This window comes from Phyllobacterium sp. GQ127, from assembly GCF_059758635.1.
The window spans coordinates 621,340-736,682 of record NZ_JCAXDZ010000003.1 but is presented as its reverse complement, the minus strand read 5'-3'; the positions used below and the strand labels follow the sequence as shown (position 1 = coordinate 736,682).

105 protein-coding genes and 2 tRNA genes (1 of these 107 running past the window's edge) are annotated in these 115,343 nt (G+C 54.1%); 47 read left to right on the top strand and 60 right to left on the bottom strand.

What is annotated here, in order from left to right:
- The 7 genes from AC6CHM_RS15605 to AC6CHM_RS15575 all read right to left on the bottom strand — a co-directional run.
- Positions 1-560: the 5' portion of a carbohydrate ABC transporter permease gene (locus AC6CHM_RS15605; RefSeq protein WP_115054815.1), read on the bottom strand. 259 nt of this gene lie to the left of the window's left edge; 560 of the gene's 819 nt are visible here — the first part of the coding sequence; the start codon lies at positions 558-560; the stop codon falls past the left edge of the window.
- 79 nt (positions 561-639) lie between these two features.
- The gene (locus AC6CHM_RS15600) at positions 640-1,506 is read right to left on the bottom strand and encodes a carbohydrate ABC transporter permease (RefSeq protein ID WP_115054661.1); all 867 of its coding nucleotides are present in this window, start codon (positions 1,504-1,506) and stop codon (positions 640-642) included.
- Positions 1,507-1,508: 2 nt separating this feature from the next.
- On the bottom strand, positions 1,509-2,576 hold the full coding sequence (locus AC6CHM_RS15595) for an ABC transporter ATP-binding protein (protein WP_307281913.1): 1,068 nt from the start codon (positions 2,574-2,576) through the stop codon (positions 1,509-1,511).
- A 3-nt stretch (positions 2,577-2,579) separates the two neighbouring features.
- The gene (locus AC6CHM_RS15590) at positions 2,580-3,662 is read right to left on the bottom strand and encodes an ABC transporter ATP-binding protein (protein WP_115054659.1); all 1,083 of its coding nucleotides are present in this window, start codon (positions 3,660-3,662) and stop codon (positions 2,580-2,582) included.
- A 146-nt stretch (positions 3,663-3,808) separates the two neighbouring features.
- Positions 3,809-5,350 carry a glycerol-3-phosphate dehydrogenase gene (glpD, locus tag AC6CHM_RS15585; protein ID WP_307281909.1) on the bottom strand — a complete coding sequence of 514 codons (1,542 nt, stop codon included), beginning with the start codon at positions 5,348-5,350 and terminating at the stop codon, positions 3,809-3,811.
- A 113-nt stretch (positions 5,351-5,463) separates the two neighbouring features.
- Entirely contained in the window at positions 5,464-6,228 is a 765-nt protein-coding gene (locus AC6CHM_RS15580; protein ID WP_115054813.1) for a DeoR/GlpR family DNA-binding transcription regulator, read from the bottom strand.
- 366 nt (positions 6,229-6,594) lie between these two features.
- On the bottom strand, positions 6,595-7,620 hold the full coding sequence (locus AC6CHM_RS15575) for a LacI family DNA-binding transcriptional regulator (RefSeq protein WP_498173667.1): 1,026 nt from the start codon (positions 7,618-7,620) through the stop codon (positions 6,595-6,597).
- Positions 7,621-7,828: 208 nt separating this feature from the next.
- On the opposite strand from AC6CHM_RS15575, the gene denD reads away from it, so the two are divergent.
- From denD to AC6CHM_RS15525, 10 genes are all read left to right on the top strand, one after another.
- Entirely contained in the window at positions 7,829-8,818 is a 990-nt protein-coding gene (gene denD, locus AC6CHM_RS15570) for a D-erythronate dehydrogenase (RefSeq protein ID WP_354342932.1), read from the top strand.
- On the top strand, positions 8,815-9,588 hold the full coding sequence (locus AC6CHM_RS15565; RefSeq protein WP_115054656.1) for an SDR family oxidoreductase: 774 nt from the start codon (positions 8,815-8,817) through the stop codon (positions 9,586-9,588). The genes denD and AC6CHM_RS15565 overlap by 4 nt, the downstream gene beginning before the upstream one ends.
- A gap of 60 nt (positions 9,589-9,648) precedes the next feature.
- Positions 9,649-10,713, top strand: coding sequence for an ABC transporter ATP-binding protein (locus AC6CHM_RS15560; protein WP_498173666.1), 1,065 nt, complete (start codon positions 9,649-9,651; stop codon positions 10,711-10,713).
- Between the two features lie 122 nt (positions 10,714-10,835).
- Positions 10,836-12,152, top strand: a complete 1,317-nt coding sequence (locus AC6CHM_RS15555; RefSeq protein ID WP_115054654.1) for an ABC transporter substrate-binding protein — start codon at positions 10,836-10,838, stop codon at positions 12,150-12,152.
- Between the two features lie 171 nt (positions 12,153-12,323).
- Positions 12,324-13,211, top strand: a complete 888-nt coding sequence (locus tag AC6CHM_RS15550; protein ID WP_370878848.1) for a carbohydrate ABC transporter permease — start codon at positions 12,324-12,326, stop codon at positions 13,209-13,211.
- 17 nt (positions 13,212-13,228) lie between these two features.
- Positions 13,229-14,128, top strand: coding sequence for a carbohydrate ABC transporter permease (locus tag AC6CHM_RS15545; protein WP_115054652.1), 900 nt, complete (start codon positions 13,229-13,231; stop codon positions 14,126-14,128).
- Between the two features lie 20 nt (positions 14,129-14,148).
- On the top strand, positions 14,149-15,951 hold the full coding sequence (locus AC6CHM_RS15540; RefSeq protein ID WP_498173665.1) for an IlvD/Edd family dehydratase: 1,803 nt from the start codon (positions 14,149-14,151) through the stop codon (positions 15,949-15,951).
- 48 nt (positions 15,952-15,999) lie between these two features.
- Positions 16,000-16,752, top strand: coding sequence for an SDR family NAD(P)-dependent oxidoreductase (locus tag AC6CHM_RS15535; protein WP_498173664.1), 753 nt, complete (start codon positions 16,000-16,002; stop codon positions 16,750-16,752).
- A 33-nt stretch (positions 16,753-16,785) separates the two neighbouring features.
- Positions 16,786-17,625, top strand: coding sequence for a fumarylacetoacetate hydrolase family protein (locus AC6CHM_RS15530; protein WP_115054649.1), 840 nt, complete (start codon positions 16,786-16,788; stop codon positions 17,623-17,625).
- Positions 17,626-17,801: 176 nt separating this feature from the next.
- Positions 17,802-19,139 (top strand): MFS transporter, encoded by a 1,338-nt coding sequence (locus tag AC6CHM_RS15525; protein ID WP_440807867.1) that lies wholly within the window; start codon positions 17,802-17,804, stop codon positions 19,137-19,139.
- A 95-nt stretch (positions 19,140-19,234) separates the two neighbouring features.
- Here AC6CHM_RS15525 and AC6CHM_RS15520 read toward each other — a convergent pair whose 3' ends face one another.
- Together AC6CHM_RS15520 and AC6CHM_RS15515 are read right to left on the bottom strand one after the other, a co-directional pair.
- Entirely contained in the window at positions 19,235-23,854 is a 4,620-nt protein-coding gene (locus tag AC6CHM_RS15520) for a translocation/assembly module TamB domain-containing protein (protein ID WP_498173663.1), read from the bottom strand.
- Positions 23,851-25,779: an autotransporter assembly complex protein TamA gene (locus AC6CHM_RS15515; protein WP_498173662.1), complete on the bottom strand. Its 1,929-nt coding sequence runs from the start codon at positions 25,777-25,779 to the stop codon at positions 23,851-23,853. The genes AC6CHM_RS15520 and AC6CHM_RS15515 overlap by 4 nt, the downstream gene beginning before the upstream one ends.
- A 346-nt stretch (positions 25,780-26,125) precedes the next feature.
- Between AC6CHM_RS15515 and AC6CHM_RS15510 the strand changes: the two genes are divergently transcribed.
- Both AC6CHM_RS15510 and ilvD read left to right on the top strand, forming a co-directional pair.
- The gene (locus AC6CHM_RS15510) at positions 26,126-26,362 is read left to right on the top strand and encodes an Lrp/AsnC ligand binding domain-containing protein (RefSeq protein ID WP_008127661.1); all 237 of its coding nucleotides are present in this window, start codon (positions 26,126-26,128) and stop codon (positions 26,360-26,362) included.
- A 186-nt stretch (positions 26,363-26,548) separates the two neighbouring features.
- The gene (ilvD, locus tag AC6CHM_RS15505) at positions 26,549-28,402 is read left to right on the top strand and encodes a dihydroxy-acid dehydratase (protein ID WP_115054645.1); all 1,854 of its coding nucleotides are present in this window, start codon (positions 26,549-26,551) and stop codon (positions 28,400-28,402) included.
- An 84-nt stretch (positions 28,403-28,486) separates the two neighbouring features.
- Here ilvD and AC6CHM_RS15500 read toward each other — a convergent pair whose 3' ends face one another.
- Genes AC6CHM_RS15500 through aptA form a run of 7 tightly spaced genes read right to left on the bottom strand, consistent with a single transcriptional unit; the run spans position 28,487 to position 36,456 of the window.
- Positions 28,487-29,476 (bottom strand): ABC transporter substrate-binding protein, encoded by a 990-nt coding sequence (locus AC6CHM_RS15500; protein ID WP_115054644.1) that lies wholly within the window; start codon positions 29,474-29,476, stop codon positions 28,487-28,489.
- 34 nt (positions 29,477-29,510) lie between these two features.
- A complete protein-coding gene (locus AC6CHM_RS15495) occupies positions 29,511-30,617 on the bottom strand; it encodes an ABC transporter permease (protein WP_498173661.1) in 1,107 nt (368 codons plus the stop codon).
- On the bottom strand, positions 30,614-31,510 hold the full coding sequence (locus AC6CHM_RS15490; protein ID WP_115054643.1) for an ABC transporter permease: 897 nt from the start codon (positions 31,508-31,510) through the stop codon (positions 30,614-30,616). Before AC6CHM_RS15490 ends, AC6CHM_RS15495 begins: the two co-directional genes overlap by 4 nt.
- Positions 31,510-32,349: an ABC transporter ATP-binding protein gene (locus tag AC6CHM_RS15485; protein WP_115054811.1), complete on the bottom strand. Its 840-nt coding sequence runs from the start codon at positions 32,347-32,349 to the stop codon at positions 31,510-31,512. Before AC6CHM_RS15485 ends, AC6CHM_RS15490 begins: the two co-directional genes overlap by 1 nt.
- Positions 32,349-33,815 (bottom strand): dihydropyrimidinase, encoded by a 1,467-nt coding sequence (hydA, locus tag AC6CHM_RS15480; RefSeq protein ID WP_498173660.1) that lies wholly within the window; start codon positions 33,813-33,815, stop codon positions 32,349-32,351. The genes AC6CHM_RS15485 and hydA overlap by 1 nt, the downstream gene beginning before the upstream one ends.
- Positions 33,816-33,872: 57 nt before the next feature.
- A complete protein-coding gene (locus tag AC6CHM_RS15475; protein ID WP_354342951.1) occupies positions 33,873-35,120 on the bottom strand; it encodes a Zn-dependent hydrolase in 1,248 nt (415 codons plus the stop codon).
- Between the two features lie 10 nt (positions 35,121-35,130).
- On the bottom strand, positions 35,131-36,456 hold the full coding sequence (gene aptA, locus AC6CHM_RS15470; protein WP_498173659.1) for an omega-aminotransferase AptA: 1,326 nt from the start codon (positions 36,454-36,456) through the stop codon (positions 35,131-35,133).
- A gap of 223 nt (positions 36,457-36,679) precedes the next feature.
- Here aptA and rutR point away from each other — a divergent pair, with 223 nt between their 5' ends.
- Positions 36,680-37,333, top strand: coding sequence for an HTH-type transcriptional regulator RutR (gene rutR, locus AC6CHM_RS15465; RefSeq protein ID WP_115054640.1), 654 nt, complete (start codon positions 36,680-36,682; stop codon positions 37,331-37,333).
- A gap of 205 nt (positions 37,334-37,538) precedes the next feature.
- Here the strand turns inward: rutR and preA are convergent, their stop codons facing one another.
- The 4 genes from preA to AC6CHM_RS15445 all read right to left on the bottom strand — a co-directional run bounded on the left by preA (position 37,539) and on the right by AC6CHM_RS15445 (position 44,991).
- Positions 37,539-38,849, bottom strand: a complete 1,311-nt coding sequence (gene preA / locus AC6CHM_RS15460; RefSeq protein WP_115054639.1) for an NAD-dependent dihydropyrimidine dehydrogenase subunit PreA — start codon at positions 38,847-38,849, stop codon at positions 37,539-37,541.
- An 11-nt stretch (positions 38,850-38,860) separates the two neighbouring features.
- The gene (locus tag AC6CHM_RS15455; protein WP_498173658.1) at positions 38,861-40,318 is read right to left on the bottom strand and encodes an NAD(P)-dependent oxidoreductase; all 1,458 of its coding nucleotides are present in this window, start codon (positions 40,316-40,318) and stop codon (positions 38,861-38,863) included.
- A gap of 358 nt (positions 40,319-40,676) precedes the next feature.
- Positions 40,677-43,814 (bottom strand): efflux RND transporter permease subunit, encoded by a 3,138-nt coding sequence (locus AC6CHM_RS15450; protein WP_498173657.1) that lies wholly within the window; start codon positions 43,812-43,814, stop codon positions 40,677-40,679.
- A gap of 7 nt (positions 43,815-43,821) precedes the next feature.
- Complete coding sequence (locus tag AC6CHM_RS15445) at positions 43,822-44,991, bottom strand: efflux RND transporter periplasmic adaptor subunit (protein ID WP_307281850.1); 1,170 nt, start codon at positions 44,989-44,991, stop codon at positions 43,822-43,824.
- A 265-nt stretch (positions 44,992-45,256) separates the two neighbouring features.
- Between AC6CHM_RS15445 and pncB the strand changes: the two genes are divergently transcribed.
- Positions 45,257-46,564, top strand: a complete 1,308-nt coding sequence (gene pncB, locus AC6CHM_RS15440; RefSeq protein WP_498173656.1) for a nicotinate phosphoribosyltransferase — start codon at positions 45,257-45,259, stop codon at positions 46,562-46,564.
- Positions 46,565-46,744: 180 nt separating this feature from the next.
- Here the strand turns inward: pncB and AC6CHM_RS15435 are convergent, their stop codons facing one another.
- Both AC6CHM_RS15435 and AC6CHM_RS15430 read right to left on the bottom strand, forming a co-directional pair.
- The gene (locus AC6CHM_RS15435) at positions 46,745-46,990 is read right to left on the bottom strand and encodes a BQ00720 family protein (RefSeq protein ID WP_115054634.1); all 246 of its coding nucleotides are present in this window, start codon (positions 46,988-46,990) and stop codon (positions 46,745-46,747) included.
- Between the two features lie 55 nt (positions 46,991-47,045).
- Positions 47,046-47,468, bottom strand: a complete 423-nt coding sequence (locus AC6CHM_RS15430) for an Hsp20 family protein (protein WP_115054633.1) — start codon at positions 47,466-47,468, stop codon at positions 47,046-47,048.
- A gap of 133 nt (positions 47,469-47,601) precedes the next feature.
- On the opposite strand from AC6CHM_RS15430, the gene AC6CHM_RS15425 reads away from it, so the two are divergent.
- Positions 47,602-48,540: a nucleoside hydrolase gene (locus tag AC6CHM_RS15425; protein ID WP_307281843.1), complete on the top strand. Its 939-nt coding sequence runs from the start codon at positions 47,602-47,604 to the stop codon at positions 48,538-48,540.
- Between the two features lies 1 nt (position 48,541).
- On the opposite strand, the gene AC6CHM_RS15420 is transcribed toward AC6CHM_RS15425, so the two are convergent.
- The 7 genes from AC6CHM_RS15420 to cysG are packed head-to-tail and all read right to left on the bottom strand — an operon-like array spanning position 48,542 to position 54,717.
- A complete protein-coding gene (locus AC6CHM_RS15420) occupies positions 48,542-48,886 on the bottom strand; it encodes a 2Fe-2S iron-sulfur cluster-binding protein (RefSeq protein WP_307281840.1) in 345 nt (114 codons plus the stop codon).
- Positions 48,887-49,915 carry an NAD(P)/FAD-dependent oxidoreductase gene (locus tag AC6CHM_RS15415; RefSeq protein ID WP_498173655.1) on the bottom strand — a complete coding sequence of 343 codons (1,029 nt, stop codon included), beginning with the start codon at positions 49,913-49,915 and terminating at the stop codon, positions 48,887-48,889. It lies immediately after the preceding gene.
- A gap of 39 nt (positions 49,916-49,954) precedes the next feature.
- The gene (locus tag AC6CHM_RS15410; RefSeq protein WP_370878847.1) at positions 49,955-50,482 is read right to left on the bottom strand and encodes a DUF934 domain-containing protein; all 528 of its coding nucleotides are present in this window, start codon (positions 50,480-50,482) and stop codon (positions 49,955-49,957) included.
- 5 nt (positions 50,483-50,487) lie between these two features.
- On the bottom strand, positions 50,488-51,243 hold the full coding sequence (locus tag AC6CHM_RS15405) for a phosphoadenylyl-sulfate reductase (RefSeq protein ID WP_307281835.1): 756 nt from the start codon (positions 51,241-51,243) through the stop codon (positions 50,488-50,490).
- Positions 51,233-52,903: a nitrite/sulfite reductase gene (locus tag AC6CHM_RS15400; protein WP_115054627.1), complete on the bottom strand. Its 1,671-nt coding sequence runs from the start codon at positions 52,901-52,903 to the stop codon at positions 51,233-51,235. The genes AC6CHM_RS15405 and AC6CHM_RS15400 overlap by 11 nt, the downstream gene beginning before the upstream one ends.
- Positions 52,904-52,923: 20 nt before the next feature.
- Entirely contained in the window at positions 52,924-53,238 is a 315-nt protein-coding gene (locus tag AC6CHM_RS15395; RefSeq protein ID WP_498173654.1) for a DUF2849 domain-containing protein, read from the bottom strand.
- 18 nt (positions 53,239-53,256) lie between these two features.
- Complete coding sequence (gene cysG / locus AC6CHM_RS15390; RefSeq protein ID WP_498173653.1) at positions 53,257-54,717, bottom strand: siroheme synthase CysG; 1,461 nt, start codon at positions 54,715-54,717, stop codon at positions 53,257-53,259.
- 347 nt (positions 54,718-55,064) lie between these two features.
- On the opposite strand from cysG, the gene AC6CHM_RS15385 reads away from it, so the two are divergent.
- Positions 55,065-55,463: a VOC family protein gene (locus tag AC6CHM_RS15385; RefSeq protein ID WP_115054625.1), complete on the top strand. Its 399-nt coding sequence runs from the start codon at positions 55,065-55,067 to the stop codon at positions 55,461-55,463.
- 107 nt (positions 55,464-55,570) lie between these two features.
- Here AC6CHM_RS15385 and AC6CHM_RS15380 read toward each other — a convergent pair whose 3' ends face one another.
- Genes AC6CHM_RS15380 through rph form a run of 6 tightly spaced genes read right to left on the bottom strand, consistent with a single transcriptional unit; the run spans position 55,571 to position 59,805 of the window.
- Entirely contained in the window at positions 55,571-55,936 is a 366-nt protein-coding gene (locus tag AC6CHM_RS15380) for a YraN family protein (RefSeq protein ID WP_498173652.1), read from the bottom strand.
- An 8-nt stretch (positions 55,937-55,944) separates the two neighbouring features.
- Positions 55,945-56,808: a 16S rRNA (cytidine(1402)-2'-O)-methyltransferase gene (rsmI, locus tag AC6CHM_RS15375; protein WP_498173685.1), complete on the bottom strand. Its 864-nt coding sequence runs from the start codon at positions 56,806-56,808 to the stop codon at positions 55,945-55,947.
- Positions 56,809-56,862: 54 nt separating this feature from the next.
- Positions 56,863-58,029: a radical SAM family heme chaperone HemW gene (gene hemW, locus AC6CHM_RS15370; RefSeq protein ID WP_336440241.1), complete on the bottom strand. Its 1,167-nt coding sequence runs from the start codon at positions 58,027-58,029 to the stop codon at positions 56,863-56,865.
- Entirely contained in the window at positions 58,026-58,673 is a 648-nt protein-coding gene (gene rdgB, locus AC6CHM_RS15365; protein WP_354342968.1) for an RdgB/HAM1 family non-canonical purine NTP pyrophosphatase, read from the bottom strand. Before rdgB ends, hemW begins: the two co-directional genes overlap by 4 nt.
- Positions 58,670-59,077 carry a VOC family protein gene (locus tag AC6CHM_RS15360; protein WP_307281813.1) on the bottom strand — a complete coding sequence of 136 codons (408 nt, stop codon included), beginning with the start codon at positions 59,075-59,077 and terminating at the stop codon, positions 58,670-58,672. The genes rdgB and AC6CHM_RS15360 overlap by 4 nt, the downstream gene beginning before the upstream one ends.
- An 11-nt stretch (positions 59,078-59,088) precedes the next feature.
- The gene (gene rph, locus AC6CHM_RS15355; RefSeq protein ID WP_307281811.1) at positions 59,089-59,805 is read right to left on the bottom strand and encodes a ribonuclease PH; all 717 of its coding nucleotides are present in this window, start codon (positions 59,803-59,805) and stop codon (positions 59,089-59,091) included.
- A gap of 124 nt (positions 59,806-59,929) precedes the next feature.
- Here rph and hrcA point away from each other — a divergent pair, with 124 nt between their 5' ends.
- From hrcA to AC6CHM_RS15340, 3 genes are all read left to right on the top strand, one after another.
- The gene (gene hrcA / locus AC6CHM_RS15350) at positions 59,930-60,997 is read left to right on the top strand and encodes a heat-inducible transcriptional repressor HrcA (protein ID WP_115054620.1); all 1,068 of its coding nucleotides are present in this window, start codon (positions 59,930-59,932) and stop codon (positions 60,995-60,997) included.
- Positions 60,998-61,073: 76 nt separating this feature from the next.
- Positions 61,074-61,787: a nucleotide exchange factor GrpE gene (gene grpE, locus AC6CHM_RS15345; RefSeq protein WP_115054619.1), complete on the top strand. Its 714-nt coding sequence runs from the start codon at positions 61,074-61,076 to the stop codon at positions 61,785-61,787.
- A gap of 108 nt (positions 61,788-61,895) precedes the next feature.
- On the top strand, positions 61,896-62,549 hold the full coding sequence (locus AC6CHM_RS15340; RefSeq protein ID WP_115054618.1) for a trimeric intracellular cation channel family protein: 654 nt from the start codon (positions 61,896-61,898) through the stop codon (positions 62,547-62,549).
- 2 nt (positions 62,550-62,551) lie between these two features.
- Here AC6CHM_RS15340 and AC6CHM_RS15335 read toward each other — a convergent pair whose 3' ends face one another.
- Positions 62,552-63,544, bottom strand: a complete 993-nt coding sequence (locus AC6CHM_RS15335) for an adenosine kinase (RefSeq protein ID WP_115054617.1) — start codon at positions 63,542-63,544, stop codon at positions 62,552-62,554.
- A 173-nt stretch (positions 63,545-63,717) separates the two neighbouring features.
- Here AC6CHM_RS15335 and AC6CHM_RS15330 point away from each other — a divergent pair, with 173 nt between their 5' ends.
- Positions 63,718-64,434, top strand: coding sequence for a sulfate transporter family protein (locus AC6CHM_RS15330; protein WP_307281800.1), 717 nt, complete (start codon positions 63,718-63,720; stop codon positions 64,432-64,434).
- On the opposite strand, the gene nth is transcribed toward AC6CHM_RS15330, so the two are convergent.
- Entirely contained in the window at positions 64,431-65,189 is a 759-nt protein-coding gene (nth, locus tag AC6CHM_RS15325) for an endonuclease III (RefSeq protein ID WP_498173651.1), read from the bottom strand. The two genes, AC6CHM_RS15330 and nth, sit on opposite strands and share 4 nt — an antisense overlap.
- 22 nt (positions 65,190-65,211) lie before the next feature.
- Here nth and AC6CHM_RS15320 point away from each other — a divergent pair, with 22 nt between their 5' ends.
- The 4 genes from AC6CHM_RS15320 (at position 65,212) to cueR (ending at position 69,684) form a co-directional block, all read left to right on the top strand.
- Positions 65,212-65,718 carry a DUF2244 domain-containing protein gene (locus AC6CHM_RS15320; protein ID WP_115054614.1) on the top strand — a complete coding sequence of 169 codons (507 nt, stop codon included), beginning with the start codon at positions 65,212-65,214 and terminating at the stop codon, positions 65,716-65,718.
- Between the two features lie 76 nt (positions 65,719-65,794).
- Positions 65,795-66,694: a methylated-DNA--[protein]-cysteine S-methyltransferase gene (locus tag AC6CHM_RS15315; RefSeq protein WP_354342973.1), complete on the top strand. Its 900-nt coding sequence runs from the start codon at positions 65,795-65,797 to the stop codon at positions 66,692-66,694.
- 97 nt (positions 66,695-66,791) lie between these two features.
- Positions 66,792-69,287 (top strand): heavy metal translocating P-type ATPase, encoded by a 2,496-nt coding sequence (locus AC6CHM_RS15310; protein WP_498173650.1) that lies wholly within the window; start codon positions 66,792-66,794, stop codon positions 69,285-69,287.
- 7 nt (positions 69,288-69,294) lie between these two features.
- The gene (gene cueR, locus AC6CHM_RS15305) at positions 69,295-69,684 is read left to right on the top strand and encodes a Cu(I)-responsive transcriptional regulator (protein WP_115054611.1); all 390 of its coding nucleotides are present in this window, start codon (positions 69,295-69,297) and stop codon (positions 69,682-69,684) included.
- 2 nt (positions 69,685-69,686) lie between these two features.
- Here the strand turns inward: cueR and AC6CHM_RS15300 are convergent, their stop codons facing one another.
- Together AC6CHM_RS15300 and AC6CHM_RS15295 are read right to left on the bottom strand one after the other, a co-directional pair.
- Positions 69,687-69,977: a Dabb family protein gene (locus tag AC6CHM_RS15300; RefSeq protein WP_115054610.1), complete on the bottom strand. Its 291-nt coding sequence runs from the start codon at positions 69,975-69,977 to the stop codon at positions 69,687-69,689.
- A 161-nt stretch (positions 69,978-70,138) separates the two neighbouring features.
- The gene (locus AC6CHM_RS15295; RefSeq protein WP_307281781.1) at positions 70,139-70,921 is read right to left on the bottom strand and encodes an SDR family oxidoreductase; all 783 of its coding nucleotides are present in this window, start codon (positions 70,919-70,921) and stop codon (positions 70,139-70,141) included.
- A gap of 95 nt (positions 70,922-71,016) precedes the next feature.
- Between AC6CHM_RS15295 and AC6CHM_RS15290 the strand changes: the two genes are divergently transcribed.
- Positions 71,017-71,478 carry an OsmC family protein gene (locus tag AC6CHM_RS15290; RefSeq protein WP_307281778.1) on the top strand — a complete coding sequence of 154 codons (462 nt, stop codon included), beginning with the start codon at positions 71,017-71,019 and terminating at the stop codon, positions 71,476-71,478.
- Between the two features lie 22 nt (positions 71,479-71,500).
- Positions 71,501-71,698, top strand: a complete 198-nt coding sequence (locus AC6CHM_RS15285) for a glutathione S-transferase (RefSeq protein WP_115054607.1) — start codon at positions 71,501-71,503, stop codon at positions 71,696-71,698.
- Between the two features lie 10 nt (positions 71,699-71,708).
- Here the strand turns inward: AC6CHM_RS15285 and AC6CHM_RS15280 are convergent, their stop codons facing one another.
- Positions 71,709-72,659: an EamA family transporter gene (locus AC6CHM_RS15280; protein WP_115054606.1), complete on the bottom strand. Its 951-nt coding sequence runs from the start codon at positions 72,657-72,659 to the stop codon at positions 71,709-71,711.
- A 195-nt stretch (positions 72,660-72,854) separates the two neighbouring features.
- Between AC6CHM_RS15280 and AC6CHM_RS15275 the strand changes: the two genes are divergently transcribed.
- Positions 72,855-73,226 (top strand): hypothetical protein, encoded by a 372-nt coding sequence (locus AC6CHM_RS15275; RefSeq protein WP_498173649.1) that lies wholly within the window; start codon positions 72,855-72,857, stop codon positions 73,224-73,226.
- Here AC6CHM_RS15275 and AC6CHM_RS15270 read toward each other — a convergent pair.
- Positions 73,212-73,808: a TetR/AcrR family transcriptional regulator gene (locus AC6CHM_RS15270; RefSeq protein WP_498173648.1), complete on the bottom strand. Its 597-nt coding sequence runs from the start codon at positions 73,806-73,808 to the stop codon at positions 73,212-73,214. The genes AC6CHM_RS15275 and AC6CHM_RS15270 overlap by 15 nt on opposite strands.
- A gap of 143 nt (positions 73,809-73,951) precedes the next feature.
- Here AC6CHM_RS15270 and AC6CHM_RS15265 point away from each other — a divergent pair, with 143 nt between their 5' ends.
- Entirely contained in the window at positions 73,952-74,689 is a 738-nt protein-coding gene (locus tag AC6CHM_RS15265; RefSeq protein WP_498173647.1) for an NIPSNAP family protein, read from the top strand.
- 11 nt (positions 74,690-74,700) lie between these two features.
- Here the strand turns inward: AC6CHM_RS15265 and AC6CHM_RS15260 are convergent.
- Positions 74,701-74,776 (bottom strand) — tRNA-Ala (locus AC6CHM_RS15260).
- A 165-nt stretch (positions 74,777-74,941) separates the two neighbouring features.
- Positions 74,942-75,322 carry a TIGR02300 family protein gene (locus tag AC6CHM_RS15255; protein ID WP_115054805.1) on the bottom strand — a complete coding sequence of 127 codons (381 nt, stop codon included), beginning with the start codon at positions 75,320-75,322 and terminating at the stop codon, positions 74,942-74,944.
- 344 nt (positions 75,323-75,666) lie between these two features.
- Between AC6CHM_RS15255 and aroA the strand changes: the two genes are divergently transcribed.
- The 4 genes from aroA to rpsA all read left to right on the top strand — a co-directional run bounded on the left by aroA (position 75,667) and on the right by rpsA (position 80,166).
- On the top strand, positions 75,667-77,022 hold the full coding sequence (gene aroA, locus AC6CHM_RS15250) for a 3-phosphoshikimate 1-carboxyvinyltransferase (protein ID WP_498173646.1): 1,356 nt from the start codon (positions 75,667-75,669) through the stop codon (positions 77,020-77,022).
- 7 nt (positions 77,023-77,029) lie between these two features.
- Positions 77,030-77,347, top strand: coding sequence for a hypothetical protein (locus AC6CHM_RS15245; RefSeq protein ID WP_307281761.1), 318 nt, complete (start codon positions 77,030-77,032; stop codon positions 77,345-77,347).
- A 341-nt stretch (positions 77,348-77,688) separates the two neighbouring features.
- Complete coding sequence (gene cmk / locus AC6CHM_RS15240) at positions 77,689-78,327, top strand: (d)CMP kinase (RefSeq protein WP_307286316.1); 639 nt, start codon at positions 77,689-77,691, stop codon at positions 78,325-78,327.
- Positions 78,328-78,465: 138 nt separating this feature from the next.
- Positions 78,466-80,166: a 30S ribosomal protein S1 gene (rpsA, locus tag AC6CHM_RS15235; protein ID WP_115054601.1), complete on the top strand. Its 1,701-nt coding sequence runs from the start codon at positions 78,466-78,468 to the stop codon at positions 80,164-80,166.
- A 75-nt stretch (positions 80,167-80,241) separates the two neighbouring features.
- Here the strand turns inward: rpsA and AC6CHM_RS15230 are convergent, their stop codons facing one another.
- Positions 80,242-80,829, bottom strand: a complete 588-nt coding sequence (locus tag AC6CHM_RS15230; RefSeq protein WP_307281755.1) for a hypothetical protein — start codon at positions 80,827-80,829, stop codon at positions 80,242-80,244.
- A 403-nt stretch (positions 80,830-81,232) separates the two neighbouring features.
- On the opposite strand from AC6CHM_RS15230, the gene AC6CHM_RS15225 reads away from it, so the two are divergent.
- Both AC6CHM_RS15225 and AC6CHM_RS15220 read left to right on the top strand, forming a co-directional pair.
- Positions 81,233-82,261: a LacI family DNA-binding transcriptional regulator gene (locus AC6CHM_RS15225; RefSeq protein ID WP_307281752.1), complete on the top strand. Its 1,029-nt coding sequence runs from the start codon at positions 81,233-81,235 to the stop codon at positions 82,259-82,261.
- A 131-nt stretch (positions 82,262-82,392) separates the two neighbouring features.
- Positions 82,393-83,361: a complex I NDUFA9 subunit family protein gene (locus tag AC6CHM_RS15220; RefSeq protein WP_115054598.1), complete on the top strand. Its 969-nt coding sequence runs from the start codon at positions 82,393-82,395 to the stop codon at positions 83,359-83,361.
- 17 nt (positions 83,362-83,378) lie between these two features.
- Here AC6CHM_RS15220 and AC6CHM_RS15215 read toward each other — a convergent pair whose 3' ends face one another.
- From AC6CHM_RS15215 to AC6CHM_RS15170, 10 genes are all read right to left on the bottom strand, one after another.
- Positions 83,379-85,001 carry a GMC family oxidoreductase gene (locus AC6CHM_RS15215; protein ID WP_498173684.1) on the bottom strand — a complete coding sequence of 541 codons (1,623 nt, stop codon included), beginning with the start codon at positions 84,999-85,001 and terminating at the stop codon, positions 83,379-83,381.
- Between the two features lie 2 nt (positions 85,002-85,003).
- Positions 85,004-86,533, bottom strand: a complete 1,530-nt coding sequence (locus AC6CHM_RS15210) for an FGGY-family carbohydrate kinase (RefSeq protein ID WP_307281747.1) — start codon at positions 86,531-86,533, stop codon at positions 85,004-85,006.
- A gap of 32 nt (positions 86,534-86,565) precedes the next feature.
- The gene (locus AC6CHM_RS15205) at positions 86,566-87,408 is read right to left on the bottom strand and encodes a class I fructose-bisphosphate aldolase (protein ID WP_115054595.1); all 843 of its coding nucleotides are present in this window, start codon (positions 87,406-87,408) and stop codon (positions 86,566-86,568) included.
- On the bottom strand, positions 87,320-89,128 hold the full coding sequence (locus AC6CHM_RS15200; RefSeq protein ID WP_498173645.1) for a glycerol-3-phosphate dehydrogenase/oxidase: 1,809 nt from the start codon (positions 89,126-89,128) through the stop codon (positions 87,320-87,322). The genes AC6CHM_RS15205 and AC6CHM_RS15200 overlap by 89 nt, the downstream gene beginning before the upstream one ends.
- Positions 89,129-89,139: 11 nt before the next feature.
- Positions 89,140-90,135 carry an aldo/keto reductase gene (locus AC6CHM_RS15195; protein WP_498173644.1) on the bottom strand — a complete coding sequence of 332 codons (996 nt, stop codon included), beginning with the start codon at positions 90,133-90,135 and terminating at the stop codon, positions 89,140-89,142.
- A complete protein-coding gene (locus AC6CHM_RS15190; RefSeq protein WP_115054592.1) occupies positions 90,132-91,142 on the bottom strand; it encodes a sugar-binding transcriptional regulator in 1,011 nt (336 codons plus the stop codon). Before AC6CHM_RS15190 ends, AC6CHM_RS15195 begins: the two co-directional genes overlap by 4 nt.
- A 1-nt stretch (position 91,143) precedes the next feature.
- Positions 91,144-92,133 (bottom strand): ABC transporter permease, encoded by a 990-nt coding sequence (locus AC6CHM_RS15185; protein WP_498173643.1) that lies wholly within the window; start codon positions 92,131-92,133, stop codon positions 91,144-91,146.
- A 22-nt stretch (positions 92,134-92,155) separates the two neighbouring features.
- On the bottom strand, positions 92,156-93,694 hold the full coding sequence (locus AC6CHM_RS15180) for a sugar ABC transporter ATP-binding protein (RefSeq protein ID WP_440807948.1): 1,539 nt from the start codon (positions 93,692-93,694) through the stop codon (positions 92,156-92,158).
- Between the two features lie 72 nt (positions 93,695-93,766).
- Positions 93,767-94,795, bottom strand: coding sequence for a substrate-binding domain-containing protein (locus tag AC6CHM_RS15175; RefSeq protein ID WP_498173642.1), 1,029 nt, complete (start codon positions 94,793-94,795; stop codon positions 93,767-93,769).
- Positions 94,796-95,037: 242 nt separating this feature from the next.
- Positions 95,038-95,844 carry an undecaprenyl-diphosphate phosphatase gene (locus AC6CHM_RS15170; protein WP_307281727.1) on the bottom strand — a complete coding sequence of 269 codons (807 nt, stop codon included), beginning with the start codon at positions 95,842-95,844 and terminating at the stop codon, positions 95,038-95,040.
- A gap of 260 nt (positions 95,845-96,104) precedes the next feature.
- On the opposite strand from AC6CHM_RS15170, the gene AC6CHM_RS15165 reads away from it, so the two are divergent.
- Genes AC6CHM_RS15165 through AC6CHM_RS15155 form a run of 3 tightly spaced genes read left to right on the top strand, consistent with a single transcriptional unit; the run spans position 96,105 to position 98,851 of the window.
- Positions 96,105-96,797, top strand: coding sequence for a glutathione S-transferase family protein (locus tag AC6CHM_RS15165; protein WP_115054588.1), 693 nt, complete (start codon positions 96,105-96,107; stop codon positions 96,795-96,797).
- A 36-nt stretch (positions 96,798-96,833) separates the two neighbouring features.
- Positions 96,834-97,985, top strand: coding sequence for a tRNA epoxyqueuosine(34) reductase QueG (gene queG / locus AC6CHM_RS15160; RefSeq protein WP_498173641.1), 1,152 nt, complete (start codon positions 96,834-96,836; stop codon positions 97,983-97,985).
- Positions 97,982-98,851, top strand: coding sequence for an NAD-dependent epimerase/dehydratase family protein (locus tag AC6CHM_RS15155; protein ID WP_498173683.1), 870 nt, complete (start codon positions 97,982-97,984; stop codon positions 98,849-98,851). The genes queG and AC6CHM_RS15155 overlap by 4 nt, the downstream gene beginning before the upstream one ends.
- Before the next feature lie 9 nt (positions 98,852-98,860).
- Here AC6CHM_RS15155 and AC6CHM_RS15150 read toward each other — a convergent pair whose 3' ends face one another.
- Positions 98,861-99,904, bottom strand: a complete 1,044-nt coding sequence (locus tag AC6CHM_RS15150; RefSeq protein ID WP_498173640.1) for a zinc-dependent alcohol dehydrogenase family protein — start codon at positions 99,902-99,904, stop codon at positions 98,861-98,863.
- A 121-nt stretch (positions 99,905-100,025) separates the two neighbouring features.
- On the opposite strand from AC6CHM_RS15150, the gene mepA reads away from it, so the two are divergent.
- The 7 genes from mepA to AC6CHM_RS15115 all read left to right on the top strand — a co-directional run bounded on the left by mepA (position 100,026) and on the right by AC6CHM_RS15115 (position 106,358).
- A complete protein-coding gene (gene mepA, locus AC6CHM_RS15145; protein WP_498173639.1) occupies positions 100,026-101,018 on the top strand; it encodes a penicillin-insensitive murein endopeptidase in 993 nt (330 codons plus the stop codon).
- A gap of 89 nt (positions 101,019-101,107) precedes the next feature.
- A complete protein-coding gene (locus AC6CHM_RS15140; RefSeq protein WP_307281711.1) occupies positions 101,108-101,560 on the top strand; it encodes a methylglyoxal synthase in 453 nt (150 codons plus the stop codon).
- 15 nt (positions 101,561-101,575) lie between these two features.
- Positions 101,576-102,604, top strand: a complete 1,029-nt coding sequence (locus AC6CHM_RS15135; RefSeq protein WP_307281708.1) for a glucokinase — start codon at positions 101,576-101,578, stop codon at positions 102,602-102,604.
- 178 nt (positions 102,605-102,782) lie between these two features.
- Positions 102,783-104,615, top strand: coding sequence for an ABC transporter ATP-binding protein (locus tag AC6CHM_RS15130; protein ID WP_115054801.1), 1,833 nt, complete (start codon positions 102,783-102,785; stop codon positions 104,613-104,615).
- Complete coding sequence (gene dapB, locus AC6CHM_RS15125) at positions 104,612-105,448, top strand: 4-hydroxy-tetrahydrodipicolinate reductase (protein WP_115054582.1); 837 nt, start codon at positions 104,612-104,614, stop codon at positions 105,446-105,448. The genes AC6CHM_RS15130 and dapB overlap by 4 nt, the downstream gene beginning before the upstream one ends.
- A 26-nt stretch (positions 105,449-105,474) precedes the next feature.
- The gene (locus tag AC6CHM_RS15120; RefSeq protein ID WP_440807963.1) at positions 105,475-106,095 is read left to right on the top strand and encodes a 2,3-bisphosphoglycerate-dependent phosphoglycerate mutase; all 621 of its coding nucleotides are present in this window, start codon (positions 105,475-105,477) and stop codon (positions 106,093-106,095) included.
- A 178-nt stretch (positions 106,096-106,273) separates the two neighbouring features.
- Positions 106,274-106,358, top strand: a tRNA-Leu gene (locus tag AC6CHM_RS15115).
- 192 nt (positions 106,359-106,550) lie between these two features.
- Here the strand turns inward: AC6CHM_RS15115 and AC6CHM_RS15110 are convergent.
- The 5 genes from AC6CHM_RS15110 to AC6CHM_RS15090 all read right to left on the bottom strand — a co-directional run bounded on the left by AC6CHM_RS15110 (position 106,551) and on the right by AC6CHM_RS15090 (position 112,852).
- The gene (locus tag AC6CHM_RS15110) at positions 106,551-108,557 is read right to left on the bottom strand and encodes an aldo/keto reductase (RefSeq protein WP_498173638.1); all 2,007 of its coding nucleotides are present in this window, start codon (positions 108,555-108,557) and stop codon (positions 106,551-106,553) included.
- Between the two features lie 145 nt (positions 108,558-108,702).
- Positions 108,703-109,791, bottom strand: a complete 1,089-nt coding sequence (locus AC6CHM_RS15105) for an ABC transporter ATP-binding protein (protein ID WP_440808048.1) — start codon at positions 109,789-109,791, stop codon at positions 108,703-108,705.
- 14 nt (positions 109,792-109,805) lie between these two features.
- Complete coding sequence (locus AC6CHM_RS15100; protein WP_440808050.1) at positions 109,806-110,642, bottom strand: carbohydrate ABC transporter permease; 837 nt, start codon at positions 110,640-110,642, stop codon at positions 109,806-109,808.
- A complete protein-coding gene (locus AC6CHM_RS15095) occupies positions 110,639-111,499 on the bottom strand; it encodes a carbohydrate ABC transporter permease (RefSeq protein ID WP_498173637.1) in 861 nt (286 codons plus the stop codon). Before AC6CHM_RS15095 ends, AC6CHM_RS15100 begins: the two co-directional genes overlap by 4 nt.
- Before the next feature lie 72 nt (positions 111,500-111,571).
- Positions 111,572-112,852 (bottom strand): ABC transporter substrate-binding protein, encoded by a 1,281-nt coding sequence (locus AC6CHM_RS15090; protein WP_498173636.1) that lies wholly within the window; start codon positions 112,850-112,852, stop codon positions 111,572-111,574.
- 86 nt (positions 112,853-112,938) lie between these two features.
- On the opposite strand from AC6CHM_RS15090, the gene AC6CHM_RS15085 reads away from it, so the two are divergent.
- The 3 genes from AC6CHM_RS15085 to AC6CHM_RS15075 all read left to right on the top strand — a co-directional run bounded on the left by AC6CHM_RS15085 (position 112,939) and on the right by AC6CHM_RS15075 (position 114,994).
- Complete coding sequence (locus tag AC6CHM_RS15085) at positions 112,939-113,829, top strand: helix-turn-helix domain-containing protein (protein WP_440808053.1); 891 nt, start codon at positions 112,939-112,941, stop codon at positions 113,827-113,829.
- Between the two features lie 105 nt (positions 113,830-113,934).
- Positions 113,935-114,549 (top strand): dihydrofolate reductase family protein, encoded by a 615-nt coding sequence (locus AC6CHM_RS15080; RefSeq protein WP_498173635.1) that lies wholly within the window; start codon positions 113,935-113,937, stop codon positions 114,547-114,549.
- A gap of 115 nt (positions 114,550-114,664) precedes the next feature.
- Positions 114,665-114,994 (top strand): PepSY domain-containing protein, encoded by a 330-nt coding sequence (locus AC6CHM_RS15075; protein ID WP_115054573.1) that lies wholly within the window; start codon positions 114,665-114,667, stop codon positions 114,992-114,994.
- The last annotated feature ends 349 nt before the right edge of the window (positions 114,995-115,343 follow it).

Here is a 115,343-nt window from a genome sequence, read left to right as displayed (position 1 = left end):
ATGAATATCTTCACGAAGAAGCGCGGAAAGGAATAGCCATCAATATAGGCGGTCTCGTCGATTTCCTTTGGCACGCCCGACATGAAGCCTTCCAGAATCCACACAGCCAGCGGCACGTTGAACAGACAATGCGCCAGAGCAACGGCGATATGCGTATCGATCAAGCCAAAGGCCGAATAAAGCTGGAAGAATGGCAGCGCAAAAACAGCTGGCGGTGCCATGCGATTTGTCAAAAGCCAGAAGAACAAATGCTTGTCGCCGAGGAACCGGTAGCGCGAAAAGGCATAGGCCGCAGGCAAGGCGACCAGCACCGAAATCACTGTGTTCATGCCCACATAGATGATCGAGTTGATATAACCCTTATACCATGATGGGTCGGTGAAGATGACCGCGTAGTTCCGCAAGGTCGGACTTTGCGGCCAAAGGGAAAAGTTTCCCAAAATCTCCTGATTGGTTTTGAAGCTCATATTGATGAGCCAATAGATCGGCAGCATCAGGAAAAAGATGTAAAGCGTCGGGATCAACCACCAGAATTTCGATTCATCCCCGCGCTTGCGCATGCGGCGGGCAAGAGCCTTATCCATTCTGGCCTGTTCAGGGCTGACACTAACTGCGGTACGGGCGACAGATTCTGACATCTCAGCGCTCCGCATCATAATTGGTCATGACGGTGTAGAACACCCATGACATCAGGAGGATAATAAGGAAGTAGATGAGCGACATGGCTGCCGCCGGTCCAAGATCGAACTGGCCAACCGCCATCTTGACCAGATCAATGGACAGGAAAGTGGTCGAGTTGCCGGGACCACCACCTGTGACGACGAAGGGTTCGGTATAGATCATGAAACTGTCCATGAAGCGCAGCAGAACGGCGATCAAAAGTACACGGTTCATCTTTGGCAACTGAATGTAGCGAAACACTGCCCAGCGCGATGCACCATCAATCTTTGCCGCCTGATAAAAGGCATCGGGGATCGAAACCAGCCCGGCATAGCACAGCAGCACGACCAAGCTGGTCCAGTGCCAGACATCCATAATGATGACCGTGAACCAAGCATGCAGCGGATTCTGCACATAATTATAGTTGATCCCGAGGCGTTCCAGCGTATGGCCGAGCAAGCCGATATCAACACGCCCGAACACCTGCCAGATCGTACCAACCACATTCCACGGAATAAGCAACGGCAAAGCCATCAGCACGAGACAAACCGGAACACCCCAGCCCTTGCGCGGCATATTCAGCGCAATGACGATCCCCAGCGGAATCTCGATGAGAAGGATAATGAACGAGAAGAAGAGGTTGCGACCAAGAGCCGAATGGAAGCGCTCGGAAGTGAGCATTTCCGTGAACCATTCTGTTCCGGCCCAGAAGAACTGGTTATTGCCGAACGTATCCTGCACTGAATAATTGACCACGGTCATCAGCGGGATAACTGCCGAGAAAGCCACGAGCAGCAAAACCGGCAGGACCATAAACCAGGCTTTATTGTTCCAGGTTTTTTCCATGATTATAACCCTCCCACGCGCCAGCTATCGGCATAGATATTTATGCCCTTCGGGTCGAAGGTGATGTGCGGATCGGCAGGGATATCCTCGCCTTCGCCAACGATGACGGCAATGTCCTGATTTTCAAGTCGAGTACGCACGATCTTGTGTCGTCCAATATCTTCCACTTTGGCAATTTTTACCGGCATGCCGGAACGACCGATGCGGATATATTCCGGGCGGATACCAAGCTCGATTTTCTTCGCATCGGCGGGGGTAACAGGTGTAGGAAGTTGTATTGCGTGCGCACCAATTTGCGCCATTCCGCCTGCAAGCTTGACCGGCATGACATTCATGCCTGGCGAGCCGATGAAATAACCAACGAAGGTATGCTTTGGCCGCTCGAACAATTCTTCTGGCGTACCGATCTGCACGATCTCGCCATCATACATGACGACGACTTTCTGGGCGAAAGTCAGCGCTTCCGTCTGATCATGTGTGACATAAACCATTGTATAGCCAAAACGCTGATGCAGCTGCTTCAGCTGTGAGCGAAGAACCCATTTCATATGGGGGTCGATCACGGTCAGCGGCTCATCGAAAAGGATAGCGTTCACATCAGACCGGACAAGGCCGCGACCGAGCGATATCTTCTGCTTCTGATCCGCCGTCAGACCACGGGCTTTCTTGCCGGACCAGCTCGCAAGATCGATCATCTCCAGCGTCTCGCGCACCTTGACGTCGATCTCGGATTCCGCAACGCCGCGATTACGCAGGGGGAAGGCAAGATTATCGTAAACCGTCATGGTGTCGTAGATGACCGGGAACTGGAACACCTGTGCGATGTTGCGTTCCTGCGTCGAAAGGTTGGTGACATCCTGACCGTTGAACAGCAATTGTCCATGGGACGGATGGATCAGGCCTGAAATGATGTTGAGCAGCGTGGTCTTGCCGCAACCGGAAGGTCCCAGCAGCGCATAGGCACCGCCATCTTCCCAGCTGTGGTGGACCTCGCGCAGCGCATAGTCCTTATCCGACTTCGGATTAGGACCGTAGGCGTGGCGGATATGGTTGAGATCGATACGTGCCATTATCTATGCCGCCAATTTCTGCTGGCGGCGAATGGAATTGCCGCTGCCATCGAAGATCATCAGGTTGCGCGGGTCGATGAAAATGTCGATTTCTTCATCGGGCGTGTAAATGTGGATGCCGTGAGCGAGCATTGTCCAGCGCGCATCGGCGAAGGACAGATGGACGAAGCTTTCCGAACCGGTAATTTCAGTGGCTGTCACGCGGGCCTTCAATCCGATTTCATCGGCACTGCCGCGAACCGTATTGATGTGGTGCGGCTGGAAGCCGATCGTATAGGTGCCGTCAGCGATATCGGTCAGATGCGACGGGATCGGCAGGGTAACGCCGCCTTCCAGCTGGAATGCCTTGCCGAACTTTGCCAAGGCAATTGTGTTCAGCGGCGGGTCGGCGAAGGTCTGCGCCGTGATAAGATCATCCGGTTTGCGGAACACATCAATTGTGGAACCAAACTGCGTTACCCGCCCCTCGGAGAGGGTTGCCGTGCTGCCGCCGAGCAGCAAGGCTTCATGCGGCTCAGTGGTCGCATAAACAAAGATCGTGCCGGATTCGGCAAAGATGCGGGGCAATTCCTGACGCAGCTCTTCGCGCAGCTTATAGTCAAGGTTGGCCAAAGGCTCATCGAGCAGCACCAGCTTGGCGTTTTTGACGATGGCCCGCGCAAGCGCGGTGCGCTGCTGCTGGCCGCCGGACAGGCTAAGCGGCGTGCGGTCGAGATAGGGCGTAAGCTTGAGGATTTCAGCGGCCTTGCGCACTTCGCGATCAATAGTTGCCTTGTCAGCGCCGGCAACACGCATTGGCGAAGCAATGTTCTCATAGACCGTGAAGGCCGGATAATTGATAAACTGCTGATAGACCATGGCAACCGAGCGCTTTTGAACCGGAACGCCCGTCACATCCTGACCATCGAACCAGACAGAGCCGGAAGTTGGCACATCGAGACCTGCCATGATGCGCATGAGGCTGGTTTTGCCGGACAGAGTGGGTCCAAGCAACACATTCAGCGTCGCATGTTCCAAAGTCAGCGATATATCGCTGAGGTGGAGCTTGCCGCTCACCATTTTGGATACATTTCGCAATTCCAGCATTACTTCTCCTCCCGAAGCACTTCCACCCAAACAGAAACGGGAAGCGCTCTAACTCTTTGCCTTCGCAATTCCGAACGGAAAACCGGTTCCCACCTTCCTGGAATTGCTCTTGAGCCGATGCGCGTTACCGCGCCTCAGCAGTATAGTTATTCTGCAGCCATGGCGCGCCGCCTGTCGACTGCACCTTCCATGAATTGATCGAGAGCAGCCGCTTCATCAGCGCTCAAATGCAAGCCTCTTTTGGTCCTGCGCCACAGCACATCCTGCGCGGTAAGCGCCCATTCATGCTCAATTTGATAGCGTATTTCCGCCTCGTAAAGATCCGATCCAAAATGCTTACCCAAATCGCCAAGCGATTTTGCATTTCCAAGCAGCACACGTGCCTTGGTGCCATAAAGCCGGAAAAGCCGATGTGCATGGGCAGCTGTCAGAAACGGATAGTCAGACTTCAATATCTGCAATTCACTGTCGAATGCGTTTACTGCGAAATTCCCGCCGGGCAGCGTACCGGTTGCCGTCCATGGCTTACCACGCTTGCCAAGCTGGTCTTCAATTTTCTCAAGCATATGCTCGGACAGACGCCGATATGTGGTGATCTTGCCACCAAAAATGTTCAGGATCGGCGCCCGACCGTCCGACGCATCGGTTTTCAATACGTAATCGCGCGTTGCTTCCTGCGCCTTGGACGCACCATCATCATAAAGCGGACGCACACCCGAATAGGTCCAGACCACATCTTCGCGCTTCACCGGCTCGACAAAATATTCGCTGGCCGCTGCACAAAGATAATCAATTTCGGTATCGCTGATTTTCACGTCCGCCGGATTGCCGTGATAATCCTGATCGGTTGTACCAATCAGCGTGAAATCCTGCTCATAGGGAATGGCGAAGATAATACGCCCATCTGTATTCTGGAAAAAATAGGCCCGTGGATCGTCGAACTTTTTCTTTACGACGATATGGCTGCCCTGCACCAGCCGTACATTATGCGCATCATTGCTGCCCACTACGCCGGTCAGAACTTCATCAACCCAAGGTCCGGCAGCATTGACGACGAGCTTTGCCTGCACATCTTCCTTGGCGCCGGTCAAAGTATCCTGCAATGTCAGCGTCCAATGATCGGCACCGCGCATCGCACTTACAACTTTTGTCCGCGTGCGGATGACCGCACCTCGATCGGCGGCATCGCGGGCGTTGAGCGCCACGAAGCGCGCATCATTAACCCAGCAATCGGAATATTCGAAAGCCTTGGTATAAAGCGACTTCAGCGGCTTTGCGGCCGGATCGCGCGTCATATCCAGAGTACGGGTTACCGGAAGCTTCTTGCGTCCGCCAATGTGATCATAAAGGAAAAGACCAAGCCGCAGCAGCCATGCCGGACGCAGGCCTTTATGATGCGGAAGCACGAAACGCATGGGCCAGATAATATGCGGCGCGCAGGCCCAGAGAACTTCACGCTCCATCAACGATTCGCGCACAAGGCGGAATTCATAATGTTCGAGATAACGCAAACCACCGTGGATAAGCTTTGTCGAACCGGAGGAGGTGCCGCTGGCAAGGTCGTTCATCTCGGCAAGGAAAACCGAATAGCCGCGGCCCACAGCGTCACGCGCAATGCCGCAGCCATTAATGCCGCCGCCTATAACGAAGATATCGTAAACCTGACCCTTCAATTTCCCCACCCTCATTTCGCAACGCACCATCTCTTCGCATATGCGAAATGAAAAAGCTATAATTGCGAAAGCAATACGAAACTAAAATGAACTATAGCGCGCAATGGAAGAGCGCACAAGAGCCGGTTTCAGACAGATGTTTCGATCAATCTGACGTCTGCATCGCTGCATATCCGGCGTATTGCCTCACTTTCGCAGCGGTCGGTAATGAAGGTGTTGACCTGCGACAAGTGGCCGATGCGAACGGGTGCAGTGCGCTCAAACTTGGTCGAGTCCGAGACAAGGATCACGTGGCGCGCATTGGCCATGATCGCTTGCGCGACTTTGACCTCGCGAAAATCAAAATCAAGCAATGCGCCATCACTGTCGATTGCCGAGGTTCCTATAACAGCGAAATCCACCTTGAACTGGCGGATGAAATCGACCGCTGCCTCGCCGACTATACCGCCATCGGAGCCACGCACGACACCGCCGGCAATGACCACCTCAATATCGGGGTAAATTCGTAACCTGTTGGCAACATTTATATTATTGGTGATTATCATTAGACCTTTACGGTCCAGCAAGGCCTGCCCAACAGCCTCTGTCGTCGTGCCGATATTCACAAACAGCGATGCATTGTCGGGGATCAACTCAGCGGCAGCTTTACCTATGGCTTCCTTCTCGCCCGCTGCTATCAAGCGCCGCGCCTCATATTCCAGATTTTGCACGCCTGAAGGAAATAAAGCGCCGCCATGAATACGGTTGAGCAGGCGCTGATCACAGAGGTCGTTAAGGTCTTTGCGAATGGTTTGCGGCGTGACGTTGAAATGCATCGCCAGATCATCGACAAGCACGCGACCATGCTCCTTGGCCATCTCCAGAATTTCGGCATGTCTGGGAGCGAGGAACATGGAACCAGCTTTCATTTTCGTTTTTGTAGTGTCTATACGAAAACGAAAATTGCTTTATGTCAATCGTAAGTAAAGCGAAAGGCATTTCAAAGGTGGGTGGGAATCACTGCCTGCATGATTGGTGTGCGTGGTTCGACAAGCTCACCATGAGGGAAGTTGAGGATTGCAGGAGTCAGGATTTGCAACGCTGGCCGTTAATCATGCAGCCATTACCTTCCCTCATGGTGAGCTTGTCGAACCACGCACGAAGCTGCTGCAGCACCTAGAGCAATTCCAGGAAAAGTGTGTAGCGGTTTTCCGTCCGGAATTGCGTAAAAACAAAGACTTAAGAAGCGTCATTTTAAATCTATCAAAACGCAAAACGCTCTAGGCAGTAGCGCCCTCGATAATGTCAAAACCAGTATTGATGATGGTTTTTTCCGGGGGACGCTCGCGGCTTTCAAGCAGCTTTTCCGCCGCAGTTTTGCCAATCAGAAATCGCTTGGAGAGAATAGTTGAGAGCGGCAGAGGCATTGCCTGCCCGATATCCAGCCCATTGAAGCCGAATATGCCGAGCCTCTCTTTGATGACAATTCCCGCATGGATGCAGTAGAAAATACCGCCCATAGCCATATCGTCATTAGGGAAAATCACGACATCCAAATCGGGATGGGCTGCAAGCAGTTTTTCCAGAAGCTCCCGCCCGGCTATTGTCGAGCCGCCGCCGGGGACACGCATTTCGCCGACGAGCGAAAGACCAGCCTCCCTTAAGGCTTCACACAGCCCCTGATAGCGCGCCTTTGCACGGTCATCGGAAATCAACATATGACCGGCATAGCCAAATCTTCGGTATCCGCGCTCAATAAGGTGCCGCCCGGTTTCATAGCCAGCCTGCCGATGTGACATGCCGACAGCTATATCCACAGGATCGCCATCAATGTCCATAAGCTCCGCAACGCGGAACCGGCCCTGCTCGAGGTGTTTTCGCGCTGTGGGCGTGTGATGCAAGCCGGCCAGAATCACAGCGGCTGGTTGCCAGGCAAGAAATGACAGAAGAATACGCTCTTCAATCAGCGGATCATAATCGGTAACACCAATGACCGACTGAAACCCTGTTTCGGTGATAGCAGTGTGGATTCCGCGCAGGACATCGGGAAAGACAATGTTCGACAATGATGGCAAGAGCACAGTCATCAATGTCGAAGCGGCGGAAGCGAGGCTCCCCGCAGCGCGATTGGGAATATAGCCAAGCTGGGAAATGGCGGCCAAGACGCGTGTTCGCGTCGCATTCGCAATGGGACCTTGATTGCGAACGACGCGCGAAACCGTGATCTCGCTCATGCCAGCCAGCCGCGCCACATCCGCCAAAGTCGGTGCACCGGCGTTTCGATTGGCATTTCTCTTGCGGGTCATAGGCTCGAATCCAGAGCATTTTCCAAGAATAATGACAGCGCTACCATAAAACGCTTGATGAACGCTAGTCAGTGTGCATAACTTTATGACAGCGCTAACATACAAATGTTCAGTCGCTGGCTTGTTTTCACAATTCTGGACGAAAACCGGGTCCATTCTGCTGGAATTGTTTTAAGCCCGGGAGGGGCTTGAGGGAGGAATACCGCATATGCATGTTTTGGTGATCGGCGCAGCCGGAATGGTTGGCCGCAAGCTTCTGGACAAGATCGCTGCCGAACCGGGCGCGCTTGGATCCGACATAGACAAGCTGACACTGGTTGATGTTTTCGAACCCGTAGCACCGGCAACCTTTGCCGGTATTGCGCAGACAATTGCCGCTGATTTGTCCGATCCCGGTGTGGCAGACAGGCTCGTTGCCGCCCGTCCGGACATGATCTTCCATCTGGCAGCAATCGTTTCAGGCGAAGCGGAAGCCGATTTCGAGAAGGGCTACAAGATCAATCTCGATGGCACGCGCTGGCTTTTCGAAGCCATCCGCATTGAGGGCCAAAAAGCGCCTTACAAGCCGCGTGTTATATTTGCCTCCTCCATCGCGGTTTTCGGCGCGCCTTTCCCCGACAAGATCGGCGACGAGTTTTTTACGACACCACTCACGAGCTATGGCACGCAAAAAGCAATTTCGGAGCTTTTGCTTTCAGACTACAGCCGCAGAGGTTTTTTTGACGGGATCGGCATTCGCCTGCCCACAATCTGCATTCGCCCCGGCAAGCCGAATAAAGCGGCATCGGGATTTTTCTCCAATATTCTGCGCGAGCCGCTATCGGGACAGGAAGCAATTCTTCCCGTCGATGAGAATGTGCGGCACTGGTTTGCCAGCCCGCGTTCGGCGGTCGGCTTCTTTATCCACGCCGCAACGTTAGACCTTGAACAGGTCGGTCCAAGGCGCAATCTTTCCATGCCCGGCCTTTCGGCGCTTGTTGGCGAAGAAATTGCCGCTCTTCAGCGCGTTGCAGGTGACAAGGCAGTCAAACTCATCCGCCGTGAGCCCGATGCCACAATCCAGAAAATCGTGTCCGGCTGGGCAACGGATTTTGATACGTCGCGAGCCAGCAAGCTTGGTTTCAAGGCAGAGACCGCCTTTGACGACATTATCAAAGCGCATATTGACGACGAACTCGGCGGAAAGATTCCAGCATGAGCGTGATCGATTCGGGCAAGGGAAAAATTGCGCTGGTGACAGGTGGCGGCACAGGCGTCGGCAAAGCCATCACAACTGCGCTTCTTGGGGTCGGCTATACGGTGGTCATTTCCGGCAGGCGCCAAGACGTGCTTGATGATGCGGCCAATGCTTTGGCCAAAGATACTGGCGGCACGGTCAAGCCGATCACCGCGGATGTCAGCGATCCCCACTCTGTCGCAGCGCTTTTCGAGGCGATCAAGAGCGAGTATGGGCGGCTGGACCTTCTGGTCAATAATGCGGGTATCAATGTCCCGAACATTGCCATGGAAGAGTTGACTTTCGAGCACTGGACCTCAATCGTCGGCGCCAATCTGACAGGTGTATTTCTTTGCACCCAGCAGGCGATGAAGCTGATGAAAGCACAATCGCCCCGAGGCGGCCGCATTATCAATAATGGCTCGATTTCAGCCCAGACTCCGCGCCCCAATACAGCGCCCTATACGGCGACGAAACATGCCGTGACCGGCATGACCAAATCGACGGCACTGGATGGCAGACCGTTCGATATTGCTTGTGGGCAGATCGATATTGGCAATGCCACGACTGAGATGACATCGAAAATGGCGGGCGGCGTGATGCAGGCAAATGGCGAGATCGCCAGTGAGCCAACCATACCGGCGCATCACATTGGCGATGCTGTTGTCTATATGGCAAGCCTGCCACTGGACGCGAACGTACTGACAATGACGATCATGGCAACTAAAATGCCGCTGGTCGGACGCGGGTAAAGCAGAGGGGCAGCGCTTTGGGAGAAGTGATGTCCAAACATAATTTCTGGAGGAGAGCGCATGGCATCGGTTGAATTCGCCGACGTACGAAAATCATTCGGTACCCACCCGGTCATCAAGGGTGTGGATATCAAGATTGAAGATGGCGAATTCGTCATCCTTGTTGGACCATCGGGCTGCGGTAAGTCCACCTTGCTGCGAATGCTGGCCGGGCTGGAGAATATCTCGGCAGGAGAAATCAAGATCGGCGGCCAAGTTGTCAATGGTCTCGCTCCAAAGGAGCGCGACATTGCCATGGTCTTCCAGAACTATGCACTTTATCCGCACATGACTGTTGCCGATAACATGGCTTTTTCGCTGACGCTGAAACGCGCATCAAAGGCGGAAATTGAAAAACGCGTAAAGCCTGCGGCGGAAATTCTCGGCCTCACCCCGCTGCTGGACCGTTTTCCGCGCCAGCTTTCCGGAGGCCAGCGCCAACGCGTTGCCATGGGCCGCGCAATTGTGCGCGATCCGCAGGTTTTCCTGTTTGACGAGCCCTTGTCCAATCTGGATGCCAAGCTGCGCGTCGCCATGCGCGCTGAAATCAAGGAACTGCACCAACGGCTGAAAACCACCACGGTCTATGTCACGCATGACCAGATCGAAGCCATGACCATGGCCGACAAGATCGTCGTCATGCATGACGGTCTGGTCGAGCAGATCGGTGCGCCGCTCGAACTTTATGATCAGCCGGCAAATCTTTTTGTTGCCAGCTTCATCGGCTCGCCTGCCATGAACATGATCAAAGGCAAGCTCGATCCAAACAGCACGCTGAAATTCAAGACCGATAATGGTGTCGAATTGCCCGTTGCCAAAGCGCCGGAGAGCGCCAAGGGACGCGCATTGATTTATGGTTTACGGCCCGAACACATGACAATCGTCGATGGCGGCATACCCGCTGAAGTCGTCGTGATTGAACCAACAGGCTCTGAAACGCAAATGATCATGCGGGTTGGCGGCGATCTCGTCACCGGCGTTTTCCATCAACGCATAAATGCAAAGCCGGGCGAGATAGTCGGCCTCTCCATACATGCGGAAGCGACCTATCTGTTCGATGCAGAGACCGGCAAGCGCCTGGTCTAGAGCTCTAGCATAAGCGGTGCCTGCCGGTCGGTAGCAGGTCTTCGTCATAAAGCACCGACATAGCCCGTGGCCCAGAATGTGGGAGCATTTTGAAGGCCTTTTACAACCAAGGAGGAGCAAGAATGACCATTAACAGAAGACATCTTCTCGGCGCATCAGCCGGACTAGTCGCTGCCGCAGGGCTCAACCGTTTCGGGCTTACGCCTGCCTTTGCTCAAGCCGCAGCACCAACCTACAAACCGGAAGAAGGCGCCACATTGCGCCTGCTGCGCTGGGTTCCATTTGTTCCAGCCGAAGAAGCCGCATGGCTTGCCAACACCAAGAAATTCACTGAGGCGACTGGCGTGCAGGTACGGGTCGACAAGGAAAGCTGGGAGGACGTTCGTCCGAAAGCTGCCGTTGCCGCCAATGTCGGCTCCGGCCCGGATATGGTGATGAGCTGGTTCGATGATCCGCAGCAATATCCGGACAAGCTGGTCGATGTGACTGAGCTTGGCGAATATCTGGGTGGCGCGCATGGCGGCTGGTATGCCGGCCTTGAAGGCTATGCCAAACGCGACGGCAAGTTCATTGCGCTTCCGCTTTGCGCCATCGGCAATGCGGTTGTTTACCGCGACAGCCATATGAAAGCCGCGGGCTTCCAGGAGTTTCCGAAGGACACTGCAGGCTTCCTTGAATTGTGCAAGGCCTTGCAGGCAAAAGGCACACCGGCTGGCTTTCCGCACGGCAAGGCAGTGGGAGACGGCAATAATTACGCTCATTGGTTGCTTTGGAGCCATGGCGGCATGATCGTCGATGAAAGCGGTAAAGTTGTCCTCAACAGCCCTGAAACGCTCGCATCGGTCAAATATGCGCAGGAACTCTACAAGACCTTCATTCCAGGCACGGAAAGCTGGCAGGATGTCAATAATAACCGCGCCTTCCTTGCACGGCAGGTATCGCTGACGGCAAATGGTGTGTCGGTCTATTATGCTGCCAAGAAAGATCCATCCATGGCGGATATCCTTGAAGACATGCGCTCGACAAACCTGCCAATCGGTCCGGTCGGCAAGTCGATCGAGCTGCATCAGACTTCAACGATTTCGATCTTCAAGCACACAAAGTTCCCGGAAGCTGCAAAGGCCTACCTGCAATTCATGTATCAGGCCGAAAATATGAACGCCTGGATCGAGGGTGCCAGCGCCTATTGCTGCCAACCCTTGAAGGAATATGCAAGCAATCCGGTGTGGAAGTCCGTTCCGATCCACGAAGCCTATGCGCGGGCTTCCGAAACGCTTCGCCCGAACGGTTTTGCCGGACCGCTGGGAACAGCATCGGCGGGCGTGATGGCCGATTACGTGCTCGTCGATATGTATGCGACAGCCGTGACCGGTCAGATGACCGCAGAGGATGCCATTGCACAGGCGGAGAAGCGCGCAAATCGCTACTACGCCACTTAAGCAGCCATAAACGCCTTCCGCCGTCCAACGCGGCGGAAGGCTTTCTTGTTTCGCAATTCCTGACGGAAAACCGGCTATTGCTTTTCCTGGAATTGCTTTCGAAGCCGACGCAACCGGAGATATCCGATGACAATGACGCCGACTGCAAAACGAAACTCTGCCTTTGGCACAATGGCCCGCAGCAATACTGCGGTCGGCCTGTTCTTCATGCTGCCTGCGGCAGTGTTCCTCATCTGCTTTTTGACCTATCCACTCGGACTGGGCGTATGGCTCGGCTTTACCGACGCAAAGATCGGTCGCGACGGCGTCTTTATCGGCATCGAAAACTATCAGGCGCTTGCCAATGACTCGGTCTTCTGGATGGCCGTTTACAACACCGTTCTCTATACTTTCATCGCGTCCATATTGAAATTCGGTTTCGGCCTCTGGCTGGCGATGATCCTCAACGAACATCTGCCGTTCAAATCATTCTTCCGCGCCATTATTCTCCTGCCCTGGGTGGTTCCGACGGTATTGTCCGCCCTCGCCTTCTGGTGGATTTATGATGCGCAGTTTTCGATTATTTCCTGGTCGCTGATGCAGCTTGGCTGGATCGACGGTCCCATCAATTTCCTTGGTGATCCCAACAACGCGCGTGCCTCGGTGATTGCCGCCAATGTCTGGCGCGGCATTCCTTTTGTGGCGATCTCGCTGCTTGCCGGCCTGCAAACAATTCCGCAATCGCTGCATGAAGCAGCATCGCTGGACGGCGCGACAGGTTGGCAGCGTTTCCGCTTTATAACCTTGCCCATGCTCACGCCCATCATCGCTGTGGTGATGACGTTCTCGGTGCTTTTCACCTTCACCGATTTCCAGCTGATCTACGTGCTGACCAAGGGTGGCCCGGTCAATGCAACGCATCTGATGGCAACCTTGTCATTCCAGCGCGGCATACCTGGCGGACAGCTTGGCGAAGGCGCGGCGATTGCTGTCGCGATGATTCCATTCCTTCTGGCTTCGATCCTGTTCTCATTTTTCGGCCTTCAGCGTCGCAAATGGCAACAGGGCGGACAAGATTGAACGGGAGGGAGACAATCATGAGCATTTCCGAGCAAACAAACGCCCAGCCGCTGAACGACGAAGCGCAGGGCATGAGCTATCTCAACCGGTTGCCACGGCGCATTGTCGTGCTTTACCTTCCTCTGCTGGTCTTCATCATCGTATTGCTGTTTCCATTCTATTGGATGGCAATCACCGCGGTTAAGCCCAATGACCAGTTGACGGACTATAATAATTACAGCCCGTTCTGGGTGGTGAAGCCAACGCTCGACCATATTAAATATCTGCTGTTCGAAACCTCCTATCCAGGCTGGTTATGGAACACGATTGTCGTATCGGTCTGCGCGACCGTGCTGTCGCTTGCCGCATCTGTTTTCGCCGCCTATGCGATTGAGCGTGTGCGCTTTTCCGGCTCTCGCCCGGTAGGTCTTTTGATCTTCCTTGCCTATCTGGTGCCACCGTCGATCCTGTTCATCCCGTTGGCGGTTATCGTGTTCAAATTTGGCATTTACGACACCAAATTCGCATTGATCTTCACCTATCCGACCTTCCTCATCCCCTTCTGCACATGGCTGCTCATGGGCTATTTCCGGTCCATACCCTTCGAGCTTGAGGAAAGCGCTTTGGTGGATGGCGCGTCGCGCTGGCAGATTCTGGTCAGGGTCATATTGCCGCTGGCAGTGCCTGGACTGATATCTGCCGGTATTTTTGCCTTCACTTTGTCTTGGAATGAGTTCATTTATGCGCTGACCTTCATCCAATCCTCTGAGAACAAGACTGTCCCGGTCGGTGTGCTGACGGAGTTGGTGCGAGGCGATGTTTTCGAGTGGGGTTCACTGATGGCGGGCGCACTGTTCGGGTCGCTGCCCGTTGTCATCCTCTACTCATTTTTTGTCGATTATTACGTTTCTTCCATGACCGGTGCGGTCAAGGAATAAGTCCCCCAGGAGTTACTTAAATGACCAGCAACAAAACCCCGAAAAAACTGCGTTCTCAGGAATGGTTCGACAATCCTGACAATCCGGGGATGACCGCGCTTTATCTTGAGCGCTATCTGAATTACGGCCTGACCCGCGGCGAATTGCAATCGGGCAAGCCGATCATCGGCATCGCACAGACCGGTTCGGATATTTCACCTTGCAACCGGCACCATATTGAACTGGCCAAGCGCGTGCGTGACGGTATCATTGCTGCTGGTGGCATTCCTTTCGAGTTTCCGGTTCATCCGATCCAGGAAACCGGCAAGCGCCCCGGCGCAGCACTCGACCGCAACCTTGCCTATCTCGGCCTCGTTGAAGTTCTCTTCGGCTATCCACTTGATGGCGTTGTTCTCACCATCGGTTGCGACAAGACCACGCCAGCCATGTTGATGGGCGCCGCCACGGTGAACATTCCAGCTATCGCGCTGTCAGTCGGACCCATGCTGAATGGCTGGCATCGCGGCGAGCGCACCGGCTCCGGCACCATCGTCTGGAAGTCACGCGAGAAGCTCACCTCCGGCGAAATCAACTATGACCAGTTCATGGATATCGTCGCATCATCGGCGCCGTCGGTCGGGTACTGCAATACGATGGGCACTGCTACCACCATGAATTCGCTAGCCGAAGCACTTGGTATGGAATTGCCGGGCGGCGCAGCCATCCCCGCGCCTTATCGCGAACGCGGCCAGATTGCCTATGACACCGGCAAACGCATCGTCGACATGGTACGCGAAGATCTGAAGCCATCCGATGTCATGACACGGGCCGCCTTCGAAAATGCCATCGTTGTCAATTCCGCGATTGGCGGATCGACAAATGCACCGATCCATCTGAATGCCATTGCACGCCATCTCAATATTCCGCTGGACAATGATGATTGGCAGGAAATCGGCCATGACGTGCCGCTTCTGGTCAATTTGCAACCAGCCGGTGAATATCTGGGTGAGGACTATCATCGCGCGGGCGGCGTGCCTGCCGTGGTTGCCGAACTGATGAAGGCCGGGAAACTTCCGCATCCGGGCGCTGTGACGGTCAACGGCCAAAGCATCGGCACCAATTGCGAGCATGCAGAAAACCTTAACACGGACGTGATCAAGACCTATGATGCGCCGTTGAAAAAGAAGGCCGGGTTCATCAACCTCAAGGGCAATCTCTTCGACAGCGCCATTATGAAGACCAGCGTCATTTCCGAGGAATTCCGCCAGCGCTATCTATCCAATCCGGATGACTTGGAAGCCTTTGAAGGCATTGCCGAAGTTTTTGACGGACCGGAGGACTATCATCATCGGATCGACGATCCGGCGCTTGGCCTTAGCGAGAACAGCATTCTGATCATGCGCGGCACTGGGCCGATCGGCTATCCAGGTGCGGCAGAGGTGGTCAATATGCAGCCGCCAGCCTATCTGCTGAAGCAGGGTATCCATGCGCTGCCTTGTCTTGGCGATGGCCGTCAATCCGGCACATCCGGTTCCCCATCCATCCTCAACGCCTCGCCGGAAGCGGCGGTCAATGGCGGACTTGCGCTCGTTCGCTCCGGCGATCATCTGCGCATTGATCTCAACAAGGGCACTGCAAACATCCTGATCGACGATGAGGAATTGCAAAAGCGCAAGGACGATCTGATCGCTGCGGGCGGCTATAAATATCCGGCAAGCCAGACGCCGTGGCAGGAAATCCAGCGCGGCATGGTCGGTCAGCTTGATGAAGGCATGGTTTTGAAACCTGCCGTTGACTACCAGCGCATTGCTCAGACCAAGGGGCTTCCACGCGATAATCACTAAATCGCCGGACGCCCTGACAGATGCAAAAGCCATATATCGGGAGGAAGCATGGCGAATTCCATACGGCGCTATGAGGGGAGGCACGCGGTTATAACCGGCGGTGCCTCCGGCATAGGTTTCAGAACAGCAGAGCGGATCGTGTCGGAGGGCGGCACGGTCACTCTGTGGGACGTCGATGCAGCAAAGATCGAGGAGGCAAAGGCAGCGCTTGGAGCCTCCTCCCACGGCGTTAGTCTCGATGTGTCCGATCCTGACCAGGTCGAGAAGGCCACGCAGGAAACCGTATCTGCCTTTGGCAAGATCGACGTGCTTGTCTGCTCGGCGGGAATAGCCGGACCCAATGCCAAGGTTGCCGACTACCCCATTGATCAGTGGAAACAGGTCTTTGAAAGCAATCTGCACGGATTGTTTTATTGCAATCGATTTGTCGTGCCGGTCATGCAGAAGAACGGCTATGGCCGGATCGTCAATGTTGCTTCCATTGCGGGCAAGGAGGGCAACCCCAATGCCTCGGCCTATAGCGCATCAAAGGCTGCGGTCATCGGCCTGACAAAATCGCTGGGCAAGGAACTTGCCGGTGATGGAATTACCGTCAACGTGATAACACCGGCTACCGTTGATACGCCCATCCTCCAGCAATTGAAGCCGGAGTTCATCGATTACATGCTTTCGAAGATTCCGATGCAGCGTTTTGGCAAAGTTGAAGAGCTTGCCGCGCTGATTACGTGGATTGCCAGTGAAGAATGTTCATTCACGACCGGAGCAGTATTCGACATTTCCGGTGGCCGTGCTACATACTAGGCCACTACCCACCAGTGAAGAGAAGGTTGACCAATGAAACTCTTGCGTTATGGCCCGCTCGGCCAGGAAAAACCCGGTCTTGTCGACAAGGACGGCAATGTCCGCGATCTTTCCGGCCACGTGAAGGATATAGCCGGTGAAGCAATTTCACCCGAGGGCTTGAAGAAACTCGCTGCGATCGATCCCGCTTCACTGCCACTCGTTGAAGTAGACCGCTATGGCGCCTGCGTTTCTGGAACCGGCAAATTTATCTGCATCGGCCTGAACTATTCCGACCATGCCGCCGAAACCGGCGCGACCGTGCCGCCGGAGCCAATCATTTTCATGAAGGCCACATCGGCGATTGTCGGCCCGAACGATAATGTGGAAATTCCCCGCACTTCGCTGAAGACAGACTGGGAAGTCGAGCTTGGCGTTGTAATCGGCAAACATGCCAAATATGTCAGCGAAGATGAGGCAATGGACTATGTTGCGGGCTATTGCCTGATCAATGATGTTTCCGAGCGCGCCTTCCAGGCTGAACGTCAAGGACAGTGGACCAAGGGTAAGAGCTGCGACACATTTGGCCCGACAGGCCCCTGGCTTGTGACCAAGGATGAAATCAAGGACCCGCAAGACCTGAAGATGTGGCTGGAAGTCAATGGCCATCGCTATCAGGACGGCACATCGGCGACGATGGTCTATGGCGTGAAATATCTGGTTTCCTACCTGTCGCAATTCATGAGCCTGCATCCGGGCGACATCATCTCGACCGGCACACCTCCCGGCGTTGGCCTTGGCCAAAAGCCGAATGTGTTCCTCAAGGAAGGCGATATCATAACGCTCGGTATTGAGGGTCTGGGCGAACAGCGCCAGCAGGTCGTACAAGCTTAATTTAACCTGCACATCAGTTCTGCGTGGTTCGACAAGCTCACCATGAGGGAAATTGAGGATTGCAAGATCAATCTTCGACGTTGCAAGTGTTGTTGCAGCCCAATCCCAGTCCTCATGGTGAGCCTCGTCGAACCACGCACAATTGTCTCCGCCTTTTGGCGGCAAAGGAGTACAAAATGTCCTCAGCTACAAAAGCTGCCCATCCCCCACGGAAGGCTCCAGCGGGTGCCAGCAAGGTTCGCTACATCATTCTCGCGATGTGCTTTCTTGGTCTGACAATGAATTATCTTGACCGCGCCAATATGAGCGTGGCTTTGCCCTATATCGATGCTGAACTTGGCCTCAACCTCAGCAATGCCGAGAAGGGATTGATCTTCGGCGCGTTCTTCTGGGCCTATGACGGCATGATGCTGATCGCTGGCTGGTTTACCGATAAGGTCGGCGCGCGCCGGTCCTTTTCTCTGGCTGCCGTCTGGTGGTCTGTATTCACGGCGCTGACACCGCTCGCCACGACTTTCTGGGGCTTCTTCGGCATGCGTTTTGCTTTGGGAGCGGGTGAGGCCCCGGCCTACCCAAGCGCAACCAAGGCCGCATCGCGCTGGTTTCCAAAAAGCGAGCGCGCTTTCGCTACCGCAGTCATCGACTCCGGCTCACGCGTTGGCACTGTTCTCGCATTGCCTATCGTGACCGGCATAATCGCGCTCGCGACCTGGCATTATTCCTTCATCATTCTCGGTGTGCTTGGCCTGGTATGGGCATTCTTCTGGTACATGATGTATCGCGACCCTGCCGACCACCCGGGCGCAAACGATCTGGAGCGTCAATACATCACCGATAATGGTGGGCGCACGGAAGAGAATGACGATGCGGAAGCGGTAAAAATCCGGTGGCGCGACCTTTTCCGTTATCGCACCGTTTGGGGCATGATGATCGGCTTCTTCTGCCTGAACTTCGTCATCTATTTCTTCCTGACCTGGTTCCCCGATTATCTGAAGAATGCGCGCGGCCTCAATCTGGCCGAGCTTGGCACATTCGGGATGATCCCAGGCCTTACCGCTGTTGCTGCGGCATGGGCGGCAGGCATCTGGGCCGATCGCGCTATTCGCAATGGTGCCGACGTGACGACAATCCGCAAGATCATCATGGTTGGCGGTCTGCTTGGTGGCGCGGCCATTCTACCCGCTGCAATGGTGACATCGCTCTATATGGCGCTGATCTTCCTTGCGATTTCCTACAGCAGTCTGGCTGTTGCGGCCACGGCAATCTGGTCGCTGCCAGCAGACGTTGCGCCAAGCTCGCATCATGTGGCATCAATTGGCGGCATCCAGAACTTTGCCTCAAACATTGCAGGCATTATCAGCCCGTTCCTGTTTGGCTATCTGCTTGATGTGTTTAATGGAAACTATATTCCGTCATTCGCTCTGGCTGCCGGCGTCGCCGTCATCGGCGCGTTCAACTACGCATTTGTCGTAGGCCGTGCGGAGCCACTGCCAGTTCTGCCAGCACGCGGCTAAAAACATTAAGGGCGGTGCTTTGCACCGCCCTTTTTCATAGGTTTTTATGCATTGCCCAAATGCGAAGCCGCTTCGCACCTTTGCTGGAAATGCACTTAGTAGTCTTTTTCGAAGAACAGACCAGCGCCGGAATCGCCATCGCTGCCAACGGCACCCTTGGCTTTCAGATTGGGCGTAATGTCGAGATTGATTGTACCTTTGGTGTTGCCACCGGCACCTGCCTCAACACCGAGATAGATATTATCCCTGATATAACGCCCGGCGCGAACGCCTGCGTTGCCTTCGCTATCGGTAACAACATCAAGATCATCAAGCCCCGTGCTCTTACGCAGGCTGTCGATGAGCGACGAGTTTGAACCACCTGCCAGTTCCGCAGCGGCGGTAGCAAGCCGAGCAATCTGCAGCGGTGTCAACTCGCTGATCGAACGATTGAAGATCAAGCGCGCCATGACTTCATCCTGCGGCAGTTCCGGCTGCGACGAGAAGACAATCTGCAAATCGGATACGCGGCCCTTTACAGTCACACTGACGGTTATGTCGCTGCTTTGGGTAGTGGCAACGAAGTTGATTTCAGGATCAAGATCGCCAACCAGCGTGACCTGACCTTCCGTGAAGGTGATGCGCTGGCCAAGAATGCCAAGACGGCCACGGATGAGATCAAAACCGCCTACAGGCTGAACATTTGTGGCAGGACCGGTCAATCGCACGGAACCGCCGATCTCCGCATCAAGGCCGCGACCACGCACGAAGATCTTGTTGGGTGCTGTAACATTGATATCGAGCCGCACCACACTTGGACGCGATGTCGGTGTTGCGACCTCGCGCTGATCAGCCTTGGCACGCTTAAGTGTTTGTTGAACCTTCTTCGAAGCATCTTTATGCTTTACGTCGATAACCGCCGACGGACCCCCAAAGGTTTCCGGAACAGTGATTTCAGCGCGATCAATATTGATATTGCCAGCAATGACGGGATCACGGGTCAGAGGACCATTGATGCCCAGCGCGCCCGTCACAGTGGCGACAACAAGATTGCCGTCGGCATAGCGCGCCTTGTCGAGCTTGATATCAATATTAGCGGGGAAATTCGCAGCAGCATCCGTTGAGATCGTACCTGTCGCGCTGACGGTACCACCTGTTGAAATCCCGGCCGTCAGCGTGCGGATTGTGACAGTCGTGCCCTCCATGCTGCCAAGCAGGGTAATCCGCTGCAAGCGCAGATTCGATTCCGGATCCATGATTTCCGCACCATTGGCCGAGAACATGCCGCGAATCTGTGGTTGGGCAAAGCTGCCGGTTACATTGGCCGTGACATCAATATTGCCCTTGGCCTGTGTTCCGCGATCTGCGAGGAAGCGGTTAGCCAGAGAAAGCGGAATATTTCCGGTGACATTGATGCCAAGTCCGTTACCGGACACTGGCACTTCACCACTGGCTGATACTGTAAAGCCCTGCGGTCCATCGACCTTTGCAGAAGAAAGTGAAAGGCGCTCATTGGCGAAGCGGCCTGCTGCCGTCAGTTGCAGAGGGGCTAGCCCGGCTTCCTGCAAGGGCTTGGCGGAAATGCTCGAACCCTTCAGGTCAAACTCCGCATTTGGCTTTTGCAATGTTCCTGTAACACGACCGCGGCCGGAAACAGCGCCCGCGAGGTTCTGATCTTTGACAATGCCGTTGAGAGTCGTCAACGGGAAACTCTTCAGATCGAGATCGACGCCAAGCTGGCCTTGTGCCAAAGGCACCGATCCGCGTGCCGAAGCGTCCAGTCCATTTGCCCCGGTCAAATGGGCATCGACATTTAACTGGTCAGTCGTTGATGTGCCTTTGGCATCAAGATTAAGCGCTTCAAGACCCGCTTTCTTCAGTGCTGCTGCCGTTATGCCGCGCGCTTGCATGTCGAAATTGACGTCCGGCTTCTCGCGCGTACCACCGATCTTGGCGGTGCCATTGATTTCTCCGCCGAGCCCAAGATCAGGTTTGATCGTATTGGCGATATCTAGGGGCAGTTTCTCAATCGCAACGGCAAGATTGAGCGTTTGGGCAACTTCACCACTGACGGTCACCTTGCCATTGCCGATATCAAGGATGATGTCACCAAATGAGACATCACTACCAGCAACATTGATTGCTGCGGGCTGTACGAGGCGGGCAGCAAGCTTGTCACGTGTCAGTTCCGCCTTTGCCAGCGACAGCAGATAACCTTTATCCGTGGGTTCAAGAGCGCCGCCAAGGGATGTTTTCGCGCCGTTTTTCAGCGCTGCATCAAGAGTGAAATTCGTAGCCTTACCGCTCTGGTTCGCCTGGGCGTCAAGGCTTGTAATATCAATTCCGGAGGCCGAAATATTGGTTGCGCTTACCGTGCCGTTGGCGGCTGGAACATTGAAAATATCCTGTGCCACAAGCGCAATTTCTGCTTTGCCAATGGCAACATTATTAGCCTTGAGACTATCAATCTGTCCTTTGACATCGAGGTTCTGCTTATCGTCATCATGCGATAGCGCAATCGTCGCATCGGCCTTGCCTGTCGCTTCGACTAGGAAGAGCGCAGCGGCGGTGGACACATCGGCGGAACTCAGCGTCAGATTGCCTTGCAGCAATCCTTTTTTGTCTTGCGTAACATCACCGCGCAGACGCGTTCCACCCGCGATAAACAACAAATTGCTGAGGCGTTTCTCATCTTTGCGTAACGCGATCTCGGTGGAAAGATCCGCGCGGATGCCATCGAGAAAAGCCAAGCCTGAAAGCTTGCCGTCAATATTGTCTTCAAGCAGCGTTCCATTGAACGAAATATCGCCTTCGGTCAGCTTGCGTCCCGATAATGTGCCCTGCGGCACACCCGCATTAAAGGCAAGGGCGATGATCTTGTCCTGACCGCGCGCGCTGCCCTTTACCTTCAATGCCCCGCCCGCCTTCTCCGAAAGAAGTGCCAGATCGGTAAGGTTGAGGCCAAAGTCGAAATTGGCGGCACCGCTGGCAAATGTTCCATTGGCGGTGACAAGCGTCTGCGGATTTTCGATCTTGAAATTCTTGGCACTCAGTCCATTTTCGCCACGGGCGAGGCCGCCGGTGATCCGTGTTTCGCCCGCCAGCACTTTATCGGCTGCATCGATGCCAAGCTTCATACCCGTAGCATTGCCGTCCAGCATCAGATCAAAACCGCCTGTCAACGCCTCAACAAGACCGTTGGCTTTCAGGTCAAGCGAACCGGCCAATTCCCGGCCGGCAAGCGCCGAGAAGGGCGAGATGCTTGAAGCTTTAACAAGAATATCGCCGCGATAGGCGAATTCGCTGATCGCGCCTGCCAGAGAAGCACTCAATCCATTGGCCGCGATCAAGGCCTGCTTAAGATTGACAGGGGTACCAGCCTTCCAGTCGCCATTGATCTTAAGCTGGACAAGATCACCGAGGGCTTCAGCTATATCTGCCCGTTTTGCGGTGATACCGGAAATGTCGCCGTTTAAATCATAGGTCAGCGAACGGGCCGCAGGGTCATCAACATTTTGAGCCAAGCCTTTGGCGACAAGGTTGGCCGATTTGGCGGCAAACATTTCCGTTGTCAGGTTGGTGACTTCCAAAGTGCTTGACCAGGCATCATTTGCATTTGCATTCGTGCCGAAATCGACGGCGAAGACCGCCTTATCCACAGTGGTCTGACCGCCGGCAACAGGCAGGATAACCTTCTTGCCCGTTGGGTTGGCTATCGTTGCGTCGACCTTCAATCGGCGCAGGAACCCGTCATTCGTGGTCTCACCTGTGGCATCAACCAGCAGCGCATTGCTTTTGATACTGAGACGGTCAAGCGCAAATCCACCGGCATCACGTACCACGCCATTGACCACCAAAGCAGTGTCATTACCGAAGAAATCACGAAATATCGGCGGGATAAGGGCTGCAACTTCGCCGTCCAGCGTCGTCTTGAAACCAAGCCCGTCAGCCTGGCGATCAATCTTGGTATTGCCGGTAAGAACGCGCTTGCCCGCTGCGTCGAGGGTCAACTGCAAAGCCAGATCGCTTAATGGGCCGGAGCCCTTCAACGCCATGACAACAGGCGGGCGTCCTTCAATATTAAGAAGGTTGGCCATAATGCCATTCGCCGGTTCGTTCAGCAAAAGGTCGAGATCAAGCTGCTGGCTCTCATTGGCATAAGCGGCTTTGATCGTGAAATCACCGCCTGGACCATCCAGACGCTTTATCTGCAAATTGGAATCGAGCGAGCCGCCGTCAAGCGTCAGATTTCCCGCAACGGAAATCTCTGATTTCAGGCCAAAAACTGTATCCCCAAACGCTACGCGACCAATCTTCAACTCCTGAAGAATAACCGCAAGCGGTAGTTCCGGCAGGCTGAAACCTTTCGCTTCCGGCGAAGGCAAACCTTCGTCCGGTAGCGGCTTGCGCATGACATCGATGGAGTCTGCCGCCAGCGTATTGATATCCAGACGTCCACGCAGCAGCGCAAGGCGGCTCCAGACGATGCGGGCATTGGTGATCTTCAGCCAGATACCTTGGCGATCCGCAACCGTGATGCTGCCAATATTTGCTTCGGAGGAAAGCACGCCCTGAATTTCAGAGATCACAATCTGACGATTTGGTGTCGATAGCTGGTTTTCAACAAAGCTGAGAAAATATGACTTCTCTGCCTCGGCGCTGGCAGGCGCAGGCGACTGCGCCACGGACGGGCCGACGATAAGGAGCAAGAGAAGGGTTGCAAGTATCCGGATCAAAACGCCTGTCCTATGCCAACGTAGAAAGCAAAACTTGGATCGTCATCGGTCCGGTCAAGCGGAACGGCAACATCAAGCCGGATCGGACCAAGGCCGGTATTATACCTTATGCCCGCGCCAACACCGAGCCGTAGCTGCTCTGCAAAATCCGGGAAAGATTCTTCGCCGACATAGCCCGCATCGACAAAGCCGACCGCGCCGATCGTATCGGTAAGGCGCACGCGTGCTTCCACCGAGCTTTCGACAAGCGAGCGTCCACCGATCACATAATTATCGCCATCGCGGCTGACATTCACGCCAATATTGCGATAGGCATAGCCGCGAACTGAACCACCCCCACCAGCAAAGAACAGTTGATCCGGTGGCAGCTCGCCGATTTCAGCGCCAACAATCGACCCAAGCTTCAGACGCCCGGCGAGGACGAAACGATCATCGGCACCGAAACCGTAATAGGTGCGCCCTTCCGCCGTAAATTTGGTGGCGAAGTTGCCATATTCTACTTCGTAGAATGGCGACAAAAGCCCCTCAAGATAATAGCCATTCTTTGGATCAACCTTGCTGTCGCGGCTGTCATAGGTCAGCCCGCCAAGAACACCCACTGTCAGGAAATCACGGCTTCCGAAGAAATCATCTTCAAATTTCGACTTCGACACACTCGCAGTGAGTTTGCCGGAAAGCTCGTCCGAAAATATATGGGTTAAGCCAGCTTCAGCAGTGACTGAAGTCTGCGTATAGGCATCCAGAACCTTGCGCTCGCCAATCAGCGAGGAAATGAAGTCTGTATCCGGCGTCCAGACACCAGGCTTGGTGAAACTGACACCCAGCATGTAATTATAGTCCTGTGGGTCGTAGGATTGCCCGCCAATGCCACCGATTTTGGCATCGAACCGCAGACGCTCGGCCCGGCCAAAAAGATTGCGGTGCTGCCAATAGGTCTCAAAACCGGCGCCGTCCAGGGTCGAATAGCTGCCACCAACACCGAAGCGGCGCAGCTTCTGCTCCTGAACGGCTACAGTAATCGGCAAAAGCCCATCGCTTGTGATGGCGTCTGCTTCTTCGATACGGGCCGAGCGGAACACCTCAAGTCGAGACAGACGCTTTTTGGCGCGCTCGATCTCGTCAGGATCATATTCGCGTCCGGGCTCCAGACCCGTGATGAAGGCGACAAACTCAGGGTCCATGCGCTCAGTACCGGTGACCTGCGTCTGGCCGAACGATGCGCGGCGACCGGGATCAACATCGATAACCGCATCAACTTTGCTGTTGTCGTGATCGGCGGTGACGTTGCGCGAAACGATCTTCGCCTTGGGATGGCCCTGCTCGCGCCATGCATCAACAGCAAGGCGCTCTGCCTTTACGATTGACGTGGAGCGGGCAATATCGCCCACCGCGAACCCCTGATTTTCAGGCAGGTCGACAATATCCTTCTTGTCGACCGGCGGCGGAGCGACATTCTTGATGCGTGCGGTAGAGAAAAGAAACTGCGGTCCCGGATCGACCGAAATTGACACGGTTGCGGGATCTGGCAAAACCGTGTCGGGAGGAAGATCACTCGCCTCACGCCCATCAACTTTAATGCTGATATTGCCGCCATAACGACCATCGGCGTAAAGCGCGCCAAGAATACGGCGATAATCGCCTCTGGCTTTGGCTAGAAGCCCTGCGGCACCGGAGGCAGGCTTGTCCTTATCAGCGACAAGGCTGGAAGCACCTTCGACGAGCTTTTTGGTCTCTTCGTTTTCTTCGTTGGCGATTTCTACGGTATATTTTTGCGGATCGGCAATGACGGAATCCGCGTCATCGTCTTTTTTTTCGCCCCACAAATGAATGCCGAAGATTTCGAACGCGTGCGCGGGCGATACAAGGGCTGAGCAAGCCAGCAATGCGGCGGCAAACAAACTGGCCTGTGGGCGCTTGAAGTCCATCAACCAGTATAATCCCTAACTCAAACAAAATGACACAAACCAACAGGAATGATTACCCCATATCCCGTGATCGTTAAAATTCGCCTCTCTAGCTTAAGAAAACGATAACATGGTGGTTAATACAGGCCAACCCGCAAAGGCATTACACAACCTATCCGAAACTGTCGTTGTGACCATATCGCAACAAAACAGGCGTTTACGAGGGAACCCGACGCGGTCACTTTTTATTGGCGGCTGTATTGTTTATTAAATCGGCTGGAAAGCTCCGCGTGAAAACCTGTGATTGCGCTATCCCTGCAACCCAAATAGATTAGCCGCAACCAATCAGTCCCTCCGGAGCATATGAATGAAACCCGTATTCCTGCAGTTGCAATGCTTCCCTGGCAAAACCTATGAAGTTGCGGCTGCCCTTTTTGAGCGCGAGATCGTCTCGGAACTCTATTCGACCAGCGGCAATTTCGATCTGCTGGCGAAGATATACATTCCCGAAGACCAGGATGTCGGCAAGTTCATTAATGACAATGTGCTCGACATCCAAGGTATTGCTCGCTCGCTGACGACCATGACTTTCACGGCATTTTGACCCTCAGGCAGCAATTTTAAGCGGATAACCGAGACATTAAGTCTCGTTTCATGCGATAATAATGTCCCCTATGTAATGTTTGCAATAAAAACACCGCATTCGGGTAACAAAATTCCATTCTTTGCCTAAGAAGCTGTTCTTCTATAGATTGTTTCTTTTGCAATTCACTATCAGGATAGTTTGAAAATGCCGCCCTATCGTTCACGTACAACCACACATGGCCGCAACATGGCCGGTGCCCGCGGCCTTTGGCGCGCCACCGGTATGAAGGACGAGGATTTCGGCAAGCCAATTATTGCCGTCGTAAACTCGTTCACTCAGTTCGTGCCTGGCCACGTGCATCTGAAAGATCTTGGCCAGTTGGTGGCGCGTGAAATCGAAAGCGCGGGCGGTGTTGCCAAGGAATTCAATACGATTGCAGTCGATGACGGCATCGCCATGGGACATGATGGCATGCTCTATTCGCTGCCATCGCGCGAGATCATCGCCGATAGCGTTGAGTATATGGTCAATGCCCATTGCGCCGACGCTATGGTCTGCATTTCCAATTGCGACAAGATCACGCCCGGCATGCTGATGGCAGCCTTGCGGCTGAACATTCCTGTCGTTTTCGTTTCCGGCGGCCCGATGGAAGCCGGCAAGGTTACCTGGGATGACAAGGAAAAGAAGCTCGATCTGGTTGATGCCATGGTTGCCGCTGCTGATGACCGCATTTCCGATGCGGAAGTAACGGCTATTGAGCGCTCTGCCTGCCCGACTTGCGGTTCCTGCTCGGGCATGTTCACCGCCAATTCGATGAACTGCCTGACCGAAGCGCTGGGCTTGTCCCTACCGGGCAATGGTTCAACGCTGGCTACCCATGCGGATCGCCGTCGACTGTTTGTCGAGGCCGGGCACCTCATTGTTGATCTGGCCCGTCGCTACTACGAACAGGATGATGAAACAGCGCTGCCACGCGCTATCGCATCCTTTGCCGCCTTTGAGAACGCGATGACGCTCGATATCGCGATGGGCGGTTCGACTAATACTGTTCTCCACCTGCTTGCGGCGGCGCATGAAGGCGAAGTCGATTTCACCATGAGCGATATTGACCGGCTTTCCCGTCGCGTTCCCGTACTGTGCAAGGTGGCTCCTGCTGTTGCCAATGTGCATATGGAAGACGTACATCATGCGGGTGGCGTCATGGGCATTCTTGGCGAGCTTGATCGGGCAGGTTTGCTTGATACCTCAGTTTACTCCGTTCATGCAGCAAATCTCGGCGCAGCGCTTGATCGCTGGGATGTGATGCGCAGCAAGAACCAGTCTGTCCATGATTTCTTCAAGGCAGCGCCGGGCGGTGTTCCTACCCAGGTTGCATTCAGCCAGGATCGCCGCTTTGCCGATGTTGACCTGGATCGCGAAAAGGGCGTTATCCGCAATGCGGAACATGCCTATTCCAAGGATGGCGGTTTGGCTGTGCTTTACGGCAATCTTGCCGAAGATGGCTGTATCGTCAAAACGGCAGGCGTTGATGAGTCAATTCTGAAGTTCTCCGGTCCTGCGCGCATTTTTGAAAGTCAGGATACCGCCGTTCTTGGTATTTTGAACGGCGGCGTAAAGCCGGGCGATATTGTGCTGATCCGTTATGAAGGTCCTCGCGGCGGCCCGGGCATGCAGGAAATGCTCTACCCAACCAGCTATCTGAAATCCAAGGGCCTCGGCAAAGCTTGTGCCTTGATCACTGACGGGCGTTTCTCCGGCGGTTCGTCAGGACTTTCCATTGGCCACGTTTCTCCGGAAGCAGCCGAAGGCGGATTGATCGGTCTGGTGCAGGAAGGCGATGTAATCGACATCGACATCCCGAACCGCAAGATTCACCTTGCCGTCGATGATGCGGTCATTGCCGATCGCCGTGCGCATATGGAAGCCAAGGGCTCAGCCGCCTGGAAGCCTGAAGAAAAGCGCAAGCGCAAGGTCACAACTGCACTGCGTGCTTATGGCGCAATGGCAACAAGCGCTGCACGCGGTGCTGTAAGGCAGATTCCCGACCATTGGGAGTGAGATGATTGGCAGTAATATCGTGCGTGGTTCGAACCACGCACAACAAAAATGCAGCCCTTTTACCAAGGGCTGCATTTTTACATTTTACTTCGCTGCATCAGTAACTTTTGTTGTCCAGGCACCTTCCGGCTTCTTGGTAATAACCGGGTCTGAACCACCACCAAGCAAGGTTTCCACAGTCCGGTCGGCAGCTGCCGTATCAAGCACGCCGTCTGAACCTTCCGTCAGCTTATTGATTTCAGCAACCATGCGCTTCTGGTGCTTCTCTGTCTGGGCCCCGCTGGCATCATTCTCAAGCACAATTTCAGCAGCTTCGTCCGGATTGGCCCGTGCATATTCCCAGCCCTTCATTGAAGCCTTGACGAAGCGGGCCAGCTTTTCGACCATTGCCGGATCATCGAGACTCTTCTGGAGCACATAAAGACCGTCTTCCAGCGTTGCTACTTTTTCATCCTCGTACTTGAAAGTGACGAGCTGATCTTCCGGAATGCCCGCATCAATTACCTGCCAATATTCATTATAGGTCATAGTGGAAATGCAATCGGCTTGCTTCTGGATCAGGGGATCAACATTGAAGCCTTGTTTGAGAACTGTGACGCCTTCCGGCCCGCCATCGGTCTTCAGGCCAAGATGGTTCATCCATGACAGGAACGGATATTCATTTCCGCCGAACCAGACACCCAGCGTCTTGCCCTTGAAGTCTTCAGGCTTGGTAATGCCCGTTTCCTTGCGGCAGGTCAGCATCATGCCGGAGCGCTTGAACGGCTGGGCAATATTGACAAGAGGAAGACCCTTTTCACGCGTGGCAAGCGCGGAAGGCATCCAATCGACAACAACATCGGCACCACCACCAGCGATGACTTGCGGCGGGGCAACGTCGGGGCCACCCGGCTTGATCTCGACGTCCAGATTGGCCTCTTTATAGAAGCCCTTATCTTTAGCCACATAATAGCCAGCAAACTGCCCTTGCGTGACCCATTTGAGCTGAAGCGTCAGTTTATCGGCGGCCAGCGCCGAGCCGGCCATCAGGGTGCTGATGGCGAGTCCCAACGAGAGTGCAATGGTCTTCTTCATGTTTCAGTTCTCCTCTGTTCTTGTTTTTAAATGTTCAGGATCGGTAGGAAGGATGCCAGAAAGTGACGGCCCTTTCGATAAGGGTAATCAGTCCATAGGAAAGTGAACCAGCAAGGGCGGCAACAAAGATTTCCGCCCAGACCATATCGACATTCATGCGGCCAACTTCTGCGGAAATGCGAAAACCCATGCCGACAATGGGGGAGCCGAAAAACTCGGCAACAATTGCGCCGATGAGCGCCAAAGTCGAGTTGATTTTAAGCGCGTTGAAGATGAACGGCATGGCAGCGGGTAGACGCAGCTTGAGCAATGTCTGACCATAGGTTGAACCATAGGTGCGCATGAGATCACGTTCCATGGCGCCCGAGGCAGCAAGCCCGGCAACTGTGTTCACCAGCATCGGGAAGAACGTCATGATAACAACAACAGCGGCTTTGGACTGCCAGTAGGAACCGAACCACATGACCATGATCGGAGCAATGCCAACGACGGGCAGCGCTGCCACCAGGTTGCCAATGGGTAAAAGCCCCTTGCGCAGAAAGGGCACGCGATCAACGACAATCGCGGCCAGGAAACCCGAGCCGCAGCCCATGACATAACCGGCAACCGCGGCCTTCAGATAGGTTTGTTGGAAGTCCGCCCAGAGCGTGGGCACGGAAGCCGCGATACGCGCGGCAATCATTGATGGTGGCGGCAGAAGGATTGCAGGAACACCGAAGCCGCGCACCACGACTTCCCAAAGGATAAGCAGCCAAGCACCGAACAGCACCGGCAATGCCAGATTGATCAGACGCTGACCATCTGGCGATGAGACACGCCAGCTTGCAAGCCGCTGCACTGTCAGCCAAGCCAAAAGCCATGCCGCCACAACCATGCACCAATAACCAAGCAGCGCCCCTGCCGGACCCATCAAGCTGAGCAACGATATCAGACAATAGGCCGAGACATGCACCAATAGCAGCAGCGCAATGGTAGACGAGGTGGATGCAGAAGCGAACAGCGCCACCGCGGCAGCGACAAAGAGCATGATCGGCGTTGCATAGGATAATGTGGTTTGAACACCCGCACCTGTCGGGACCACAAGAGCCGCAGCGGACAAGACAAAGGCAGCAATGGCCAAAGGAGAGCGCGAAAACCTCATGGCCGCACTCCCATTCGCCGGTTAACAAGCGTCGAGATTACCCCTATAAGGCTGACAAGAACGGCCGCCATGAGTGCGGCAGCGATAAGGGCAGCCCAAATTTGCACGGTCTGACCGTAATAGGAGCCGGCAAGCAGGCGTGCCCCGATACCCGCCACAGCTCCAGTGGGCAATTCACCGACAATGGCACCAACCAGACTGATGGCAACGGCAATTTTCATTGAGGTAAAAAGATAAGGCATGGAGGCGGGCCAACGCAGTTTCCAGAATATCTGTGCCTTCGACGCGTTATAGGTGCGCATCAAATCAAGGTGCATGATTTCGGGTGAGCGAAGACCTTTGACCATACCAACAGCCACCGGAAAGAACGACAGATAGGTCGAGATCATTGCCTTTGGCAAAAGCCCGGTAATATTGACCGCGTTGAGCACGACGATAATCATCGGGGCAATGGCGAGGATCGGCACGGTTTGCGAGGTGATGATCCAAGGCATCAGGCTTTTGTCGAGCGTGCGCGAATGCACAATAGCGATCGCCAGAAGAATACCAAGCAAAGTGCCGAATGCGAAACCGAGCAGCGTGGACGATAGAGTGACACCGCCATGATAGATCAGGCTACGCTTTGACGTTGGTGCAATATCGAAAACTGTCTTGCGAATTTCAGCAGCGACCTGATGCGGCGCAGGCAAAACCGGCCGTTCCTGCGCCATCGTATTGGCAACTAACTGGCTCGTGGAGATGGTCGTATTGGCACGCGCCGCCTGGTCGCGTTCGAATGGCGCGTTGAGAATGATGGCAAAAACATACCAGAGTGCGATGATAACCAAAAGGATGGTTCCGACCGGGATCACCCTGTCGTGGAGCACGGCTGCAAGGCCTTGACGCTCCTTCATCACAAATGAGCCTCATCATAGGAATGACCGTGCCGCAAGCCTTCACGTACGCGGTGAGCGATTTCCAGAAATTCCGGTGTTTCGCGAATATCCAACGTCCGCTCAGAGCCGAGATTGCAATCGATGATTTCGTGTATCCGGCCCGGACGCGGACTCATCACAACGATCTTTGTCGAGAGAAAAACTGCCTCGGGAATCGAGTGGGTTACAAAGATGACTGTCTTTTGCGTTTTGGCCCAAAGCTTCAGTAATTGTTCGTTGAGGTGATCGCGGACAATTTCATCCAGCGCACCGAAGGGCTCATCCATTAAAAGCATATCGGGATCAAAAGACAGGGCGCGGGCAATGGATGCGCGTTGCTGCATGCCGCCTGATAATTGCCATGGAAACTTCTTGTCAAAACCGGCCAGATTAACCAGCTCGAGATTCTTGGCGATCCGCGCCTTGCGCTCCTCCTTGGGTATGCCCATCACTTCCAGTGGCAGGGAAATATTGCCGCCAATGGTGCGCCAAGGATAGAGCGCGGCCGCTTGGAAAACATATCCATAGGCACGTTTTTCGCGCGCCTGCGATGGCGTCATTCCATTGACCGATATGCTACCCGAGGTGGGCTGCTCCAGATCGGCAATCACGCGCAACAAGGTGGTCTTTCCGCAACCGGAAGGGCCGATAAAGGAAACGAACTCGCCGCTGTTAACTGCAAGGTCGATGTTCGACAAAGCATTGACGGGGCCATCATTGGTCTGGAAGACCAGCGAAAGGTCTTTGACATCAATTACATTTTTTGGCGCCGCATCAGCCATTATTTTCGCCTTGGGTCGGAGCGCGACGACTGTCATCATACGCCTGCCGGAATGTTCTTCGGATCGCGATCCACTCTACGCGGTGCGGTTAGTTCCTTCCAAGTGGAAAGTGCGCGGCTGGCAGAGGGGTTGGCCTCACGCTCGACAAAGCGTCCGCTGCCCGTCGGCGCAAGCACTTCGCCATCCCTATAGGCAATCTCTCCACGCGAAATAGTGATGCGCGGCAGGCCCGTCACTTCAATGCCCTCAAAGACATTATAGTCGATGGCCGACTTCTGCGACTTTGCAGAAATGACCTTGGTTGCATTGGGGTCCCAGATAACAATATCCGCATCAGAACCCGGCAAGATCGCTCCCTTGCGCGGGTAGATATTAAGAATTTGGGCGATATTGGTCGACGTTACCGCGACAAACTCATTTGGCGTCAGGCGGCCGGTACGTACGCCTTTGGTCCAAAGCACGGGCATGCGATCTTCCAGACCACCAGTGCCATTTGGGATTTTGGTAAAGTCGCCGACACCAAAACGCTTCTGCTCGGTGGTAAAGGCGCAATGGTCTGTCGCCACGACCTGAAGACTTCCCGATGCAAGGCCAGCCCACAATCCATTTTGGTTGATCTTGTCACGGAAAGGCGGCGACATGACCCGGCGCGCGGCATAGTCCCAGTCCTCATTTTTATATTCACTCTCATCCAGAACAAGGTGTTGAATCAGAGGTTCGCCATAGACGCGCATACCCTTGGCACGCGCGCGGCGAATGGCTTCATGGGACTGTTCGCAGGAAACATGCACGATATAGAGCGGCACGCCTGCCTGATCGGCGATCATGATGGCGCGGTTAGCCGCCTCACCTTCTATTTCGGGCGGGCGCGAATAGCCGTGAGCCTCCGGTCCGGTATTGCCTTCGGCGAGGAGCTTCTGCTGGAGATGGGCAACCACATCGCCATTTTCCGCGTGGACAAGCGGCATGGCGCCGATCTCGGCACAGCGCAGAAAGGAGGCGAACATTTCATCGTCGTCCACCATCAATGCGCCCTTATAGGCCATGAAGTGCTTGAACGTATTGATGCCGCGTTCAACGATTTTGGGCATTTCGTCGAAGATCTGCTTGTTCCATCCGGTTATCGCCATGTGGAAGGAATAGTCGGTGCGCGCTTTGCCAGCCTTCTGGAACCAGTCCTGCAAGGCGGCAAGCAACCCGTCTTCGCCGGGGAGCACAAAATCGACAACCATCGTTGTTCCACCTGCCAGCGCCGCGGCGGTGCCGGTGTCAAAATCATCGCTGGAGTGGGTGCCCATGAAAGGCATTTCAAGATGCGTATGCGGGTCGATACCGCCGGGCATGAGAAAGCAACCGGTTGCATCAATAATTTCGCAATTGGCGTCCTGGCCGGAAAGATCTGAGCCGATGGCAGCGATCTTGTCGCCATCAATCAGCACATCCGCTTTATAAGTGCGGTCAGCGGCAATAATTGTTCCGCCTTTGATCAGTTTCGCAAGCATTGTGTTCGTTCCCCTTTTTGGTCTTTTGCCGAACATGTTGCATATGTGGTTGCTAGGTCAGGCTTGAATCTCCGCCGTCTCCAGAACCGCATGCAACAGGACATCTGTACCGGCAGCAGCCCATTCTTTCGAAATCTCTTCATCCTCATTGTGGCTGAGGCCATCCACGCAAGGGCACATTACCATCGCCGTCGGCGCAACGCGGTTGATCCAGCAGGCATCATGTCCGGCGCCGGAAACAATATTGCGGTGACTGTAGCCAAGCCGCTCCGCAGCGTTGCGCACGGCAGTGACGCAGCCTTCGTCGAAGGTAACGGGATCAAAATGCCCGGCTTCTTCAATCTCGATGCCGAGGCCAAGCTCCTTGGCAATCTCCGGTGCCTTCGCCTCAATTTCCGTTTTCATTGCGGAAAGCGTCGAAAGGTCTGGCGAGCGGATATCAACCGTGAACACGACTTTGCCCGGAATGACATTGCGGGAATTGGGATAAACATCGACATGGCCGATTGCCCCAACCGCATTTGGCTGGTGGGCCATAGCGACGGCGTGAACCAGTTCGGTAATGCGCGCCATGCCGAGGCCCGCATTTTTTCGCATAGGCATTGGGGTTGAGCCTGTGTGGCTTTCCTTGCCCGTCAATGTGATCTGCAACCACCACAGGCCCTGACCATGGGTGACAACGCCGATATCCTTGCCCTCAGCTTCCAGAATGGGTCCCTGCTCAATATGCAGTTCGAACAGCGCATGGATCTTACGGGCGCCGACTTTCTCGTCACCCTTCCAGCCGATTCGCTCCAGTTCGTCGCCAAACTTCTTGCCCTTGGCATCTTCGCGAACATAGGCCCATTGCTCATCATGAATACCGGCGAATACACCGGACGCCAGCATGGCCGGGGCAAAGCGTGTGCCTTCTTCATTGGTCCAGTTGACAACAACAATAGGATGCTTGGTCTTTATATTAAGATCGTTGAGCGTGCGGATCAGTTCCAGTCCGCCGAGAACCCCCAACACACCATCATATTTTCCACCCGTCGGCTGTGTGTCGAGATGGCTGCCGACATAGACCGGCAGCGCATCCGGGTCTGTTCCTTCACGCGTGAAGAACATGTTGCCCATGGTGTCTACGCCCATGGTCATGCCGGCTTTCTCACACCAGGATTGAAACAGCCTGCGGCCCTCGCCATCCTCATCGGTCAGGGTCTGGCGATTATTGCCACCGCGCAGACCCGGCCCGATTTTGGCCATCTCCATCAGGCTATCCCAAAGGCGGTCGCCATTGATCCGAAGATTTCCCGTCAGCGACATTTGCCCGCTCCTATGCCAAGTTCTTCAACACATCGGCGAGCGTATCGAACAGATGATCGATCTGTCCTTTGCTGATTGTCAGAGGCGGAGACAAGGCGATGATGTCGCCAGTCGTGCGGATCAGCACGCCCTTTTCGTATGCATTGAGGAAAGCCTGGAATGCCCGTTTTGTCGGGGCGCCGTCGATGGGTTGAAGTTCGATGGCGCCGATCAACCCGAGATTGCGAATGTCTATGACATTCGGCAGTCCCTTCAGCGCATGCAGAGCATTCTCCCAATAATCGGACAGTTCCGATGCGCGGGTCAACAAGCCTTCTTCCTCATAGGTGTCGAGCGTTGCGAGAGCCGCTGCGCAAGCGACCGGATGGCCGGAATAAGTGTAGCCATGGAAAAGCTCTATCAGATTTTCCGGACCATTCATGAAGGCCTGGTAGATGTCCGACGAAGCGAAAACCGCGCCCATCGGAATAACGCCACTGGTGATACCCTTGGCGGTTGTCACCAAATCAGGCACCACGCCGAAATAATCTACCGCAAATGGTGCACCAAGACGGCCGAAGCCGGTGATTACTTCATCGAAAATCAGGAGAATATCGTGCTTGGTGCAAATCTCGCGCAGGCGCTTGAGATAGCCCTTTGGCGGAATGAGAACGCCAGTCGAACCCGCCACCGGCTCTACAATGACGGCCGCAATATTTGACGCGTCGTGCAGCGCAATGACCTTTTCCAGATCATCGGCAAATTCAACGCCATATTCAGGCTCGCCGCGCGTATAGGCATTTCGCGCCAGATCATGCGTATGGCGAATATGGTCAATGCCACTTAAAGCATTGCCAAAGGTCTTGCGATTGCCGGAAATGCCGCCGACGGAAATACCGCCAAAGCCAACGCCATGATAACCGCGCTCGCGGCCAATCAGCTTGACCTTGGTGCCATTGCCTTTAGCGCGATGATAGGCTAGCGCGATCTTCAGCGCCGTATCAACCGATTCAGAACCGGAATTGGTGAAAAACACATGGTTAAGCGGCGATGGCAGCATGGCAGCCAGGCGCGCGGCTAGTTCAAAGGCCTTGGGATGCCCCATCTGGAATGCAGGCGCATAATCAAGCTCTGCAACTTGCTTTTGAACGGCTTCGACGATCTTGGGGCGCCCATGGCCCGCATTGCAGCACCAGAGACCGGCAGTTCCATCGAGGATCTCGCGCCCATCATGAGACTTATAGTGCATGTCTTTAGCACTGACGAGAAGGCGGGGATTTTGCTTGAACTGCTTGTTTGCCGTAAAAGGCATCCAGAACGCGTCGAGATTGTTTGTCCCCATTGCCGTTTTAGACATGTGACGAAGCCTCCTGATTGCGGATATTACCGCTTGTTTTGTGTTCCCGAATGATTGAACCTTTAAGGGGATTCAAAAACCAATTGCCAAAAACTTGACTAGTTGGTCAAAATGCAGGCTAGAAGAGCATAGTTAGGTGGTCAAGCGCTTTATAGGCATTTCAACCCGTTGCCGGGACAAGCGGAATTGCCATTTTGTCGCGGGTGGGTGGAGCAATCAGCAAATGGCGAAAGCTGCGAAGCAGAAAACGAATGGCGGCCCGGAACGAACAACCCGTATCCAGGAAATAAACCGCCGTTTGATCCTTGATGCGGCGCTTGATGTTTTTTCCACTTACGGGTTCCGGGGCACGACTATCGACCAGATTGCCGACAAGGCCGGCATGTCAAAACCCAATCTGCTTTATTATTTTCCACGCAAGCAAAATATCTATGTGACGCTGCTGGAAGAAACGCTGACGGAATGGCTTGCCCCGCTCGCTGATATTGATCCGGCGGGCGACCCGATCGAGCAATTGCGCAAATACATCACGCTCAAAATCAAAATGTCCGAAAGCCATCCGGAAGCATCGCGTCTGTTCGCCAATGAAGTGCTGCATGGCGCACCGGCGATCAGTGACTTTCTGGCCAAGCATTTGAAACCGCTGGTCGACGAAAAAGCCGTCGTCATTCGGCGCTGGGTTGGCGAAGGCAAACTTGCTCCGGTTGACCCCTATCATCTGATTTTCATGATTTGGGCAACCACTCAGCATTATGCGGATTTTGACGTACAGGTTCGCGCTATTATGGGTAGCCAAGTTGGCCGTCCAGGCTTTCGCGAACAAACCGCGCAGGCAGTTCTGAGCATAATTCTCAACGGCATCCGCCCGCGCGATTGAAATAAGATAGTGCCGCGTTCGATTGCATTGCTCTCCTGCGTGGTTCGACAAGCTCACCATGAGGAAAGTTGTAGGTGCTGCAAAGCCAGCCTTCATCGCAACAGAGCTGGGCTCCCTTGCCAATTACGACTTTCCTCATGGTGGGCTTGTCGAACCACGCACAAACTGGGTTGCCATAAGTTTAAATAGAACTACGGCTAACCCATCACTCCGCCGCAACTTTTGCCATTGGATTGTTAGGGTGCGTCGTCCAGTTGGCATAGTCTGGCTGAACCGGTGTTTTGGTGCGCGGATCGACTCCCGAGAGCATAGGCACCATATCGATGCAGTTCTCTACAGGGCAGACATTCACACACAGATTACATCCAACACACTCTTCATCGATGACTTCGAAGTGCCTCACACCATCGACCATTGATGTGATCGCCTGATGCGATGTGTCTTCGCAGGCGATGTGACAACGACCACATTTGATGCATAGGTCCTGATCGATCTGCGCCTTGGTGATGTAATTCAGATTCAGATATTGCCAATCGGTGACATTGGGCACAGCCATACCGCGGAAATCTTCGATGGAGCGGAAGCCGCGTGAATCCATCCAGTCGGATAGGCCCGAAATCATCTCCTGCACAACCTTGAAGCCATAGGTCATGGCAGCGGTACAGACCTGCACATTGCCACAGCCGAGCGCAATGAATTCTGCCGCATCGCGCCATGTGGTGATGCCGCCAATCCCCGAAATAGGCAGGCCACGCGTCTCCGCATCACGGGCAATTTCCGCAACCATGTTGAGCGCTATCGGCTTGACCGCCGGGCCACAATAGCCTCCATGCGAACCGCGTCCATCAATGGAAGGGTTGGGCGCAAACGTATCAAGGTCAACTGAAACAATGGAGTTGATCGTATTGATCAGTGAGACGGCATCCGTTCCGCCGGATTTGGCAGCACGGGCTGGCTTACGCACGTCGGTGATATTTGGCGTAAGCTTGGTGATGACGGGCATGCGCGTATATTGCTTGCACCAGCGCACCACCATCTCGATATATTCCGGTACCTGCCCAACCGCAGCGCCCATGCCACGCTCGGACATGCCGTGCGGACAGCCGAAATTCAACTCAATCCCATCGCATCCGGTTTCTTCGACACGTGGAAGGATGGCCTTCCAAGCCTCTTCTTCACAAGGCACCATGATCGATGCAATCAATGCACGATCCGGCCACTTTTTCTTGACCTCGGTCATCTCACGCAAATTGACCTCAAGCGGGCGATCCGTGATGAGCTCGATATTGTTGAGGCCAAGCAAGCGCCGGTCCGGCCCATGGATCGCACCATAGCGGGGGCCATTGACGTTAACGACGGGAGGCCCCTCTTCTCCAAGGGTTTTCCAGACAACGCCGCCCCAGCCTGCCTTGAATGCACGCTCGACATTATAAGCCTTGTCGGTTGGAGGCGCCGAAGCCAGCCAAAATGGGTTTGGAGATTTTATACCAAGGAAATTCGATGAAAGGTCAGCCATGATCGTTTCCTTTAGCCGCTAATATGGCTTGGATTGGCAGGATGTTGCGCAGAGGTGGTCGCGGGTTCGGAATTGCTGGCAATGACTGCCTCGGCAAAGCCGCTGACTTTTTCCGGCTGCATCGATAAAGCGCGGTGAATTGACTCGGCTGCAAGTTTGCCATCCTGCACACCTGCAACGGTCAAATCCTGACCACCGGCAATACAATCGCCGCCCGCCCAAATTCCTGGAATTGATGTACGGCGCTCCTCATCGACACTGATACGGCCACGCGAAAGCGCCATACCTGCTTCTGCAAGAATTTTTTCCGCGGGCATTTGGCCGATTGCCTTGAAAATCTGATCGCTGGCCAATGTGACGCTTTCGCCGGTTGTTTCCAGCCTGCCATCATTCATGGTCGTGTAGTCGAGGGTGATGCCACAAACCTCGCCACGTTCATTGCGTGTCAATGCGCGCGGCTGCAGCCAATGGCGGATAATCACGCCATTCTTCAATGCAAGTTCCTGTTCGAACTCGCTGGCATTCATGCTTTCCGGACCGCGTCTGTAGGCAATGATGACGTTCTCCGCGCCGAGCAGCTTCGTCTGGACTGCAACGTCGATGGCAGTCATGCCACCACCGATGACGACGACATCCCGTCCAACGGCGATTTCCGAAAGGTCGTTGCTCTGACGCAGAACGGAAATGTAGTCCACAGCGTCGATGCAGCCTGCCGCATCCTCGCCATCAAGGCCAAGCTCATTGACACCCGGCAAACCCACTCCAAGGAAAACAGCATCAAAACCGGCACGCAACGCATCAAGGCTGATATCCCTGCCAAGTGCCTTGTCGTTCTGAATGGTGATACCGCCAATCTCCAGAATAAAATCCAGTTCTTTCTGGGCGAAATCATCGACGCTCTTATAGGCGGCGATACCATATTCATTGAGGCCGCCAGCCTTTGGGCGGGCCTCGAAAATCGTCACATCATGGCCATACATGGCCAGACGATGAGCGGCAGAAAGCCCTGCCGGACCTGCGCCGACCACTGCCACAGACTTGCCGGTAGGAGCCGCGCGGGTGAAAGGGTGCTGGCCGTTTTCCATCAGGTAATCTGTTGCGTAACGCTGCAGCAGGCCGATCTTTACAGGCTTTCCTTCGGCCGCTTCACGCACACAGGCCTGCTCGCACAACGTTTCCGTCGGGCATACACGGGCGCACATACCACCAAGGATATTCTCGCTCAGGATGGTCTTGGCCGATCCGGTGGGATTTCCCGCGGCGATCTCGCGAATGAAAAGCGGAATGTCTATCCCCGTAGGGCAGGCATTCATGCAAGGCGCATCGTAGCAGAAGTAGCAACGGTCAGACTCAACGAAAGCCTCATGCCGCGAAAGCGGCGGATGCAGATCGGAAAAGACCTCGCTATACTCACTGCTCGCGAGCCGGCCAGCCCTGACGTCACGGATTCCTGAATCCATCGATCCCATGAAATGGCATCTCCCATATCTGTGGCAGCGTCCGGTTCCCGTGGATCACAGCCATTTGCAGATGAGCCGGTTCGTCCGGCTCCGTTATGGAAAGAATGGCATATTTTTACAAAAGGTCAAATTTTTTATCAAATGGTCAAGAATCATATTCTTATGAGGGTGTTGTCGGTCTCACTACACTCCTACTGTGCTTGGTTCGACAAGCTCACCATGAGGAAAATAATAGATGTTAAGGAACCAGGCTCGGCGAGCTAGCGACTATCTTGCGAGCAAAACATTCCTCATGGTGAGCCCGTCGAACCACGCACAACGCCATCCTGCAGTCAGAGTTAAAGTTTGTGGGCACTGGACGAAATATTTACTCGGCAGGGAGTTGTGCTTTTGTACTGACCTGCAGCAATTCACGCTGGAGCCTTGCCTCTTCCTCGGCCTTTGGCTTGGAGAACCCCGCCAGAAGAAGATAAGCGACTGGTGTGAGAAACAGCGTTGAGACTGTAGCCAGACCAAGGCCACCGACGATGACCCAACCGAGCGCAATACGGGCTTCCGCGCCGGCACCGCTGGCGAGAACCAGCGGGACACCGCCAAGAATCGCGCAGAGCATTGTCATGACGACGGGGCGAAGACGGATCGTTGCCGCTTCCTCAATGGCCTGCCGGACATTGCGGCCCTGATCACGCAGATGGTTGGCAAACTCGACGATAAGAATACCATTCTTTGCCATGATACCGACAAGCAGCACCAAGCCGATCTGACTATAGACGTTCATGCTGGTCCCCGTGATCACCATGGCAAACACCGCGCAGGCAAGCCCAAGCGGAACTGTGGCCATAACGATCACAGCGCTGATGAAGCTTTCGAACTGGGCGGCGAGCACCAGAAGGATGATCAGGATGGCGAAGCCAAATGTGATGATCATGCTTGAGGAGTTTTCGCCAAGTGTGGCAGCTTCGGCCAGAGGAATGAGACGATATCCAGCTGGCAGCAATGGCTCGGCAATTGCCTGCGCCTGCGCATAGGCATCGCCAAGGGCGAAAGAAGGCGACAGGCTTGCCGTGATGGCTACGGATCGCATTTGCTGTTCACGGGTCAGTGCGGGCGGCACAGCGACTTCCGTCAGTCGCGCAATCGTCGACATCGGTACAAAGCGGCCATCCTGGGTTCGCAAGAACACATTTTCCAGATCGGTTGGATCATTGATCGGATCAGTGGTGGAGACGAGTTTGACGTCGAAGCTGCGATCCTCGATGTATACGGAACCGATCTTGTAGCCGTCCAGTACCGACTGCAATGCTTGTGCCAGACCTGTGATGTCTATGCCCAGATCCGAGGCCCGTTCGCGGTCTATCGTAACAGCCAATTGCGGCTGGGTTGGTTCATTAGTCAGACGCGGCCTGTCAAATCTTGGATCTTTTTCCAGTTCGGATACGATCTTGGCGGCAGTCGTGCCCAATTCGGCGTAGCTGGTGCCCACGACAGCAAACTGGAGACCGTTGCCTGCGCCGCGAATACCGAGCGAATTGGGTTGCGAGGCAAAAACCTGAATGCCCGGCACTGCGCGCACACGCTTGGAAACATCGGCCACGATCTCTTGCTGCGTCCTTGTACGCTCATTCCATTTGGCAAGGCTGAGCACCATGAAGCCGCGATTGGTGTTGCCATTCTGCCCGGCAATGGAGAACGTATTCTCGATTTCTCCCGAATCACGCAAAGGCTGGATCAATGTTTCGATCTGGCGCATCTCATCATTGAGATATTCGAGACTGACACCTTGGGGCGCCGTTATGCGCAGGAAGGTCGCTGCACGATCCTCTGTCGGCGTCAGCTCCTGTTTGAGCAGGGAGAATGCACCAAAGGCGGCACCGGCAAAAAGGATCGACACGATGACCACGATCCAGGGCGCAGCAAGACAGGCATGCAGCAACCATTTGTACCAGCCGCCAAAGCGATTGCCCATACGGCCAACCACACCCGGTGCATGGGCAACTTTATGATGACTTGCCTCGCTCGCGCTCAGCAGACGGGATGCGAGCATGGGACACAGCGTAAGCGCCACGACCGCCGAGAGAAGCACGCAGATGGCCAGAACAAAGCCGAATTCGCGAAACAGACCGCCTGTCTGGCCGGGAAGGAACGACAATGGCACAAACACCGCCGCCAATGTGACCGTTGTCGCGATGACCGCGAAGAACACTTCCTGCGTGCCAAGAACAGCAGCGGCGCGTGGGCCCATGCCCTGATTACGGCGGCGGACAATATTTTCCAGCACGACAATCGCATCATCCACCACAAGACCTGTCGCCAGAACCAGAGCCAAAAGCGTAAGAATATTGATGGAAAAACCTGCCAGATAGATCGCCGATATTGTGCCGATCAATGCAACCGGCATGCTGACCGCCGGAATCAAAGTCGCCCTGATGTCCCACAGGAACAGGTAGATGATGGCGATAATGATGATAACCGAAACGCCCAGCGCTATTTCCACCTCATGGACAGCGCCGTTGATGAAATCTGCATCATCGCTGGTAACGCGAATATCAACACCTTCCGGCAAGGTCTGCTGAAGCTGAGCGACTGCAGCGCGGACACCTGTCGAAATATCCAGCGTATTGGACTGTGCCTGGCGGATAATACCAAGGCCGATACCGGTCTTGCCATTGGCACGCAAACTTGACGTGCCAATGTCGGGGCCAAGTGTCACCGTGGCAACGTCACGTATTTTCGTGCGGCCTTTGATGATGATGTTTTCGAACTCTTCAGGCGTGGTAACGGGTGCGGTCGCCCGCACAACAATGCTTTGGTCATTGCTGTTCAGCTGGCCTGCCGGAGTATCAAAGGCCATGGTCGTCAGCGCATTGCGGATGTCGGCGACGTTCATGCCAAGGCTTGCAAGCTTGCCCTGATCGATATCGATCCGGAAAATCTTGTTGCGATCGCCGTTGATTTGCACATCGGCAACGCCGGGGACAGAGGCCAGTACATCTTCGATCTGATCTTCGACCAGCACTGTCATATCCTCAACCGCCATCGTATCGGACGTAACAGCAAGCCGCATAACTGCATCGGAATTCGCATCCGCCTTGACGATCTGCGGAGGATCGGCCTGTTCGGGCAGCGTGTTGGTGATACGGCTGATGGCGTCGCGCATGTCGGCAGCGGCAACGTTCAGATCAACGCCATCATTGAATTCGACGGTGACGCGGCTGCTACCAAACGAAGAACTCGAGGAGATGGATTTAACACCGGAGACACGTGACACGGCGCCTTCGATTGCAGAGGTCAGTTCCCGGTCAACTGTTTCGGCGGCAGCCGATTCAAATATTGTGGAGACGGTGACCACCGGCCTGTCCACATCGGGAAGCTCGCGGACGTCAACGCCATAATAGGCGGCCAAACCAGCCACCACGATCAAGGCATTGAGCACCAGCGCCATGACCGGACGGCGAATGAAAAGGGCGGTAAAACTTGTATCGAGATTGTCGTTCTGTTTTGTCATGACGTCCTCAGCCAGCTTTGCCGGCGGAGGCGAGAGGACCTTCTTCGCTGTTTTGTTTGGGCGCAGGTTGCCCTTTAATGTGAACGGTGCCACCTTCGCGGACCGACTGGACACCTTCGGTAACAATCGCGTCGCCCAGCTTAATATTCGCATCAACCAGAACATTGGCGGCATTGCGCTGGACAATACGAACCGGAACGCGGCTAGCTTTATCGTCTGCAATCTTCCAGACATAGGCACCGTCAGTGCCCCACTGGATCGAGAGTGGGTCCACCGCAGCATAAATGTCGCCCGGGAATGCAATGGATATCTGGAAAGCCATGCCTTCGCGTAGCGTATCTTTCGGATTGGTGATGCGTGCCTGCACGTGCAGGGTACGGCTGGCGGGATCAACCCTGCTGTCGATCGCGCTTACCGAGCCTTGAAATGTTTCGCCGGGGCGCGCAATTGAGTTCGCAGATACGGGAGCGCCAACGGCAATCAACGGCGCAAAACGCTCCGGAACCCAGAAGTCGACAAGAACTTCTGAGCGGTCGTCAATCGTAGCGACCTGCGTAGAAACGGTAATATAATTGCCCGCATTGACAGGTAGAATACCGATTATGCCGCTGATGGGCGCCTTGATATCGCGCCGGTCCAAGGCCAGCTCTGCCTCGCGCAAATCCAATGCCGCGTTCTCCACCGCAAGTTCGGCATCAGAGACCTGAACGGCTGACACCGTATTGGTTGTACTGAGGTTTTCAGCGCGCTTCAGCTTGTTTTGCGCATCTTTGAGCGCACTTCTAGCCTTTTCCGCAATAATCGTCTCGGCTTCTGAATCAAGCTTGGCGATGACGTCACCGGCCATGACTTTTGACCCGGACTGGACAAGCAATTCCGTCATTCTGCCGGCTGCAAATGGTGTAACTGAAACGGAGCTTTTGGCTTTTCCGGTACCGATTGCTGAAAGCCGGTCATTGATCTTGGCTTCAGTTGCCGTTTTCACAACGACAAGCGGCAAACTCTGTCCGCCACCCCGCCTGCCGGAGCCTGCCGCGGTTTCGGCGGTTGCATTGGAGGGCGGAACAACTCCGGCCTTCTTTAACAGCTCATTGGAACCTGGGGAAAAATACAACCAGCCAGCTCCAGCACCAACCAGAACCAATATGGCAATCAGAATTTGTTTCCAGGCCTTCATCCAACACTCCAAGGCCGGTTCCGGTAAGGAGCCAGCGAATACTTTCGTCAAGTGCATCTGCGATCCGCAGAGAGCAACTCTATCTGTTGCAGAGAATAAAGCGCTTTGATGTCGCCGTTAATGACAAATCGGTGAGATTACAAAGATTTAATTGAACGGTCCAAATCAACTTTGCCCGTGAAATGAAGTTTCTCCGTCGCTCTTCTTGATGAGTGGGGTCTGCCGTGCAACATGGCGGGCGACATATTCGTAAGGATAGCATTCGATGGCGACCAAAACCGATATAGCGCGGCGTGTTTTCAACCATACGTGGAAATTGGACCCCATCGTCCGCAGCCTGCTCGACACGGATTTTTACAAACTCCTGATGCTTCAGATGATTTGGGGCGTTTATCCAAAAGTGGATGCCACCTTCACGCTCATCAACCGCACCACTAAAGTGCGGCTGAGTGACGAGATTGACGAGCAGGAATTACGCGAACAGCTTGATCACGCGCGGGAAGTGCGTTTCACAAAGAAAGAGATGATCTGGCTCGGCGGTAACACGTTCTACGGCAAGCGCCAGATATTCGAGCCGGATTTCCTGAGTTGGCTGGCAAATTTCCAACTACCCGAATACGAGCTGATCAAGCGCGATGGCCAATATGAACTCAATTTTCACGGGCCGTGGATGTACACCACCATGTGGGAAATTCCCGCGCTTACAATCATCAACGAATTGCGCTCCCGCGCGGCGATGAAGCGTTTGGGGCGGTTTGAGCTTGATGTGCTTTATGCCCGTGCGAAGGCCAAAATGTGGACTAAGGTCGAGCGCTTGCAAGCTCTCCCCGACATCAGAATTTCCGATTTTGGCACCCGACGCCGCCACTCATTTCTGTGGCAGCGTTGGTGTGTTGAGGCGTTGAAGGAGGGCATTGGCGCTTCATTTACCGGCACGAGTAATGTGTTGATGGCGATGGATAATGATCTGGAAGCGCTTGGAACAAACGCTCACGAACTACCGATGGTTCTGGCAGCACTGAGCAAAACCAAGGAAGAACTTCTGGCATCGCCCTATAAGGTGCTTCAGGACTGGAACCGCTATTATGGCGGTAATCTTTTGATAGTACTTCCCGACGCCTTCGGTACATCGGCGTTTCTGCGCGATGCGCCGGATTGGGTTGCAGACTGGACGGGCTTTCGACCCGATAGCGCGCCGCCCATTGAAGGCGGCGAGAAAATCCTTGCTTGGTGGAAAGCCAAGGGTAAGGACCCGCGCGAAAAATTGCTGGTGTTTTCCGATGGGCTTGACGTCGATACGATTGAGGAAACCTATCGCCACTTCGATGGGAAAGTGCGTATGAGCTTCGGCTGGGGCACCAATCTCACCAATGATTTCGAAGATTGTGCGCCACGGTTCAACGACCAGTTAAATGCGATTTCGCTGGTGTGCAAAGTCAGCTACGCCAATGGCCGCCCGGCTGTAAAGCTTTCGGATAATCCTAAGAAAGCCACTGGCGAGCCTGCGGAGATAAAACGATATCTGGAGATTTTTGGCGCGGAAGATCGCGTGGAGCAGACCGTAAAAGTCTGACCCACGCGATCGATTGGCTTTGCAAGCTGGGCTAGGAAACCGGCGCCACTTTTCCTGAGCTTGCTTTTGTCTTCGCAAGCTCGAACGGAAAACCGGTGCCCACTTTTCCTGAGCTTGCTTTTGTCTTCGCAAGCTCGAACGGAAAACCGGTGCCCACTTTTCCTGAGCTTGCTTTTACAATTACTGCAGCATCACCGTGCGCAATTCATGCTCCTGCGCGCCGACAAGAACGTTTTCGCGTTCATCGGAAAGCACAATAGGATCTCCATTGGCTGCAAAGAGCGCCCAAAGCTCAACACCAGGCGCCATCGGCGGAAGAGCCGGAAAGCTGGTGGCGAGATCATCGGTCTTTACCTTGCGCAGATAAGCTACCTGACCGGCGCCGAGACGGGAGAATTCAAGTTCGGTAAAAGGATTCGTTTGCATTATAGCCTCCTTATTTGGACAGTCTCTGGTGAGCCCTGTCCTGTTAGAGCCCTGATCAGTCTTCGACCGCAATATTGATGCGCTTGACCAATCGTTCAGGTTCCGGCCGGTCGAGGTCGATCGACAGTAGCCCATTCTTCAAAGTGGCATTGCTAACCCGCATTCCATCGGCAAGAACAAATATGCGCTGGAACTGGCGGGCCGCGATGCCGCGATGCAAATATTCGCGCGTTTCTTCATCGGTCTGGCGACCGCGAATAATCAGCTGGTTATCTTCAGTGGTAACTTCGAGATCGTCGCTGGAAAATCCCGCCACGGCGAGAATAATACGCAACTGCTCACGATCGTTATTGCAACGGATACGCTCGATATTATATGGCGGGTAGCCGTCGCCGGATTTGGCGATACGCTCCAACGTCTTTTCCATCGAATCGAATCCAAGCAGCAATGGGCTTGAAAAAGGTGTCATTCGTGTCATCCAAGCAGTCCTTTAGTAAAGCGACCTAAAGCAAAACCCGTAATTCAACAGCATTTCGCTCCTGTACTCAGATATGGTCTATCGACCTTGAGACTTCAAGAGAGTGCGGCATATAGATGAGAGAAACCGACAAATGGCACGTAAAATCATAATCGATACAGATCCGGGGCAGGACGACGCTCTCGCGATTCTTTTGGCTTTTGCCAGCCCGGAACTGGATGTGCTGGGTATTACAGCCGTTGCCGGCAATGTGCCGCTTGCCTTGACCGAAGTGAATGCGCGTAAAATCTCCGAATTGGCCGGGCGCTCCGATACGCGTGTCTTTGCCGGTGCGGATCGTCCGTTGATGCGCCCCTTGATCACGGCCGAACATGTTCACGGCAAGACCGGCCTCGATGGTCCCGACCTGCCTGAACCGTCCATGCCTTTGCAGGATCAGCATGCGGTCGATTTCATTATCGAGACTTTACGCAGTGAACCGGCGGGAACTGTCACGCTTTGCGTGCTTGGACCACTTACCAATATCGCCCATGTTCTGTTGCGCGCGCCAGAACTTGCACCGAGGATCAAGGAAATCGTCCTGATGGGCGGTGGCTTTTTTGAGGGTGGCAACATAACGCCGACTGCCGAGTTCAATATCTATGTCGACCCACAGGCTGCGCAAATCGTGTTGCAGTCAGGCGTTCCAATTGTAATTCTGCCGTTGGATGTGACACACCAGGCCCTGACCACTGCCAAACGCATCGATCGGTTCCGCGCTTTGGGCACCAGATGCGGCGACGCATCAGTTGCCCTGCTTGAGTTTTTTGAACGTTTCGACGAAGAAAAATATGGCAGCGATGGCGGACCTTTGCATGATCCCAATGTGATCGCCTACCTGCTTAAGCCGGAGCTCTATACGGGGCGTCACTGCAATGTCGAAGTGGACGCAGCCAACGAATTGACGTTCGGCATGACGGTGGTTGACTGGTGGGGGATTACTGACCGCCCGAAGAATGCTTTTTACATTCGGAACGTGGATTCTGATGGCTTCTTCGAGCTTTTGACCACCCGCATAGCAACGCTGCCATAAATCAGGCTGCAACGCTGTCCTTCTGAGTGCCTGGAGCGAGAGTAATCTCCAGGCCATTCAGTTCTTCCGTCATGATCAGCTGGCATGAGAGGCGGGAGTTCTCCTCGACGTGAAATGTCACGTCGAGCTGATCGATTTCTTCATCCAGCGGTGCAAAAAGCTTCTCAGTCCATTCCTCCTCGACATAGCAATGGCAGGTGCCGCAAGCAGCAGCGCCGCCGCATTCCGCCTTGATGTCGAGGCCCCAATCCCGAATGACTTCCATGACACGGAAGCCTTCCAAGGCCTCCAGCGTATGACGTTCGCCCTTCTGATCGGTGACGTGGATGTAAAGAGAATCAGACACTCAAGCTGCTTTCAGTTTCTTCTGGAGGGATGTTGAGGACGTCGTATACTGGAAAACGATACGTTCGCCAGGGGCCACGATCCGTTTTGCTGCGTGGGACATCAAAGCCGCCTCATGGAAACCTGACAGGATAAGCTTCAGCTTTCCCGGATAGGTATTGATGTCGCCAATCGCGAAAATACCGGGCTCTGATGTCTCGAATTTCTCCGTATCGACCGCGATCAGATTCTGATCGAGGTTCAGGCCCCAATCCGCGATTGGACCTAGCTTCATTGTCAGGCCAAAAAATGGCAGCAAACGGCTGGCCTCGATAATTTCTTCCCCGGCTTCGCCGCCCTTCAGCAGCACCTTGGACAGTTGGCCATCAGCGCCCTCAAGGCTGCCAAGCTGACCCATACGGAATTTTACACGGCCTTCTTTTTCAAGCGCCCACATCTTGTTGACACTGTCGGGAGCGGCACGGAATTCCGGGCGGCGATGCACCAGCGTGACGGACTTGGCTACGGGTTCAAGATTCAACGTCCAATCCAACGCCGAATCACCGCCGCCAACGATGACAACGTCATGGCCGCGGAAAGCCTCGATCTTGCGAACAGCATAGTGGACGCTGACGCCTTCATAATGTTCGATTTCCGGCACAGGCGGGCGCTTGGGTTGGAACGAACCGCCGCCGGCTGCAATGACAATGACCTTGGTCAGGAAGACTTCATCCGCATCAGTCTCGACACGGAACCGGCCATCCTCCAAACGTGTGAGCGCGGTCACCATCGTCGAAAAATGGAACTGCGGATCGAACGGCGCAATTTGCTTCAGCAGATTATCGGTCAGATCCTGCCCTGTCACTTCCGGCAGACCCGGAATGTCATAAATCGGCTTTTCCGGATAGAGTTCGGCGCATTGGCCGCCCGAACGATCAAGAATATCGATGACATGGGCGCGCAGGTCCAAAAGGCCAAGCTCGAATACCGCAAAGAGGCCAACAGGACCGGCACCGACGATAACGACATCTGTTTCAATAAGTTCTGACATATAAGTGCTTTCCAACAAACCGAATTGAATTTTATTGTTTCAGGCGCCCGGAACCCGGCGCCAGCTATAGGCGCCCGGTACGGTGTGCGAACCTCTGCCGGGCTGATAATAGCCGGGTGCATCATGCAGATTGTGCTCCGCAAGGCGTGTCAGCGTTACGGCATGTGTAACCTTCATCGTATCGAAACCGGTACGCAACATGTAGGCGACCTGATCGATCAGCACATCGCCCACCGCACGCAGCTCTCCCTTGAATTGATGTTGGTTTTTCAAGATGTCCGCCTTCGAATAAGAGCGGCCATCGTTGAAAGCCGGAAACTGCAGCGCAATAAGCGGTATTGTATCCAGCAATGGCAGAAGAGGGTCGATACTTTCGCCCGGCGCGACCGATACCCCGATCTTGCGGTTGGTATTGTTGCGGATGCTCTCATCCAGGCCTAGCCATGCAGCCAGAGGAAGAATTACAGCCGGCGCATCACCTGTTTCTTCGAGTGTCTCAGCGGCAATGTAAGGATCTTCACGAAATCCTTCGCGACCCCAAAGTTCACCAGCTACGCTTTCAGAAATGTCACTCATAGGCTCGAATCCGTCAGGGAAATATTGCTCAATTGATCGGTAAGTCCCGTCAGGTGGATACCGCATTCTGTTTTGTCGCTGCCAGCCCAACGACCGGAACGCGCATCTTCACCTTCTTTCACCGGCTGCGTGCAGGGCATGCAGCCGATCGAACGATAGCCTTCTGCCACCAGCGGATGTGGAGGCAAGTGATTGGCGACCATGTAGTTCTGAAGGTCCGCTGATGTCCATTGGGCCAGCGGGTTGATGCGAATACGCTCACCCACCGATTCAAACACCGGTAATGCATTACGCGTCGATGCCTGAAACTGTTTGCGACCGGTCATCCATGCGCGATAAGGCGCAACGGCCCGGGCCATCGGCTCCACTTTACGGATATAGCAGCAGCGATCCTTATTGGTCATCGACATGGCGCCATAGGGATCCTCATCCTTGAGCGTCTGCTGCAAGGGATGAATGTCATGAACATCTGTCATGCCCAATTCGCCAACAAGCTCGTCACGATAACGCAAGGTTGCCGGAAAATGTTTGCCGGTTTCCAGAAACAGAACCGGCGTGGCACGATCCACCTGCGCAATCAGGTGCAGAAGCACCGAAGATTCGGCGCCAAATGATGACACGACAGCAATTTCTTCATTGAACAAATGATCTATCGCCAGCTCGATAATATCGGCCGGTTCGAGATTCCCATAGCGGGCCTGAAGCGCGCGCGCTTCGTCCGCCACGGTACGTTCATTTGTTTCAAGCAGCATTTGCAGTCTCGTTATAAAGCGCGTCCTTGAACGGTGCAGCGCCCAGACGGCGATAAGTTGCAAGGAAGTTTTCTTCCTTGTCCGTCCGCACCTGAAGATAGCGATCAACTATGGTTTCCACCGCATCGACGATTTCTTCGGAAGAGAACCCGCGACCAGTAATATCGCCAATCGTGCAAATCTCATCACCGGAGCCACCGAGCGAAATCTGATAAAGCTCTTCGCCCTTCTTCTCGACGCCCAGAATACCGATATGGCCGACATGATGATGGCCGCAGGCATTGATGCAACCGGAAATCTTGATCTTGAGCTCGCCAATATCCGCCTGACGTTCCGGCTGGCCGAAACGCTCTGAAATGCGCTGTGCCACCGGAATGGAACGGGCATTGGCCAAAGCGCAATAATCAAGGCCGGGGCAAGCGATGATATCCGTGATCAGTCCGGCATTGGCTGTTGCTAGGCCATCGGTCAGCAGCAGATCATAAACAATGCGCAGATCAGCAATGGCGACGTGCGGCAGAACGAGATTCTGTTCATGGCTGACGCGGATCTCATCATTCGAGAACTTCTCGGCGATATCTGCCACCAGATCCATCTGCGCGTCTGTTGCGTCGCCTGGAATACCACCAATCGGCTTCAAGGAGATCGTCACGACCCCGTAGTCCGGATTCTTGTGCGGCGTTACATTTTGATCGACCCAGCGCGCAAAGGAAGGATCGGCCTTACGCGAGATCGCAAGCTGCGACCAGCCTTCGGGACGCTGTGGCAGATTTGGCATGCGGAAATAATTGTCGATGGCATCAACATCCTGTTGCGGCATCTTCAAGTCGGTATCCTTGATTGCCTGCCATTCAGCCTCGACCTGACGGGTAATTTCCTCGGTGCCGGTTTCATGCACTAGGATTTTAATACGTGCCTTGTATTTGTTATCGCGGCGGCCATGCAGATTATACACACGCACGATTGCCGTCGTGTAGGTCAGCAAGTCCTCAATGGGCAGAAAATCCCGGATCTTTTTGGCAACCATCGGCGTGCGGCCCTGGCCGCCACCAATATAGACAGCAAAGCCAAGTTCTCCGGCTTCATTCTTTTTCAGATGAAGCCCGATATCATGGACCTGAATGGCTGCGCGATCCCGATCAGCACCGGTGACTGCGATCTTGAACTTGCGCGGCAGATAGGAAAATTCCGGATGCATTGACGACCATTGACGAAGAATCTCCGCATAGGGACGCGGATCGGCAACTTCATCAGCGGCGGCACCGGCAAAATGATCGGCTGTGACATTGCGGATGCAATTGCCCGATGTCTGCAAAGCATGCATTTCGACAGAGGCCAATTCATCAAGCACCGCTGGCATATCGCTCAAAGCCGGCCAATTATACTGGATATTCTGTCGTGTGGTGAAATGGCCATAACCGCGATCATAACGGCGCGCAATATGCGCCAATTTATGCATCTGCCGACCTGACAATGTGCCATAGGGGATCGCAACACGCAGCATATAGGCATGCAGCTGAAGATAGACACCATTCATCAAACGCAGCGGGCGGAACTGCTCTTCAGTCAGCTCGCCAGCAAGACGCCGCTCAACCTGATCCTTGAACTGCTCGACGCGGGCAGAGACAAACGCGTGATCAAACTCATCGTAACGATACATTCTATGCGGACCTTCAGAAATTAGGCGGCGTTGGCGCTGGTTTTCTCGGCTTGCTTGCCAAGATCAAGACGGGTTGTCGGGCCGAGCTGGCGGATACGTTCGCGCAGGCGTAGCGGATATAGGTTTGTACCGCGTTCCTCAACATCAATGACATTAACGTCGATGACGAGATTGGACTTTATCGCGGCTTTACCGGCTTCCTCAAGCGCTGCCACAGCCTCGGCATGACGTGCGACAAGGGCACCATCAATATGGTCGAGCCACTCACCATTGGCACCAAGCCAAACTGCTTCGCCATCGGTCAGGCGGTTCGCTGTTAAAACTTTGACACTCATGATCATCATCCTTGCGGTTCAGACAGCTTGCGCTGCCATGTGGCGCTCGGCCACGAAATCTTCAAACTTTGTCTTCCTTGCAGAAAGCGGTTCTGCCAGATGAATGGCGGCACCGGCGACAGCATCGCCAATGACAACCATGACCGGCCCCTTCAGATCGCTGCGTTGTTCAAGTGCTGGCAAATCTTTCAATGTCCCGTGGAACATGCGACGTTCCGCACGTCCGGCGTTTTCAATCACAGCAACGCCGGTATCCGCATGAAGGCCCGCCTCAATCAGGCGATTGGCAACGGAAGCAGCAACACTCCGGCCCATATAAACGGCGATGGTTGCACCGGAAATAGCCAGGCGTGCCCAATCCGGCAGTATATCGCCCGTCATATCGTGGCCAGTGGTAAAGACCAGCGAGGATGCAACGCCGCGCAATGTGAGCGGAAGCTGCATATCTGCTGCGGCAGCGAAGGCAGATGTAATACCAGGGACAATCTCAAAGGCGATACCGGCGTCGCGCAAAGCGGCCATTTCTTCGCCAGCGCGACCATAAACCAGCGGATCACCAGATTTCAATCGAACGACGCGCTTGCCTTCGCGGCCAAGCGTTACAAGAAGATCATTGATCTCGCTTTGGCTCTTGGAATGGCAACCCTTGCGCTTGCCCACAGACAGTCTCGTGGCATCGCGGCGGCCCATGGCAACAACAGCCTCTGGCACCAGCGCATCATAAACAATCACATCAGCTTCCATCAGGACGCGGTGCGCACGCAAGGTCAGCAAATCCTCAACGCCCGGACCCGCCCCAACCAACCAGACACAGCCTTTGGGAGAACCCTGATTTTCGAGCAGATTTGCGGCAGCGTCATGGGCTCCGATCAGATCATTCTTATAAACATTGCTTGCTACATCGCCCGAAAAGAATGAGCGCCAGAAAATACGCCGCGACAGTCCCTTTTTCACCAGCCGTTCAACGGCAGGCCGGTAGGCATTGGCGAGACGGGCCAGATCCCCGAGACGCGGGGAGAAAGCCGCATCAATGCGCGCACGGATGAGCTGGGTCAGTACAGGGCCCGTACCCTCAGAGCCTATGGCAATGGCGATAGGCGCGCGATTGACAATGGCAGGTGTGTAGAAGTCACACAGATCAGGACGGTCAACGACATTAACAGGAATATTCTGGCGGCGCGCTTCATCGGCAATGGCAATATCCTGACCTTCATCGCCAGTGGCGACAAAGACCAGCTTTGCGCCGGTCAAATGCTTGGGAGCAAATTTTTCTACAATATGGTCGTAATTGCCGCTCCGCAAAAAGGCGGCAAGTTCTGGTTCCGGTTCGGCAGCGACTATGCGGATGGTGGCACTGGTTTGTGTCAGAAGCCGGGCCTTATTCAAGGCCTCTTCCCCATTGCCTATAACCACAAGCACCTCGTTCCGAACACGGAAGAAGGCTGGAAAGACAGATAGCTGGTTGGAACGAATAGGCATGAATCGTGGGTATCCCAATGGCTATGGGAATTATCCGATATCAATGACCTGATTATAAGAAACAGAAATGCGCCGTTTCACGCGCAGGAGCATATAATTTCTGAAAAACCGAAGGTAATCGGATTCTCTTTCTGCGCCATACATAGTTGCACCTCCCCTCGCTCCATAAAGGAGGTAGGAAAGGCCAAAGGAACGCAGCCGCAAATGAACGGCGCTTAATACACGACCATTCTTATCGGGTTTAAATTCGATTGCAAGTTGTTTTTTATTTTTTCATGACTGTCGGGATCTGACAATTCTATTCGTCATTCGGAAGTGAGTTATCAAACAGAGAGGATTTTATCCCGATGCGTATGATTTTCGTAAACCTGCCGATCAAGAATCTTGCTGCTTCAAAAGCCTTTTTTGCGGCTTTGGGGTTTAGCTTCAATCCGGACTTCTCTGACGAGAAAACAACCTGCATGATTATCGAAGAGAATATTTTTGCAATGTTGATGGAAGAAGACCGCTTCAAGGACTTCATCAATAACGGCATTAGCGACGCAACGAAATCTCAGGAAGTGCTTATTGCGCTTTCGGCAGCAAGCAAGGAAGAAGTCGATGAGACTTTTGCAAAGGCTATTGCTGCGGGAGGCAAAGAATGGAAGCCAAAGCAAGACTATGAAGGCTTCATGTATGGATGCAGCTTTCAGGATATTGACGGCCATGTCTGGGAAATCGTCCACATGGTGCCGCAAGCCCAATGATGCTCATACCAAAATGCGATAATCTTGACTCTTCGCATTTTGGTAAAGCCCGTGTGGCGCTTGAACATCTTCAAGGCGTGATGCGTCAGCATCTCAACGCCTTGGTATCAGGCGGTAAATATAGCCGGAACATGAACGGGCCAACGCCAAGGCAAGATCGCAACCAGATCAAAGCGAAGCGAAAGGCGGTCATGATCCGGCTGACGGGCCAGCCATTGGTCGGCGGCAGCCTCTATTCGGCCCATGGCGAGCGGATTGACCGAATCCATCGCCTGCTGAAGGGTACGCCGCGCTTTGACTTCAATGATGAGGACAATATTGCCGCGTCGCGCAATCAGATCGATTTCTCCAAGCTTCGTGCGATAGCGGCGATCCACAATCCGATAGCCTTTCAACATCACGGCGACTGCGGCGAGGCGTTCGGCAGAGTGGCCGCGACGGTAAGCTTTATGACGCTTGTCCTTCGCGCCCATCGGCATTCCTACTTCATGGCCAGCAAACGTTGGTAAAGCTCGCCTTTTGGGCGGCCTGTCATGCGGGAGGCTTCCCCCGCCGCCTTTGCAGGCGACATTTCCTGACTGAGGGCTTTCAGCAATGCGTCAATATCATCATCGCTGCGCGCCACATGTTCATCTTGCCGTGGTGGTCCGATCACCAGAACAACCTCACCGCGAATACGGTCTTCACCATCGAACTCCGCAGCGAGTTCTTTTAAAGGCAAGGTAGTCACGGTCTCATATGCCTTGGTCAACTCGCGGCAGAGCGAGCCTTGGCGCTCAGGTCCAAAAATCTCAACCATATCGGCCAGGGTCGCTGCGGCGCGATTGGGCGATTCGAAGAACACCAGCGCGGCATCCAATGTCTTCAACTGTTCCAGCTTTGCCCGGCGCTGGCCCTGTTTGGAGGAAAGGAATCCGGCAAAGTAAAACGCATCCTTGAACAGGCCAGAAGCAGTCAAGGCTGCAAGGACAGAGGATGCGCCAGGGATTGGCACGACACGAATGCCAGCCGCTTTGGCTTCAGGAACAAGCCGCCCGCCTGGGTCTGAAACCAGCGGCGTACCGGCATCGGAAATGAGCGCAACGCTCTTTCCGGCAAGGAGTGCCTCGATAATTTTGGGCCCTGCCATCTCGGCATTGTGCTCGTGATAGGCGTAGGGACGGCGGGAAATACCATAGCGATCAAGCAGGACGCGGCTGACGCGCGTGTCCTCGCAAGCGATAATGTCGGCTGCCGCCAAGGTCTCAATACCGCGAAGGGTCATGTCGCCAAGATTGCCTATGGGTGTCGCCACGATGTAGAGCGCAGGCTCAAGAGGCCGCGCACGATAGGACGAACTGCCAATCTGGTAGCTCCGGTCCTTTTCATCAGATTGGTGGGCCTCAGACACGCTTTATCCTCAAGCTGCGAGATCAGCGATAACGGCATTGAGCACGATAGCGCCTTCGGGTGTTGTGCGGATGCGACTATTACCGATATATTCGATAAGCCCCTGTTCCGCCAAAGAGATTACACGGCTTTCCTTGACACCATGGCCGGTCAGGCGCTCATAACGGGAAAGATCAATACCCTCTACCAGACGCAGGCCCATCAGCAGAAACTCGTCTCCCTCCTGCTCGCCCGTCAGAAACTCTTCTTCGACAATGCCATGGCCATCCGCCTCGACCTTCTGCATCCATGTTTCAGGATGACGCTCGGTGATGGTTACAGCACGCGTACCATTTTCGATAAAACGCCCATGGGCGCCTGGACCAACTCCAACATATTCACCATAGCGCCAATAAACGAGATTATGCTGGGATTCTGCGCCCGGCGCGGCATGGTTTGAAATCTCATAGGCTGGCAGACCATACTTTGCAGTGACTTCTTGCGTTTCAGCGTAAAGTGCCGCCGCGTGGTCGCCGTCGGGCGTTATCAGTTTTCCTGCCTTCCATAGATTGTAGAAAGGCGTGCCCTCTTCAATTGTCAGCTGGTAAAGCGACAGATGATCTGCCGCATAGGAAATTGCTTTGGCAAGCTCGTCCCGCCACGCTTCGATGGTCTGGTCCGGTCTTGCATAGATGAGATCAAATGAGAGCCTTGGAAAAATCTCCCGCGCAAGCTTGATCGCAACCAGCGCTTCGTCAACATTATGCATGCGGCCAAGACGACGCAGATCAGGATCATTCAGCGCCTGAACCCCCAAGGACACCCGATTGACACCAGCCGCGCGATAGCCACGAAAACGATCCGCCTCAACGCTGGTTGGATTAGCCTCCAGCGTAATTTCAATATCGTCCGGCACATGCCAGTTGCGCGCGATCTCGTTCAGGACAGAGGCTACGGTTTCCGGCTGCATCAAGGATGGTGTGCCACCACCCAAAAATATGCTGGAGACTTTGCGCTGACCCGTACGCTCGCGCATGGTTGCCATTTCGCGGGCAAATGCCGCTGCAAAGCGTGGCTGGTCGACAGCTTGATGCCGGACATGCGAGTTGAAATCGCAATAGGGGCATTTCGCCATACAAAAGGGCCAGTGGACATAGATCCCGAAGCCGGATTCGGACCTATGGTCGCTATGACTCATGCAACGTCCAGACAATCTTTGGCAAATAGCTGAAAGGCGCGGGCACGGTGGGAGAGCGCCAATTCATCGCCGGGTTTCCAGCCATGTTTTTGTTCTGCGGTCATTTCACCGAATGTTGTGTCGTAGCCTTCTGGCCTGAAAACGGGATCAAAACCGAAGCCAGCTGTGCCACGCGGCGGCCAGACGATTTCGCCTTCCACTTCACCGCGATAATAATTTGCTTCGCCATCGGGCCAAGCAAGGCAAATGACAGAAACAAATCGACCGCTACGGTCTTCAGCCTTGGTCACACCCGCATCCTGAAGCGCCGTTTCGACCTTCTGCATACCATGCGCAAAGTCGCGTTTGCCATCCGGCAATTCAGCCCAATTGGCCGTGTAGACGCCGGGATTGCCGTCCAAAGCATCGACACACAGGCCGGAATCGTCAGAAAGCGCCACCAGCCCAGTGGCTTTGGCAGCGGCAAAGGCCTTGATATAGGCATTCTCTTCAAAGGTCGTGCCTGTCTCATCCGGCTCGGGCAGACCTAGCTCTGCGGCAGAGACGACCTCAAAACCAAAAGGACCAAGCAGATCAATCATTTCGTTGATCTTACCCTGATTGTGGCTGGCAACCAGCAGCTTGCCCTTTTCGAGTGTTCTCATTTCAGATTCCATAATTTTGGTTCGGCGAACTCGACCGAATTACCGGCGGGGTCACGAAAATAAAGCGAATGTGCGCCACTTGGCCAATCGAATTCGCTTTCGATGGCAATGCCATGTTTCTCGAGATGGGATTTCCATGCAGCAATTTCATCCCGTGTGGCGCGAAAACACACATGACCCGGACCTTCCGCTCCATGCTTTGGAATGGGCAGCCCACCAGCGGGGCGCTGTTTCAGCTTTTCCACGTTGAAAACGATGAGTACACCTGCCCCGCAGACGAAGAATGCAGATTCTTCCCCTGCCCGCAAAATGCACTCAAGCCCGAGAACGCCACTATAGAACTGCGCCGCAGCCTCGACGTCATCAACATAAAGCGCTGTTTCCAGAATAGATGATGGCTGCATGGTCATTACTCTTAGCTAACCGCCATTTTTTGCAGTGAGACCAGCCGCGTAATGCCATTACGGGCCAAATCCATCAGCGCCAGCAATTCTTCCTGTGAGAACGGTTCACCTTCGGCAGTACCCTGCACCTCAACAATTCCACCCTTGCCGGTCATGACAAAATTGGCGTCAGTCTGTGCCGTGGAATCTTCCAGATAATCGAGATCAATGACGGGCGTTCCGTTGGATATACCGCATGAAATCGCGGCAACATGATCCTTGAGAACCTTGTCAACTTTCAGCATCTGGCGTGTCTCCATCCAGCGCAAGCATTCATGCAAGGCAACCCAGCCTCCGGTGATTGCCGCAGTTCGCGTGCCGCCATCGGCCTGAATCACATCGCAATCAACCGTAATCTGCACTTCGCCCAGCGCCTGCAGATCAATGACTGCACGCAAGGAACGCGCGATCAGCCGCTGAATCTCAAGCGTGCGGCCGCCCTGTTTACCCGAAGATGCCTCACGGCGCATGCGATCACCCGTCGAACGGGGCAGCATGCCATATTCCGCTGTCACCCAGCCCTTGCCGCTATTACGCATCCAACCCGGTACTTTTTCCTCAAGGCTGGCTGTGCACAAAACATGGGTATCGCCAAATTTAACCAGGCACGAGCCCTCGGCATGTTTTGAAATGCCGCGCTCAAAGGAAATGGCGCGCATTTCGTCGGGGGCTCGTTTGGAGTGACGCATGGATAGACCTCTTGTTGATAAGCTTTCCGCCTTTTAACCGCGATGATGTTATGAAGCAAAGGCTTTGATGATTGCTCTAACAATGCTTATATCTATGGCACAGTCATGAGATAGATGAGGCATAATGAACAAAGCAGTCGCCCCGGAAGCACTCCAATCGCTCGATCAGAGATCACGCGATATTTTCCGGCGCATCGTCGAAAGTTATCTGGGCGACGGTGAACCTGTCGGATCGAGAAACCTGTCCCGCATATTGCCCGTCGCCTTGTCGCCGGCAACGATCCGCAATGTGATGAGCGATCTTGAACATCTCGGTCTCGTTTATGCGCCGCATATTTCCGCAGGACGCCTGCCCACACAGCTTGGGCTGCGCTTTTTCGTGGATGCCTTCATGGAGGTCGGCGATCTTTCATCTTCCGAACGCAATTCCATTGAGGCGCAGGTTCGTGCCGGTGATGCGCAGACCGCCGAGAACGTGCTGACACAAGCCAGCCAGATCCTGTCCGGCATGTCGCGCGGCGCGGGCCTTGTGCTCGCGACGAAGGTGGAAGGCGCGTTGAAACACATCGAATTTGTGCGGCTGGAACCAACCAAAGCCCTGGCGGTTCTCGTGACGCAGAATGGCGATGTGGAAAACCGTGTCATTGACCTGCCAATCGGTGTCACGCCCTCACAACTGATCGAAGCATCCAACTTTCTCAATGCGCATATTCAGGGGCGTACCATTACCGAGGCAAGGCAGGAAATCGCCCGCCTGAAGGATGAGACGCAACAGGCTCTCGATAGTCTTTCGCAGCATCTGGTGCAGCAGGGTCTGGCTATCTGGGGTGGTGACGGAGCTGGCCAGCCGGCACGCCTGATCGTCCGGGGCCGGGGTAATCTGCTCGATTCCATCCATGCGGAAGCCGATCTGGAACGTCTGCGCCATCTTTTCGATGATCTGGAAACCAAGGAAGGCACGCTGCAACTGCTCGATCTGGCCGAAGCCGGACCTGGTGTGCGTATTTTCATCGGTTCAGAAAACAAGCTGTTTTCGCTATCCGGCTCCTCTTTGGTAATTGCGCCCTATCGGGATTCCGAACAGCGTATCATCGGTGCGCTTGGTGTCATTGGTCCGACCCGGTTGAACTATGCCCGCATCGTACCGATGGTGGACTATACGGCACAACTTGTCTCAAGACTCTTGCGTTAGCGCGGTTTGCACTTGATTTTCGGATGCTAAACCTCGATATCCAGCGCAACTTACGAATATAGGACGGACTGGATAGATGACTGACGAAAAGAACAATCACGACACACCTGATCTCGATCAGCGCGATCTGAAAAATCCGCGTGATCGCGATGCGCTGAAACGCGCTGCCGATGATTTTCTGAAATCGCGCAAGGCCGAGGAATATGCTCTGGCCAATGAAGACGAAGTCGAGACAAATGCTCAAAACTGGGCCGAGCTGGACAAGCTGCGCGCGGAAAATGGCGACCTGAAAGATCAGCTTCTCCGCCTTGCCGCCGACATGGAAAATTTGCGCAAGCGCACCGCTCGTGACGTGCATGATGCGCGCAGCTATTCGGTTGCAAACTTTGCGCGCGATGTACTCTCGGTTTCAGACAATCTGAAGCGCGCGCTGGAGGCGATTCCCGCTGATGCGCTGGCGCAGGGGGATGCTGGCTTCAAGGCACTGGCAGAGGGTGTGGAAATTACCGAACGCTCGCTGATGTCGGCTCTGGAGCGCCACGGCGTCAAGAAGATTGAACCGCAGGGCCAAAAATTTGACCCGAATTTCCATCAGGCAATGTTTGAAATTCCCAATGCTGACGTACCGCATAATACAGTGTTGCAGGTAGCACAGTCCGGTTTCGTTATTGGCGACCGCATGCTGCGCCCGGCTCTGGTTGGCGTTTCCAAAGGTGGCCCCAAGCAGGCCGCGGCTGAAGGTCAACCTGAACCCGGCCCAATTAATCCACAAGCGGAAAAAGACGCCTGAGCCAATCTGAGTGATTGAAAGAGCCGCGTTCCCAAGGGACGCGGCTCTTTTCATTTTGGCCGCTGCGTGCTGTATCTTCCAGCCAGATAAATGCGCGGAGCACTGCCCATGACCATGATTCAGATATTCAATTATGCGGGCGTGTTTGTGTTTGCTGCCACGGGCGCGCTTGCCGCTTCCCGGCGACAACTCGATATCATAGCCTTCATCTTTCTGGCTGCTGTTACCGGGATCGGTGGCGGCACGTTACGAGATCTAATTTTGGGCGTTCCAGTGTTTTGGGTTGAGGACCCGGGCAATTTGCTCGTCTGCATGGCAGCTGCCTTCATTGTCTATTTCTCGGCAAACTTACTGGAGTCGCGCTATCGCTTGCTGTTGTGGCTCGATGCGATGGGCCTTGCGGCCTATAGTGTTCTTGGTGCTGCCAAAGGACTGGCTCTTGGCTTCGATTCCACAATCGCAGTTGTAACGGGAATTTTGACCGCAACCTTTGGTGGTATATTGCGTGATATCGTTTCTGGCGAACCGTCGGTGCTCATGCGCCGCGAGATTTACGTCACGGCGGCGTTGGCTGGCTCCAGCGCGTATACGCTTTTGTACAAACTCTCCGTTGCTCCCGAGATCGCAGCAGTTGCAGCCGCGCTCGCCGCTTTTGCCGTTCGCGGCGGAGCGCTATATTTCGGCTGGATATTACCCAACTATCACAAGCCCGGCCGCACCGATGAGGAACTCAAGCGGGACGGATATATCCGCTCGGAATAGGTTTATAGCAACCCCGCCTGTTCAGCTGCCGTCTTCAGATTTTGTTGAGGGCGAGGACCGATCTGCTGGATTACGAGTCCAGCTGTCAGCGAGCCAAGTTTTGCACAGTCGGTCAATGACCGGCCGCTGGTATAACCAAACAGAAAGCCCGCAGCATAAAGATCACCTGCCCCGGTTGTATCAACCAGTTCTTCAATTGCTATTGCCGGAACTGAAACGGTTACATCCCCCGACACGACGACCGAGCCTCTTTCGGAGCGTGTGATCGCAGCCAGCTTACAATCCTTGCGGATCAACTCCAAACCGGTTTCGAAATCATCGGTTTGGTACAATGATTTCAACTCGGCTTCGTTGGCAAAGACTATGTCGACCGTGCCTGAACGCATCAAATCAAGAAACTCATCGCGATATCTGTCTACACAGAATGGATCCGAAAGCGTCATCGATACTTCGCGGCCATATTCGTGGGCGATTTTTGCGGAAAGCCGGATCGCTTCCTTCGCGCGGGGCGGGTCCCAAAGGTAGCCTTCGAAATAGGTTACCTTTGCTTCAGAAACTTTCGAGCTTTCGACATCTTCCGGTCCAAGCTCAATGCAGGCGCCGAGATAGGTATTCATCGAACGTTCGCCATCGGGCGTTACAAAGATCATGGATCTGGCCGTGGGGGGCGGCGCCTGTAGCACGCGCGTGTCGAATGCTACGCCTTGCGAGCGGATATCATGGGTAAAAATATGGCCAAGCTGATCATCGGCAACCTTGCCAAAATAAGCAGCACGGCCTCCAAGGCTAGCGATGCCAGCGGCGGTATTGCCGGCACTTCCGCCCGAAGCTTCGATCGCGGGGCCCATACGCCCGTAGAGAAATTCCGCACGCTCGGCATCAATGAGGTTCATTGCATTTTTGATGATGCCGTTCTTCACGATGAAATCGTCATCGGTGCGGGCAATGATATCGACAATAGCGTTGCCGATGCAAAGCACGTCATAGCTGGACATGAATTCTCCGGATTGCGAGGCCTTAGCGGCGATTACACCTTAAGTGAATATTCCGGAGCACTTGGTAGCGCGTCAGCAACGGCTTTACCACCCCCTCCGTTGCATGTTGCCTTGTCATCAACCATTACCGAACCTATGTCCCCTATATAGGAACAACTGGAGCACGGAACGCCATGATACTCGAAAGCGCTCGCGCTGCTGCTGGGCATCTATTCAGGCCGGAGTTCCGCTCCGTGCTGTGGAAATCGATCGGACTGACAGTTCTGCTGCTTGCTGGGGTGTGGTTTGGCTTGCGCGAACTCTTTGAAATTCTGGCTTGGCCATTTGTTGACCAAATGATACCGGACCTGCCTTCCTGGGCTGGCTGGATCGGTTTTATCGCTGGGATTCTGGCAAGTCTGGGACTGGCTCTCGGACTGGCATTGTTGATCGCGCCAGTGACCGCCATCGTTGCAGGCCTGTTTCTCGATGATGTTGCTGAAGTCGTGGAAAAAGAAGATTACCCGCTTGATCCCAAGGGAAAGCCTCTTCCGGCATGGCGCTCTTTTATTCTTTCGGCAAAGTTTCTGGGTGTCGTCATCGTCGGCAATTTCATTGCATTGCTTCTGCTGCTGATCCCTGGCGTCAACATCGTCGCGTTCTTCATGGTGAACGGCTATTTGCTGGGCCGAGAATTCTTTGAATTTGCCGCCATGCGATTCCGCCCTGAAATGGAAGCAAAGGCTTTGCGCTCCAAACATTCGACCACGGTATTTCTGGCAGGATTGGTGATTGCAGCTTTCATGGCCATTCCGATTTTGAACCTGCTGACACCTTTGTTTGCAGCAGCAATGATGGTGCATCTGCACAAGGCCGTTGCACAGTCCGAGCCTCCTGCGGCGGTGAGTTAGAAAACCTGAGGCGGCAGAGGCACCAGGGGCGCGGGTATTTCCGATGTCTTTTCGGCGGCCTTGCAGATATCGGCGATGACACAGGCAGGGCATTCCGGTTTGCGGGCCTTGCAAGTGTATCGCCCGTGCAGAATAAGCCAGTGATGAGCATGATAAAGATATTCCGCAGGAATAATCTTCATCAGTTTGTCTTCCACCTGTTCAGGGGTTTTGCCGGGTGCCAGACCAAGGCGATTGCCTATGCGAAAAATATGGGTATCGACCGCCATCGTCGCCTGACCGAAAGCCATTGAAAGCACGACATTGGCGGTTTTGCGCCCTACACCCGGCAGCTTGACCAGTTCATCCCTGTCATTCGGAACAACACTGCCATATTTGGCGATCAGCGTTTGTGAGAGCGTAATGACGTTCTTTGCCTTGTTACGCCAAAGGCCTATTGTTCGGATATATTCGCCGACTTTTTCTTCGCCAAGCGTCAGCATCTTTTCAGGCGTATCGGCAATTTTGAACAGCGCACGCGTCGCCTTGTTTACACCGACATCCGTCGCTTGTGCCGAAAGCACCACAGCAACAAGCAGCGTAAAGGGATTGACGTGTTCAAGCTCCCCCTTTGGTTCTGGCCTCTGAACCGCAAACCGCCTGAAAATTTCATGGATTTCCGCTGCAGTATAGCTCGTACCAGCCACGCGGCGAGGCTTGGCTGATACAGGGCTACTCACGCTAATCTGATCAATTTTATGCTTGGGATTTTCCATTTGCCTTCTATACTTATACACCATGAGCCAAACAATCGACCCAATTGACGCTGGCGCCCACAACGAAGAAGAGATTTTTCGCGCGCTTCTGGTGCCGCACCGTTCGCTCGGAAAAATGGGGTTTCTCGTGGTTATGGGAGCGCTGGGGATCAGCAGCTTTGTAACCGGTATTTTCTTCCTGATGCTGGGCGCTTGGCCGGTATTCGGGTTTTTCGGTCTTGATGTTCTGCTCGTCTATATTGCGTTCCGTCTGAACTACCGGTCTGCGCGTGCACATGAGGAAGTGAGCATTTCGCGCATCGCTTTGCAGGTCCGTCAGGTTGCGCCATCAGGGCGAAGCAAGTTGCATGAGTTCAACCCCTTCTGGACAAGGTTTCTCGTGTCTCGTCACTCGGAGATTGGTATTACATCGATGCGGGTCGAGAGCCGTGGTAAAGCTTTGACCATAGGCTCATTCCTTAATCCGGATGATCGCGAAAGCTTTGCTTCCGCTTTTCAAAGGGCGCTGGCGACCGCCAAAAGCCGGTAGTGCAGAGCGTGCAAGAATCGGGTGGCGGCAAAGGCTTATCAATGGTCATATAGCCTCAACAACGAGGTACAGAACCATGAAACCACAGGCCATACTTCAAAAGGACATTACGCCGAAGGGTGATGATTACGCCATTGTGAGCCATATCATAGAGCGCATCAGCAAGGATTATCGTGACCAGCCTTCGCTTGAGACACTGGCGCGCGACACTGGCCTCTCACCAACGGGACTGCAAAAGCTTTTCACGCGATGGGCAGGTCTGTCGCCAAAGGGTTTTTTGCAGGCAGTGACTATCGACCATGCGCGACGCCTGCTCGATGACGGAATGCCTCTGCTGGAAACAGCGTATGAAACCGGCCTTTCAGGACCAGGTCGCCTGCACGATCTGTTCGTAACCCATGAAGGCATGTCGCCCGGTGATTACAAATCGCGCGGTGCAGGACTTACCATCCGTTACGGTTTCCTCATCTCACCCTTTGGTCAGGCTCTGATCATGGTGACCGAAAGGGGATTGGCCGGTTTGGCCTTTGCCGATCCTGGCAAGGAACGGGATGCTCTCGCCGATATGTCTTCGCGCTGGCCCAACGCCACCTATGTGGAAGACCTTGCCGCGACGGCCCCATATGCGGCACGTGTTTTCAATCCGTCAGAATGGCGCGCCGACAAACCCCTAAAGGTCGTAACCATCGGTACGGACTTTCAACTTCGCGTTTGGGAAGCGCTGTTAAAGATTCCCATGGGCAAATGCGTTGCCTATTCCGACATTGCTGCCGATATCGGATCACCCAAAGCATCGCGCGCCGTTGGCGCGGCGGTAGGAGCCAATCCGGTTTCCTTCGTCGTGCCTTGCCATCGGGCAGTGGGGAAATCCGGAGCTTTGACGGGTTATCATTGGGGCCTTACCCGCAAGCGGGCAATTCTTGGCTGGGAGGCAGGGCAGCTTGGCACCGGAGAAGAGATAAGCCAAGCAGGATGACGAATTAAGCAATTCCCGGTCATCCTGCCCTTGACCTTCCAGTTACTGGAAAGATTATCTTTGATGCACTATCTGGTTTCTAACCGAAAGCTGCATCATGAAACACGATCATAGCCATCATCATAATCACTCCTGCTGCGGAGGATCTCAGCCTCCATTGGATGCGGTTATACGCGATCCCGTTTGCGGAATGATTGTGGACCCGAATGCTGGCAAACTGTCGGCCACGCATGGCGGACGGGTGTTTCATTTCTGCTCCGCATCTTGCCATGCAAAATTCACAAAAGAGCCGGCAAACTATCTTGAAGCCACAGACCCTGTTTGCGGTATGAAGGTCGACCGCGCCAGCGCCAAACATTTTCTGCGGCATGAGGGCGAGAAATATTATTTCTGCTCAGCCAGCTGCATGGCGAAGTTTGAAAAGGCCCCGCAAGATTATCTTGGTGACCGCCCTGCGCCGAAGCCAATGCCTGCCGGAACGCAATATACCTGCCCTATGCATCCGGAAATCATCAGCGATGTTCCCGGCTCCTGCCCGCTTTGTGGAATGGCTCTGGAGCCAATGGGAATACCGACGGGTGATGAGGGACCCAATCCCGAACTTGTCGACTTTACCAAGCGCTTCTGGATCAGTGCGCTTTGTTCAGTGCCGCTTTTGCTCATGACAATGGGACCAATGCTCGGACTGCCCTTGCGTTCGTGGATTGGAGAGGAACTTGCGATCTGGCTGGAATTTGCTTTAGCAACGCCAGTCGTCCTTTGGGCGGCAATCCCCTTCTTCGAACGCGCCTGGTCGTCCTTCGTCCATCGCAGCCCGAACATGTGGACGCTTATCGCCATTGGCGTTGGTGCGGCCTATGCGTTCAGTGTCGTTGCAACATTTCTGCCGGATATTTTTCCCCATTCCTTCCGCATGCATGGCGGTTCGGTGCCGGTTTACTTTGAAGCGGCAGCGGTTATCGTTACGCTTGTTTTCCTTGGTCAAATTCTTGAGTTAAAGGCGCGCGAGCGAACCGGCTCGGCGATCCGTGCCCTGCTTGACCTTGCGCCAAAGACTGCCAGACGCCTTGCCAAGGATGGCACGGAAACAGATGTCCCGCTGGATGACGTGATGGTGGGTGATCGTCTTCGTGTTCGCCCCGGCGAAAGCGTGCCGGTGGATGGCATTGTTGTTGAGGGCCGTTCGTCAATTGACGAATCCATGCTGACCGGCGAACCGCTTCCAGTTGAAAAGAACGTCGAGGACACTGTCACAGGCGGCACGCTCAATCGGAATGGCACTTTGCTGATCACGGCGGAAAAGGTGGGGGCGGATACTGTTCTGTCCCAGATCGTTGGCATGGTCGCGTCGGCACAGCGCTCGCGTGCGCCGATTCAGGGCATGGCAGACCGTGTCGCCAGTTACTTCGTTCCTGCCGTGGTTGTTGTTGCTCTCGTCGCATTCGCTGTCTGGGCTCTCATCGGACCAGAACCTGGCATGATCTATGGCCTCGTTGCAGCCGTTTCGGTGCTTATCATAGCCTGTCCCTGTGCGCTTGGGCTGGCAACGCCAATGTCAATTATGACTGCCACAGGGCGCGGTGCCCAGGCCGGCGTTCTCATCAAAGACGCAGAAGCGCTTGAACGCTTTGCCAATGTTGACACGCTCATTGTCGATAAAACCGGAACACTGACGGAGGGGAAACCGAAATTGACGGATATTGTAACCGTCGGTGGCATTTCCGAAAATGATTTGCTCGGCTTTGCGGCAAGCCTTGAAAAGGGCTCCGAGCATCCTTTGGCCGAAGCCATTATTGAAGGTGCAAAAGCACGAAATCTGACGGTTCAGAACGCGGCTTACTTCAATGCTGTCACTGGCAAAGGCATATCGGGCAAAATCGGCACCAACAGTGTTGCGCTTGGGAACCTTGCCATGATGCAGGCTATCGGCGTCGATATCGCTGCCCTTACCCAACAGGCTGATGCCCTGAGAGCAGCAGGCAAAAGCGCGCTCTTTATTGCCGTCGACGGCAAGGCCGCTGGTATTCTTGCGGTCGCCGATCCCATCAAATCAACGACCCTCGAGGCCATACGAAAACTGCATGATGCAGGACTTCGCATCATTATGGCGACGGGCGATAACAAGGTGACAGCGCTGGCGGTCGCCAAAGAGCTAGGCATTGATGAGGTTCGCGCCGATATGCTGCCCGAGACCAAAAAACAGTTAATCGACGAATTGCATGCCAAGGGATCGAAGGTCGCCATGGCGGGTGATGGCGTCAATGATTCCCCTGCGCTTGCAGCCGCCGATGTTGGCATCGCAATGGGAACCGGAGCAGATGTCGCAATGCAAAGCGCCGGAATAACCTTGGTAAAAGGAGATCTCAACGGTATCGTTCGCGCCCGGACGCTGGCTACGTCCACCATTCGCAATATCAAGCAAAACCTGTTCTTCGCCTTCATCTACAATGTGCTTGGCGTACCTGTAGCGGCCGGCGTGCTCTATCCGGTTTTCGGCCTCCTATTATCGCCGATGCTCGCTGCCGCAGCGATGAGTCTTTCCTCTGTTTCCGTAATCGCCAATGCGTTGCGGTTACGCACTATCAAACTGTGAGGTTTCCATGAATATTGGCAACGCTTCCGAACGCTCCGGCCTGCCGGCAAAGACAATCCGGTATTACGAGGATATCGGCCTGCTAAAACCAGACCGAGCCGATAATGGCTATCGCGACTACTCAATGTCCGATGTCCACAAGCTGCGCTTTTTGCAACGTTCGCGGGGGCTAGGATTTTCTGTGGAAGAGTGCCGCCAGTTGCTGGCATTATACGAGGATAAGGATCGTGCCAGCGCCGATGTCAAATCAATGGCGCAATCCAAACTTCAGGAAGTTGAGCGTAAGATCACTGAACTTCGTGAATTGCAGCATACGCTGAACCATCTGGTCGCCCATTGCCATGGCGACCAGAGGCCAGACTGTCCGATACTCGAAAATATTTCAGGCGAAGCTTAAAGCTAAAGCGTCGACACGACATCCGCAGAGATGCGCAGCTCGCGCATGGGTTTTACCAGCGCGGTCGTTGCCGAATATATGGGGTGGGCCTTGTAGGCTGCGAGCGCGGCGGCGTCCTCAAACTCGCCATAGACGACGACATCGATCTCATCGGAAACCGGATCTACCTTTGTGTTCTTCATCACCTCGAAGGCGGTTGAGTGCGGTATTTCACCAAGCTGTTTCAGCCCGGTGATGATTGCTTCAACATCATCTTTGTTACGGGCGCTGAAGAATACAATATGGCGGATCATAGCTGTTTCCTGATGCAATGGATTGCGCAGGACTTTTCATATCTGACCCCCGCCCGTCAATAGATGCGCTGTCGCAGGTTGGTCTCAAAGTTGATGGAGTGGGTCACGACTTCGTTTGCACGATGCTCGCCGTGACCCCGATAGGTTCTAGGGTCCAGACCCTAGCCCAAGGTTGAGTTGAACGCCCCGCCATCCAGCAAAAGATTTTGGCCTACAATGAAGCCGGAGAACTGGCTGCACAGAAAGGCGGCAGCAGCGCCGAACTCTTCTGCAGTACCGTAACGCCCAGTCGGATTTCCCGCATATGCTTCAGCGCGAGCTTCCTCCAAGGAAATTTTCTTGGCAGCGGCGGTGCGCTCGATAAAGCCTTTGGTCCGATCGGTATCGTGAGATCCGGGCAACAAATTGTTGATGATAACACCGTGTCGGGCGACCTGCCTTGCAGTTCCCGCGACGAAACCGGTGAGGCCGCTGCGCGCTGCGTTGGACAAGCCAAGCTGTGCGATAGGCGACTTCACCGAGCCCGACGTAATATTGACGACGCGGCCCCATTTGCGTTCGATCATGCCGGGTAAAATTGCGTTCATGAGCAGGATCGGCGTCAGCATATTATTATTGACGGCCTGCAGCCATTCTTCTTCGCCCCAATCAGACCAGACACCGGGAGGCGGGCCACCCGCATTGTTTATCAGAATGTCGGCGTTGGGTTCCGCCCGCAACAGGGCCAAGCGCCCTGCTTCCGTTGTTACATCCTCCGCAACAATCTGAACCGCAACGCCATACTTTCCTGCGATTTCATCCGCTGTGGCGCGCAAGGTCGATTCCGTGCGGGCATTAAGCGTGAGATTGACACCTGCTTCTGCCAGCTTCTCAGCAACACCCCGGCCAAGCCCCTTCGAACTTGCGCAAACAATTGCGCGCCTTCCCTTGATACCCAGATCCATACCATTACCATCCTTATTATCGATGATCCCTTATCGACAATTCCGGCATGCTTTGACAAGCTCCCGCAACGCAGATCAAAACCGGGAATCAGATCATGGCAACATTCGGAGCGACTATTTTATGGAATAGGGATGAAGGCGCTGCTTTCACCGACAACAAATATAGCCGGGCCCATCTCTGGCAATTCGATGGCGGCGCAGAGGTCCCAGCCTCGTCTTCACCGCATATTGTGCGCCTGCCCTATTCCGTGGCCGAGAATGTCGATCCTGAGGAAGCCTTCGTTGCCTCGATTTCGAGTTGCCACATGCTGTTCTTTCTTGCCGGTGCGGCAAAAGCCGGATTTGTCATTGATGAATACCGCGATGAGGCGCAAGGCGAACTGGCAAAGAACGAAAAGGGGAAAGTCTATATCAGCCACGTGGTTCTGCGTCCGCATGTGACCTATGCCGGACAGTCACCGGACAAAGCCGCCGAAGCGGAATTTCACCACGCGGCCCATGAGCAATGTTTTATTGCCAATTCAGTGATTACAAAAGTCGATGTTGAACCTGCCTGACCGTTGACGTTGGAGGAATATAATGCACACCGAACTCAAGATCGCGGACGCGATAAACACGACCTGTCCTTGGTCGGGCGATGCCATCAAGGAAGACAGCCTGACGCTTTATAATGGAGCCGTTGTCGGCTTCTGCAATCCTGGCTGCCGGGACAAATTCGAAAAAGCGATCAACCACTTCGACACGGAACTGGTCCATCGCCGCCATGAAAGTCTCTGATCTTATTGGTTCAGGCACCGTCGCCTGAACCGGCCACAACTGCTTCTGCTGGTTGCTTCATCCGGCCTTGCCGCTTTAATTGCTGTTCGCGGAAGAAGATGAACAGGCCCGATGCGATGATGAATCCAGAGCCGACGAGCATCGACATGCGCGGTACGTCGCCAAACACCATCCAACCAAACAGGATGGCCCAGAAGAGCAACGTATATTGCAGCGGCGCTACCGTGGCTGCATCGGCAAGTTTCAATGCCCGGTTGACCAGCACATGGGCAAGCATGGCGACAATCCCAAGTAGTCCGAGCAATAATAGATCGCGCATCGTCACCGGTGTCCACTCGAAACAAATCCAGGCGAGTCCCGCCAATCCTGCTCCAATAATCTGCCAGAACACCAAAGTCGTATCCGGCGTGCTGCGCAATGTGCGGCCCAGCAGCAGCATGAACGCAAAGGCAATACTGCCAAATATCGAAATGACCGCCTGCGGCGTAAGTGCCTGCGACGATGGTTCAAGTGCAATTATCACCCCGACAAAGCCAAGAATGATAGCGCTCCAGCGCCGCCAGCCAACCGGCTCTTTCAAAATGAAGGGAGAGATCGCCGCCACATAGATTGGCGCAGCGAGCCAGTAGGTCATGACATCGGCCAAGGGCAAATAAATGACTGCGAAGTAGAATGCGAAAACTTCAGCCGTCGAAAGAATGACCCGCGCTGCCTGTGTCCATGGTTGGTCGACCTGCACGATCTTCTTGGGGCCATTAAACCATATAAATGGCGCCAGCACGACCAAGGCGGCAATGCTGCGAATGAATACAACTTGCCCAACCGAATAAGTCGAAACCAACCACTTTCCCATGACGTCATTAAGCGAAAACATTAACATGCCAAGCAACATGAGCAATATCCCGGTACGTGCTGTTGATGCTTCGGGAGAGTGGGCTACGGTTACCGGAGTCGAGGGCATTTGAGCATTTCCTGAATTAAGTCTTTTGTCCAAGCTCTGAGCCATTTTCGGCTTTCAATCCAGTATAAAAATGCCACTTTTGCTTTTGGCTACGAAGAATCCCGACCGAATTGCTTAGAATACGCTCAACTGGCTGGCTGGAATGGTTTTTGATTTGAGAGTATGTTCTTGGCTTGGGCTTCCGGGGGGACAATTATGCCTAAGATTTCTCAGCTCTTTTTCAAATCGGCGACGATTTTCTTCATTATTGGAGTCATGATGGGGCTTCACATGGGGATTTCTGGCGATCACAGCCCTTTTCCTGCGCATGCCCACCTTAATCTTTTAGGCTGGGTGAGCAGCGCCATTTTTGCAACCTACTACGCCCTTAACCCTAAGAAGGCAGAGGGGAAACTGGTGATGTGGCAGTTTGCTGTCTACACGACCGGGATCGTGGTGATGATCCCCTCGCTTTATTTCATGGCGCTGGGAAACGCAGCTTTGGAGCCCCTCGTAGGCATAGGCTCATTGATCGTGTTTGCCGGCGTTCTACTCTTCGCGGTTGTGGTTTTCTCAAGCAAGAACTAGAGCCAATTGCCGGGCGCTGGCACGCAGCGGCTCCGCACTCTGGCTCGCCTTTGCTATCGCCATTGCACCCGAATAGCTGGCAACGACCAGCGTCGCCAAATCTTGCGCATCAGATGCACTCATTGCCGGCCTGTCGGTTTTAAGCCGCACGACAATCGCCTCGCGCCATTCATCGAACACCGTGCTCACCGCTTGGCGAAAATCAATATCGGCCAAGGAGAGCTCCAGGGCCAGATTGTTAAGCGGACAGCCGGACACCGCCTGATTGCGATCCAAAGTCGTGGCGACATTATCGAGAAAAGTCGCGACGCCCTCGCCGACCGATGCGGCTGTTGAGACTGGCTTGATCGCAGTTTCCTGAACCTCTGCCGCAACACGCTCGGCAATCACCGCCAGGCCGAGCGCTTTCTTTGTCGCAAAATGATGATGCAAGGCCCCACCGGTGGTTGCCGCCGCCTGCACCACATCCTGTATGCTGGTACCATTATATCCGTTTTGTTGAAAAAGAGCGGCAGCCACGTCCAAAATCCGCGCTCGCATGGCCAGCGGATTGTTAGTTCTTTTCGGCTTCTCTTTTTGCATCAAAGCTCTCACTGCGCGCAAATTTCAATCGCTGTGACCGGATTCGGACGGCTCCGTGATTCTCCGTTCTAGACTATCAAATTGACAAAACAGGACAACCGGTTTTATTAAACAGGATGATTGACCTGTTTTTGGAGAAGGCGATGACTGAACCAGCAAAGACATCGAACTACAGCCCCATTATCGAGCTGCGGCGCTATACACTTCATCCCAACCGGCGCGACGAGCTGATTGGCGTTTTCGATGAGCATTTCCTTGAAGGCCAAGAGCATTGCGGCATGAAGATCATTGGTCAGTTTACAGATATGGACGATCCTGATGCGTTCGTCTGGTTTCGTGGGTTTAATGATATGCGGGCAAGGCAGAAGGCTCTGACCGCGTTCTACGACGGACCGGTCTGGGGCGAGCATCGCCATACGGCCAATGCCACGATGGTGGATTCAGATGATGTCCTGTTGCTGCATCCTGCTTATGACGGCTTGGATTTCGAGCTGCCTGTGAGCCGCAACGCAAATCAAGAGGCCGCACCTGCTTCAAGCATATTCCGGATCGCAACATACAAGCTCCGAGCGTCCGCGGAGACAGGTTTTCTCGAATTCTACAAGACTGAGCTCGCACCTATTCTTGACGATTCTGGCGATAGACGGATCGCTCTTCTGGCTTCTGAACACAGTGAAAACAGCTTCACCCGCCTCCCGGTGCGTCTCGGAGAGAATGTCCTCGTCAGCGTCTCGCGGTTTGATTCTGCTGCGGAGGAGGCAGATTTTGATCGTGCTTTGGCTGATCGCATGGATTTTGACCAGGCCAGACTTGCGACTTGGCTTATCGCACCGCTCGTTACTGCGCGATTGAAACCGACTGCCGGTTCATTATTGCGGTAAATTGAGAAATTTGGTGGAGCCAAGCGGGATCGAACCGCTGACCTCTTGCATGCCATGCAAGCGCTCTCCCAGCTGAGCTATGGCCCCATTCCAATCGACCCATTGGGCCGTGCCGGTAAACCGGCTTATATTCAACAAGGACTGGTAACCTTGTTATGCCATCCGAAGATGGCGGGTTATTAGCTTCCGCTCACGCGAAGATCAAGCCCCGTTCGCCGCTTATTTCTCGGCGAACGGAACTTATTTTTAGAATCAATTCTCGTCGTCGTCGCCTATGCCGCCGCCAAGAATGTCAGTGACGTCGTCATCTTCGTCTTCTTCGTCGGTCGCGAGGAATGTATCGTCATCGTCCGAATCATCGACTTCAACATCGTCGCCCAAATCCGGAACATCACTGTCTGTGTCGCCATCAGCTTCTTCGAGAGCCACGAATTCCGGCTTCTCCAGTGCTACATCCAGCTCTTCAGTTTCTACTTCTTCCTCTTCCTCCCGGGCAGAGACCGTCGTCTCAAAATAGCTGAGCGGATAGGTCTTGCCTGTGAACGGCGAAACAATAGGGTCGCGGTTCAGGTCATAAAATTTCTGCCCGGTTTCCGGGTCAACACGCTTGGTGCCAAGTTTTGGATTAGCCACGTTCTGCCTCGTCTTGCTGCGCTTGCCTGCATTCGGCTGACAATCATTGCGCCATGTGCTCCCAGGGACCCACGTGCACGCAATAACACTTTGTATTGGCGCATAATCCTTATCCAAAATCGAATCGATTTTTGGGGTTATACGCTTGTTTCCTGAAGACGCAGCTTTTCCGACCGCACCTCATAAAAAAATTCGTGGTCCCATAAACGCAATTCGCCGCATTTGTCAAAGCGAAAAAAGCACTGCGTGAGGATTGAATTTGCAAGATGACCAAGGAACCAAGCTGTGTTAGAGCCTACCGAGTTTGCCCCGCCCACCCTATTTTTCGCGATTGACCCTTAATCATGTCCCACGATTCGCTGCCAAAACCTGCAATATCCCGCCGCTCAAACGCCCTTACAGGCGATATCCGTATTCCCGGCGACAAATCGATCTCGCATCGCTCTTTCATGTTTGGCGGTCTGGCCTCTGGCGAAACCCGCATTACCGGCCTGCTTGAAGGTGAGGACGTTATCAATACAGGACGCGCCATGCAGGCCATGGGTGCAACAATTGCCAAAGAAGGCGACGTTTGGATTATCAAGGGAACGGGCAATGGCTGTCTGTTGCAGCCTGAAGCGCCTCTCGACTTCGGCAATGCCGGCACCGGCGCACGTCTTACCATGGGGCTTGTCGGGACCTATGCCATGGAAACCACCTTCATCGGCGATGCATCCCTATCAAAGCGGCCGATGGGCCGCGTCCTCAATCCACTGCGCGAAATGGGCGTTCAGGTTTCCGCTGCCGATGGCGACCGGATGCCGCTCACCTTACGCGGCCCCAAAGTAGCCGCTCCTATCACTTACCGGGTCCCAATGGCTTCGGCGCAGGTGAAATCAGCTGTTTTGCTCGCTGGTTTGAACACACCCGGCATAACCACAGTGATTGAACCGGTGATGACCCGCGACCATACGGAAAAGATGCTGCAAGGCTTTGGCGCGAATCTCTCCGTGGAAACTGACAAGAATAATGTGCGCCATATTCGCATTGAAGGCCAGGGCACATTGACCGGCCAGACAATCGATGTACCGGGTGACCCTTCCTCGACAGCTTTTCCACTGGTCGCCGCTCTGCTGGTTCCCGGCTCGGATGTCACCATCCGCAACGTCCTGATGAACCCGACCCGCACCGGGCTGATTCTGACCTTGCAGGAAATGGGTGCGAATATTGAAATCATGAATGCCAGACTTGCAGGGGGCGAGGATGTTGCCGATCTGCGTGTGAGATATTCTGAACTGAAGGGCGTGGAGGTACCGGCAGACCGTGCGCCGTCGATGATCGACGAATATCCCGTTCTGGCTGTTGCGGCGAGTTTTGCCAGCGGTGAGACGGTGATGAACGGGCTGGAAGAATTGCGGGTGAAGGAGTCTGACCGGCTTTCTGCCGTGGCCAATGGCTTGAAGGTCAATGGCGTCGATTGCACGGAAGGCACCGAAACACTGAGTGTGCGCGGACGCCCGGACGGCAAGACGATCGGCGGCGGTATAGTGGAAACCCACCTTGATCATCGTATCGCAATGAGCTTCCTCATCATGGGATTGGTTTCAGAAAAACCGGTTACCGTCGATGATTCGACCATGATTGCGACAAGTTTCCCTGAATTCATGGCGATGATGGCTGGCATGGGGGCACAGATCGCTGAACTTGCTGCGCCAGCATGACGACCCAATGAATTCATTTTTTTCGGCTATTACAGTTTATGGGCTTTACGGAATGTCCAGTATCCCATTCATCGTGTGGGCCGCAAAGAGTGCCCATGCCGGCACGCTCGCCAGCAGGTCCGACCGGCGGTGGCCGGGTATAAGCTGTACGATTTTTCGTATCGTTCTTCCTTTACTGCTGATCTTCCTCTATGCGTGGAACATCTCCGAAGCTGCGGTTGCGAGCGAGTGGATGCCTTACCAGTTTCTCCTGCTGCCACCAGCACTTGGGTCGATAGCCGGTTACGGTATAGGGTTCTTTACAGGCAACAGGACAACCAACTGATGTATTTCCTGCTGGCATCAATTGCGATTACGGCTATCCCCTACGCTATAGAGCGCATCGGACTCAAAGTTCGCTTCGGGCTGTTCGCGCTGCTATTCTGGCTATTTGTTTTCCAGCTGTTTCTCATCCTCGCAATTGATACATTCCTGCAAAATCTGGCCACCTATCTGCCCGAGTGGCTCGAATCGATGATGACGACACTTGGCGGCTTTGCCTTTGTAACCATCGGCATTACACCGCTCATCACGCTGGTTCTGGCCGCAGCCTATCTGCTTTTTGCGCTCTGGCAGTGGTTCTTCGACAAGGATGAACTAGAATTATCGCCGCCGAAACATTTCACCATCGCCATTGATGGTCCAGCGGCCTCAGGCAAGGGCACGCTTGCACGGCGTCTCGCCCAATTTTACGGATATCATCATCTCGACACGGGTCTTACCTACCGCGCGGTGGCCAAAACCTTGCTGGATCAGGGCATGCCGCTCGACGATGAGTTTTTGGCCGAGAAAGCCGCACGTTCAATCGATCTGTCGACATTGGATCGTACCGTTCTGTCCGCACACGATGTTGGTGAAGCAGCATCAAAAGTCGCCATCATGCCGGCCGTACGCCGGGCGCTAGTCTCGGCACAGCAGGGATTTGCCTTGCTATCGCCGGGTGCAGTGCTGGATGGGCGCGATATCGGTACCGTTGTCTGCCCTGATGCTCCCGTGAAGCTTTACATTACTGCCTCGCCGGAAGCGCGCGCCAAGCGGCGGCATGATGAAATCAAAGCCAGCGGCAAGGACGTAAATTATCAGGATGTTCTCGACGACCTTACCCGCCGCGACGCGCGTGACATGGGGCGCACAGACTCTCCGTTGAAGCCGGCAGCGGACGCGCACTTGCTTGATACGACAGAAATGGATATAGAGACCGCGTTTCTTAATGCCAAAACTCTGATCGATCAGGCCTTGGCGCGGGAAGCCCGTAATACCAAGTAATACATTTGCAGTCAGCCCTCGCACCGGATTGCCCTCATAGGGCGGGTTGGCATGTGAATGATCCGTAACTCGAACCACCGGTGCCTGTGTCCAAAAACCTTTCCTAAAAGCGGAAAGCCGGACACTTCAGGAGTATATATGTCTCAAGCCAATCCATCGCGCGAAGATTTCGAAGCTCTTCTCGCCGAGTCCTTTGCCACCAACGACCTTGCAGAAGGTTATGTTGTAAAGGGCCGTGTTGTTGCCATCGAAAAAGACATGGCGATCATTGACGCCGGTCTCAAGGTTGAAGGCCGCGTTCCGCTGAAGGAATTCGGCGCGAAAGCCAAGGACGGTTCGCTCAAGCCAGGCGATATCGTTGAAGTTTATGTTGAGCGCATCGAAAATGCGCTGGGTGAAGCTGTTCTGTCGCGCGAAAAAGCACGCCGCGAAGAGAGCTGGGTTCGCCTGGAAGAGAAGTTCAACCGCGGCGAACGTGTCGATGGCGTGATCTTCAATCAGGTCAAGGGTGGTTTCACTGTCGATCTCGATGGCGCCGTAGCCTTCCTGCCGCGCTCACAGGTTGACATCCGTCCGATCCGCGATGTTACCCCGCTTATGCACAATCCGCAGCCCTTCGAAATCCTCAAGATGGACAAGCGTCGCGGCAACATCGTTGTATCGCGTCGTACAGTTCTCGAAGAGAGCCGTGCGGAACAGCGTTCTGAAATCGTCCAGAACCTCGAAGAAGGTCAGGTCGTTGAAGGCGTTGTCAAGAACATCACCGATTACGGTGCGTTCGTTGACCTCGGCGGTATTGACGGTCTTCTGCACGTAACAGACATGGCATGGCGCCGTGTGAACCATCCTTCGGAGATCCTGAGCATTGGCCAGACGGTCAAGGTTCAAATCATCCGTATCAACCAGGAAACACATCGTATTTCGCTCGGCATGAAGCAGCTCGAAAGCGATCCTTGGGATGGTATCGGTGCGAAGTACCCAATCGGCAAAAAGATCACCGGTACGGTTACCAACATCACTGATTACGGTGCATTCGTTGAGATCGAGCCAGGCATCGAAGGCCTTATCCACGTTTCTGAAATGTCCTGGACAAAGAAGAACGTGCATCCGGGCAAGCTGCTCTCGACAACACAGGAAGTCGAAGTCGTTGTTCTCGAAGTGGATCCGGTCAAGCGCCGCATCTCCCTCGGCCTCAAGCAGACACTCGACAATCCTTGGACCACTTTTGCTGAAAAGTTCCCTGTCGGCACGATCGTCGAAGGCGAAGTCAAGAACAAGACCGAGTTTGGCCTGTTCATTGGCCTCGATGGCGATGTAGACGGCATGGTTCACCTCTCCGATCTCGACTGGAATCGTCCAGGCGAACAGGTCATCGAAGAGTACAACAAGGGTGACATGGTCAAGGCGCAAGTTCTCGACGTTGACGTCGAGAAAGAGCGCATCTCGCTTGGCATCAAGCAGCTTACCGGCGACAAGGTCGGCGAAGCAGCGACTTCGGGTGAATTGCGCAAGAACGCCGTTGTAACCGTAGAAGTTACGGCGATCACCGATGGTGGCCTTGAAGTGCGTCTGGTCGATCACGACCTCGACACCTTCATCCGCCGTGCTGATCTGTCCCGTGACCGCGACGAACAGCGTCCAGAGCGCTTCACTGTTGGTCAGAAGGCAGACGCGCGCGTCATCGCTTTCGACAAGAAGACCCGCAAGCTGCAGGTTTCCATCAAGGCGCTTGAAATCGCTGAAGAGAAGGAAGCTGTTGCCCAGTATGGTTCGACAGACTCCGGCGCTTCGCTCGGCGACATTCTCGGCGCAGCCCTGAAGAACCGCGAAAAGAACTAAGTCCACTTTCGGACTTGAGTAAAAAAACCCGCCGGTTCGCCGGCGGGTTTTTTGTTGCAAGGGCTTATTCCTAAACTAGATCGTATCGAACTGAACGAGGATGAAAGCCATTTGAATGATTAGAGCTGCGACCAGAATTGCAAGTCGGGCTCTTCGGTTGCTAAAGTAAATCCCGGCACTGAGCAGCCCTATCAGCGCCAGATTACGCAAGGGATATTCAGGCCCGAGAGAGAGGAAGTGGGCGTACCCCTTCATTGCGGTATCGATAAAATCGAAAACAAATATCGATATCATAATGCCGAAAAACCAGGCTCTGCGGGACATGAAGTAATCTTCATAGCCGTCATAGCCCTCCATACTGTCCGGAAACAGCATGGCGCATGCCAGAAAGTGCAAGCTGGCGAAAAAGATGACGAAGAGATAGGCCTCGAATTTCCATAGCACCAGCTGGTGAAGATAGAACTCAAACCACCAGAAATGGACCACCGTAAGCAGGGTAAAAAGCACCCAGCCCAAATGAACGACATAGATATTTCTGTGCTGCGGATGCTGGATGATCCGGGCAACACCGGTAAGCAGACGCGATACGCTGAGTCCGAGAATAATGCCTATGATGACCCGTACGTGTGTGAATACTTCCGGATTTGGTATTGCGCCTTCCATCAGTCAATCTCCATGCCATGTCTCTACGAAATCGACATTTGCGTAGTGCTGCGATGGTATGGGCGCAAATGTCATATTCACTCCTTAGCAGTCTGGATTTGAATACTATTTCAACAATATCGAATCTGGCAGCTAGAAATTTATTCCAGCATAGATTATTAAAACCTATTGGTTCAGATACGTGCATTAATCGGCTGGAAAAGTATTTATATGGTTTTTTGCAATCAATGAATTAACATTAGATCTTTAGCAAATGAATATCATCTCACTATACGCTTAATTGCTACTTTTACGAATATTTGTGCAACTGAAAGTTGCACAGTTTTGACCTCATTCATTTATCAGGACTCAGCCTGCAATTCTTTTTTTCGGATTGCCTGTGGTCCAAAAAGGAATTTAACCGATGCCCAAAGACATCAAAACTATGGAAGACTTTTCCGAATTTGCTGGTCTTTCGCGCCCGACAGTGTCGAAATACTTTAACGATCCATCGTCTGTCCGCAAAAGCACGCGCAAAATTGTCGAAGCCGCGATCCTTCGCTCCGGTTACAAGCCCAACCTTTTTGCCAGCAATCGAAGAACGCATATTCTTGGCGTGATCGTGCCTAATTCCAACGATCCATTCTATATGTCACTGACACGTCGCATACAGGATTTGGCGGGTTTGGCAGGCTATATGGTTTTCATGCAAAGCTCCGAAGGACGACCGGAGCTTGAGCAGCGCGCGCTTGAAACATTCCAATCCATGAATGTAGCTGGCGTTATCATAGGCGCGCTCGGCTCGTCATCACATCAGGAAAAACTGGCAAAAGCCGCTGAGTCAGTACCCATTGTGTATATTGACTCCTCGCTTGATGATACGTCCCCCTTCGTGGGAACCGATAACAGGCAGAGCGTCAAGCTCATCGTGGATTATCTAACCAGATCAGGCGACGCTCCATGTTATTTTGGCATGCCGCCGCTTAACAATAATGTGCAGGGTCGCAGGAGCGCCTATGTCGCGGCAATGGATGATCTGGGCTTGGAGCCGCTTTTTGTGCCCGTGGATCCAGAAAACACATGGAACCTTGAAAAATTCGCCTTTGATGCCGCTATTCGAATCTTGCGAAATGGATCTTTTCCGACCAAGACCGTGCTATGCGGCAATGACCGCATAGCGGCAGGTCTTTCGGCCGCGGCCTATCAAGCGGGACTGAAGATTGGCCGGCGTCAGAATGATGACCTTCGCTTGGCAGGGCACGATGACCAGCCCTTTGCTCGTTATATGTGCCCGCCGCTCACCACTGTTGCGCAAAACCATAAGGAAATCGGTCGGCTGGCGGTCGAATTGATGTTTCAGAAGCTCGGCGAAACGCGTGACACCAAAACAGTATTACCGGCAAATGAGCGCATTCTTTTAAACGCCGAAATCATGCTGCGCATGTCGGCCTGACGACCTATATGGTTCAAAGCGCGGCAACGCGCCGCGAGATTCGTGAGACAACAGGCCTTTGCGTCGACATCAAAACGCATTAAACAGCATAGAAATAGCTGTTGTACGTTTTGACTGCTCAGGAGAGTTCAATGACAATCACCAAACCAAAACTGGTTACTGTTTTTGGAGGCTCTGGCTTTGTCGGTCGTCACGTGGTTCGCGCGCTCGCCAAACGCGGCTACCGGGTTCGGGTCGCGGTTCGACGCCCTGATCTTGCATTTCATCTGCAGCCATTGGGTGGCGTTGGTCAAATTCAGGCAGTTCAAGCCAATCTGCGCTACCGTTGGTCGGTGGATCGCGCAGTCGCCGGTTCTGACCATGTCATCAATCTGGTTGGCATCCTTTATGAGGGAGGCAGCCAGCGTTTCAGCACGGTACATGATTTTGGCGCGCGTGCTGTTGCTGAAGCAGCCCGTGCAGCAGGCGTTCCCCTTACCCATATGTCGGCGCTGGGTGCTCATTCGCAATCGCAATCCGCATATGCCAGTACGAAAGGGCGTGCTGAAGAAGCCGTTCTGAAAATTCTGCCGGAGGCGTATATTATCCGCCCGTCCGTTATTTTTGGACCAGAGGATGGATTCTTCAACAAGTTTGCCGGCATGGCGCGCATATCCCCGTTCCTGCCATTGGTCGGCGGTGGTCATACAAAGTTTCAACCGGTTTATGTCGGCGATGTGGCCGAGGTGATCGCGCGTTCTGTCGACGGTGCCTTGCAGCAGGGCAGAATTTACGAATTAGGCGGCGGAGAAGTTCTGACGTTCCGCCAGTGCATGGAAGAAATGCTCCGTGTTATTGGCCGCAAGCGGGCATTCCTCCCCATTCCATTCTGGGTAGCATCCATACAAGGCTCGATCCTTGGGCTATTGCCAAAGCCGATGATTACTTCCGATCAGGTGATCCAGCTTAGAAATGACAATGTCGTTTCCGAACAAGCAAAGGCAGAAGGGCGCACGCTTGAAGGCCTCGGCATTCGTCCGCAAACCATTGAGACGATTTTGCCGTCATATCTTTGGCGCTTCCGTGTGCAGGGTCAGTATTCCAGCCAGAAGCCTGCTTGATTAGAGCAAAATTTGCCCTAGCGGGCTGCTGTCAGAATTAGGTCGGCAGCTTTTTCTGCGATCATGATAACCGGCGAGTTTGTATTGCCAGAGACGATGGATGGCATCACCGATGCATCCACAATCCGCAACCTTTCCAGCCCATGCACCTGCAAGTCCGTATTGACGACCGCCAAATTGTCACGGCCCATCCGGCACGTACCAACCGGATGAAAAATCGTCGTTGCAATATCACCTGCGCGATGAATTAACTCGTCATCGCTTTGATATTGCGTTCCAGGCAGCATTTCCTGTGGTTGGTATTTCATTGCAGCCTTGGTCGCCATCAGATTTCGGGCATGACGAATTGACCGGGCTGCAAGCAGCCTGTCGCCCACCGTCGACAGGTAGTTCGGCTTGATATCGGGTGGAAGGCTGGAATCAGCCTTGCTTATATGGACTGTACCTCTGCTTTCTGGCCGCAAATTGCAAACCGAGACGGTAACAGCGGGATAGCGATGCAGAGGCTCGCCCAGCCGATCTGTGCTGAGCGGTTGCACGTGGTATTCAAGATCAGGCGTTAGGAGTCCGGGATCGCTTTTTGCGAAAATGCCGAGCTGACTCGGGGCCATGGACAAAGGTCCTGAGCGGCGTAGCGCATATTCGAACCCCATGGCAGCCCGCGAGAAGAGATTGTGATAAAGTTGGTTCAATGTTCGCGCACCTTCGATGCGGAACACTGTCCTGATTTGAAGATGGTCCTGCAGATTTTCACCCACCCCAGGCAGATCGTGCAAGGGCGCAGCGCCTGCATCTTTCAAAATGGCAGGGTTTCCGATGCCGGACAGTTCCAGGATTTTCGGAGAGTTGATTGCGCCTGCCGACAGAATGATTTCGCCCGAAGCGCGTGCAATGCAGGCTCGGCCCTGCAAACGATAACCGATCCGCACGGCCCGCTTGCCTTCGAATTCCACCCGCTCCACTTCTGCCCCGGTCACGACCCGCAAGTTGCGTCGCTTCATGGCAGGGCGAAGAAACGCCTTGGTGGTATTCCAGCGTAAGCCGCCACGCTGATTAACTTCGAAATAGCCCGAGCCTTCATTATCGCCGGTATTAAAATCTTCCGTTTTGGGAATGCCAAGCTCTTCCGCCGCATCCCGAAATGCATCGAGAATGGGCCAGGATAATCTTTGACGTTCCACCCGCCATTCACCGCCAGCTCCATGCAAGGCGGACTTTCCACGATAATTGTCTTCAGACTTGAGAAAATAGGGCAGCACGTCATCCCAGCCCCAGCCAGTATTGCCTGCCTGACGCCAGCCATCGTAATCGGCTGCCTGTCCGCGCATATAAATCATGCCATTGATCGACGAGCAGCCACCCAGCACCTTACCGCGCGGATAGGGAAGAGTGCGGCCATTCAAACCTAGTTCAGCAGCGGTCTTCATCATCCAGTCGGTTCTGGGATTCCCCATGCAAAAGAGATAGCCGATTGGCACGTGTATCCAGTGGTATCGGTCGTTTCCGCCAGCCTCAAGCAAGAGAACGCGATGCTTTGGATTGGCAGAAAGCCTGTTGGCAAGAACGCACCCCGCCGAACCAGCCCCGACGATGATAAAGTCGTAGACGCCCTCATCGAAGGCTTGCTCGGTGCGATGCATATTCACGCTGCCACCTCGGTCGCGACTGCATCGCTTTCCGCCATTTGCCGCCAGATTGGAGCCATAGCTGCGGCAATCTCGAGGTATAATTGGTAGCGACGTTCATAATGCTTTGCTCGTTTTGCATCGGGCTTGTAGTGCCGCTCACTGGTGACCATTGCTTCAGCACCAGCAGAAAAATCTGCGAATATGCCAATTCCCGTTCCTGCCGCGATGGCAGCCCCCAGCGCACCCGTCTGGCTTGAGCGGGCAATGGATACAGGCAAACCCAGCACATCGGCGAATATTTGCGGCCAGATCAAGCTGCGCGAACCGCCTCCGGAAAGCACGGCCTCGTTAAAGCTCGCTCCGGCGGCGCGCATCATTTCGATGTGCTGGCGATGGCCGAAAGCTACGCCTTCCAGCAATGCTCGAACCATATGGCCTTTTGTATGCCAGCCTGCAACACCGTAGAAACCCGCCCGCGCATTACCGTCCTGTTGCGCGCCATAAAGAAAGGGATGGTAGATTGGATCATTTGCCGCTGGCTCAATTGATGATGCCAATTCGCAGCAGACATCGAATGGTGATTGACCATCCGGCTGCTCGCCATGGAAGAATTCACGCACCAGCCATTCAAGATTGGCTGCTGAAGTAGCACTCGATTCAATCGCCATATAGCGATCGCGATCAAAGGTCGATGACATGAACACCGGGCCTTCCAGGCGCGGACGATCAATGATCACCTGGTTAATACTCCATGTTCCAGCAATGATGGAAGCGGCACCCGTGCGCGTGACCCCGGACCCGATGGCGGAAGCGATCACGTCAAAGAATCCGCCAATGACTGGCGTTCCAGCGGCCAATCCGGTTTCAGCAGCCGCCTTCGCCGTGACCGTTCCCGCAATGTCCGCACTTTCGATCAAAGGCGGCAGCATGTCCATGCAGTCGCCCAAACCGAACGCGTCCAGAAGGTCTTGGTCATAGCGGCGTTCGGCAACATTCAACAATCCGCAGCCGGTCATGTCGGACACTTCGCTGACCCGCGCACCCGTCAAGCGATTGACCACGAAATCCTTGCACAGAAACACTGTCCCGATCTTGCGAAAGGTTTCCGGTCGATTACGCTTGATCCACGCCAGCAGGGTTGGGGTTTGGGATGGCCAGGGACGTTGCAAACCTATCGGATAGGTGCGATCTCCGACGCCTTCAGCCAATAATGACTCGACAAGTGGTGCTGCACGCGTATCCAGCGACTGGATTGCAAACAATGGTTCACCGGAATGATCCAGCGTATAAAGCCCATTGCCATGTCCCGCACAGCCGATTGCTGCGATATCTTCAGGCTCGATCCCGGCCTGTTCGATGCAGGTTCTGATGACTAGCTTGGCATTCTCCCAAAGTTCCCCGAGACCCCGCTCCACATGCCCGGGAAAGGGCATCGCACTGTGCCCTTCCTGTGCAGCCGAAGCGATTTCACGGCCTTGCCTGTCAAAGATCACCGCCTTGATGATCGTGTTGCCAGCATCGAGCCCTAATAGATATTCTCCCATCCGGAACCCCTCCTCAGGTTCTATGCTTATGCTCAACCCTCTTGATAAAGCGCGTAGGCATCCTCGCCGCTGGCATCGTCATGGATTATGGCCATTAGTCCACGAACCACAGCGCCCGGATTTGCATGCTGGTAGATATTGCGGCCATAGACCATACCCATCGCGCCCTGCTGCATTAAAGCTGCCGATTTGACAAACACGTTCTTCAAGTCTTCTTTGCCGCCACCGCGCACAAGAACCGGGCAGCGGGCAGCTTCAACAACGCGATGAAAATCCTCTGCATTGGTTGTCGGATCAGCCTTGACGATATCGGCCCCCATCTCGCGGGCAAGCCGTGTCAGCGTTACGATCTTATCCGCATCGCCATCAACCATATAGCCTCCCCGCTCGGTGACCGGCTGCATGACCAGCGGCTCAATCATCAAGGGCAGCCCATATTTGTCGCAATCGGCGCGCACGCGTGAAATGTTTTGAACACATTGCCGAAACAGGTCCGGCTCATCGGGCAGCATGAACAGATTGACGACGACGCAGGCTGCATCCATTTCGATCGCGCCAATCAGTGGCTCGGCTTCATTCTGCAAAACCGCCCACATATTGCGGTGACGAAACGGGTTGTAAGGATTGCCCATGTCGATACGCATGACCAATGCGGGCTTATCTTTCCCGTCCACGTTTTGCAAAAGATCGGCTTGGCCGTAATTCATCTGTATGGCGTCTGGAGCTGCAGCAACTAATGCCTTCACGACAGATTCCATATCCTCCAGACCATTCAGGAAGGTCGGCTCATTGCACACTCCGTGATCGATCGCCACGTCGAGGCAGCGCCCCTTGCCGAAAAGACGGTTCATCCGAACCTTGCTGTTGTTTCTCATGATAGTCTCCTTCTTCATTTCGTGCGCTTTGTGCGGCGATATCAGCGCCATGCCGCTCTGAGAGCAGGCATAAAAACTTCGCTCGCTCATCATTGCGGCGTGCAACAGACCATTCCTTTTCAGCGGCGAGCAGGCCCAGAACCGCGTCTGTCATCGATAGTGAAAGCTCTCCGCTGATCGCCAAGGTGGTGCGCCGCAGCAGGATGTCGTCCAAATGCTCAGCCGCTTCGTTTCTGATCAGGAACAGAATCTCGCGCCTTGAGTAGCCTGGATGCGGCATTGCTTCATCGTTCCCCGCAGCAATGAATTGTGCGAGCACTTCAGCATCTGTTCCATATCGTTGGAACAATTGATCAATACGCTGTTCCTCAAGGCCGGTCAGGGCAGCGACACGCGATATCCATTCATCACTATTCGCCGGGAAAGCCCGGCCTCCGCCAATGGCGCGATCCTCTGTAACCACTCGTCGCTCACGGCCAAGTTTGGACAGAGCCATATTGGCAGCCAGTTCGCCAAAGGAACGGAACGTTGTCCACTTGCCGCCGATCATGCAAAGGACAGGCGGGCCACTTTTATCCAGTTCGATAAAGGTGCAAAAATGATCTCGCGGAATGCGCCCCGTAAACTGATCCTTGCTCGCAGGCAGCGGACGCACGCCGGAAAACTGATAGACGATTTCTTCCGGCTTTATCTTGATTGCCGGCAGCACGAAGGCCAAGGATTGCAGAATGTAGTCTCGTTCCTCCGGGGTGCAGGTGACATTCTCCGGGTTATCAACCCGAATATCCGTAGAGCCAACCAGCACTTTACCAAGATAGGGAAAGAGAATGCAGACGCGGCCATCCTCATTCTCGTAATAGATCATATGGCCATCAAGGGCTTTCAGAAGCTCGGCATTGTCGATGATGAGGTGAGATCCCTTGGTGCCGCCCATGAGCGGTGCAGACAAGGCATTTTTTGGATACAATGTGGCGTTGGCCATATCTATCCAGCCGCCCGTCGCATTGACAATCAGGTCTGGCTTTATGGTTATGGCGGCTCCGCTGATATGGTCATGGACAGCAAAAACGCCCGACGCATCCCGGCGAAGTTCGGCATAATTGACCGCACGGGCCGAAGCATTGGCTGACATGCCGTCCTGGAGCAGTTCAATTCCTATTCGCTCTGGATGGCTGACCCAAGCATCGTGATAGGTCGCCGAACTTTTGATGGCTGGGTTGAGCGCTGGCCATTTGCCAAGACTGGCTTGCCGCCCGCGAAATTGATGTTTGGGCATCAAAGCGCGCTTGCGTGTCAGAAAATCATAAATGCTTAAGCCTGCCTTTATGGCGAGAGCACCGCGCCTGCTTGGTTTGCGAGTCAGGCCAAGAAAACGCACAGCACCGTTGGCAAGGCCAGAGAATAAACTGAAAACCGGCACGGTCGTAGGCAAGGGCGCGACCATATGTGGGGCGTTGCGAAGCAGGCGGTCGCGTTCAACCAGTGATTCCTTCACCAGATTGAATTCACCGTTTTCGAGATAGCGAAGACCGCCGTGAACCATGCGCGAAAGAGCTGAGCTGGCGCCCGAACAATAATCATTCCTCTCGACAAGCAGAACATTGATGCCCTGCAGCGCCAGTTCACGGAACACGCTGAGGCCATTTATTCCGCCGCCGATGACACACACGTCCACCTTCGGGCTCCGGCGAAGCCCGTCAAATACTTCTTCACGCTTCATGATGCAGCCCGTTACCTGTCCATATTTGTCAGTTTCACTGCGATGGCCGCGTCAAGGGCCGCAAGGTCTTGCTCATCAAGTCTTATTGTTCCGGCTCTGGAATTTTCCAAAGCCTGTTCCGGATTTCGTGCACCGCACAGGGCAAATGTCACGCCGGGTTGTGCCAGCGTCCATGCAATCACTGCTTGGGCGATACTCGCCTGATGCTTTTCTGCTACGGGCTGGATTGCCTCGGCAAACTGTTTGGCCTTCAAACGATTACTGGTAGAAAAGCGGGGACTATCCTTGCGTTGATCATCACCCGAAAATACGCGATGCGGATCAATCGTCCCGGCAAGGAGCCCAAGCGCCAAAGAAGAATAGCTCAGTGTAGATACGCCTTGCTCTCGAGTGACCGGAAGTAGATCCGTCTCGATTTCGCGATCAATCATACTGAACCGTTCCTGTATAGCATCCAGCGAGCCGGTTGCGACATAGGCTTTGAGTTCGTTCTGGCTAAGATTACTTGCGCCGATTGCGCGGATTTTGCCGGCACTGCGCAAATCTTCCAGTGCCTGTACGGTCTCCTCGATGGGTGTCGTCGGGTCCTGCCAATGCGTGATATACAGATCTATATAATCGGTACCCAGCCTTTTGAGACTCTCATCGATCTCGTGGAAAATCGCATCGCGCCCGAGATAGCGATGAACCGGTTTTCCATCCTGATCGAAAAAATGCTGTCCCTTCTGCGTGTGCCAGACCAGCCCGCATTTGGTGGCAATGATTGCCTTGTCACGCCTTCCCTTCAACGCCCTGCCAACGATCTCTTCCGAGCGCCCAAGGCCATAGGCGGGAGCTGTGTCGATTAAACTGACACCGGCATCAAGGGAGGCCTGTATTGCGGCTATGGACTGATTTTCATCAGTGCCACCCCACATCCAGCCGCCGATGGCCCATGTCCCCAAGCCAACAGCCGAGGCATTTACACCGGACTTGCCAATGGCACGTATCAATTGCCCATTATTCATGCCCAGCTTCCTTCTGCCTCTGCAATTTCTAAAATACGCATACCCGTTGCTTCATCCGTCACCAGCGTATCCAGATGGTTGCCGCGCATAATGCTGAGAATTGGCTTTGCCTTGTTCGGCCCACTCGCCACGCCAATCTTTGTTGGAATCGAGGCGAATTCACTCAAGGTGAGTGAAACGAGGGAATCGTTTAAGCTGTAGCCGCAAACCTGCCCCCGGTCGTCCAGCAGATGGGCCAGCAGTTCACAGCTTGCACCGGAGCGCTCAATCGCTTCCCGGTCGGTACTCGACGATGGGTGCAAGTCATAATAGCTCGAATCATCGGTCAGGATGGAGCCAATACCGACAACTGCGACTTTGGCTTCCCGCGCACGCTTAAAAACATCCGCGACCGACCGCATATTGATAAGCATCGATCGTTCTGCCGCCGTATCTGCAAAGAGTGGCGCATGAATTTGATAAGCCCGTCCGCCGAGCTTGTCGGCCAGCAATGTCGAAACGTGATTGACATCAGTGTAATGCTTGCCCTGGACGCAGCCAGTTGCGGGCACAACCTCGATATTGAACGGCCGCGGCACCTGCAGCCCGGCAACAACGGCACTGACGCCCTTGCCGCCTGTGATACAGATTGTATCGCCATCGGAAATCTGCTGCAGGAGCAACCTAGCCGCCGCTTCACCAACCGCCTGCAATGCTGTTTGCGGATTGTCCGACACTGTGGGCACCACGACAGCCCGATTGATACCCCCCAGCGCAAGCAACCGTTCTTCCAGATCGATGAGCGGTTCAACAGGTGACTTTATCTTGATTTCGACCAGTCCGAGCTGACGCCCGCGCTTAATGAGGCGATTGACTGTCGGCTGTGATACGCCGAGCTGATCGGCGATCTGCGCTTGTGTCAGGCCTTCCACGAAGTGCAACACCAATGCCTGATGCATTTGCCTGGCAATGACAATCTCCTCGCGTGGTGCTGGAGATAGTTTTGCGTTGAGTCTGACGACAGTCATATCAGGAAGCCTTACGCTTGTGCAAAAAGTGGTCAATGGATACTGCGCCGAGTAGAATGCAACCCTTGATCATGTCCTGCCAGTAAACCGATACATTAAGCAGAACCAGCGAGCTTGTGACCACCGAAAGCAGGGCAATGCCGAGGATCGCACCAAGAATTGTTCCCGATCCGCCATTCAATGACGCGCCGCCAATAACAGCCGCTGCGATGATGTTCAGCTCCATGCCGACGCCGAATGTAGGGGTCGCCGCACCGAAGCGTGACATATAGATGACGCCTGCCACCCCGGCGAGCGTGGAACAGAGAACAGTCACCCAGAACTTGACCTGATTGGTCCTGATGCCTGAGTAAAGAGCGGCCTTTTCATTGCTTCCGGTATAGAAGACTTTTCGCAAAGCTGTTGCACGCCGCAACAGGAAGTCGAAAAGTACAACGACAGCAATGAAAATTATGATGACATAGGGCACGCCGTGGAAACTGCCCTGCCCGATTGCCTTGAACGCGGGGGGTAGGGTGAAGAGCGAGAGCGGCGTTCCTTTGGTGATTATAAGGCAAAGGCCACGTACAATCACCATTCCGGCGAGCGACGTGATGAAGTGATTAAGTCCGACAACGGTAACAAAGAAGCCCATCACGCAGCCAATCAGACTGCTTGCCAGAATACCGATAAGCGAGGCGCTCCACGGGTCCAGTCCCGCAAGGAAAAGCGAGCCTGAAAGCACCATTGCGAAGCAGACTACGGAACCCACCGCCAGATCGATACCGCCGACGATGAGCAGAATTGTCATGCCAACCACAACAATGCCTTCAACGGAAAAGCTCATCAGCATGGCGCGGAAATTGCCGAGCGTCAGAAAATGCGGTGAAGCAAAGCTCATGGCAATGCACAGTGCCAGAATGATCGCGATCAGCCCGGCTTCCCGCATTGAACCCAGCCTTTTCCAGGACGGTGTCCGCGTAGCACTTACTCCGATTGTTTCAGCCACCATGTTATTTTCTCCCATAGACTTTTCAGGCAGCATGATCTGTCGCCAACCGTGTTTGTTCGCTTTGATTGACACCGGAAGCCAGCCGTATCACCGCCTCCTCCGTCATCTCATCTGCGCCGAGTTCACCCGCGATCTTTCCCTCCCGGATAACCAGCACCCGGTCACATAATCCAAGCAATTCCGGCAGCTCTGACGAGATGACAATGATTCCGATGCCGGACCTTGCCAGATCGCGAAGCAACAGGTGAATTTCGGATTTTGCGCCGACATCAATGCCGCGCGTCGGCTCATCCATCAGGATGACCTTCGGTTGCACCGCGAGCTGTTTGGCAATCGCGACTTTTTGCTGATTGCCGCCACTGAGCGCTGATACAGGCGTGTCGATGTTGGCCATACGAATATTCAGCCGCTGCGCGAATGCGTGGGCAAGCTGTGCTTCGCCCCGCGCATTAATCAGCCCCAGATGTCCCGTCAGCGCCTTGAGATTGAGAACGGAAATGTTCTGGGCGATCGACATGTCGAGGAAAACGCCAGAACCTTTGCGGTCCTCGGAAAGATAGACGATGCCAGCCTCTACGGCATCCGTGTAAGTCTTGATTGCCTGTACCTGACCGTGCAAGCGGATTTCGCCATCCGTGATCGCCCGCAGACCGCAAATGCCCTCGGCAATCTCCGTGCGGCCAGAGCCGATCAGACCGCCAATGCCTAGTATCTCGCCTTTGTTCAACTCGATATTGATATCAAGGAAGCGGCTTCTGTCACCAAGGCCACGAACCGAAAGGATTGTCTCGCCTGACACCTCAGCGCTTTGCTGTTTAGGCGGATAGAGCTGGGTTATTTCACGGCCCACCATACGGCGGACAACATCATCGGGCGTCACATCTGCCACCCTCTCCGTGGACACATATCGGCCGTCGCGCAGAACTGTGACACGGTCGCAGAGCGAGAAAATCTCAGCCATTCGATGACTGATGTAAATAATGGAAATGCCGTTCGCCTTCAGATCCCGAATAATATCGAACAATATGCGGGTTTCGGCTTCGGTCAATGCAGCTGTTGGTTCGTCAAAGATCAGCACCCGGCAATCCAGTGTCAAAGCCTTGGCGATCTCAACCAGTTGTTGGCTCGATATGGAAAGATCGGCAACCTTGCGACGCACGTCGATCGGTGCAAGCCGGTTCATGACTTCCTGCGCCTTACGTTCCAATTTACGATAGTCCATCAGGAACGATCGCTGGCGGCTCGTCGCGGCCATGAAGATATTTTCCGCCACGCTCGCATCAGGACAAAGCGCGATTTCCTGGTGCACAAGCCCCAGACCAAATGATTGGGCTATTGAAGGAGAGGCGATTTTCACCGCCTCGCCTTCCACGAGGATTTCACCCTCATCCGGTTGCAGCACACCGGCAATGATATTCATCAGCGTCGATTTGCCGGCTCCGTTTTCGCCGCAGATCGCGTGAATTTCCCCGCGATGGAGGCTGAAACTTACATTCGTCAACGCCTTTACCGCACCGAAGTGCTTTGTGACGTTGTGGATGTCCAGAACCGGTTTCGGCATGATGACGCTCCTCCCCAATACTTCACAAGACGCCACCCGGACTTTGCAAATCCGGATAGCGGATTGCGAAGTCTACTCCTCGATCCCTTTGGTACCGCGACGCTTCAGGTACTTGTCCCAGAAGAAATCATCCGCATTTTCCGCTGTGACGATGGACAGACCATTGTCAACGAATGGAATGCTCATCGGGTTGAACCCTGCCCGCTTGGCATCGTTCATAGGATCGATCAGTTCCGGATGCTTGGCCAACCAGAGCAGCATGAAACCCATATAGCCCTGCATGCCCTGATTGGGGTTGATAGAGCCAAAGACTTCACCGGCTTTGATCATGTCGAGAATATTGGCGTTGACGTCCGCGCACATGACGAGAATTTTACCGCCGCTTTCCTTGTTCGCCTGAGCCGCTCCGATTGCCGAATTGGCCTCCGGCATGAACACTGCACCAAGATTAGGATTGGCCTGCACGATACTCATCAAGCCTTGATAGGCTTTTGTCGGGTCCTGATTGGAGGCAGCGCGGCCAACCAATTTCATATCCGGCCACTTTTCCTTCATGCGGTCAACAAATGCCGTTACACGCTTGTCGTGATTATCCTGACCTGGATTTTCCAGCACCGCATATTCGCCCTTGCCACCAAGCTTGTTGGCTATGGCATCAGCCGCATAGGTGCCTTCACGAATATTATCCGAAGTGATGAACGATATGCGTTTTGACAATGGCGAGTCCGCCGCAAATGTCACGACTGCCGTTCCCTGACCGATAGCGCGGTTGATTGGCTCGATGAAGGGATCCGAGTTCATTGGGTGAACCAGAATGCCTGCCGGGTTCTGTGCCAATGCCTGATCAAAACTGGCGATCTGCTTGTTGACGTCATATTCCGGTGTTCCGGTATAGGCCGTCTCGCAGCCAAGCTGCTTGCCTGCCTGCTTGAACATCTCGTAAACCGGGAACCAGTATTCGACACCCGACACCATGACGTTCATGACATATTTTTCACCCGGCTTGCAGCGAAACGGCGATTCCGTTTCAGCCTCGGCTGGCGATGCAAATAATGTTGCTGCAAGGACCGCCATCGCGGTCGTGCCCAAAAAAGTACGCAAGTGTCCTCCTCGAGGCCGAAGCCCCTCCCATTTGTCCGCGGCGCTTCGAATGCAGCCACTTTACTTTGCGAAAACCGGCACTCCTCCTCGAATGCCAGCATGGGTAACTAATCTCAAAGAAAAGAGACTGTCAATAAAATTCATCACGTGAATAATAATTCATCTATACTTTGCAAAAAAACCTCTGGCGGGCGGAAATATTCCGCCCATTGGCTGTCTTCAGTCTATGGAAAAGCAGCGACTTAGCGCATCAATATCAAAGCGACCAGGCCCACCGTACCGACAACAAGCCGCCACCAGGCAAAAAGACCATAACCGTGGCGAGATACGTAACCCAACAGATAACGCACTACGAGCACGGCGGAGATGAAGGCCGCAAGGAAGCCGACGCCGATCAACGTCACATCATCAAATGTCAGGATATTGCGGTTCTTGAAAAGGTCGAGGGCAAAAGCGCCTGCCATGGTGGGCATAGCAAGAAAGAACGAGAACTCAGCCGCCGAACGCTTATCAGCGCCCAAAAGCAAAGCTCCGACAATGGTCGAGCCAGAACGCGACGTGCCGGGGATCATGGCAAAGCACTGGAAAAGGCCGATTTTCAAATAGAGCGGCAATGGAAAATCCATCGCATCCGTATAACGTGGCTTCAGGTCGAGCCTATCCACCCATAGTAGGATAAGCCCACCCAGTATCAGCATCGTACAAATCAGCATTGGCGATTCAAACAGGATTGCCTTGATCAACCCATGAGCAAGAACGCCAATGAAAACGGCGGGCAGAAATGCAATCAGCACACCGATTACAAAACGCCGGGCCTTCGGATCATTGGGCAAATCACGTGCTATTTTCAGAAGGCGTGCGGAGTAAACAGTCAGAATAGCAAGGATAGCACCGAGCTGGATCAGCACTTCGAAGGTCTTACCATTTGACTCGAAACCGAGAAAATGGCCTGCAAGCAGCAGGTGTCCTGTCGAAGAAACAGGGATGAATTCGGTAAGCCCCTCCAGCAATCCCAAGAAAAGCGCTTCGACAATTGTCTGAGTTTCCATGTTTATGCTTACCGCTTTCTTAATCCGTATTGCGGTTCCCGCCCGCCAAAAGGGCACCGCTACAATTGAATACACTGCACAATTTTTGTCTTAACCGATTCTCGTTTAAGAAATTATTCAGCGATAAGGACCTGCCCGTTAAATCGTGTTTACTTGTCTCATGCCGCCGTTGCGCCTATAGCATTGGCCCGGTGTCTGCCATGTTCGCAATACGATGCCGACCCGCAAAATGCCAGTTCGAAAGATTTAGAATATCTGCCATGTTGACGCTTTTTCATCATCCCATGTCCACCGGCTCGCGATATGTGCGACTGATCCTCAATGAATATGACATTGAAGTGCAGTTGATCGAGGAAAACAGTTGGGCACGCCGCAAGGAATTTCTGTCGCTCAATCCCGCAGGTACATTGCCCGTATTGCTTGCAGAAGGTGACGTGCCTGTGGCCGGGGCATCGGTGATTGCCGAATATATTGACGAAACACGTGGCGCATTAAAACGCAGCCGTCGTTTGTTTCCGGAAGACTCGCTCAATCGCGCAGAGGTACGCCGGCTTGTTGACTGGTTCTTGAGCAAGTTTGAAAATGAAGTGACACGGCATATGGCGCGTGAACGCATCTTCAAGTTGCATATGACAGCCGAGCAGGGTGGAGGCGCACCTGACAGCGCTGCCATCCGCGCCGCCCGGGCAAATATTACCCAGCATATGAGATATATTGACTGGTTGACCGCCACACGCAATTGGCTGGCTGGACCTGCACCGACCTATGCAGACATGGCTGCTGCGGCCTCCATCTCCATTCTAGACTATCTTGGAGAGATAAAATGGGCCGAGTATCGTGCGGCACGCGATTGGTATACCCGGATGAAGTCCCGACCCTCCTTCCGCCCGCTTCTTTCGGACCGCGTGCGCGGCTTGCCCCCTGCATCGCACTATGGTGATCTGGATTTTTGATCTTATAGGGTATTTAAGTTCTCATGCACGGTTGTCATGCAAATGAACCTAAATCAGCAAGAGCGGCTTAAACAATTCATTATCGAAGAATCGCGGGCTGCTGGCTTCGATGTCATCGCGATCACCAGTCCGGACTCAATCCCACAGGCTGAAGAGCGGCTGCGCGAATATTTGTCGCTTGGGCGTCACGCAAGCATGGAATGGATGCGGGAAACCGAGGAGCGTCGAAGCAGTCCGCAAGCTCTTTGGCCGGAAGTTCGCTCGATCATTGTTCTGGCCATGAATTACGGCCCCGACAGCGATCCGCTCACTATCCTTGAGCAAAAAGACAAGGCAGCGATTTCCGTCTACGCGCAGAACCGTGATTATCACGACATTATAAAGGGCAAGTTGAAAGGCGTAGCCAGCCGGTTTGCCTCGCGGGCCACTGGCGAAGATCTTAAGGTGTTCGTTGATACGGCACCTGTCATGGAGAAGCCACTGGCAGAAGCCGCAGGGCTTGGCTGGCAGGGCAAGCATACCAATCTGGTCAGCCGGACACATGGGTCCTGGCTCTTTCTAGGCACCATCTTCACAACAGCAATGCTCCCTGCAGACACCAAAGAGCAGGACCACTGCGGCTCGTGCCGTGCTTGTCTCGATACCTGTCCGACCTCGGCTTTTCCTGCTCCCTATCAGCTCGACGCACGCCGGTGCATTTCCTATCTCACTATCGAGCATAAAGAACCGATCGCACTCGAGTTCCGCAAGGCGATGGGCAACCGTATCTATGGTTGCGATGATTGTCTTGCCGTATGTCCGTGGAATAAATTTGCTGAAACTGCGCGCGAGTCCAAGCTGCGTGCCCGCGACGATCTTCGCTCGCCCTCTCTTGCTTACCTGCTGACCTTGGATGACCCTACATTTCGAACCCTGTTCTCAGGCTCGCCTATCAAGCGCATTGGTCGCGATCGCTTCCTGCGAAATGTATTGAACGCCTGCGGCAATTCCGATGATCCGGATTTGATAGAACCGGTCAAGCGGCATCTGTCCGATCCTTCGCCGCTCGTGCGCGGTTCAGCGGTGTGGGCTTTGAGCCAGCTCCTGAACGCAGAAAGCTTTTCAAACCTCAGATTGATCCACGCAGTGAAGGAAAATGATGCTGGCGTCTTGACCGAATGGCACAATGGCGCGAACAATCAGCTATGAAGATTTTCCTGTTTGGCGCCGGTTATTCAGCGCGCGCCTTTGCCAGAGCAATTGCTCCCACAGCCGAGTTTATTGGCGGGACGACGCGTGACGGAACGAAGTTGGCGACACTCGACAACGAAGGTATCATGCCTTTCCTTTTCCATGGCACCCACGCGTCGCAGGAGATTGCAGATGCGCTGGAAACCATCACTCATCTGGTTATTTCAACATCTCCAGCAAAAACCGGCGATCCCGTGATCGCGCTGTTCGGAGAGACGATCCGTCGCGCCATGCCAAAGCTGCAATGGATCGGCTATCTATCGACAGTAGGCGTCTATGGCAATCATGCCGGTGCCTGGGTGGACGAAACAACGCCCTGCAGCCCGGTTTCGACGCGTTCGGTTGAGCGTGTCGATGCGGAGCATAGCTGGCAGGCTTTGGCAGATGCTCGCGGCGTTCCGCTGGCAATATTGCGGCTTTCGGGAATTTACGGACCGGGGCGTAATGCTTTTGTCAATCTCACCAATGGAACAGCGCGGCGTCTCAACAAAACCGGTCAGGTTTTCAACCGCATTCATGTGGATGACATTGCCGGTGCCCTTCAGTTCCTCAGCATGCACAACCAGGGTGGCATATTCAATATTACCGATGACGAACCGGCTCCACCCCAGGATGTTGTCGCCTATGCCGCCGAGTTAATGGGTGTCGAGCCACCGGAAGAGTCTGACTTTGAATCAGCACAACTGACGCCGATGGCCCGCTCATTTTATGGCGAGAACAAGCGTGTTTCCAACAAGCGCATCAAGTCTTTGGGTTTCACATTCCGCTATCCCGACTATGGCACTGCCTTCGCAGCCATGTGGCGAGACGGCAGCTGGCGTTAACGCCTGCATTTAGCGAAAACTCGTAATTACATTGATTCCGATGCCTTCAAAGCGGTCCATCGCCATCAGGGCCGCTGGCGCGTCATCCAAGGTGATTTCCTTGCCAATCAATCTTTGCGGTTTGAGCTTGCCAGTCTCCAGCATGTCCATCAGGGCATTATACCGAAAGGCCTGCATGCCATGGCTGCCATATATTTCAAGCTCATGCGCAATGACCTTATCCATGGGAATGGGAGAGTGTGCGTGACCACCAAGCATTAGTCCCACCTGCACATGACGGCCACGGCGACGCAGATTCGCGATTGAATTAAAGCATGTTGTGGGGTGCCCCAGTGCGTCTATGGAAACATGGGCACCACCCTTGGTAATCTCTCGGATTGCACCAATAACATCTTGTTTCTCACGTCCATTGACAGAAGCGACAGCCCCTAATTCTCGGGCAAAAGCAAGCTTCTCTTCGGACAAGTCGACCGCAACAACATTCGCGCCCATCGCAGTGGCAATCATAATTGCGGAGAGGCCCACCCCGCCGCATCCATGCACTGCCACCCATTCGCCTGGCTTCACTTTCGCCTGGTCGACAATGGCGCGGAAAGAGGTCACAAATCGGCAGCCAAGACTTGCCGCCGTGGCAAAATCCAGCGAATCCGGCAGGGCGACAAGATTGGTATCGGCGAAGTCGAGCGCGACATATTCCGCGAAAGAGCCCCATGCGGTGAAGCCGGGCTGAAACTGACTTTCACAAACCTGATGATTGCCCGAATTACACTCAAAACAATGTCCGCAACCGCCAACAAAAGGCACTGTTACGCGCTGGCCGATTTTCCATCCTGTCACATGTTTGCCAATAGCTTCAATTGTTCCCGCAAGCTCATGTCCTGGCACGTGCGGCAGAACAATATCTGCATCATGCCCCATCCAGCCATGCCAATCACTGCGGCAAAGTCCGGTCGCTTCAACTTTCACTACAACGCCGCTTGCGGCAGGTTCGGGATCCATAACGTTCTGCACGCGGGGCGGATTGCCAAACTGCTCGAAAATGACTGCTCTCATAATGCGGACCCCACCGAATCAAACCTAAATTTGTTTCCATATTGCGGGTTTCATGCGAATCTTGCCATCATAAAGCTCGGATGACCGAAGCAATTTTGCTTCCCATCCATTGGACAATAAAATGATATCAAAAACTCTGCTCTCCTTTACTGTTGGCATATTAGTTTCGCTAGCAAGCACACTCAATGCTGTCGCCGAAGACGGGCCTGCAAAGCGCTTGTTCGGCTCGCAATCATTGCCCAGTCTCGGAGCACCGCAATCAACCGGTTTTTACGCCAAGGGTTGCCTTGCAGGCGGCGTTGCATTGCCCGTGGATGGACCGGCCTGGCAGGTCATGCGTCTGTCGCGAAATCGCAATTGGGGCCATCCGCGCATGATCGCCCTTCTGGAACGGCTAGCCCGTGATGCTTCCGCCAAGGACGGCTGGCCCGGCCTACTGGTTGGCGATATTTCGCAGCCACGTGGCGGTCCGATGTTGACCGGTCATGCTTCGCATCAGGTAGGGCTTGATGCCGATATCTGGCTGACTCCGATGCCGAAACGCCGCTTCACCAATCAGGAACGTGAGACGGTGGAAGCGAAGTCCATGCTTCAAGGGGACACGCTTTTTGTTGACCCTGATAAATGGAGTGCAAGTCGCACGGCTCTTTTGAAACGCGCTGCGAGTTACCCTGAGGTTGAGCGGATTTTTGTCCACCCCGGAATCAAGAAAAAGCTGTGTGACAGCGTGCAGGGCGACCGTAGCTGGCTGAACAAAGTACGTCCCTATTGGGGTCACTATTATCATTTCCATGTGCGCATCAAATGCCAGCCCGGATCTCCCGAATGCAAAGCACAGGAGCCGACAGGGACTGATGATGGCTGCGGCAAACCTTTGGCCTGGTGGTTCACCGATGAGCCGTGGAAGAAAGCACCTCCACCCAAAAACCCGGTCAAGCCCAAGGTCATGATGCTCTCGGACCTACCGAAGCTTTGCGCCCAGATACTGAATGCACCCGGGCCAAAATCGGTTGAAGAGGTTACGCTTGGCGTTGGTGCGAAGGTTCCGCAGGCATCTACAGATACCAGCCAGGACTTTCCAGAAGACGTTCCGGTTCCCGGTCAAAAGCCTTGAGGTCTTTTTGTGCTCTGCCCTTTTCACGGCGACGTGAATTGTTTATAGAGTTTCAATCGATTTAGGGCCCCACCCGAAAAAGAGTTTTGATGACACAGCCATTCCGCCTTGCGTTGATTGCCCATGACCAGAAGAAGGACGACATGGTGGCGTTTGCGCGCAATTATGAGGCCTTGCTTGCACCATGTGACATCGTCGCGACCGGCACGACCGGCCGCCTGATACAGGAAGCGTGTCCCTCACTGACAATCGCCCGCGTAAAGAGCGGACCGCTTGGCGGCGATCAGCAGATCGGTGCGTTGATTGCGGAAGGACGAATTGACGGGCTTATATTTTTCGTCGACCCGTTGTCACCTTTGCCACACGATGTTGATGTAAAAGCACTGATGCGGCTTGCCAGCGTTTACGATATTCCCATGGCATTGAACCGGGCGACAGCTGAGGTTCTGGTACAAAAAAGAGGCTTGCTACGGGATGACGCGGCCGACAATACATTGATGCGCCATGTGTCCGATCGGGATAAAGGCACGCGTGGCATTTAAGACAGGAAAGCGATAATGGTTACACAGGCAGATACCGACCACATCATGAAATTTCCGATTCTGGTCGGGGATATTGGCGGTACCAATGCGCGCTTCGCAATCCTTGTCGATGCCTATGCAGAGCCGAAGGAATTTCCGGTTCTGCAAACTGCCGATTTTTCAACTATTGATGAAGCTATCCAGAACGCGATCCTTGACCACACCTCGATCCAGCCACGTTCTGCAGTGCTTGCCATTGCTGGTCCTGTCGAAGGTGACGAGATCGACCTGACCAATTGCGCCTGGGTCGTCAAGCCGCGCCAGATGATGGAGACACTTGGCCTCTCGGACATTACCGTCATCAACGATTTCGAGGCGCAGGCACTCGCCGTTGTTTCGCTTGAGCCAAAGCATCTTGAAAAGCTTGGCGGTGGCGCGGGTGATCCGCATGGCAGCCGTGCGGTGCTCGGGCCCGGCACTGGTCTTGGGGTTGCCGGCATGGTTCGTTCTCGCGCAAGCTGGGTTCCTGTTCCTGGCGAAGGTGGTCATGTGGATATGGGTCCGCGTACTGAACGCGATCTCGAACTTTTCCCTCATATCGAGCATATTGATGGCCGCATTTCCGGCGAACAACTGCTTTGCGGGCGGGGACTTCAGAATATCTATCGCGCCATTTGCAAGGTTGGTGGAACGGAACCAGCGCTTGAAACGCCTGCCGACATAACTGCCGCTGGTCTTTCCGGTGAATCTCCGGAAGCGAAGGAAACCCTGGCTCTTTTCGTCACCTATCTCGGCCGTCTGGCGGGTGATTTTGCTCTGACTTTCATGGCGCGCGGTGGTGTATATCTCGCCGGTGGCATCGTTCAAAAGATCGTGGAGCCGCTAAAAAATCCGGCCTTCCGCAAAGCTTTTGAAGATAAGGCCCCGCACCAGCAAATATTACGCGAAACACCGGTTTATATCATCACGCATCCTCTGGCAGCCTTAAGCGGTCTGTCTGCATTTGCCCGCACACCAGCCCGATTCGGCGTTGCTACTGAGGGTCGTCGCTGGCGCCAAGGCTGAACTGTTCGCTGAACCCTTTCTGGGGCATCAAGGCAACACTGCCCGCCGCATTCCGCCAAACGGGGCAAAACCGATAGGCAAGGCGAGGCAATAACGCTATAGGGACAAGATCACGCGGCAAACTTCCTGCAAAAGGAGGTTTGCCTGACATTTTAGTACCAGCGAGTTGCCGCCTGTCATGAATGGTGTACCCAAGAAGAACAAAATCGACCCGACCGAGGCCAGGCGCGTCGTCGGCAGGGTGCTTGGCGAGAATGTCCGGCAGCATCGCTCTTCATACACTGTTGCAGTTTTCGCAATGCTGGCCGTGGCGCTAAGTACCGCTTTTGTTGCCTATATCTTTAAGGATGTAATCAACAAAATCTATTATGAGCGCCGCGAAGACCTCATCATACCGATCAGCCTCGGCATTCTTGCCGCGTTCGTTATCCGCGGCGTCGCGACCTATGTACAATCAGTAACGATGGCAAAAGTCGGTAACAGCATTGTGGCGCGTTACCAGCATCGCATTTTTGACCATCTTATGAAGCTTGGGCTCGACTTTTATCACGATACGCGTTCCGCACAGCTGGCGGCGCGGATCAATCAGAATATTGGTGGCGTTCGTGAGCTTCTTGATATTGTGGTCACGACAATCGGCAAGGATATTCCAACCCTGATCGCTCTTGTCGGCACAATGATCCTGCTCGACCCGCTGCTATCGCTGTTCGCTTTGCTGATCGGCCCACCAGTGCTCCTCACCGTCCGTTACCTGACCAAGCGCCTGCGGGTCATTCATCGTGAATCAGTGACCCTGAATTCACACCTTTTGGGCGCGATGCAAGAGGCTACGCAAGGGATAGCCATCGTCAAGGCTTTCACCATGGAAGACCAGTTGCGCGGCAAGATCAGCAAATTGATCACACGCGCCGAGGAGCGAGCCAATAAGATTTCACGCGTGTCCGAGCGGCTCACTCCCGTGACAGAGCTCATTGCGGGTACAGCCATTGCATCAATGATCATGTATACGGGCTTCCGCGCCGTTTATGATGCACAGCCTCCCGGCGCCATGTTCAGCTTTATCACCGCTGTGCTCCTCGCCTATGACCCGGTTCGCCGTCTTGCCCGTGTGCAGGTTGGCCTTGAGCGCTCGCTCGTTAACGCCCGCATGATCTATGAAATTCTCGACATTGAGCCGCGTCAGGCAGATAGCATCGGCGCCGTGCCGATTACGGTGCCCAATGGCGAGGTTCAATTCGATAATGTGAGCTTCGGTTATGGCAATGGCATTCAGGTTCTCCACAATGTCAGCTTCACCGCAGATGCAGGCAAGACCACCGCAATTGTCGGTGCATCGGGCGCCGGTAAATCGACACTGATCGGTCTCGTTCAGCGCTTCTATGATATTGATGGTGGACGTATTCTGGTTGACGGCCAGGATATTGCCCATGTCAGCAAGCGGTCGCTGCGCCAATCCATCGCTTATGTCTCGCAGCAACCCTATTTATTCGAGGGCACTATTGCCGACAATATTCGCTACGGACGACCCGACGCGACTGATGAAGAGGTTATCGAGGCGGCCAAACTTGCCAATGCCGATGAGTTCATTATCAAGCAGCCGCAAAGCTACGGCACCGAAGTGGGCGAAAACGGTATAACGCTTTCAGGCGGTCAACGACAGCGCCTTTCCATCGCGCGCGCCATTGTCCGCAATGCGTCCATTCTCCTGCTCGATGAGGCCACTTCAGCGCTCGATAATGAATCCGAAAAGCGCGTACAGCAGGCTCTTGAACGCAGCATGCAGGGCCGCACAACCATCGTCATCGCCCATCGTCTTTCGACTATTGTCAACGCGGATCATATTGTCGTTATGGAAGCGGGACGGGTTGTGGAAGAAGGCGTTCATGAAACCTTGCTTGCCCGGCCAAATGGCGTTTACGCGCGCTTCTATCAATTGCAGGGCAAGGATGAGTCACCCATTATTCTTATGGATGAAGACGAGACTGCCGAACGCATGGGACCAACGGAATGAGCATAGAAAATCCGATGAAGCTTGCCGTAACCGGTGCTGGCGGGCGCATGGGGCAGACCTTGATTCGCATCATACAAGCGACACCGGGCGCCACACTTGCCGGTGCCATAGAGCGCTCTGGCTCGCCGCATATCGGTCAGGATGCAGGCGAACTTGCCGGCGTTGGTCACCTCGGTATTCCAATTACCGATGACGCGCTTTCTGTTTTTGTCGGCGTTGAGGGCGTGCTTGATTTTACCACCCCTGCCGCGACCATTGAATTTGCCGAATTGGCTGCACAAGCGCGTATCATTCATGTGATTGGCACGACGGGCTGCTCCGCTGAGGATAATGCCAAGATTGATGCCGCAGCGCGCCATGCAGTGGTCGTCAAATCAGGCAATATGAGTCTTGGTGTCAATCTGCTTGGCGTTCTGGTCAAACAGGCAGCAAAAGCACTGGGTGAAGAATTCGATATCGAGATTCTTGAAATGCACCACAAACATAAGGTCGATGCGCCATCAGGCACAGCCCTGCTGCTTGGAGAAGCGGCTGCTGATGGCCGGGAGATCGGCCTTAGCCAGCACAGTGTTCGCGTGCGCGACGGACATACCGGCCCCCGACAGACTGGGACGATCGGTTTCGCCACCTTGCGCGGCGGCTCGGTGGTCGGTGACCACTCTGTCATTCTTGCGGGTGAAGGCGAGCGCATCACGCTGTCCCACCATGCGGAGGACCGCACTATCTTTGCACGCGGCGCAATCAAGGCCGCACTTTGGGGCAAAGGCCGCAAGCCTGGTCTTTACTCCATGCTCGATGTGCTTGGCCTCAGCGATCAAAGCATTTCCAACTAAATACTGCCTTAAAAGGAGTCTTCAGAATGTCCGGAACCCTCGTCCTCGTTCGCCATGGCCAGAGCGAATGGAACTTGAAAAATCTTTTCACAGGCTGGCGTGATCCGGCTCTGACTGAGCTCGGCCACGAAGAAGCCAAGGACGCCGGCAAACGCTTGAAGGCAAAGGGTCTGAAATTCGATATTGCTTACACTTCCGTCCTTTCGCGCGCGCAAAACACCCTACAGCACATACTCGAAGAGGTTGGTCAGACCGGTCTTCAAACCATTCGCGATCAGGCCTTGAATGAACGCGATTATGGCGATCTCTCCGGTCTCAACAAGGATGACGCGCGCGCCAAATGGGGCGAAGATCAGGTGCATATCTGGCGCCGTTCCTATGACGTGCCACCACCCGGAGGCGAGAGCCTGCGCGATACCGGCGCTCGCGTTTGGCCGTACTATCTTCACGAGATTCAACCCCACGTCCTGCGCGGCGAAACAGTTCTGGTGGCTGCGCATGGCAATTCATTGCGCGCGCTGATCATGGCGCTCGACGGCCTGACAGGCGAAGAGATCGTAGCGCAGGAACTCGCCACAGGCGTACCGATTGTCTACAAGCTCAATGCCGACTCGACGATCGCATCGAAGGAAGTGCTAGTAGGGTAATCGTTCAAGCGGCTGAGCGATTCCGCCGCTTCACCATGCAAACAGCGCTCGGGAATCATGTATTGCGTTTCTGAAATTGTCCCACACTTGTCGTGGCATTCAATTTAACAATGAATGCCCGATATTGGCCAATATATGCATTGACAGACTCTTGAGCGCCCCTTAGATGAGACGCGCTGCCCAGATGGCGGAATTGGTAGACGCGCACGGTTCAGGTCCGTGTGCCGCAAGGCGTGGAGGTTCGAGTCCTCTTCTGGGCACCAATTCTCTTTTCACATAGGTCCCATGACCTGTTGGAAACACTCAAAAAGCCCGGTTTTCTCCGGGCTTTTTTGTTACCTGCTGATGTCTTAACCGAGTTTGGACGATTGATCCGCAACAGGGTTGCTTGTTGTCATGCGTCAGCTCGGCCGGACGGCAATCAACTACCATCCGGCCGAGGTACCCGATAAACACTATCCTTCAAGCCATTTAACCTCTTCCGGCGTCAATTCTATATTGAGCGCCGACAGGCTGTCTTCGAGTTCATCGAGATTGCGGGGTCCGATCAATGGGATAACGGGAAAGGGTTGTGCAAGCACATAGGCGAGCGCGATGTGGATAGGGCTGCGACCAAGCTTTTTGGCTAGCTCATATGCCCTTTCACGTCGGTCGAAATTCTTTTCAGAATACCACACCCGCACAAGCTCTTCGTCATCACGCTTGTCGCGCCCTGCCCGCTCTGTGAAAAAGCCGCGTCCCTGGCTGGACCAGGCGAAATTGGGAATCTGCGTGGCATCAAGCCAATTTTTCCATGTATCATCCGATGCTGCTACACAACCATCCCATATCGGCACAAGCATTTCAGCGAGGGAAAAATTATTGGACAATGCCGCTGGCGCTGTCTTGCCGTTCTTTTCGGCATAGGCGATGGCTTCGTTCATCCGCTCGCGGGTCCAGTTCGAACCGCCAAAAGGTCCGCGAATACGGCCTGCTTTTACCTCTGCATCCATCGCATCGACAAATTCTCCAACCGGGATATCGATATTGTCGCGATGCATGAAATAGATATCGACATGATCTGTTTTGAGCCGGTCAAGCGAACGGGATAATTGCTTGCCGATCATGTCTGGATAGCAGAGTGGAGAATGTGCACCTTTTCCTATCACGACAATCTCTTGCCGTGGAATGCCTCGACTGGTGTGCCAGTCACCCAGAATCTCTTCAGTCTTGCCATTGGCATAAATATAGGCCGTATCGAAAAGATTTCCCCCGGCTGCGTAATAGGCATCAAGGGTTAGGGAGCCTGCCGCAAAGTTTGGGAAGAACTCGAAACCGAGCGCGACAGCAGATAGAGGTTTTTCGAGGCCAGCTATGGTCCGTTTCGGTACAGTGTTGCCGGGCCTGAGCACATCACCAGAAATAGTTTTTGTGCGAGAAGTGGCTTTTTCGGCCGTATATTCGAGACCAATTGCCGCCCGCCACTGATCAAGCACCCGCAAATTGCCAATAGAATCAGCCCATTCCATACCCGGGGCAGCAAATTGTTGATGTCCCCCATGGATAGCATCGCTTACCGCATCAACTTCGAACGAATAAAGCCAGCGTTCCTCTTTTATCTCAATCGTTTCATGCGTCCCATCGGACTTGAACAATTCCAGCTTGCCAACACCACCCTTTTGACCAGAGGCATACCAGAAATCCTTGACTTCAATCCTGCCGCGCGAACCGATAATGCGAAGCGTATTGTCCTGCTCGGCCATAATGGAGCAGGAGACTTCGGCGATCACGCCATTTGGAAACTTGAGAATGGCTGAAGCCCATTCATCGACGCCTGTCTCGCCAAGATGGCCTGTGCCGAATAGAACTTCAGGCTCAAGGAAATTCTTCCCTTCCATACTTCCTGCAATCAGGCGCGCCATAGAGACCGGATAACAACCAACATCAAGTATGCCGCCGCCAGCGGTAGCATTTGCAAAGAGGCGATGATCCGGTTGTACACGCCCCATATTGAACCCGAAACTTGACCGGATGATGCGAAGATCGCCAATGGCTCCTTCTTTGATAAGCTCTATCAATCTTCGGGTTTGTGGATGAAACCGGTACATAAACGCTTCGCCGGCAAACTTGCCTGCCTTTCGTGCCTCGTGGAAAATGGCTTCCGCCTCGAAGGCGCTCAAGCCTATGGGCTTTTCCACCAGCACATGCTTGCCCGCACGCAGAGCCTTAATCGCCCACTCCGCATGGCCGGTATGGGGCGTCGCGATGTAGATCGCATCTATATCGGACTCATTCAACAGAGCCTCATAGCCGTGGACAATACGGGCGTTTGGGAAACGCTCCACAAGCAGAGGGTTGTCCGGGTTACGCGAACCTATGGCGATGAGTTGACCGGAGTGGGAATGGGCAATGCCATCGGCGAAGGTTCTGGCGATGCTGCCTGGGCCGATAATGCCCCAGCGGATCAGCTTTGTATCATTCATGATATGTCCTCCTTGGGACTTTTGACGGGTTTTGCCTTGGGAGTTGGCGCGGCTGGACTTAGATCGCCGGATTCTGACGGACGCAGAGTGGCGATCGTTGGTGCAACGGAATTTCCGAAATCGTGCCTAGGTTACGGACCGATTTTTAGCGGATTCTGTTGCCGGTAGTGTCGAACAGGAAGACGTTGCTTGCCCTGACGGCGATCGTGAGAGTGTCGCGATTGCTTTCATTGCGGGATTCCTCGCGTTCGATGATGATTTGTTCGCCGCTGCTCACATTGGCGTAGACGTAGCTGGTATTGCCAAGATGTTCGGCGACATCGACCTTGATCGTCAGATCTGCATCGCCTTGGCCGGCTTTGAAAAAATGTTCAGGACGGATGCCAAGTGTCACTTTCTCGCCGATACGGGGTTCGAAATTTTCAACCGGCAGGGTGATTGGTACATTTCCCTGATTTGAGAGAGCGACAGTAATTGTTTGACCCTGCGCTTCGATGACCGCTCCGCTCATGAAATTCATCTTGGGCGAGCCGACAAAACCGGCCACAAACTGGTTGGCGGGATTGTCATAAAGATCGAGCGGCGCACCGATCTGCTCAATATTGCCACCCCGCAGCACGACGATCTTGTCAGCCAGCGTCATCGCTTCCGTTTGATCGTGGGTAACATAGATCATTGTCGCCCCAAGTTCCTTATGGAGTCGTGCAATCTCAACACGCATTTGCACCCTCAATTCCGCATCGAGGTTGGAGAGTGGCTCGTCGAACAGAAACACTTGCGGTTCGCGCACAATAGCCCGGCCAATGGCAACACGCTGACGCTGACCGCCGGAAAGTTGCCTTGGCCGCCGGTTCAACAACTCCTTGATCTGCAAAATGTCGGCAACACGCTGGACCCGGCGCTCGGTATCTTTCTTCGGGTTTCCCGTCATGCGCAATCCGAAGGCCAAATTCTCTTCGACCGTCATGTGCGGGTAGAGCGCATAGGATTGAAAGACCATGGCAATGCCGCGATCAGCAGGCTCCACATCATTGACGATTGTCCCGCCAATGTGGATTTCTCCGCCCGATATGGTTTCAAGCCCGGCGATCATGCGCAACAAGGTAGACTTGCCGCAACCGGACGGGCCGACGAAAACGACGAACTCGCCATCGGCCACGTCAAGGCTGGCATTGTGGATAATTTCATAAGTACCGAAACGTTTGACAACATTTTTGAGAGCAAGTTCAGCCATGCGGCGGTCTCCGATTATTTGATTGCGCCAGCGGCTATGCCGGCGATGAAGTGGCGCTGCAATAAAACGAAGATGACGAGAATTGGCGCGGTGAGCAGGACGGCGCCAGCCATGATACCGCCCCATGAAACCTTGGTAAGACCAATCAGGGTTCCAAGCGCCACCGGCGCTGTCATCATGTTCGGCCGTGAATTAATCAGCAAAGGCCAGAGATAATTGTTCCATGACGCAAGAAAGAGAATGATCGCAAGGGCGGCCATCGTCGGCCGTGCCAAAGGCAATGCGATGCGCAGGAAAATCTGCCATTCCTTGACGCCTTCAACACGGGCAGCGTCAAATAATTCTGCCGGCATCATCGAAAAGGACTGCCGCATGAAAAGAACGCCAAGCGAGTTGAACAGTGGCGGCACGATGAGCGCGGCCCATGTGTTCGCCATTTTGAACTCGCGCGCCACCATGATGAATTGGGGAATGACCACGACAAAATAGGGCAATGTGATCGTGCCCAGAATGATGCCGACCACGACGGATTTTCCCAGAAAATGGTATCGGGCGAGCGCCCAACCGGCCATGGAAGTCAGCAGAACCGACAAGAGCGTGTAAATAAGCGCGACGCCGATAGAGATCATCAAGGCACGGATGAAATTCGTGTCCGCTTGCAGATTGCTCACATTCTCGAAAAAATGTGTTGAAGGCAGAAGTTCAACCCCAGGGCTGAAAATGCCGTAATCGGGCATCGTCGCGAAGATGAACATCATCCATAGCGGGAATAACCAGATAATGGCCAATGGAATAAGCAAGGCATGCAGCGACACGGAGCGAATAAAGGTGGATTTGGATTGTGATCTCATTTTGGTTCACGCCCCAGCCAGAGGTTTAAAAGTGAAATCACGATCGCCAGCCCTGCCATTGTGTAGGCAATGGCCGATGCATAACCAAAGTTCAGTGAAGCGAAGCCTTGCCTATACAGGAACAGGCCAAGCGTTTCAGTGCCCCCGCCTGGCCCACCTCTGTTGGTGATCAGGAACGGTTCAGTGAAAAGCTGCATGGAACCGATAATCGACAGAACCACGCAAAACAGAATCACGGGTCTGAGCAGGGGCAAGGTAATATAAATGAACTGCTTGAACTTGCTTACCCGGTCGAGCGTTGCTGCCTCATAAACATCTTCGGGGATCGATTGAAGACCGGAGAGAATGATGATGGCGTTGTATCCCGCCCAGCGCCAGGTCACGGCAATAATCAACAAGGCCATGGCAAAAGGAGCGTCGGCGAACCAGGATATGGAAGGGATCCCGATCTTGTTCAGCAGCTTGTTGATGATGCCGAAGTCAAGGTTGAACATAAGCCGGAAAACCGCTGCATAGGCGACCTCACCCACAACCACCGGCGCAAAGAAGGCAAAACGAAAAATGCCTCTGGCTTTCAAGAGCGGTGAATTGAGAAGAACCGCGATAACAGTTGCAAGCGTGATCATCACGGGCACCTGAATGACAAGGATGATCATCGTATTCTTCAGCGCATTGTAAAACGCCGGATCAGAAAACAGGCGCCCCCAGTTCATGCCGGGGTTGAAGACCCACGGATTTACGCGCGTGTTCTGAAATGACATCCAGAACGAACTGATAATCGGCCATAACCAGAAAATGGCAAAGATCAAGAGATAGGGCGCCAGGAACCCATAGGCGGCGCGGTTTCGCAGCTGCATCGTTTCTCCCCTTGGCGTGAATGCCAATCGACAGACAACCGGACAGGCATACTGCCCGCCCGGTGATGAGGATTATTCCGCGACCGGAAGGCCGGTCGCCGATGCAATCTGAGCTGCCGCATCGCCCAGAGCTGTCTTTGCATCTGGATACCCACCTTCGAAGTATTTGATCTGGGTTGCCTTGAATATATTATCAGCATCCCCCTGGAACGCCGTTCCGCGGCTTGGCACGATTTTGGGGAGTGTAGCCAGAATATCAGACCAGATTGCCTGCCCGCCCCAATAGGGCTGGGGTTGCGAAATGAAAGGATCACTGGCAGCACTTAACAAAGAAGGCACAAGGCCATATCCTTTGAGCATGGCGACCTGCCCCTCATTGGTCCCAAGGGTATGATTGAGATACGCCCATGCCGCCTCCTTGTTTTCCGAAGTGCCGCTGATAGCCAGTGCTGAACCGCCTATATTGGCGGCGTGCGGACCATCAGCAGTCAGGCTCGGCATGGGATAAACACCCCATTTGCCATCCAGCTTGGGAGAATTGGAGCGAATAGTGCCTTCGTACCAGCCGCCGTAAAGCTGACTTGCGACTGTACCCGCCGTGCTGGACTGAATCTTTTCATTCCAATTGCCGGCTGCCAGCGTACCGGCGCTTTTCATCTCCTTCACCTTTTCCAGCGCCGCCACGCATGCCGGTCTATTGATCGTAATAGACTGACCATCCGTGGAAAAATATCCACAACCTTGCTCATTAGCGAGCATCCGGAACCATTCGCTGTCGCCATTGAAATCGGCTTGCGCCATGCTGACACCGGAATTGGCGGCAGCGATTTTTTTACCCGCCTCGATAAAATCATCCCAGCTCTTGATCGATGCCGGATCAACACCGCCCTTTTCATAGAAATCCCGCCGATAGAAAACCGCCACCGGCCCAGAATCCCAAGGCATAGCATAAGCGACATCGCCGACTTCCAGCTCAGTACGTTTAAACTCCGGAAATTTGGCCTGTATATCGGCCGTATAGCCCAGATCCTTCAAATTGCTGAAGCAATCGGGAAAGCGGTTCCATATAATTTCAGCTTCGAAATTTTCGACTTGCACAATATCGGGCAGTCCCGCGCCACCGGCAGCACAGGCGGCCAGCGTCTTGTCGAACACTTGCTGATTGCCCAAATCCTGAACGTCAACCTTGATATCGGGAAACTTCTTGTTGAAATCCTCAAGTACCAACTTCAAGGATGAAGCCGCTACATCCCATGCCCAAATTGTTATATTGCCGGATTGCGCCAATGCCGGCGCGGTGCTTAAGCCAAGTATCGTGACAATCGCTGTCACGCAAAAAGATTTGAAGCGCATTGAAATTCCTCCCTTTTCAATTGCTCGCTCTTTGCAAACATGGCTACAGTAGCGGCAAGGGAGCGCCTGTCTCCTAAAAAGGACACATGAACTGGGCGGAAAGTAAGATGCGGGAAAGGCCGGTTTACCATCCCGGAGCAAGCAGCGTCGAGGGAATGCCGACTTCGTTGCAGATGTTTTACAACCACCCCGCAACTATGACTATGCCTCATTGGCATGCGCAGGTAGAAGTCAACTATATCATCAGCGGCACAGTTCATTATCGAATGAATGATCATGCCATTCGCCTCAATGCAGGCGATATGTGCCTGTTCTGGGGTGGACAACCCCATCAAATGGACGATTCATCCGACGATGCGATCTATGCAGGTGCGCATCTGCCGCTTGTGCATTTTTTTCGGATGCATCTGCCCGAAACCGTACCCAGCCAATTGATGCAGGGCCGAACATTGGTCACATCGGCGACTGATGCCGCCGACAAAGAGAATTTTGTACGATGGTTTCGTTATGCGCGTTCCGGCAACCCCTCCAAAGAAGCGCATGCGGTCAGCGAGTTATTGCTTCGAATTGAGCGCATCTGCTTCGATCCCTATCGAATGGTTCCTGAAAAGCCGGTTGGGGCGTTCGAAGCTTCGTCCATTCAGCAGTCGGCGCGTGCAGTCAGCCGCATGTGCGATTTCATATCCGCCAATTTCCTGGAAGATATCGATTCCGTCGATATCGCTGTCTCGGCCAATCTGCATCCAAAATATGCGATGAGCGTTTTCAAGAAATCGACAGGCATGACGCTCAATAATTATGTCACTTTGCTACGGCTTTCCTATGCACAGGCAATGCTCCTCCGGCAGGAAGTCAATGTCTTGCAGGTGGCTATGGAGAGCGGGTTCGGTTCGTTGAGCGCTTTCAACAAGTCCTTTCGCAATATTGCCGGCATGTCTCCGTCGGACTTCCGCCGCGATGTAAAGTGCCGAACATAGCAACGTCAGCCTGGAATCCTATTGCTAAAAAAATCAAAACCCATGTCGGGAAAGGCAAGGCTTGTTCGTCCTAGTTTCATACAACCCAAAGTGAGGAACACAGACATGAGAAAGATCATCGCAACAGCCTTCCTGTCACTCGACGGTATAATGCAGGCGCCAGGCGGCCCCGAGGAGGACACGGATGGCGGCTTCAAATATGGCGGCTGGACATTTCATTACTGGGACGAAATCATGGGTGAGGTCATGGACAAGGCCATGGCTACACCTTTCGATCTTCTGCTTGGCCGCAGAACATATGATATTTTTGCAGCACATTGGCCACGAGTCGAAGCGGGTGACCTTATTGGTGACAAATTCAACGCTGCCACAAAATATGTAGCCACCTCTTCCCCCGATACGCTCACCTGGAAGAACACTGTCGCACTTGATCCCAATATAACCGAAGCAGTGCGCAAACTCGGCCAATCTGATGGTGCCGACATACTTATTCAAGGCAGCAGCCAGCTCGTGCACGCATTGCTGGCGGATGATCTTATCGATGAGCTGAACCTTTGGGTTTTCCCGATTGTGCTGGGCAAAGGCAAAGCCTTTTTCAGCGCGGAGGCCAAGCCCGGCGCACTGAAACTGGTTGGTTCGAAGGCTTCAACGACCGGCGTGGTCATTAATACCTATCATAGGGCCGGTGAAATCAAGACTGGTTCCTTCGCGCTGGAATAGTCAATCCTGTGCAGATGCCACACTGATAAGACACAACCAAGGGAACGCTATTGCTTATAAAGCGTTTCCTTGAGCAAGCTGGGGAATTGACTGTTTATCGGAGGAGACGAAAATCATGTTGAAGAAATTGATTATTATTGGTGCGGCATCCCTTATGGCACTCACGGCTGTGCCACAGACTTTCGCGCAAAGTATCCAGTTGGGTCCCGATGGTGTGCGTATCGTTGAGCCGGATCGTATGGACCGGCGCGACCGCAGAGATCGGGATCGCCGCGAGATCAGCGAGCGCCAGGCCGTTCGTATTGCGCGCGCTGAAGGGGTGAGGACCGTCGATGAAGTGAAAAGAACACGCTCGCGCTATGTGATTGAAGGCCTTGATCGTCGTGGCCGGGATATCGAGGTCAGTGTTGACCGTCGCACGGGAGATGTTCTTTCTGTCGATTGATAAGGTTTGATCGGAACAGCCAAAGGATGCGTGCATTCTTTGGCTGAACTTTTAAGATCAGCCAACTTTAGCACGACACGGCCGTCGTCAGGGCTTTCAGGCTAATCCATTAGATTGAGCACCAAGTACAAAACCTTCCGGCAGGAACCAATCCGCACAGAACGGCCACTTTTAAAAGGTGCGCCATATCAATTATTTACGGAGCAAGGCAGCGCCGTTCCAAAGCGTTGTCCGAATGGCTTTCCTTCAACAGGATATGACAAAAAGCGCCGAAAATTACATCATCACTATTGCGGAAGTGCGAAAGTTCAAATTTTAACCATATATTAACAATGGCGGGATCGTGGCG

What these genes read in the sequence shown, in the direction of transcription:
- AC6CHM_RS15600 (WP_115054661.1), bottom strand. Translation starts at nt 1,506, where the DNA reads ATGGAAAAAACCTGGAACAATAAAGCCTGGTTTATGGTCCTGCCGGTT.
- AC6CHM_RS15595 (WP_307281913.1), bottom strand. Translation starts at nt 2,576, where the DNA reads ATGGCACGTATCGATCTCAACCATATCCGCCACGCCTACGGTCCTAAT.
- AC6CHM_RS15590 (WP_115054659.1), bottom strand. Translation starts at nt 3,662, where the DNA reads ATGCTGGAATTGCGAAATGTATCCAAAATGGTGAGCGGCAAGCTCCAC.
- glpD (WP_307281909.1), bottom strand. Translation starts at nt 5,350, where the DNA reads ATGAGGGTGGGGAAATTGAAGGGTCAGGTTTACGATATCTTCGTTATA.
- AC6CHM_RS15580 (WP_115054813.1), bottom strand. Translation starts at nt 6,228, where the DNA reads ATGTTCCTCGCTCCCAGACATGCCGAAATTCTGGAGATGGCCAAGGAG.
- AC6CHM_RS15575 (WP_498173667.1), bottom strand. Translation starts at nt 7,620, where the DNA reads ATGACCCGCAAGAGAAATGCCAATCGAAACGCCGGTGCACCGACTTTG.
- denD (WP_354342932.1), top strand. Translation starts at nt 7,829, where the DNA reads ATGCATGTTTTGGTGATCGGCGCAGCCGGAATGGTTGGCCGCAAGCTT.
- AC6CHM_RS15565 (WP_115054656.1), top strand. Translation starts at nt 8,815, where the DNA reads ATGAGCGTGATCGATTCGGGCAAGGGAAAAATTGCGCTGGTGACAGGT.
- AC6CHM_RS15560 (WP_498173666.1), top strand. Translation starts at nt 9,649, where the DNA reads ATGGCATCGGTTGAATTCGCCGACGTACGAAAATCATTCGGTACCCAC.
- AC6CHM_RS15555 (WP_115054654.1), top strand. Translation starts at nt 10,836, where the DNA reads ATGACCATTAACAGAAGACATCTTCTCGGCGCATCAGCCGGACTAGTC.
- AC6CHM_RS15550 (WP_370878848.1), top strand. Translation starts at nt 12,324, where the DNA reads ATGGCCCGCAGCAATACTGCGGTCGGCCTGTTCTTCATGCTGCCTGCG.
- AC6CHM_RS15545 (WP_115054652.1), top strand. Translation starts at nt 13,229, where the DNA reads ATGAGCATTTCCGAGCAAACAAACGCCCAGCCGCTGAACGACGAAGCG.
- AC6CHM_RS15540 (WP_498173665.1), top strand. Translation starts at nt 14,149, where the DNA reads ATGACCAGCAACAAAACCCCGAAAAAACTGCGTTCTCAGGAATGGTTC.
- AC6CHM_RS15535 (WP_498173664.1), top strand. Translation starts at nt 16,000, where the DNA reads ATGGCGAATTCCATACGGCGCTATGAGGGGAGGCACGCGGTTATAACC.
- AC6CHM_RS15530 (WP_115054649.1), top strand. Translation starts at nt 16,786, where the DNA reads ATGAAACTCTTGCGTTATGGCCCGCTCGGCCAGGAAAAACCCGGTCTT.
- AC6CHM_RS15525 (WP_440807867.1), top strand. Translation starts at nt 17,802, where the DNA reads ATGTCCTCAGCTACAAAAGCTGCCCATCCCCCACGGAAGGCTCCAGCG.
- AC6CHM_RS15515 (WP_498173662.1), bottom strand. Translation starts at nt 25,779, where the DNA reads ATGGACTTCAAGCGCCCACAGGCCAGTTTGTTTGCCGCCGCATTGCTG.
- AC6CHM_RS15510 (WP_008127661.1), top strand. Translation starts at nt 26,126, where the DNA reads ATGAAACCCGTATTCCTGCAGTTGCAATGCTTCCCTGGCAAAACCTAT.
- ilvD (WP_115054645.1), top strand. Translation starts at nt 26,549, where the DNA reads ATGCCGCCCTATCGTTCACGTACAACCACACATGGCCGCAACATGGCC.
- AC6CHM_RS15500 (WP_115054644.1), bottom strand. Translation starts at nt 29,476, where the DNA reads ATGAAGAAGACCATTGCACTCTCGTTGGGACTCGCCATCAGCACCCTG.
- AC6CHM_RS15495 (WP_498173661.1), bottom strand. Translation starts at nt 30,617, where the DNA reads ATGAGGTTTTCGCGCTCTCCTTTGGCCATTGCTGCCTTTGTCTTGTCC.
- AC6CHM_RS15490 (WP_115054643.1), bottom strand. Translation starts at nt 31,510, where the DNA reads ATGAAGGAGCGTCAAGGCCTTGCAGCCGTGCTCCACGACAGGGTGATC.
- AC6CHM_RS15485 (WP_115054811.1), bottom strand. Translation starts at nt 32,349, where the DNA reads ATGACAGTCGTCGCGCTCCGACCCAAGGCGAAAATAATGGCTGATGCG.
- hydA (WP_498173660.1), bottom strand. Translation starts at nt 33,815, where the DNA reads ATGCTTGCGAAACTGATCAAAGGCGGAACAATTATTGCCGCTGACCGC.
- AC6CHM_RS15475 (WP_354342951.1), bottom strand. Translation starts at nt 35,120, where the DNA reads ATGTCGCTGACGGGAAATCTTCGGATCAATGGCGACCGCCTTTGGGAT.
- aptA (WP_498173659.1), bottom strand. Translation starts at nt 36,456, where the DNA reads ATGTCTAAAACGGCAATGGGGACAAACAATCTCGACGCGTTCTGGATG.
- rutR (WP_115054640.1), top strand. Translation starts at nt 36,680, where the DNA reads ATGGCGAAAGCTGCGAAGCAGAAAACGAATGGCGGCCCGGAACGAACA.
- preA (WP_115054639.1), bottom strand. Translation starts at nt 38,849, where the DNA reads ATGGCTGACCTTTCATCGAATTTCCTTGGTATAAAATCTCCAAACCCA.
- AC6CHM_RS15455 (WP_498173658.1), bottom strand. Translation starts at nt 40,318, where the DNA reads ATGGGATCGATGGATTCAGGAATCCGTGACGTCAGGGCTGGCCGGCTC.
- AC6CHM_RS15450 (WP_498173657.1), bottom strand. Translation starts at nt 43,814, where the DNA reads ATGACAAAACAGAACGACAATCTCGATACAAGTTTTACCGCCCTTTTC.
- AC6CHM_RS15445 (WP_307281850.1), bottom strand. Translation starts at nt 44,991, where the DNA reads ATGAAGGCCTGGAAACAAATTCTGATTGCCATATTGGTTCTGGTTGGT.
- pncB (WP_498173656.1), top strand. Translation starts at nt 45,257, where the DNA reads ATGGCGACCAAAACCGATATAGCGCGGCGTGTTTTCAACCATACGTGG.
- AC6CHM_RS15435 (WP_115054634.1), bottom strand. Translation starts at nt 46,990, where the DNA reads ATGCAAACGAATCCTTTTACCGAACTTGAATTCTCCCGTCTCGGCGCC.
- AC6CHM_RS15430 (WP_115054633.1), bottom strand. Translation starts at nt 47,468, where the DNA reads ATGACACGAATGACACCTTTTTCAAGCCCATTGCTGCTTGGATTCGAT.
- AC6CHM_RS15425 (WP_307281843.1), top strand. Translation starts at nt 47,602, where the DNA reads ATGGCACGTAAAATCATAATCGATACAGATCCGGGGCAGGACGACGCT.
- AC6CHM_RS15415 (WP_498173655.1), bottom strand. Translation starts at nt 49,915, where the DNA reads ATGTCAGAACTTATTGAAACAGATGTCGTTATCGTCGGTGCCGGTCCT.
- AC6CHM_RS15405 (WP_307281835.1), bottom strand. Translation starts at nt 51,243, where the DNA reads ATGCTGCTTGAAACAAATGAACGTACCGTGGCGGACGAAGCGCGCGCG.
- AC6CHM_RS15400 (WP_115054627.1), bottom strand. Translation starts at nt 52,903, where the DNA reads ATGTATCGTTACGATGAGTTTGATCACGCGTTTGTCTCTGCCCGCGTC.
- AC6CHM_RS15395 (WP_498173654.1), bottom strand. Translation starts at nt 53,238, where the DNA reads ATGAGTGTCAAAGTTTTAACAGCGAACCGCCTGACCGATGGCGAAGCA.
- cysG (WP_498173653.1), bottom strand. Translation starts at nt 54,717, where the DNA reads ATGCCTATTCGTTCCAACCAGCTATCTGTCTTTCCAGCCTTCTTCCGT.
- AC6CHM_RS15385 (WP_115054625.1), top strand. Translation starts at nt 55,065, where the DNA reads ATGCGTATGATTTTCGTAAACCTGCCGATCAAGAATCTTGCTGCTTCA.
- AC6CHM_RS15380 (WP_498173652.1), bottom strand. Translation starts at nt 55,936, where the DNA reads ATGGGCGCGAAGGACAAGCGTCATAAAGCTTACCGTCGCGGCCACTCT.
- hemW (WP_336440241.1), bottom strand. Translation starts at nt 58,029, where the DNA reads ATGAGTCATAGCGACCATAGGTCCGAATCCGGCTTCGGGATCTATGTC.
- rdgB (WP_354342968.1), bottom strand. Translation starts at nt 58,673, where the DNA reads ATGAGAACACTCGAAAAGGGCAAGCTGCTGGTTGCCAGCCACAATCAG.
- AC6CHM_RS15360 (WP_307281813.1), bottom strand. Translation starts at nt 59,077, where the DNA reads ATGCAGCCATCATCTATTCTGGAAACAGCGCTTTATGTTGATGACGTC.
- rph (WP_307281811.1), bottom strand. Translation starts at nt 59,805, where the DNA reads ATGCGTCACTCCAAACGAGCCCCCGACGAAATGCGCGCCATTTCCTTT.
- hrcA (WP_115054620.1), top strand. Translation starts at nt 59,930, where the DNA reads ATGAACAAAGCAGTCGCCCCGGAAGCACTCCAATCGCTCGATCAGAGA.
- grpE (WP_115054619.1), top strand. Translation starts at nt 61,074, where the DNA reads ATGACTGACGAAAAGAACAATCACGACACACCTGATCTCGATCAGCGC.
- AC6CHM_RS15340 (WP_115054618.1), top strand. Translation starts at nt 61,896, where the DNA reads ATGACCATGATTCAGATATTCAATTATGCGGGCGTGTTTGTGTTTGCT.
- AC6CHM_RS15335 (WP_115054617.1), bottom strand. Translation starts at nt 63,544, where the DNA reads ATGTCCAGCTATGACGTGCTTTGCATCGGCAACGCTATTGTCGATATC.
- AC6CHM_RS15330 (WP_307281800.1), top strand. Translation starts at nt 63,718, where the DNA reads ATGATACTCGAAAGCGCTCGCGCTGCTGCTGGGCATCTATTCAGGCCG.
- nth (WP_498173651.1), bottom strand. Translation starts at nt 65,189, where the DNA reads ATGGAAAATCCCAAGCATAAAATTGATCAGATTAGCGTGAGTAGCCCT.
- AC6CHM_RS15320 (WP_115054614.1), top strand. Translation starts at nt 65,212, where the DNA reads ATGAGCCAAACAATCGACCCAATTGACGCTGGCGCCCACAACGAAGAA.
- AC6CHM_RS15315 (WP_354342973.1), top strand. Translation starts at nt 65,795, where the DNA reads ATGAAACCACAGGCCATACTTCAAAAGGACATTACGCCGAAGGGTGAT.
- AC6CHM_RS15310 (WP_498173650.1), top strand. Translation starts at nt 66,792, where the DNA reads ATGAAACACGATCATAGCCATCATCATAATCACTCCTGCTGCGGAGGA.
- cueR (WP_115054611.1), top strand. Translation starts at nt 69,295, where the DNA reads ATGAATATTGGCAACGCTTCCGAACGCTCCGGCCTGCCGGCAAAGACA.
- AC6CHM_RS15300 (WP_115054610.1), bottom strand. Translation starts at nt 69,977, where the DNA reads ATGATCCGCCATATTGTATTCTTCAGCGCCCGTAACAAAGATGATGTT.
- AC6CHM_RS15295 (WP_307281781.1), bottom strand. Translation starts at nt 70,921, where the DNA reads ATGGATCTGGGTATCAAGGGAAGGCGCGCAATTGTTTGCGCAAGTTCG.
- AC6CHM_RS15290 (WP_307281778.1), top strand. Translation starts at nt 71,017, where the DNA reads ATGGCAACATTCGGAGCGACTATTTTATGGAATAGGGATGAAGGCGCT.
- AC6CHM_RS15285 (WP_115054607.1), top strand. Translation starts at nt 71,501, where the DNA reads ATGCACACCGAACTCAAGATCGCGGACGCGATAAACACGACCTGTCCT.
- AC6CHM_RS15280 (WP_115054606.1), bottom strand. Translation starts at nt 72,659, where the DNA reads ATGCCCTCGACTCCGGTAACCGTAGCCCACTCTCCCGAAGCATCAACA.
- AC6CHM_RS15275 (WP_498173649.1), top strand. Translation starts at nt 72,855, where the DNA reads ATGCCTAAGATTTCTCAGCTCTTTTTCAAATCGGCGACGATTTTCTTC.
- AC6CHM_RS15270 (WP_498173648.1), bottom strand. Translation starts at nt 73,808, where the DNA reads ATGCAAAAAGAGAAGCCGAAAAGAACTAACAATCCGCTGGCCATGCGA.
- AC6CHM_RS15265 (WP_498173647.1), top strand. Translation starts at nt 73,952, where the DNA reads ATGACTGAACCAGCAAAGACATCGAACTACAGCCCCATTATCGAGCTG.
- aroA (WP_498173646.1), top strand. Translation starts at nt 75,667, where the DNA reads ATGTCCCACGATTCGCTGCCAAAACCTGCAATATCCCGCCGCTCAAAC.
- AC6CHM_RS15245 (WP_307281761.1), top strand. Translation starts at nt 77,030, where the DNA reads ATGAATTCATTTTTTTCGGCTATTACAGTTTATGGGCTTTACGGAATG.
- rpsA (WP_115054601.1), top strand. Translation starts at nt 78,466, where the DNA reads ATGTCTCAAGCCAATCCATCGCGCGAAGATTTCGAAGCTCTTCTCGCC.
- AC6CHM_RS15230 (WP_307281755.1), bottom strand. Translation starts at nt 80,829, where the DNA reads ATGGAAGGCGCAATACCAAATCCGGAAGTATTCACACACGTACGGGTC.
- AC6CHM_RS15225 (WP_307281752.1), top strand. Translation starts at nt 81,233, where the DNA reads ATGCCCAAAGACATCAAAACTATGGAAGACTTTTCCGAATTTGCTGGT.
- AC6CHM_RS15220 (WP_115054598.1), top strand. Translation starts at nt 82,393, where the DNA reads ATGACAATCACCAAACCAAAACTGGTTACTGTTTTTGGAGGCTCTGGC.
- AC6CHM_RS15215 (WP_498173684.1), bottom strand. Translation starts at nt 85,001, where the DNA reads ATGCATCGCACCGAGCAAGCCTTCGATGAGGGCGTCTACGACTTTATC.
- AC6CHM_RS15210 (WP_307281747.1), bottom strand. Translation starts at nt 86,533, where the DNA reads ATGGGAGAATATCTATTAGGGCTCGATGCTGGCAACACGATCATCAAG.
- AC6CHM_RS15205 (WP_115054595.1), bottom strand. Translation starts at nt 87,408, where the DNA reads ATGAGAAACAACAGCAAGGTTCGGATGAACCGTCTTTTCGGCAAGGGG.
- AC6CHM_RS15200 (WP_498173645.1), bottom strand. Translation starts at nt 89,128, where the DNA reads ATGAAGCGTGAAGAAGTATTTGACGGGCTTCGCCGGAGCCCGAAGGTG.
- AC6CHM_RS15195 (WP_498173644.1), bottom strand. Translation starts at nt 90,135, where the DNA reads ATGAATAATGGGCAATTGATACGTGCCATTGGCAAGTCCGGTGTAAAT.
- AC6CHM_RS15190 (WP_115054592.1), bottom strand. Translation starts at nt 91,142, where the DNA reads ATGACTGTCGTCAGACTCAACGCAAAACTATCTCCAGCACCACGCGAG.
- AC6CHM_RS15185 (WP_498173643.1), bottom strand. Translation starts at nt 92,133, where the DNA reads ATGGTGGCTGAAACAATCGGAGTAAGTGCTACGCGGACACCGTCCTGG.
- AC6CHM_RS15180 (WP_440807948.1), bottom strand. Translation starts at nt 93,694, where the DNA reads ATGCCGAAACCGGTTCTGGACATCCACAACGTCACAAAGCACTTCGGT.
- AC6CHM_RS15170 (WP_307281727.1), bottom strand. Translation starts at nt 95,844, where the DNA reads ATGGAAACTCAGACAATTGTCGAAGCGCTTTTCTTGGGATTGCTGGAG.
- AC6CHM_RS15165 (WP_115054588.1), top strand. Translation starts at nt 96,105, where the DNA reads ATGTTGACGCTTTTTCATCATCCCATGTCCACCGGCTCGCGATATGTG.
- queG (WP_498173641.1), top strand. Translation starts at nt 96,834, where the DNA reads ATGCAAATGAACCTAAATCAGCAAGAGCGGCTTAAACAATTCATTATC.
- AC6CHM_RS15155 (WP_498173683.1), top strand. Translation starts at nt 97,982, where the DNA reads ATGAAGATTTTCCTGTTTGGCGCCGGTTATTCAGCGCGCGCCTTTGCC.
- AC6CHM_RS15150 (WP_498173640.1), bottom strand. Translation starts at nt 99,904, where the DNA reads ATGAGAGCAGTCATTTTCGAGCAGTTTGGCAATCCGCCCCGCGTGCAG.
- mepA (WP_498173639.1), top strand. Translation starts at nt 100,026, where the DNA reads ATGATATCAAAAACTCTGCTCTCCTTTACTGTTGGCATATTAGTTTCG.
- AC6CHM_RS15140 (WP_307281711.1), top strand. Translation starts at nt 101,108, where the DNA reads ATGACACAGCCATTCCGCCTTGCGTTGATTGCCCATGACCAGAAGAAG.
- AC6CHM_RS15135 (WP_307281708.1), top strand. Translation starts at nt 101,576, where the DNA reads ATGGTTACACAGGCAGATACCGACCACATCATGAAATTTCCGATTCTG.
- AC6CHM_RS15130 (WP_115054801.1), top strand. Translation starts at nt 102,783, where the DNA reads ATGAATGGTGTACCCAAGAAGAACAAAATCGACCCGACCGAGGCCAGG.
- dapB (WP_115054582.1), top strand. Translation starts at nt 104,612, where the DNA reads ATGAGCATAGAAAATCCGATGAAGCTTGCCGTAACCGGTGCTGGCGGG.
- AC6CHM_RS15120 (WP_440807963.1), top strand. Translation starts at nt 105,475, where the DNA reads ATGTCCGGAACCCTCGTCCTCGTTCGCCATGGCCAGAGCGAATGGAAC.
- AC6CHM_RS15110 (WP_498173638.1), bottom strand. Translation starts at nt 108,557, where the DNA reads ATGAATGATACAAAGCTGATCCGCTGGGGCATTATCGGCCCAGGCAGC.
- AC6CHM_RS15105 (WP_440808048.1), bottom strand. Translation starts at nt 109,791, where the DNA reads ATGGCTGAACTTGCTCTCAAAAATGTTGTCAAACGTTTCGGTACTTAT.
- AC6CHM_RS15100 (WP_440808050.1), bottom strand. Translation starts at nt 110,642, where the DNA reads ATGAGATCACAATCCAAATCCACCTTTATTCGCTCCGTGTCGCTGCAT.
- AC6CHM_RS15095 (WP_498173637.1), bottom strand. Translation starts at nt 111,499, where the DNA reads ATGCAGCTGCGAAACCGCGCCGCCTATGGGTTCCTGGCGCCCTATCTC.
- AC6CHM_RS15090 (WP_498173636.1), bottom strand. Translation starts at nt 112,852, where the DNA reads ATGCGCTTCAAATCTTTTTGCGTGACAGCGATTGTCACGATACTTGGC.
- AC6CHM_RS15085 (WP_440808053.1), top strand. Translation starts at nt 112,939, where the DNA reads ATGAACTGGGCGGAAAGTAAGATGCGGGAAAGGCCGGTTTACCATCCC.
- AC6CHM_RS15080 (WP_498173635.1), top strand. Translation starts at nt 113,935, where the DNA reads ATGAGAAAGATCATCGCAACAGCCTTCCTGTCACTCGACGGTATAATG.
- AC6CHM_RS15075 (WP_115054573.1), top strand. Translation starts at nt 114,665, where the DNA reads ATGTTGAAGAAATTGATTATTATTGGTGCGGCATCCCTTATGGCACTC.